The organism is Sodalis sp. RH14 (genome assembly GCF_047324285.1).
Classification (GTDB): domain Bacteria; phylum Pseudomonadota; class Gammaproteobacteria; order Enterobacterales; family Enterobacteriaceae; genus Acerihabitans.
Window position 1 is genome coordinate 2,470,947 of sequence record NZ_CP178739.1, and the last position, 115,343, is coordinate 2,586,289.

Annotated in this window: 101 protein-coding genes, 1 tRNA gene and 4 pseudogenes (2 of these 106 cut by a window edge); 61 read left to right on the forward strand and 45 right to left on the reverse strand. The window is 59.4% G+C overall.

Features of this window, described 5'->3' with window-relative positions:
• Positions 1–1,181, reverse strand: the 5' portion of a protein-coding gene (locus ACL2XQ_RS11325; RefSeq protein ID WP_413730254.1) for an aminotransferase class I/II-fold pyridoxal phosphate-dependent enzyme. The gene continues 25 nt to the left of window position 1, outside the view; the window shows 1,181 of its 1,206 coding nt (coding positions 1–1,181); its start codon is at positions 1,179–1,181; its stop codon lies off the left edge, out of view.
• Between the two features lie 53 nt (positions 1,182–1,234).
• Positions 1,235–2,387 (reverse strand): annotated as a pseudogene (locus ACL2XQ_RS11330) (LLM class flavin-dependent oxidoreductase); the annotation flags it as partial.
• Between ACL2XQ_RS11330 and ACL2XQ_RS11335 the strand changes: the two are divergent.
• The 8 genes and pseudogenes from ACL2XQ_RS11335 to ACL2XQ_RS11370 all read left to right on the forward strand — a co-directional run bounded on the left by ACL2XQ_RS11335 (position 2,337) and on the right by ACL2XQ_RS11370 (position 13,778).
• Positions 2,337–2,705: a carbohydrate porin gene (locus ACL2XQ_RS11335; RefSeq protein WP_413730255.1), complete on the forward strand. Its 369-nt coding sequence runs from the start codon at positions 2,337–2,339 to the stop codon at positions 2,703–2,705. The pseudogene ACL2XQ_RS11330 and the gene ACL2XQ_RS11335 sit on opposite strands and share 51 nt — an antisense overlap.
• 66 nt (positions 2,706–2,771) lie before the next feature.
• Complete coding sequence (locus tag ACL2XQ_RS11340; RefSeq protein ID WP_413730257.1) at positions 2,772–2,933, forward strand: hypothetical protein; 162 nt, start codon at positions 2,772–2,774, stop codon at positions 2,931–2,933.
• 395 nt (positions 2,934–3,328) lie between these two features.
• Positions 3,329–5,650, forward strand: a complete 2,322-nt coding sequence (locus ACL2XQ_RS11345; protein ID WP_413730259.1) for a TonB-dependent siderophore receptor — start codon at positions 3,329–3,331, stop codon at positions 5,648–5,650.
• 64 nt (positions 5,651–5,714) lie between these two features.
• Positions 5,715–5,840, forward strand: a pseudogene (locus ACL2XQ_RS11350) (IS630 family transposase); the annotation flags it as partial.
• A 376-nt stretch (positions 5,841–6,216) separates the two neighbouring features.
• Complete coding sequence (locus ACL2XQ_RS11355; RefSeq protein WP_413730261.1) at positions 6,217–7,332, forward strand: glycosyltransferase; 1,116 nt, start codon at positions 6,217–6,219, stop codon at positions 7,330–7,332.
• Positions 7,333–7,496: 164 nt separating this feature from the next.
• Complete coding sequence (gene iroC, locus ACL2XQ_RS11360; protein WP_413730262.1) at positions 7,497–11,165, forward strand: salmochelin/enterobactin export ABC transporter IroC; 3,669 nt, start codon at positions 7,497–7,499, stop codon at positions 11,163–11,165.
• Positions 11,166–11,464: 299 nt separating this feature from the next.
• Positions 11,465–12,721, forward strand: coding sequence for an alpha/beta hydrolase-fold protein (locus ACL2XQ_RS11365; protein WP_413730264.1), 1,257 nt, complete (start codon positions 11,465–11,467; stop codon positions 12,719–12,721).
• 91 nt (positions 12,722–12,812) lie between these two features.
• Positions 12,813–13,778, forward strand: a complete 966-nt coding sequence (locus tag ACL2XQ_RS11370; RefSeq protein ID WP_413730265.1) for an alpha/beta hydrolase — start codon at positions 12,813–12,815, stop codon at positions 13,776–13,778.
• A gap of 234 nt (positions 13,779–14,012) precedes the next feature.
• Here the strand turns inward: ACL2XQ_RS11370 and ACL2XQ_RS11375 are convergent.
• The 4 genes and pseudogenes from ACL2XQ_RS11375 to ACL2XQ_RS11390 all read right to left on the reverse strand — a co-directional run.
• Positions 14,013–15,270, reverse strand: a pseudogene (locus ACL2XQ_RS11375) (tyrosine-type recombinase/integrase); the annotation flags it as partial.
• Between the two features lie 229 nt (positions 15,271–15,499).
• Positions 15,500–15,575: transfer RNA gene (locus ACL2XQ_RS11380), tRNA-Asn, on the reverse strand.
• Between the two features lie 133 nt (positions 15,576–15,708).
• Positions 15,709–17,049 (reverse strand): anaerobic C4-dicarboxylate transporter, encoded by a 1,341-nt coding sequence (locus ACL2XQ_RS11385; RefSeq protein WP_413728155.1) that lies wholly within the window; start codon positions 17,047–17,049, stop codon positions 15,709–15,711.
• 266 nt (positions 17,050–17,315) lie between these two features.
• Positions 17,316–19,034, reverse strand: coding sequence for an ABC transporter ATP-binding protein (locus ACL2XQ_RS11390; RefSeq protein WP_413740356.1), 1,719 nt, complete (start codon positions 19,032–19,034; stop codon positions 17,316–17,318).
• 203 nt (positions 19,035–19,237) lie between these two features.
• On the opposite strand from ACL2XQ_RS11390, the gene ACL2XQ_RS11395 reads away from it, so the two are divergent.
• From ACL2XQ_RS11395 to ACL2XQ_RS11435, 9 genes are all read left to right on the forward strand, one after another.
• On the forward strand, positions 19,238–19,726 hold the full coding sequence (locus tag ACL2XQ_RS11395) for a MarR family winged helix-turn-helix transcriptional regulator (RefSeq protein ID WP_410014626.1): 489 nt from the start codon (positions 19,238–19,240) through the stop codon (positions 19,724–19,726).
• The gene (locus ACL2XQ_RS11400) at positions 19,723–20,859 is read left to right on the forward strand and encodes an HlyD family secretion protein (protein ID WP_410014627.1); all 1,137 of its coding nucleotides are present in this window, start codon (positions 19,723–19,725) and stop codon (positions 20,857–20,859) included. Before ACL2XQ_RS11395 ends, ACL2XQ_RS11400 begins: the two co-directional genes overlap by 4 nt.
• The gene (locus ACL2XQ_RS11405) at positions 20,846–22,462 is read left to right on the forward strand and encodes a DHA2 family efflux MFS transporter permease subunit (protein ID WP_410014628.1); all 1,617 of its coding nucleotides are present in this window, start codon (positions 20,846–20,848) and stop codon (positions 22,460–22,462) included. The genes ACL2XQ_RS11400 and ACL2XQ_RS11405 overlap by 14 nt, the downstream gene beginning before the upstream one ends.
• Before the next feature lie 138 nt (positions 22,463–22,600).
• Entirely contained in the window at positions 22,601–23,233 is a 633-nt protein-coding gene (locus ACL2XQ_RS11410; RefSeq protein ID WP_410014629.1) for a TetR/AcrR family transcriptional regulator, read from the forward strand.
• Positions 23,234–23,279: 46 nt separating this feature from the next.
• Positions 23,280–24,263, forward strand: coding sequence for an MDR family oxidoreductase (locus ACL2XQ_RS11415; RefSeq protein WP_413740357.1), 984 nt, complete (start codon positions 23,280–23,282; stop codon positions 24,261–24,263).
• Positions 24,264–24,557: 294 nt separating this feature from the next.
• Positions 24,558–25,691 (forward strand): glutathione-independent formaldehyde dehydrogenase, encoded by a 1,134-nt coding sequence (locus ACL2XQ_RS11420; RefSeq protein ID WP_413740358.1) that lies wholly within the window; start codon positions 24,558–24,560, stop codon positions 25,689–25,691.
• Between the two features lie 348 nt (positions 25,692–26,039).
• On the forward strand, positions 26,040–26,663 hold the full coding sequence (locus tag ACL2XQ_RS11425) for a hypothetical protein (RefSeq protein ID WP_413728156.1): 624 nt from the start codon (positions 26,040–26,042) through the stop codon (positions 26,661–26,663).
• 70 nt (positions 26,664–26,733) lie between these two features.
• Positions 26,734–27,381 (forward strand): cytochrome b/b6 domain-containing protein, encoded by a 648-nt coding sequence (locus tag ACL2XQ_RS11430; RefSeq protein ID WP_413740359.1) that lies wholly within the window; start codon positions 26,734–26,736, stop codon positions 27,379–27,381.
• Positions 27,374–28,135: a molybdopterin-dependent oxidoreductase gene (locus ACL2XQ_RS11435; protein ID WP_410014634.1), complete on the forward strand. Its 762-nt coding sequence runs from the start codon at positions 27,374–27,376 to the stop codon at positions 28,133–28,135. The genes ACL2XQ_RS11430 and ACL2XQ_RS11435 overlap by 8 nt, the downstream gene beginning before the upstream one ends.
• Positions 28,136–28,146: 11 nt before the next feature.
• On the opposite strand, the gene ACL2XQ_RS11440 is transcribed toward ACL2XQ_RS11435, so the two are convergent.
• The 3 genes from ACL2XQ_RS11440 to ACL2XQ_RS11450 form a co-directional block, all read right to left on the reverse strand.
• The gene (locus tag ACL2XQ_RS11440) at positions 28,147–29,718 is read right to left on the reverse strand and encodes a diguanylate cyclase (protein WP_413723068.1); all 1,572 of its coding nucleotides are present in this window, start codon (positions 29,716–29,718) and stop codon (positions 28,147–28,149) included.
• A gap of 216 nt (positions 29,719–29,934) precedes the next feature.
• Positions 29,935–30,402, reverse strand: coding sequence for a FidL-like protein (locus tag ACL2XQ_RS11445; RefSeq protein ID WP_410014636.1), 468 nt, complete (start codon positions 30,400–30,402; stop codon positions 29,935–29,937).
• Complete coding sequence (locus tag ACL2XQ_RS11450) at positions 30,402–31,199, reverse strand: winged helix-turn-helix domain-containing protein (RefSeq protein ID WP_413732613.1); 798 nt, start codon at positions 31,197–31,199, stop codon at positions 30,402–30,404. The genes ACL2XQ_RS11445 and ACL2XQ_RS11450 overlap by 1 nt, the downstream gene beginning before the upstream one ends.
• A gap of 421 nt (positions 31,200–31,620) precedes the next feature.
• Here ACL2XQ_RS11450 and ACL2XQ_RS11455 point away from each other — a divergent pair, with 421 nt between their 5' ends.
• From ACL2XQ_RS11455 to ACL2XQ_RS11475, 5 genes are all read left to right on the forward strand, one after another.
• Positions 31,621–32,148: a winged helix-turn-helix transcriptional regulator gene (locus ACL2XQ_RS11455; protein WP_410014638.1), complete on the forward strand. Its 528-nt coding sequence runs from the start codon at positions 31,621–31,623 to the stop codon at positions 32,146–32,148.
• Positions 32,145–33,416 carry a beta-ketoacyl-ACP synthase II gene (fabF, locus tag ACL2XQ_RS11460; RefSeq protein ID WP_410014639.1) on the forward strand — a complete coding sequence of 424 codons (1,272 nt, stop codon included), beginning with the start codon at positions 32,145–32,147 and terminating at the stop codon, positions 33,414–33,416. Before ACL2XQ_RS11455 ends, fabF begins: the two co-directional genes overlap by 4 nt.
• A 263-nt stretch (positions 33,417–33,679) precedes the next feature.
• Positions 33,680–34,699, forward strand: coding sequence for an ABC transporter substrate-binding protein (locus ACL2XQ_RS11465; protein WP_413740513.1), 1,020 nt, complete (start codon positions 33,680–33,682; stop codon positions 34,697–34,699).
• 58 nt (positions 34,700–34,757) lie between these two features.
• Positions 34,758–35,702 carry a FecCD family ABC transporter permease gene (locus tag ACL2XQ_RS11470; RefSeq protein WP_410016795.1) on the forward strand — a complete coding sequence of 315 codons (945 nt, stop codon included), beginning with the start codon at positions 34,758–34,760 and terminating at the stop codon, positions 35,700–35,702.
• Positions 35,702–36,472, forward strand: a complete 771-nt coding sequence (locus ACL2XQ_RS11475; protein ID WP_413740514.1) for an ABC transporter ATP-binding protein — start codon at positions 35,702–35,704, stop codon at positions 36,470–36,472. Before ACL2XQ_RS11470 ends, ACL2XQ_RS11475 begins: the two co-directional genes overlap by 1 nt.
• Before the next feature lie 47 nt (positions 36,473–36,519).
• On the opposite strand, the gene ACL2XQ_RS11480 is transcribed toward ACL2XQ_RS11475, so the two are convergent.
• Positions 36,520–37,254, reverse strand: a complete 735-nt coding sequence (locus ACL2XQ_RS11480; RefSeq protein ID WP_413740360.1) for a substrate-binding domain-containing protein — start codon at positions 37,252–37,254, stop codon at positions 36,520–36,522.
• Between the two features lie 24 nt (positions 37,255–37,278).
• Positions 37,279–41,046, reverse strand: coding sequence for a hypothetical protein (locus ACL2XQ_RS11485; protein WP_413740361.1), 3,768 nt, complete (start codon positions 41,044–41,046; stop codon positions 37,279–37,281).
• Positions 41,047–41,394: 348 nt separating this feature from the next.
• Here ACL2XQ_RS11485 and maeB point away from each other — a divergent pair, with 348 nt between their 5' ends.
• Positions 41,395–43,674 carry an NADP-dependent oxaloacetate-decarboxylating malate dehydrogenase gene (gene maeB, locus ACL2XQ_RS11490; RefSeq protein WP_410014642.1) on the forward strand — a complete coding sequence of 760 codons (2,280 nt, stop codon included), beginning with the start codon at positions 41,395–41,397 and terminating at the stop codon, positions 43,672–43,674.
• 38 nt (positions 43,675–43,712) lie between these two features.
• Here the strand turns inward: maeB and ACL2XQ_RS11495 are convergent, their stop codons facing one another.
• A complete protein-coding gene (locus ACL2XQ_RS11495; RefSeq protein WP_410014643.1) occupies positions 43,713–44,426 on the reverse strand; it encodes a response regulator in 714 nt (237 codons plus the stop codon).
• The gene (locus ACL2XQ_RS11500; protein ID WP_413730273.1) at positions 44,416–46,062 is read right to left on the reverse strand and encodes an ATP-binding protein; all 1,647 of its coding nucleotides are present in this window, start codon (positions 46,060–46,062) and stop codon (positions 44,416–44,418) included. The genes ACL2XQ_RS11495 and ACL2XQ_RS11500 overlap by 11 nt, the downstream gene beginning before the upstream one ends.
• A 416-nt stretch (positions 46,063–46,478) precedes the next feature.
• Between ACL2XQ_RS11500 and ACL2XQ_RS11505 the strand changes: the two genes are divergently transcribed.
• From ACL2XQ_RS11505 to ACL2XQ_RS11550, 10 genes are all read left to right on the forward strand, one after another.
• Complete coding sequence (locus ACL2XQ_RS11505; protein WP_410014645.1) at positions 46,479–47,849, forward strand: 2-hydroxycarboxylate transporter family protein; 1,371 nt, start codon at positions 46,479–46,481, stop codon at positions 47,847–47,849.
• 37 nt (positions 47,850–47,886) lie between these two features.
• The gene (locus ACL2XQ_RS11510) at positions 47,887–48,762 is read left to right on the forward strand and encodes a fumarylacetoacetate hydrolase family protein (RefSeq protein WP_413740362.1); all 876 of its coding nucleotides are present in this window, start codon (positions 47,887–47,889) and stop codon (positions 48,760–48,762) included.
• A gap of 48 nt (positions 48,763–48,810) precedes the next feature.
• A complete protein-coding gene (citC, locus tag ACL2XQ_RS11515) occupies positions 48,811–49,875 on the forward strand; it encodes a [citrate (pro-3S)-lyase] ligase (RefSeq protein WP_410014647.1) in 1,065 nt (354 codons plus the stop codon).
• A gap of 50 nt (positions 49,876–49,925) precedes the next feature.
• Entirely contained in the window at positions 49,926–50,219 is a 294-nt protein-coding gene (gene citD, locus ACL2XQ_RS11520) for a citrate lyase acyl carrier protein (RefSeq protein WP_413723060.1), read from the forward strand.
• On the forward strand, positions 50,216–51,091 hold the full coding sequence (citE, locus tag ACL2XQ_RS11525) for a citrate (pro-3S)-lyase subunit beta (protein ID WP_410014649.1): 876 nt from the start codon (positions 50,216–50,218) through the stop codon (positions 51,089–51,091). Before citD ends, citE begins: the two co-directional genes overlap by 4 nt.
• Before the next feature lie 35 nt (positions 51,092–51,126).
• The gene (citF, locus tag ACL2XQ_RS11530) at positions 51,127–52,653 is read left to right on the forward strand and encodes a citrate lyase subunit alpha (RefSeq protein WP_413740363.1); all 1,527 of its coding nucleotides are present in this window, start codon (positions 51,127–51,129) and stop codon (positions 52,651–52,653) included.
• Positions 52,654–53,190, forward strand: a complete 537-nt coding sequence (gene citX, locus ACL2XQ_RS11535) for a citrate lyase holo-[acyl-carrier protein] synthase (RefSeq protein WP_413740364.1) — start codon at positions 52,654–52,656, stop codon at positions 53,188–53,190.
• A 61-nt stretch (positions 53,191–53,251) separates the two neighbouring features.
• Entirely contained in the window at positions 53,252–54,106 is an 855-nt protein-coding gene (gene citG / locus ACL2XQ_RS11540) for a triphosphoribosyl-dephospho-CoA synthase CitG (RefSeq protein WP_413740515.1), read from the forward strand.
• Complete coding sequence (locus ACL2XQ_RS11545; protein WP_413732623.1) at positions 54,103–54,780, forward strand: RBBP9/YdeN family alpha/beta hydrolase; 678 nt, start codon at positions 54,103–54,105, stop codon at positions 54,778–54,780. The genes citG and ACL2XQ_RS11545 overlap by 4 nt, the downstream gene beginning before the upstream one ends.
• Before the next feature lie 110 nt (positions 54,781–54,890).
• On the forward strand, positions 54,891–55,985 hold the full coding sequence (locus ACL2XQ_RS11550) for a bifunctional transcriptional activator/DNA repair enzyme AdaA (RefSeq protein WP_413740365.1): 1,095 nt from the start codon (positions 54,891–54,893) through the stop codon (positions 55,983–55,985).
• Here ACL2XQ_RS11550 and ACL2XQ_RS11555 read toward each other — a convergent pair.
• Complete coding sequence (locus ACL2XQ_RS11555; RefSeq protein ID WP_413740366.1) at positions 55,938–56,750, reverse strand: Cof-type HAD-IIB family hydrolase; 813 nt, start codon at positions 56,748–56,750, stop codon at positions 55,938–55,940. The two genes, ACL2XQ_RS11550 and ACL2XQ_RS11555, sit on opposite strands and share 48 nt — an antisense overlap.
• A 134-nt stretch (positions 56,751–56,884) precedes the next feature.
• Positions 56,885–57,445 (reverse strand): GNAT family N-acetyltransferase, encoded by a 561-nt coding sequence (locus tag ACL2XQ_RS11560; RefSeq protein WP_410014655.1) that lies wholly within the window; start codon positions 57,443–57,445, stop codon positions 56,885–56,887.
• A gap of 158 nt (positions 57,446–57,603) precedes the next feature.
• Between ACL2XQ_RS11560 and ppk2 the strand changes: the two genes are divergently transcribed.
• The 3 genes from ppk2 to ACL2XQ_RS11575 all read left to right on the forward strand — a co-directional run bounded on the left by ppk2 (position 57,604) and on the right by ACL2XQ_RS11575 (position 60,356).
• Entirely contained in the window at positions 57,604–58,416 is an 813-nt protein-coding gene (gene ppk2 / locus ACL2XQ_RS11565) for a polyphosphate kinase 2 (protein WP_413740367.1), read from the forward strand.
• Positions 58,417–58,602: 186 nt separating this feature from the next.
• On the forward strand, positions 58,603–59,145 hold the full coding sequence (locus ACL2XQ_RS11570) for a glutathione peroxidase (RefSeq protein ID WP_410014658.1): 543 nt from the start codon (positions 58,603–58,605) through the stop codon (positions 59,143–59,145).
• 191 nt (positions 59,146–59,336) lie between these two features.
• Positions 59,337–60,356, forward strand: a complete 1,020-nt coding sequence (locus ACL2XQ_RS11575) for a LacI family DNA-binding transcriptional regulator (RefSeq protein ID WP_413740368.1) — start codon at positions 59,337–59,339, stop codon at positions 60,354–60,356.
• A gap of 28 nt (positions 60,357–60,384) precedes the next feature.
• Here ACL2XQ_RS11575 and ACL2XQ_RS11580 read toward each other — a convergent pair whose 3' ends face one another.
• From ACL2XQ_RS11580 to ACL2XQ_RS11590, 3 genes are read right to left on the reverse strand one after another with little or no spacing between them, the layout of a single operon-like run.
• A complete protein-coding gene (locus ACL2XQ_RS11580) occupies positions 60,385–61,824 on the reverse strand; it encodes a glycoside hydrolase family 1 protein (protein WP_410014660.1) in 1,440 nt (479 codons plus the stop codon).
• A 42-nt stretch (positions 61,825–61,866) separates the two neighbouring features.
• Positions 61,867–63,177, reverse strand: coding sequence for a PTS sugar transporter subunit IIC (locus ACL2XQ_RS11585; RefSeq protein ID WP_413730285.1), 1,311 nt, complete (start codon positions 63,175–63,177; stop codon positions 61,867–61,869).
• Positions 63,178–63,185: 8 nt separating this feature from the next.
• Positions 63,186–63,494 (reverse strand): PTS sugar transporter subunit IIB, encoded by a 309-nt coding sequence (locus ACL2XQ_RS11590; RefSeq protein WP_410014662.1) that lies wholly within the window; start codon positions 63,492–63,494, stop codon positions 63,186–63,188.
• 249 nt (positions 63,495–63,743) lie between these two features.
• On the opposite strand from ACL2XQ_RS11590, the gene pta reads away from it, so the two are divergent.
• Both pta and ACL2XQ_RS11600 read left to right on the forward strand, forming a co-directional pair.
• On the forward strand, positions 63,744–65,876 hold the full coding sequence (gene pta / locus ACL2XQ_RS11595; protein WP_413728772.1) for a phosphate acetyltransferase: 2,133 nt from the start codon (positions 63,744–63,746) through the stop codon (positions 65,874–65,876).
• Between the two features lie 137 nt (positions 65,877–66,013).
• Positions 66,014–66,172 (forward strand): DUF3309 family protein, encoded by a 159-nt coding sequence (locus tag ACL2XQ_RS11600; RefSeq protein ID WP_410014663.1) that lies wholly within the window; start codon positions 66,014–66,016, stop codon positions 66,170–66,172.
• A 95-nt stretch (positions 66,173–66,267) separates the two neighbouring features.
• Here ACL2XQ_RS11600 and ACL2XQ_RS11605 read toward each other — a convergent pair whose 3' ends face one another.
• Entirely contained in the window at positions 66,268–67,905 is a 1,638-nt protein-coding gene (locus ACL2XQ_RS11605; protein WP_413740369.1) for an ABC transporter substrate-binding protein, read from the reverse strand.
• Positions 67,906–68,200: 295 nt separating this feature from the next.
• Between ACL2XQ_RS11605 and sodC the strand changes: the two genes are divergently transcribed.
• From sodC to ACL2XQ_RS11620, 3 genes are all read left to right on the forward strand, one after another.
• A complete protein-coding gene (sodC, locus tag ACL2XQ_RS11610) occupies positions 68,201–68,725 on the forward strand; it encodes a superoxide dismutase[Cu-Zn] (protein WP_410014665.1) in 525 nt (174 codons plus the stop codon).
• Between the two features lie 192 nt (positions 68,726–68,917).
• Positions 68,918–69,265, forward strand: coding sequence for a type II toxin-antitoxin system prevent-host-death family antitoxin (locus ACL2XQ_RS11615; protein WP_410014666.1), 348 nt, complete (start codon positions 68,918–68,920; stop codon positions 69,263–69,265).
• The gene (locus ACL2XQ_RS11620) at positions 69,265–69,903 is read left to right on the forward strand and encodes a hypothetical protein (protein ID WP_413740370.1); all 639 of its coding nucleotides are present in this window, start codon (positions 69,265–69,267) and stop codon (positions 69,901–69,903) included. Before ACL2XQ_RS11615 ends, ACL2XQ_RS11620 begins: the two co-directional genes overlap by 1 nt.
• A gap of 5 nt (positions 69,904–69,908) precedes the next feature.
• On the opposite strand, the gene ACL2XQ_RS11625 is transcribed toward ACL2XQ_RS11620, so the two are convergent.
• From ACL2XQ_RS11625 to ACL2XQ_RS11670, 10 genes are all read right to left on the reverse strand, one after another.
• Positions 69,909–71,555, reverse strand: a complete 1,647-nt coding sequence (locus ACL2XQ_RS11625) for an ABC transporter substrate-binding protein (protein WP_413740371.1) — start codon at positions 71,553–71,555, stop codon at positions 69,909–69,911.
• 86 nt (positions 71,556–71,641) lie between these two features.
• On the reverse strand, positions 71,642–73,264 hold the full coding sequence (locus tag ACL2XQ_RS11630; RefSeq protein ID WP_413740372.1) for a gamma-glutamyltransferase family protein: 1,623 nt from the start codon (positions 73,262–73,264) through the stop codon (positions 71,642–71,644).
• Positions 73,254–74,804: a class I adenylate-forming enzyme family protein gene (locus ACL2XQ_RS11635; RefSeq protein WP_410014670.1), complete on the reverse strand. Its 1,551-nt coding sequence runs from the start codon at positions 74,802–74,804 to the stop codon at positions 73,254–73,256. The genes ACL2XQ_RS11630 and ACL2XQ_RS11635 overlap by 11 nt, the downstream gene beginning before the upstream one ends.
• Entirely contained in the window at positions 74,801–75,586 is a 786-nt protein-coding gene (locus ACL2XQ_RS11640) for a VOC family protein (RefSeq protein WP_410014671.1), read from the reverse strand. Before ACL2XQ_RS11640 ends, ACL2XQ_RS11635 begins: the two co-directional genes overlap by 4 nt.
• 9 nt (positions 75,587–75,595) lie before the next feature.
• A complete protein-coding gene (locus ACL2XQ_RS11645; protein ID WP_331122548.1) occupies positions 75,596–76,012 on the reverse strand; it encodes a PaaI family thioesterase in 417 nt (138 codons plus the stop codon).
• Between the two features lie 93 nt (positions 76,013–76,105).
• Positions 76,106–77,122, reverse strand: a complete 1,017-nt coding sequence (locus ACL2XQ_RS11650; RefSeq protein WP_413728173.1) for a quinone oxidoreductase family protein — start codon at positions 77,120–77,122, stop codon at positions 76,106–76,108.
• 13 nt (positions 77,123–77,135) lie between these two features.
• On the reverse strand, positions 77,136–78,116 hold the full coding sequence (locus ACL2XQ_RS11655; RefSeq protein WP_413740373.1) for an ABC transporter substrate-binding protein: 981 nt from the start codon (positions 78,114–78,116) through the stop codon (positions 77,136–77,138).
• A 5-nt stretch (positions 78,117–78,121) separates the two neighbouring features.
• Positions 78,122–78,895 (reverse strand): ABC transporter permease, encoded by a 774-nt coding sequence (locus tag ACL2XQ_RS11660; RefSeq protein ID WP_410014674.1) that lies wholly within the window; start codon positions 78,893–78,895, stop codon positions 78,122–78,124.
• A gap of 2 nt (positions 78,896–78,897) precedes the next feature.
• Positions 78,898–79,680: an ABC transporter ATP-binding protein gene (locus ACL2XQ_RS11665; protein WP_413723045.1), complete on the reverse strand. Its 783-nt coding sequence runs from the start codon at positions 79,678–79,680 to the stop codon at positions 78,898–78,900.
• Positions 79,677–80,390 carry a GntR family transcriptional regulator gene (locus tag ACL2XQ_RS11670; RefSeq protein WP_413740374.1) on the reverse strand — a complete coding sequence of 238 codons (714 nt, stop codon included), beginning with the start codon at positions 80,388–80,390 and terminating at the stop codon, positions 79,677–79,679. The genes ACL2XQ_RS11665 and ACL2XQ_RS11670 overlap by 4 nt, the downstream gene beginning before the upstream one ends.
• Positions 80,391–80,661: 271 nt before the next feature.
• Between ACL2XQ_RS11670 and ACL2XQ_RS11675 the strand changes: the two genes are divergently transcribed.
• Positions 80,662–82,026, forward strand: coding sequence for an MFS transporter (locus ACL2XQ_RS11675; RefSeq protein WP_413740375.1), 1,365 nt, complete (start codon positions 80,662–80,664; stop codon positions 82,024–82,026).
• Positions 82,023–82,613, forward strand: a complete 591-nt coding sequence (locus ACL2XQ_RS11680) for a carboxymuconolactone decarboxylase family protein (protein ID WP_410014678.1) — start codon at positions 82,023–82,025, stop codon at positions 82,611–82,613. The genes ACL2XQ_RS11675 and ACL2XQ_RS11680 overlap by 4 nt, the downstream gene beginning before the upstream one ends.
• Positions 82,614–82,631: 18 nt before the next feature.
• Here the strand turns inward: ACL2XQ_RS11680 and ACL2XQ_RS11685 are convergent, their stop codons facing one another.
• Entirely contained in the window at positions 82,632–83,444 is an 813-nt protein-coding gene (locus tag ACL2XQ_RS11685; protein ID WP_413740516.1) for an ABC transporter ATP-binding protein, read from the reverse strand.
• 491 nt (positions 83,445–83,935) lie between these two features.
• Between ACL2XQ_RS11685 and ACL2XQ_RS11690 the strand changes: the two genes are divergently transcribed.
• On the forward strand, positions 83,936–84,982 hold the full coding sequence (locus ACL2XQ_RS11690; protein ID WP_413728178.1) for an ABC transporter permease: 1,047 nt from the start codon (positions 83,936–83,938) through the stop codon (positions 84,980–84,982).
• A gap of 68 nt (positions 84,983–85,050) precedes the next feature.
• Complete coding sequence (locus tag ACL2XQ_RS11695; RefSeq protein ID WP_413740376.1) at positions 85,051–86,082, forward strand: ABC transporter substrate-binding protein; 1,032 nt, start codon at positions 85,051–85,053, stop codon at positions 86,080–86,082.
• Positions 86,083–86,087: 5 nt separating this feature from the next.
• On the opposite strand, the gene ACL2XQ_RS11700 is transcribed toward ACL2XQ_RS11695, so the two are convergent.
• The 5 genes from ACL2XQ_RS11700 to ACL2XQ_RS11720 form a co-directional block, all read right to left on the reverse strand.
• Positions 86,088–86,435 carry a DUF488 domain-containing protein gene (locus ACL2XQ_RS11700; RefSeq protein WP_410014681.1) on the reverse strand — a complete coding sequence of 116 codons (348 nt, stop codon included), beginning with the start codon at positions 86,433–86,435 and terminating at the stop codon, positions 86,088–86,090.
• Positions 86,436–86,692: 257 nt separating this feature from the next.
• On the reverse strand, positions 86,693–87,856 hold the full coding sequence (locus ACL2XQ_RS11705) for an L-talarate/galactarate dehydratase (protein ID WP_413740377.1): 1,164 nt from the start codon (positions 87,854–87,856) through the stop codon (positions 86,693–86,695).
• Positions 87,857–87,882: 26 nt separating this feature from the next.
• Complete coding sequence (locus tag ACL2XQ_RS11710) at positions 87,883–89,178, reverse strand: MFS transporter (RefSeq protein ID WP_413723452.1); 1,296 nt, start codon at positions 89,176–89,178, stop codon at positions 87,883–87,885.
• Between the two features lie 231 nt (positions 89,179–89,409).
• A complete protein-coding gene (locus ACL2XQ_RS11715; protein ID WP_413723040.1) occupies positions 89,410–90,453 on the reverse strand; it encodes a LacI family DNA-binding transcriptional regulator in 1,044 nt (347 codons plus the stop codon).
• 968 nt (positions 90,454–91,421) lie between these two features.
• A complete protein-coding gene (locus ACL2XQ_RS11720; RefSeq protein ID WP_413740378.1) occupies positions 91,422–91,733 on the reverse strand; it encodes a hypothetical protein in 312 nt (103 codons plus the stop codon).
• Positions 91,734–91,799: 66 nt separating this feature from the next.
• On the opposite strand from ACL2XQ_RS11720, the gene ACL2XQ_RS11725 reads away from it, so the two are divergent.
• From ACL2XQ_RS11725 to ACL2XQ_RS11750, 6 genes and pseudogenes are all read left to right on the forward strand, one after another.
• Positions 91,800–92,609, forward strand: coding sequence for a hypothetical protein (locus ACL2XQ_RS11725; RefSeq protein WP_413740379.1), 810 nt, complete (start codon positions 91,800–91,802; stop codon positions 92,607–92,609).
• Positions 92,610–92,623: 14 nt separating this feature from the next.
• On the forward strand, positions 92,624–93,955 hold the full coding sequence (locus ACL2XQ_RS11730; protein ID WP_413740380.1) for an aspartate aminotransferase family protein: 1,332 nt from the start codon (positions 92,624–92,626) through the stop codon (positions 93,953–93,955).
• Positions 93,952–94,302, forward strand: a pseudogene (locus tag ACL2XQ_RS11735) (alcohol dehydrogenase catalytic domain-containing protein); the annotation flags it as partial. The gene ACL2XQ_RS11730 and the pseudogene ACL2XQ_RS11735, both read left to right, overlap by 4 nt.
• A 159-nt stretch (positions 94,303–94,461) precedes the next feature.
• Positions 94,462–94,959, forward strand: a complete 498-nt coding sequence (locus ACL2XQ_RS11740; RefSeq protein WP_413733273.1) for a hypothetical protein — start codon at positions 94,462–94,464, stop codon at positions 94,957–94,959.
• 23 nt (positions 94,960–94,982) lie between these two features.
• A complete protein-coding gene (locus ACL2XQ_RS11745; RefSeq protein WP_413740381.1) occupies positions 94,983–95,711 on the forward strand; it encodes a 3-deoxy-manno-octulosonate cytidylyltransferase in 729 nt (242 codons plus the stop codon).
• A gap of 34 nt (positions 95,712–95,745) precedes the next feature.
• The gene (locus ACL2XQ_RS11750) at positions 95,746–96,348 is read left to right on the forward strand and encodes an SIS domain-containing protein (RefSeq protein ID WP_410014689.1); all 603 of its coding nucleotides are present in this window, start codon (positions 95,746–95,748) and stop codon (positions 96,346–96,348) included.
• Positions 96,349–96,431: 83 nt separating this feature from the next.
• Here the strand turns inward: ACL2XQ_RS11750 and treA are convergent, their stop codons facing one another.
• Positions 96,432–98,120, reverse strand: coding sequence for an alpha,alpha-trehalase TreA (gene treA, locus ACL2XQ_RS11755; RefSeq protein WP_413740382.1), 1,689 nt, complete (start codon positions 98,118–98,120; stop codon positions 96,432–96,434).
• Here treA and ACL2XQ_RS11760 point away from each other — a divergent pair.
• Positions 98,119–98,325 carry a hypothetical protein gene (locus tag ACL2XQ_RS11760; RefSeq protein WP_413740383.1) on the forward strand — a complete coding sequence of 69 codons (207 nt, stop codon included), beginning with the start codon at positions 98,119–98,121 and terminating at the stop codon, positions 98,323–98,325. The genes treA and ACL2XQ_RS11760 overlap by 2 nt on opposite strands.
• A gap of 335 nt (positions 98,326–98,660) precedes the next feature.
• Here the strand turns inward: ACL2XQ_RS11760 and pepE are convergent, their stop codons facing one another.
• From pepE to ACL2XQ_RS11790, 6 genes are all read right to left on the reverse strand, one after another.
• A complete protein-coding gene (pepE, locus tag ACL2XQ_RS11765; RefSeq protein WP_410014691.1) occupies positions 98,661–99,371 on the reverse strand; it encodes a dipeptidase PepE in 711 nt (236 codons plus the stop codon).
• 63 nt (positions 99,372–99,434) lie between these two features.
• Positions 99,435–100,115, reverse strand: coding sequence for an AroM family protein (locus ACL2XQ_RS11770; RefSeq protein ID WP_413740384.1), 681 nt, complete (start codon positions 100,113–100,115; stop codon positions 99,435–99,437).
• Between the two features lie 11 nt (positions 100,116–100,126).
• Positions 100,127–101,056, reverse strand: coding sequence for a DUF1177 domain-containing protein (locus ACL2XQ_RS11775; protein WP_410014693.1), 930 nt, complete (start codon positions 101,054–101,056; stop codon positions 100,127–100,129).
• A gap of 67 nt (positions 101,057–101,123) precedes the next feature.
• On the reverse strand, positions 101,124–102,713 hold the full coding sequence (locus ACL2XQ_RS11780) for an OPT/YSL family transporter (RefSeq protein WP_413723032.1): 1,590 nt from the start codon (positions 102,711–102,713) through the stop codon (positions 101,124–101,126).
• Positions 102,714–102,779: 66 nt separating this feature from the next.
• The gene (locus ACL2XQ_RS11785; protein WP_410014695.1) at positions 102,780–103,532 is read right to left on the reverse strand and encodes an IclR family transcriptional regulator; all 753 of its coding nucleotides are present in this window, start codon (positions 103,530–103,532) and stop codon (positions 102,780–102,782) included.
• Positions 103,533–103,677: 145 nt separating this feature from the next.
• Positions 103,678–103,944 carry a hypothetical protein gene (locus ACL2XQ_RS11790; RefSeq protein WP_413732657.1) on the reverse strand — a complete coding sequence of 89 codons (267 nt, stop codon included), beginning with the start codon at positions 103,942–103,944 and terminating at the stop codon, positions 103,678–103,680.
• A 14-nt stretch (positions 103,945–103,958) separates the two neighbouring features.
• Here ACL2XQ_RS11790 and ACL2XQ_RS11795 point away from each other — a divergent pair, with 14 nt between their 5' ends.
• From ACL2XQ_RS11795 to argE, 9 genes are all read left to right on the forward strand, one after another.
• A complete protein-coding gene (locus ACL2XQ_RS11795; protein WP_410014697.1) occupies positions 103,959–104,834 on the forward strand; it encodes a MurR/RpiR family transcriptional regulator in 876 nt (291 codons plus the stop codon).
• A gap of 48 nt (positions 104,835–104,882) precedes the next feature.
• The gene (locus ACL2XQ_RS11800) at positions 104,883–105,851 is read left to right on the forward strand and encodes an agmatinase (protein ID WP_410014698.1); all 969 of its coding nucleotides are present in this window, start codon (positions 104,883–104,885) and stop codon (positions 105,849–105,851) included.
• A gap of 75 nt (positions 105,852–105,926) precedes the next feature.
• Positions 105,927–106,712, forward strand: coding sequence for a transporter substrate-binding domain-containing protein (locus ACL2XQ_RS11805; protein ID WP_413740385.1), 786 nt, complete (start codon positions 105,927–105,929; stop codon positions 106,710–106,712).
• Positions 106,713–106,843: 131 nt separating this feature from the next.
• Positions 106,844–108,298, forward strand: coding sequence for an MmgE/PrpD family protein (locus tag ACL2XQ_RS11810; RefSeq protein WP_413740386.1), 1,455 nt, complete (start codon positions 106,844–106,846; stop codon positions 108,296–108,298).
• Positions 108,298–108,972: an amino acid ABC transporter permease gene (locus ACL2XQ_RS11815; protein WP_410014701.1), complete on the forward strand. Its 675-nt coding sequence runs from the start codon at positions 108,298–108,300 to the stop codon at positions 108,970–108,972. Before ACL2XQ_RS11810 ends, ACL2XQ_RS11815 begins: the two co-directional genes overlap by 1 nt.
• Positions 108,969–109,631: an amino acid ABC transporter permease gene (locus ACL2XQ_RS11820; protein ID WP_410014702.1), complete on the forward strand. Its 663-nt coding sequence runs from the start codon at positions 108,969–108,971 to the stop codon at positions 109,629–109,631. Before ACL2XQ_RS11815 ends, ACL2XQ_RS11820 begins: the two co-directional genes overlap by 4 nt.
• Complete coding sequence (locus ACL2XQ_RS11825) at positions 109,624–110,376, forward strand: amino acid ABC transporter ATP-binding protein (protein ID WP_413723029.1); 753 nt, start codon at positions 109,624–109,626, stop codon at positions 110,374–110,376. The genes ACL2XQ_RS11820 and ACL2XQ_RS11825 overlap by 8 nt, the downstream gene beginning before the upstream one ends.
• A 73-nt stretch (positions 110,377–110,449) precedes the next feature.
• Positions 110,450–110,860, forward strand: coding sequence for a RidA family protein (locus ACL2XQ_RS11830; protein WP_410016801.1), 411 nt, complete (start codon positions 110,450–110,452; stop codon positions 110,858–110,860).
• Positions 110,861–111,001: 141 nt separating this feature from the next.
• Positions 111,002–112,150 carry an acetylornithine deacetylase gene (gene argE / locus ACL2XQ_RS11835; RefSeq protein WP_413740387.1) on the forward strand — a complete coding sequence of 383 codons (1,149 nt, stop codon included), beginning with the start codon at positions 111,002–111,004 and terminating at the stop codon, positions 112,148–112,150.
• A gap of 96 nt (positions 112,151–112,246) precedes the next feature.
• Here argE and ACL2XQ_RS11840 read toward each other — a convergent pair whose 3' ends face one another.
• The 3 genes from ACL2XQ_RS11840 to ACL2XQ_RS11850 form a co-directional block, all read right to left on the reverse strand.
• Positions 112,247–112,939, reverse strand: a complete 693-nt coding sequence (locus tag ACL2XQ_RS11840; RefSeq protein WP_413740388.1) for a cyclase family protein — start codon at positions 112,937–112,939, stop codon at positions 112,247–112,249.
• 1 nt (position 112,940) lies between these two features.
• The gene (locus ACL2XQ_RS11845) at positions 112,941–114,293 is read right to left on the reverse strand and encodes an MFS transporter (RefSeq protein ID WP_413728191.1); all 1,353 of its coding nucleotides are present in this window, start codon (positions 114,291–114,293) and stop codon (positions 112,941–112,943) included.
• A 294-nt stretch (positions 114,294–114,587) separates the two neighbouring features.
• Positions 114,588–115,343 carry the 3' portion of a mannitol dehydrogenase family protein gene (locus ACL2XQ_RS11850; protein ID WP_413733205.1) on the reverse strand. 717 nt of this gene lie beyond the right edge of the window, so the window shows 756 of its 1,473 coding nt (coding positions 718–1,473); its start codon lies beyond the right edge, outside the window; it ends in the stop codon at positions 114,588–114,590.

Consider the following 115,343-nt stretch of genomic DNA (forward strand, 5'->3'; position numbering starts at 1 on the left):
GCGGCGATACGCCGGCCCGCTTCGGCCACGGTGGCATCATCGGTGGCGATGGAAAGGCGGAAATAGGGCGACAAGCCATAAGCGCTGCCGCCGATGCCCGATACGCCGCGTTCCAGCAGGTAATCGAGCACATCCACCTCGTTTTCCAGCCGGCGGCCGTCCGGCCGCCGTTGCCCCAGCAGTCCCGCGCAGCGGCAGAATACAAAAAAACTGCCCTGGGGAGGGAGTAGCTCCAGCCCGTCCACAGCGCTAAGATGTTCCACCAGCGTATCACGGCGCCGCTGATAGCTGGCCACCTGGGGCGGCAGGAAATCCAGGCCGCCTTCAAACGCCGCCAGGGCCGCCGCCTGGCTCACCGAGCTGGCGCCCGAGGAGATCTGCAACTGGGTGACCACCATGGCCTGCGTCAACGTGGCCGGACCGGCGCCGTAGCCGATGCGCCAGCCGGTCATGGCATAGGTTTTCGACACGCCGCCCACCAGCAGCGCGCGGTCTCGCAAATCCGGCGCGACGTTCAGCAGCCCGATATGCTGGCGGCCGTCGAACAGGATATGTTCGTACAGTTCATCCAGCATCACCAGTACCTGGGGGTGGCGACGCAGCACCGCCGCCAGTTTTTCCAGCTCCTGGCGGGCATAGACCGCGCCGCTGGGATTGCCTGGGGTATTAAGGACCAGCCAGCGGGTACGCGGCCCGATGGCCTGTTCCAGCTGCGCCGGCAGCAGCTTATAGCCCTGCTCCAAAGGGCAGGGCAGGAAACGCGGCTCGCCTCCGTTAAAACGCACGCTGTCGGGGAAGGTGGGCCAGTACGGCGTCGGCACCAGCACGTCATCCCCGTCATCCAGGGTAGCGGCGAATGCGTTGAAAATGATCTGTTTGGCGCCGTTGGCGATAACCACTTCCGCCAGGGGATAGGCCAGCCGGTTTTCCCGCGACAGCTTGCGCACCACGGCTTCCCGCAGCGCGCGCACGCCGGGGGTGGCGGTGTATTTCGTTTCACCCTGGGCGATGGCCCGGTAGGCCGCCTGCTTGACGGCTTCGGGGGTGTCGAAATCCGGTTCGCCGGTGGTCAGGTCAAGAATATCCACCCCGGCGCTTTTTAATTCATTGGTGCGTTGCTTGGCGGCGGCGTTGGCGGAGAGCGTCACACGCTGGACACGTCGCGATAGTCGAATACTCATTGCGGTTCCTCTAAAAACGTTCTTCAGGCGCGGGAGGTCTGGGGCGGGCGTGCTCAGCTCGCCGCCGGTAGCCCCAGGTTCTCGCGCAGCGTGGCGAAAGGGTATGAGGTGCGGAATAACCCTCGGCGCTGGAGCTCTGGGGTCACCAGCTCGATAAACAGATCCAGCTGTTCCGGCATAATCGCGGGCATCACGTTAAAGCCGTCCGCCGCGCCTGCCTCCAGCCACTGCTGGAAGTCATCGGCGATATCGTCAGCGCTGCCTACCACCACCCGGTGTCCACGGGATCCGGCGGCCACCGCCGCCAGCTCGCGCAGGGTCAAGCCATCGCGCGCCGCCAGATCGGTCAACAGTTTGATGCGACTTTGATTTCCCTCGCCGTCCGGCACCGGCGGTACCGGCCCGTCCAGCGGGTAGGCGCGCAGATCCAGACCAAAGCGGGCGGAGAGCTGGTCAAGCCCGTTGTCGATATCCACCAGCGCGTTAAGCTGACGCCAGGTTTCCCGGGCCTCCTCACGGCTGCGGCCGACGATCGGCATCACCCCCGGCAAGATCAGCACTGCTTTGGGATCGCGTCCGGCGGCCGCCACCGCCTGTTTCTGGCTGCGATAAAACGCCCGTCCTTCCTCCAGGGAGGCGCTGGCGGTGAACACTACCTCGGCAGTCTGCGCCGCCAGCGTCTGGCCATCGGCCGAGGACCCGGCTTCAATAATCACCGGCCGCCCCTGGGGGAGCGGGAAATGTTCAGCGGTCCCTGCACCGAAAAATGTTCGCCGTGATGGTTGATCGGCTGGATCTTGTCGTCGTCGAAATAGCGGCCGCTGGTCCGATCGGCCACCACCGCCCATCCCGCCAGCCGTTCCACAGCTTAAATGCTACCTCGAGGAATTCGCGCGCCCGGGCATAGCGCGCCGCGTGGTCGGGCATATCCTCCCGGCTGAAGTTGCGTGCCACATTGGTAGAATACGAGGTCACCACGTTCCAGGCGACCCGGCCCCGGCTGATATGATCCAGGGATGAAAACGCGCGGGCCAGCGTAAAGGGATCGCTGAAGGTGGGGGAGGCGGTGGCCGCCAGGCCGATATGACGGGTGGAGACCGCCAGGGTGGCCAACAGCGTGAGCGGCTCGAGCCGCGCCATAGTGGACGGCAGGCGGTGTACGCTGGTGGCCAGCGCGTCGCCGACAAAAAAAAGGTCAAATTTGGCGTCTTTACCAATTTTGACCATGTCCGCATAGTTATCCGTCCCGCTTATATCTGGAGCGACACTCACCAGACAGGCATTGGATTAGGCTGGTTTGATCAGAAAAATAAAACTGGTGGCGTGGAATATCACGAGAAAGGATATAAAACCACGCTGCTCCAGACTTTTAAATTGGGTACCAGTATGCGCACCTCACGTTCGGAAATTCGTTGTTACGGCGCCTACCTGAAAGTGCTGGGGAATGGCATTAGTCAGTTTGAGTTTGCCGACAGTAAGAGCGATCAATTTACCGTTGGTGCCCAAGCTGAAGTCTGGTGGTAACCATAGGATATCGGGATAAGGTGCGGTATTGATGGCCGCACCGCTAATGATGGTAAAGATCATTAAATGTCTTGGTACATAAACCGCAGTGGTTTTCTAAAAGCTTACGAGGAACGCTATGTTTTCATTGCCATTCTTGATGTGACCGGTAAGAGGGATGACGGTATCCATGAGGTCGGCGCAGCGACCAGCAGCGTAGCGGTTGCGGCAGATAAAACTGGATATTGATTCTTTTAGCGCGCGCGGAATAAGACTTAGTATTTAAGGCAACTAGCATCGTAAGCCCGGTAACTGTCAACTTCGTAGATAGTTACCGCTGGGCTTGATTCCTCGTTTAAATCCTGAATGTGAAATTTTAAATGCGAAACACAATCTAAATGCCATTGATAATTATTTCCATTTGCAATAATGTGTAAAAGTTCCATCAAGGGTCGTTTTATTTGTCAAGGGAGTGACTGAACGATGGGATAACGTAATGTTAACAGTGATTTAACATTACATTTTCGCTGCCGGGCAGTTACTGAAAAAACTGCTTATTTTATCAATTTTATAACATATCAGGCCGTTCATACTGCCGGATTTCGCTTGGGCAGTCTCAAGATCGGCTGCAGTTCAGGGAACTTATGAATACTACATTATCAGGTTACTCCCTAGCGACCCTAATCAGTCTGGGCCTGGGGACATTGGCATTTCCTTTGGCCGCGCCCGCGGCCGACAGTACTACCACCGCGCCGGCATCATCCCCCGCGACGGTGGGCGACGCCAAGGCAAGCGACGGTGCGTCAGCGCTTGCCGATAACGACAGCGCCGCGGCAACGGCGGGCGATACCATCGTAGTGACCGCGGCGAAGCAAAACCTGCAGGCGCCTGGTGTGTCGATAATTAACAGCGAGGCCATCAAAAAACACCCCATTCAGCGTGATGTTTCCGAAATTATCCGCACCATGCCGGGTGTGAATCTGACCGGCAACTCCAGCAGTGGCCAGCGCGGCAACAACCGCCAGATCGATATCCGCGGTATGGGGCCGGAAAATACCCTGATCCTGGTTGACGGCATGCCGGTGAGCAGCCGCAATTCCGTACGTTATGGCTGGCGTGGCGAACGTGATACCCGTGGTGACAGCAACTGGGTGCCCGCCGAGATGATTGAGCGTATCGAGGTCATTCGCGGCCCGGCTGCGGCCATGTACGGCAATGCCGCCATGGGAGGGGTGGTGAATATCATTACCAAACCGGCAGCCCGTGAGTGGCACGGCAGTTTCAATAGCTATTTCAGCGTACCAGAGCACAAATCTGAAGGTGCTACCAAACGCTATAACGCCAACCTGAGCGGGGAGCTGGCTGATAACCTGACCATGCGCCTCTATGGAAACTGGAGCAAAACCCAGGCAGATGCACAGGACATCAACAGCGGTCATGAGGCTGAACGTACCGGGAGATATGCCGGTATGGTGCCGGCTGGCCGTGAGGGTGTCATTAATAAAAATATTAATACCGCCCTGCGCTGGGAATTTATGCCGATGCAGGCGCTGGAGCTGGATGCCGGTTTCAGCCGTCAGGGTAATCTCTATGCGGGGGATACCCAAAACACCAACACCAGCACGCTGGTGAAAAAGTATTACGGCAAAGAGACAAACATCATCTATCGTCAGGATCTGAGTCTGAAATACACCGGTGCCTGGGATAACGGGATAACTACCAGTAACTACATTCAGTTTGAAAAAACACGTAATTCCCGCCTGAAGGAAGGGCTGTCTGGTGGCGTTGAAGGTATGTTCAGCAGCGCGGATCAAGGGTTCTCCACCATCTATCTGAACGATACCAACCTGCATTCCGATATTAATATCCCTTTCGAGATGTGGGTTAACCAGACCGTCACCTTTGGTGCGGAGATGAATCATCAGACGATGAAAGATCCCACCTCGAATACGCTGACCACAACATCCGGCGGCGCGGTAAGCGGTGTGTCCAGCTCCGGCCGTAGTGCCTACAGCTCGGCGGATATTTACGGCCTTTATACCGAGGACAATATTGATCTAACCGACTCCACCCGTCTGACACCGGGGCTGAGGTTTAATCATCAGACCATCACCGGCAGCAACCTCAGCCCGGCATTAAATCTGTCTCAGGAACTGGGCGATGATTTCACTTTGAAGATGGGTATTGCCCGGGCCTGGAAAGCGCCGAACCTGTATCAGACCAACCCTAACTACCTGTTATACAGCAGCGGCAATGGATGCTATGCCAGCGCCGGCAGCTGCTATCTGCAGGGGAATAAGGATCTGGAGGCCGAAACCAGCGTCAATAAAGAGGTCGGGATTGAATATCATCACGATAATGTGCAGGCTGGTCTGACCTGGTATCGCAATGACTACCGCGACAAGATTGAGGCGGGCGAAGCAGCGGAATACTCCAACAGTACATCAGACATCTACAAGTGGGAGAATGTCCCTAAAGCGGTAGTCCAGGGCCTGGAAGGTACGCTTAACTTCCCGCTGAGTGAAACGGTGATGATGAAGAACAACTTCACTTATATCATCGAAAATAAAAACAAAACCACCGGTGATTACCTGACTATCATCCCGAAATACACGATTAATTCGACGCTGGACTGGCAGGCCAGGAACGACCTGTCCGTGCAGGGTACGATGACATGGTATGGCAAGCAAAAACCCAAGAAATATAACGCCAAAGGAGAAACCACCACCGGCAGCGAAACCTGGCAGGTGTCCCCTTACGCTCTGTTTGGTATGAGCGCGACGTATAACATTAACAAATCCGTGGATTTGACCGGAGGGATTGATAACCTCCTGGACAAACGACACTTCCGGGAGGGCAACTCGACTACCTCCGGGAATTCCGGTACCTATGCCTATGGCGCAGGCGCGCGGACGTACAACGAATCGGGTCGAACCTACTATATGCAACTAGGTTTGCATTTCTGATGCCAACCAATAACACATACTGACGTATGAGGGCTGCGGGTAGGGCAATCCCTCTCGCGGCCCGATGCAGAAAACTATCCATAAAATCCGGGACAAAAACCATGCCCGCAAATTCACTGTCATGCTGATATTGCACTCTGGCGACCGCGTCAGTGACGTTGGCAGAACACTTTGCTGCGTGCGCTCAACATAAAGCAGGGGTCGTGCTGTCGGGTCCGCGAAGCAGACACGCTCACGCCGTAGGCGTGCTACCGTCCTTACACGCTTTCCCAGCTTCACTGATGGGTCAGATAATACTTGCAAATACTAATGATATTGGTAATTATTATCATTAGTATTTGCAAATTATGATTTTATCTGACTGATGCCCTATTGGGGCATCTGACGGTGGAAAAGCAATAGTTACGTTGTTGGGTCGCCGATTAAGCGCCCCATAGGAATTCAAAGGGATCTCAGCTTCGATTAGCTGATTGGTGGCTTGACTGGAAAAACAGAGCCGCTTCAGCGGGCTGGGTGTTTGCGTTAACTTCCAGATTTCAGTTCGTCAAGCGGAGAGGGATTTTCTCATGCGTATTCTCTTTGTTGGTCCACCTTTGTATGGCCTGTTGTATCCAGTGTTCTCTCTTGCTCAGGCTTTTCGTGTGAATGGGCATGAAGTTGTGATCGCGAGCACGGGAAAATTTGCGCAAAAGGCGGCTGAGGCCGGCCTGGTGGCGTTCGATGCCGCGCCCGGATTCGATTCGGAGGCCGACTATCGGCGTCGGGAGGATATGAGGAAGAAGAGCAACATAGGCACCAGAATGGGGAACTTCTCTTTCTTTAGTGAAGAGATGGCCGACCGCTTGGTTGAATTCGCAGGGCAATGGCGGCCCGACCTGATCGTGTATCCGCCGCTGGGCGTCGTAGGGCCATTAATTGCGGCTAAGTATGGTATCCCCGTGGTCATGCAAACCGTCGGATTCGGCCACACCCCATGGCATATAAAAGGGGTGACGCGATCGTTGGCCGATGCCTACGCCCGCCATGGTGTCGATGCGCCGCCGCGCGATCTGGCATGGATCGATGTCACGCCGCCGAGTATGAGTATTCTGCAGAATGAAGGTGAACCCATCATTTCAATGCAGTATGTACCCTACAACGGAGGGGCAGTCTGGGAGGAATGGTGGGAGAGGGCGCCAGACCGGAAACGTTTGTTGGTCAGTCTTGGCACCGTCAAGCCCATGGTCGATGGGCTGGATCTGATTTCGTGGGTTATGGACTCGGCCGACGAAGTGGATGCCGACATCATCTTACAGCTATCAGCTAATGCGCGTTCTGATTTGCGCAAGCTGCCGCCAAACGTACGGCTTGTCGACTGGATTCCGCTGGGCGTGTTTCTCAACGGCGCCGATGGATTTATTCATCATGGGGGGGCGGGTAACACCCTTACGGCTTTACACGCAGGGATACCGCAGATCGTGTTTGGCCAAGGGGCGGATCGTCCTGTCAATGCCAAGGCTGTCGTGGAGCGGGGATGCGGGATCATCCCCGGCGAGGATGGATTGACCAGCGATTTGATCAATACATTCCTGAGTAATACCTCACTGCGTGCAGCTTCAGCACAGGTCGCTGCCGAAATGGCTACGCAAGCTAGCCCATGCGAAGTTGCTGACAGCCTTGTTGCAAAACTGAAGCATGGCTGACTAGAGCCGTCCTACGATTATGTTACGCCATTGTGATGGTGCTGCCTTTACCCGCAAAGGATTCCCACGGGGCGTGCGCTGACGCAATTTTTAACTGGATCTGTCTGGGTGCGGTTTGCCCATTGCACCCATGGATCTCTTCTATCGCAGATGAAGGAGGCTTGATGCTCACCGCCCATTCTCCAATGCCGGCTGGCTCCTGGATAGTTCGCCTTGCCAGCGTGTGCTGGGAACGTAAGACGTTAAGCATCATTGTGGTACTTGCCTCGGTGACGACTATTATCCTGGCCGCGTTGACGCCTTTACTTACCCGCCAGGCGGTTAACGATGCACTGGCTGGCGATCCCACAGGGTTGCCATGGCTCGCCGCTGGACTGCTGTTCATTGCGCTGTTCGATTTCGTCGGCAACTATGTGCGCCGCGGCTATGCCGGGGAACTTTCGTTGTGGGTTCAGCACACTTTGCGGGGAAGGGCTTTCGACAGTATCCAAAAACTTGATGGGGCCGGTCAAGACGCCCTGCGTACGGGGCAGGTTATTTCGCGCACCAATAGCGATCTTCAGCAGATGCATACTCTGTTGCAGATGTGTCCTGTGCCTCTGGCCGTCCTTACCTATTACGTTGCGGGTCTCGCGGTGATGTTGTGGATGTCGCCGACCATGACGCTTATCGTCGTCGCCGTGCTGGCCGGTTTAGCCGTGACGGCGCTGCGCGCGCGCCGTCGTGTTTTTGCGCAGACGGGCCTGGCTTCGGACAGGCTCGCTCATCTGACAGAGCACATGCGCGAGGTTCTCACGCAGATCTCCATCGTCAAGTCTTGTGTGGGGGAGTTGCGTGAGATGCAATGGCTGGACCGCCAGTCGCGGCATATGGTACGCGTGCGTATTGGTTCGGCGATCGCCCAGGCCATGCCGGGCGCCACCATGCTGGCACTCCCGGTGCTTGGTCAAATCGTGTTGCTGTGTTTCGGCGGCTGGTCCGTGATGGCCGGACGGATCGACCTGGGAACGTTCGTGGCTTTTGCCAGTTTCCTCGCCATGCTGACCGGCCCTACCCGGGTGTTTGCCTCGTTCCTGGTGATTGCTCAGCGTACCCAGGCTTCGGTCGAGCGCGTTTTCTCCCTCATCGACACCCGGCCGCAAATGCAAGATGGGTCTCAGTCCGTTGCCGGAAAAGTTGTTGGATTGGCATTGGAGGGTGTCGGATTCAACTACGGCGGCGGCGCTGGCGTACTGCGCGACGTGTCGTTTTCTATCAGTGCGGGAGAGACTATCGCGGTAGTGGGGGCGTCTGGCTCGGGTAAATCGACCTTGTTGATGCTGCTCGCACGGTTCTACGATACGACCGCCGGGCACCTGTGGCTCAACACTGAGCGGGGTAGGCAGAATATTGCCGATCTCAGACTGGAAGAGCTGCGTCGCGCGGTTGGCGTGGTGTTCGAAGATACCTTTCTTTTTGCCGGCACCGTCGCCGAGAATATCGCCTATGGCCATCCGGATGCCACGGAAGAGGACATTAGCCATGCAGCTGACGCGGCCGGAGCCACTGCCTTCATTTTAGCGCTACCGAAGGGGTTCAAGACCCGGCTTACCGAGCGCGCGACAAACCTCTCCGGTGGGCAAAGACAGCGTATTGCGCTCGCACGTGCGTTGCTTACAGCGCCAAGTGTACTGATCCTGGACGACACCACTTCAGCAGTTGATGCCGGTACCGAGGCAGAGATCAACGCCGCGCTTGGCCGATATTCCGACCATGGGCACATGCTTCTGGTTATAGCACGTCGGCGTTCGACGTTGCAGTTGGCCAGCAGGATTGTGGTACTAGAGCAAGGGCGCGTTGCCGATATCGGCACGCAGGCTGAGCTTGAGGCGCGCTGTCCGGCATTCGTTTCCCTCATGTCAAGCGCAGGCGATTTCCTGGAGAAACCCCCCGTTTCGACCGCGATACTCTGGCCCGAGCCAATCTCCTCTCTGGGGGCCCCTGGTGGTGAGGGCGATGAAGACACCACGGCCATGGCTGGCGAAGGTTTCCGTGAACGCATGAGTCGCGTGCCCGAACGGGCGGTGCGGTTGGCACAGGCAGGTGAGGGGCGGCGGGTGGCGTCGCTGTTAGTCCCCGTGGCGTGGATGTTTGTGGCCGCGGCCATGCTGATCGCGGTTGACTCGGCAGCGAGCGTCGGCGTGCTCGTGCTCTTGCAGCGTGGTATCGACACGGGCGTAGCTGCGGGCAACCTGGCCATGATCGGAATGTGTGCGGCGCTCGCCCTGTGCCTGGTTGCCATCAGTTGGTGTTGCTATTCATTGCAGACAGTGGTCTCGGCGCGCGCGGCGGAAACCGTGCAGCACACGGTTCGGTTAAGAAGCTTCGGGCATTTGTTGCGGCTAGGCCTACCTTACCATGAGCAGAACGTCGATACCCGGCTCACCCGAATGACGGTAGACGTGGATGCACTAGCACGGTTTCTGCAAAACGGTCTCGCCGGCGCCGCGACCAGCCTGGTCACCATGGTAGCCATTGCGATAGCCATGTTCTGGCTCGACCCGGTCCTGGCCCTGGTTGCGCTAGGCGGTGTCCCGGTGGTCATACTGGCCACATGGATTTACCGCCGTTTGAGTTCACCCGCCTATGCCCAGGCGCGCATAGAGATCGGCAAAGTCAATAGCACCCTGCAAGAGAAAGTGTCAGGGCTTCGCGTGGTGCAATCGCATGGGCAGCAGGATCTGGAGGCTACCAAGCTGCGTGCGCTGTCGGACCGCTTCCGCGCCACCCGCGTGCGTGCTCAGAAATATCTTGCCGTCTACTTTCCATTCCTTACCTTCTGTACCGAGGCATCTTACGCCGCCGTGCTGTTGGTGGGTGCATCCCGCGTCGCCGAAGGTGAATTGACCGCAGGCGTGCTGGCGGGATTCTTCTTGTTACTGGGGCAGTTCTACGGGCCGGTGCAACAATTGTCCGGCATTGTCGATGCCTACCAGCAAGCTTCCGCCAGCGGGAAGCATATTGACGCACTGCTGGCCACCGAGGGAGCGGAGGAAATGGAACCTTCGGATCCGTCTGCGGTAGTTGCCATGAAGGGAGAGCTTCGGCTTGAAGACGTAACATTTTGTTATCCCGGCGGCAGCGAGCCTGCGCTGGATAGGCTAAGCCTGTCCATACCGGAGGGTTCGGTAGTGGCGGTGGTGGGTCGCAGCGGTGCCGGAAAATCTACCCTGGTCAAGCTGATCGCCGGGCTCTATTCCCCCTCGAGCGGCAAGATTCGCATCGGGGGACGTGCCGTCGAGGAGATGTCACTTGCCGACTATCGTTCCCAAGTGGGCTTAGTAGAGCAGGATGTGGCGTTGTTCAGCGGCGATATCGCTGAGAACATCCGCTATTCGCGTCCATGGAGCATGGATGCGGAGGTGGAAAGCGCGGCGTTGCAGGTTGGGCTGCTCGATACGATGCGTGCCTTGCCGCGAGGGTTTCGGACGCCGGTGAACAACGGCGGGATGGATTTATCGGCTGGGCAGCGCCAGCTCATTGCGTTGGCCCGTGCGCAGCTTGCCGATGCGCATGTCCTGCTGCTCGACGAGGCCACTTCCCGCCTGGATCGTTCTTCAGAGGAGACGTTGATGACGTCTCTGTCCGATGGCGCTCGTGCTTATAGCCGAACGGTACTGGTGGTTGCCCATCGACTCACCACCGCCTGTCGATGCGATGCGATCGCCGTGCTGGAGGGCGGCAGTATCGCCGAGTACGGTACGCATGCGGAGCTGCTTGCGTTGGATGGCCTCTACGCGCGACTGTGGCATGATAGCGCCGGTGCCGCCGTTTCCTCCGCTGTGGCGCTATAGGATGACGCAGAGCATAAATCGGCGGGGGAACTGCTGGGCTAACAATCCGATGCAACGGTTTTTCAGGAGTCTTATGACGGAATGGTGCCGACGACCGGCTGCCAAAGCTCACCGGGGTCAAGTCTGCCATAATTCGCTATATCACAGGATTTGTGCAGTGCCATCAGATCCCACGGGTATAATGGCGGCCTAACATCAAATGAATCAGCGCGTCTGTTCCATGAACAGTCTAATGTAATGGCCAATTTTTATTGGTCGCTACACTACCCACCACCTTTATATTTCATGGAATGCCAAAAATGAGGAATATACCGCCCTTATCGCCCGATGATGTCGGTGCCGCAGCACGCATACGCACACCGCTGGCAACACGCACACCGCCGGACATCACGTCGTTCTGGCGAGACGTTGAATCTGTCGATATTCCTCTAGTCACTGAGGTTAACGATAAAAGTGATGACCGCGATGTCACCTTTCTATGGCGCTCGGGAACGCCGCTGCAGGGTGTTTATGTCCGCTTGAACCGTGTGACCGACAAAAGCAATGTCGTCAAAGGGCTAATGACCCACGTAGCGTCTAGCGACATCTGGATGCTGACTCTACGGTTGCCGGCCACGTACCGCGGATCATACACGATCATCGAAATTCCAAAGGGAACCTCACCCGAACTTATCTCGCAGCTTGGTGGCCGCCGACCGCCATTTGTCGGTCGACCCGACCCGTTTAACAAGGCGCCTGGCATCAACGTACGAGGGGACGCACAGGAGTCTATCCTGGCCCTGGATCTGGCTCCAGAGCAAAGAGAGTGGGCTGAAAGAGAGTGGGCTGGAGTACCCCGCGCCCATCGCGGCGTGCTCGCCACGTTGTATCCATTTATCGCTGGCCACAAGCGCCGCGTGCGCCTCTATCTTCCCGACGTCCCCAGGTCAGAGCCTTTAGGATTACTGGTATTGCTCGACGCCGAGACCTGGTTCGACCACATAGGAATCCTTGGGGCCATCGACGTCGCCATCAATAATGGCCGTATCGGCCCCTTGGCCGTGCTAGGAATCGACAACCTTGATGAAACCGACCGCTGTGCGATCCTGGGTGGCTATAGCGGGCTCGTATTCGACATTGCCGAGCGCTTGGTGCCTCAGGTACGTGCGGAATATCCTGATAGAACATGGGCTGGCCGTTCAAAGACTGTACTGTCCGGGCAAAGTCTTGGCGGCGTTACCGCACTCATGGCAGCTTTGCATGCACCTGGCATATTCGGCTGCGTACTTTGCCACTCACCCTCCCTGTGGTGGACCCCGGATGGGAACCGGCGTCCCGTCATGTTCACCGAGAATGATACGTCCTGGGTGAGCGAACACGTGCTGGCCACGCCGCCGAAGGAGGTGCGGATCCGGCTATGCGTGGGCGCTTTGGAAGGCGCGATGGTGCCTCATGTCCAACAATTGCACCAACGGCTGCTCGCGGCAGGCGTAGATAGCGATCTTTCAATCTATACCGGCGGCCACGATTTTGCATGGTGGCGTGGAGCCCTTATCGACGGACTCACCGTACTGTAACAGTCGACTAAAACCGGACACCTTTTCAGGCATATTTCTTTAAAAGGTGTTCAGATGCAGTTATCAATAGGCAAATACGGAGAAGACATAAATGAATGGCCGAAAATATCGAAATAGTCATCAATGCATGACGATGTTTTCAGCCGTGTTTTTCATAATACTCCTGTATGCCGGGAACAGTTATGGCAAACCGGATATGAAACCACTGGGGTCGAATATTGCCGACCGGGGATCCTCTTTTTATCATTTCAGTGTAAGGAGATTCGACTCCGCGGACGGGAAAAGACATTACAAGATATGGACGGGCATCCCAGACAAATCTCCCCCGACATCAGGTTTTCCCATCCTTTATCTGCTTGATGGAAACGCCGTCATGGACAGGTTGTCGGACACCCTTCTGAGGAAGCTTTCAGAAAAAACACCGCCTGTAATTGTAGCCATTGGATATCAGACAGAATTCCCCTTCGAACCGAACGCGCGGGCGTATGATTATACGCCACCGGGCAAACAGAATAGTAAGGAACACGGTGATTCTGAACGTTATGGCCGGAAAGGCGGCGGCAGCGCGATGTTTCGTCAACTGCTTGAAGACAGAATTTCTCTTGCAGTAGAAAAAAATATTAAAATAAACCCCGATAAACGAGGGATTTGGGGGCATTCCTATGGAGGATTATTTGTTATGGAATCTTATTTATCATCATCCTTTTTTAAATTTTATTACGCCGCCAGTCCGTCTCTGGAAAGAGATGATTTCGCACTGCTGAGAAGGCTGGAGTCTATAAATAAACGAAATTTCCATGACAAGCAGCTATATCTTATGGAAGGTGCTGACGCTCCTGGAAAAATTGTACAAGGTGAGGTCGGGGATGCCCTGGGCAAAGTCCGCAGAACGCTGGCCAGCCTTCGTGCGAATGGGCTGCCAGCGGCATACTGGCCGTATCCCGGACTCACTCATGGCGAAATGTTTAACGTCTCTTTTCAAAGCGCTTTGTTACATATAGGGGCTCTAAGGGAGGACCGTCCTAAATTCTGTCACGTACATCACTTTTCTGATTAAAGGCGCGTAATGTTCGGTTAGGGGTAAGCGATTATCTGAATCGCTTACTTTTCGAATCCCGGTGGGGCGGGACTATAACCGAATTCATGACTTGCCCAAGCGCCGAAAGATGGTGCATGCGTGGGTCAACCCAGTTAAATTCCCTATTGACACTTATCACCTGAGAGGGTTCACAAGTTATGTCCGAATCCATGCCGGACATTGTTTGGATCCCCGCGATTTGAATAACCAACCGGCTATTGGCGGCTTCCATATGCCCTTGTTCTAACATATCAAGACGGTCCGCCCAGTCCTGCATCATGATCCGCCGCTGTTCAACGTAGGCCGCATGGTTGTAGGCTGCGCTCACTTTGTTCGGGTCGGTATGAGATAACTGTGCTTCTATCCATGCCTTTGGATAACCAATTTCATGCAGTGCCGTTGAAATTGTGCCGCGGACACCGTGGCCAGTCAGACGATCTTTATATCCCATTCGTTTGAGGGCTTGGTTGAGTGTGTTTTCACTCATGCGCTTTTTCAGGTCAGAATTGTGGGGAAATAGGAATCGCTGTGCAGGTCTACTATTTCCGAGCAAGTGGTAGATGATTTCAATAGCCTGTACAGATAAAGGGACAGTGTAGGGCGGGATATCTTGCGAGTGTCTTCCATTCTTGCGCAAAAGCTTTTTTAGCTGTTTTACGTTATCCGGTGGAATAAACCATAACCCGCGCTCCAGATCAAACTGCTCTGGTGTCGCCAGGCGTAGCTCGCCGGTGCGAACACCGGTCAGCAGCAACAGGCGAAGCCCCATCTGGGTGTTCGGTTGGCCAGGATAACGACGTAGGTTTTGTAAAAAAGCCGGGATTTCATGCATCCATAAAAAGGGATTATGGACAGAAGGGGGTTTAGGCAGTGCGACCACCTTCAGGTCGGTAGCAGGGTTATTCTCCAATCCTTCCACTTTTACTAAAGCAAAGCGGAATATCTGATTCAACCAGCCGCGGACTTTTTCGGCAACGGTGAATGCGCCGCGGTGTTCAATTCTGCTCATGATTTGTAACAGGTCGGTCCGGCGGACATCATAAATAGATGTTTTGCCAATTCTCGGCAGGACATCATTCTTGAAAACGCGCTGGCACTGGGAAAGAGGCGACTTTCTGCCTTCTTTCGACGTGAGTGCCCGGTATTCAGTCCATTCCTTGAATACGGTTTCAAAGCTGTTCTCAGAGGCGAGAAAGGTGGCATAGCGCTGCTGCTCACGGGCAGTCCGTGGATTAATGCCTTTTGCCAACAGAGCAGAAGCATGATCTCTTAACTGTCTTGCTTCACGGAGTGTGACGCTTGGATAGCAACCGAGAGAAATGCGCTTTTGTTTTCCGCCCCAGTAATAGCGGAAGTGCCAGGTTTTTCCACCTTTGGGTGAAACAGCAAGCGAAAGGCCGGCATCATCGGAGAGGGTATAGGCTTTGCCGGTAATTTTGGCCCGGCGGACTGCGGTATCGGAAAGTGCCATGATCGTAGCTCCTGATTGTTGGTCAGAGCTGGATTCTGGTTTCCAATCGAACAATCATAAAGCAACAATCCGGAACCAAACTCACCCGCATTTCCGATGGACTTAAACATGGACTTAAAAGTATCGGATACAGGTGGATTTCAGTGGACGTCGCTGGAGCATAGAAGGATGGTTTTCATCCTTCTATCAATGACCTATGGACATCGGTAGACATCCACAGAACAGAATTTGGCTCCTCTGACTGGACTCGAACCAGTGACATACGGATTAACAGTCCGCCGTTCTACCGACTGAACTACAGAGGAATCGCTGGGTTCGCATAATAGCGATGGTGGTGGGCGATGTCAAAGGGGGAAGGGACGTAAAGGGTCTGTTTGCTCAGAGATTGCGCATCCGCCCGCATCCCGCCGCAATGCGGCGGGATTTTCTAGCGGATTATTATAAAAAGCCGTAGGCGGCGGCCAGGATCCAGCCGACAAGGCTTGAGACGCCCACGCCAATCAGGCCCACCAGGATAAAGCTGTGGTTGATGACATACTTGCCGATATGGGTGGTGCCGGAACGGTCAAACTGGATAGCCGCCAGGTCGCTGGGATAGGTCGGCAGGATATAATAGCCGTAGCAGGCGGGCGCCGAGGCGACGATATAGGCCGGGTCGACGCCGATGGCCAGGGCCAGGGGCACAATCGCCGCCAGCGCCGCGGCCTGGGAGTTGACGAACTTCGAGACCACCAGCAGCGCCAGCGCGTAGGCCCAGGGATGGACCTTGATAATGGCGCCGAGGCTGGCTTCGATTTCGGCCAGGTGCGCGCCGAAGATGGTTTCCGCCATCCAGGCGATGCCGTAGACCGCCACGATGGCAATCATGCCGGAGCGGAAGACTTCGTTTTTCGAGATGGCCGCCGGGTTGGTCTTGGTGGCGATGATAATCAGGGCGCCGGAAAATAGCATGCACATCTGGATAACCAATACCATCGACAGCCGTTTGCCGCCGAACACCGGCAGCAGCTGCGGCATCGCGCCCAGCAGCGCGACGACGGCGATGGTGGCGAGGAAAATCCACATCGCCACCCAGTTGCTGCGCGGCAGCTTCTGGTTGAGCAGGGTGGCGGTATCGCCGTAGACATAGTGGCGGTTTTCGGGGTCGGCGATAAATTTCTGGAACACCTCGTCCTTATCCAGGTCCTTGCCGCGAAACCAGCTGAAGATACCGATGGCCAGGATGCCGCACAGGGTGGAGGGAACGGTGATGGCCAGCAGGTCGAGGAAGTCGAGGTGGCGGCCGTTAAAAGACACATTGCCGAGCATGGCCACCAGGGAGACCACCGCGACCGACACGGGGCTGGCGATAATGCCCATCTGGGCGCCGACGGAGCTGGCGGCCATGGGACGTTCTGGGCGGATATTATTTTTAATCGCCACGTCGTAGATGATGGGCAAAATGGTGTAGACCACATGGCCGGTGCCGCAGAGGATGGTCAGGCAGCAGGTGACGAAGGGGGCGACGATGGAGACGTATTTGGGGTTGCGCCGCAGGAGTCGCTCGGCGATTTGCAGCATGACGTCCAGGCCGCCGGAGGCTTGCAGGGTGGCGGAGGCGGCGACCACGGCGATAATCACCAGCATGACGTCGACCGGGGGTTTACCGGGTTCGAGATGGAAGACGAAAACCAGGATAACCAGCCCGATACCGCCCAGGAGGCCGAGGGCGATACCGCCCTTTCTGGCGCCGTATAACAGACAGGCCAGAATAACGGCCAGTTGAATAAAGAAGTCCATACATTCCTCAAAGAAAGTTAACGTTTTTTGTTAACCGCTAATATCGGCCTGTTGACCACACAATTCGTTGCGTCAAATCTAAGATAGGGGTGTTATTACGAGAAAATTGATTAATAGGCGAGATGAGTCACAAGATATAATACCCTGAGTTATAATTGCATTGTCTTGTAATTAATGGATGATTATTGTTTTTGGTCAAAAAGAATAGTCGTTGAGGTTATTTCATTAACATAACTTCAACGCTATTCGGTTAATTCGCGCGGCAATCAGGCCGCGCCGAATTGGGCCTGATGCAGGCGGGCATAAGTGCCGTGCCGCAACAGCAGTTCCTTGTGGCTGCCCTGTTCAATAATGCCCTGCGTATCCACCACCACGATGCGATCGGCATGCTGGATAGTGGCCAGGCGATGGGCTATCACCAGCGTGGTACGTCCCCGTGACAGGTCGGACAGCGAGTGCTGGATGGCCTGCTCGGTGGCGGTATCCAGCGCCGAGGTGGCTTCGTCGAGGATCAGGATCGGCGGGTTCTTCAGGAAAATACGCGCAATGGACAGACGCTGCTTCTGGCCGCCGGACAACTTTACCCCGCGCTCGCCCACCAGGGTATCCAGTCCTTCCGGCAGGGCGGCGATCAGCTCGTCAAGGCGCGCCCGCCGCGCCGCCTGCCAGATTTCCTCATCGGTGGCGTCCAGTTTGCCATAGGCGATATTTTCGCGGATCGATCCGCCGAACAGGAATACGTCCTGTTGCACAATGCCGATATTGCCGCGCAGCGAAGCCTGGGTCATATCGCGGATATCGATGCCGTCCACGCTGATGCTTCCGGCATCCACATCATAAAAGCGCGGCAGCAAAGAGCACAGCGTGGTTTTACCCGCGCCGGACGGGCCGACAAAGGCCACGGTTTCGCCGGCGCGGATGGTCAGGTTCAGATGGCTGAAGATCGGTTTATCGGCCCGGTAGCCGAAGCTGACGTCGCGATAGACGATATCGCCGCGCAGGCTGTCCACCGCCAGGGCGGCGGGGCGGTCGGTGATATCGGCCACGGTATCCATCAGCCCGGTAAAACGCTTAAAGCCGGCAATGCCCTTGGGATAGCTCTCCAGCACCGCCGAAATCTTGGCAACCGGGCGGAAAAAGACTTCCACCAGCAGCAGGAAACCGACAAAACCGCCGTAGCTTAGCTCGCCCTTGATAACATACCAGGTGCCGGCAACCATCACGATCAGCTGGACCAGGCGGGTGCTGAGATAACTTAGGGTCAGGCTGGCGGTCATGATGCGGTAGGCGCGCAGCTTGGTGGCGCGGTAGCTGTCGTTATCACGGGCAAACAGGGCTTCTTCCCGGCGTTCGTTGGCAAAGGCCTTGACCACGCGGATGCCGCCGATGCTCTCCTCGATGCGGGCGTTGAAATTACCCACCTGGCGGAACAGCTTGCGCCAGGTGTCCGTCATCTGCGCGCCCTGGCTGCTGACCAGCCAGGTCATGGCGGGGACGATGATAACGGTCAGCATCGCCAGCGGCACATGGACGGTGGCCATCAGGATAAACGCGCCGATAAACGTCATCAGGGCGATAAACAGATCTTCCGGGCCGTGATGGGCGATTTCGCCGACCTCCTCCAGATCCTTGGTGACGTGGGTGATGATGTGGCCGGTCTTGGTATTGTCGTAATAACGGAACGAGAGCTTCTGCAGATGATTAAACGCCTCGCGGCGCATATCGGTTTCTATGCCCACGCCCAGGGCGTGACCCCAATAGTTAACCACCGCCATCAGCCCGGTATTGAGCAAATAAATCAGCAGCAGGCCGGCGGCGGAGACGCATACCAGCACCCAGTCCTGGGCGGGCAGTAATTTGTCGATAAAGAGTTTTACCGCCATGGGAAAACCCAGCTCAAGCAGGCCGGCGAGAATGGCGCAGCCGAAATCGAGCGCAAACAAGCGCTTATAAGGAAGGTAGTAGCTAAAAAAACGGCGGAGCATCAATGCGTCCTCTGACAAAATCGCAATGCGGGATCACTTTTACGATGATTATGAATATGTTGACCAAATGATAATGCCTCGTAATCGCCAGTAAGGTCAATGGGGCAGGGGGAATGGCGTGTCGCGCCGGTAAAGTCTTGACAATATATAGGTGCAGGGAGTTATTATTTATATATCAACTAATGTGTTGGAATCTATTCCCTATGTCATCAACTCCTACCTCGTCTTTAACCGATTCAACGCTGCCCGCTCCGTCGCCCAAGCGCCATTTCGCCAACCTGATTGCCCAGACCGCGCGGCAATGGCGGCGGGTTATCGATCGCAAGCTCCAGCCCTATGGCCTGACGGAAGCCACCTGGGTGCCGCTGTTATACCTGGCGCGCGCGGACAAGCCGATGCTGCAAAAAGACCTGGCCGAAGCCATTTATCTGGATGCGTCCTCGGTGGTGCGCCTGTTGGATAACCTGCAAAACCAGGGGTTTATCGAGCGGCGCGAAGGCAGCGATCGCCGCGCCAAAGAGATCCATCTGACCGAATCCGGCATGCAGCGGGTCCAGCAGGTGGAGGGGATGGCCCAGCAGGTGCGCGATCGGGCGCTGGCCGGCGTGGACGATAACGATATCGAACAAATGAACCGTTTGCTGGAACAGGTGCTGGTCAGTTTGGCCGTCGTCGACAGGGAACCCGTATGAATAGTGGTGTACACGAGCGGCGATTTCTGTCCCTCACCCGGTTTAAACGTCTTAACAATCGGCAGAAAACCTGGGTTATCGCCGGGCTGGTGGTGGTGATAGCGCTGGCTATCTGGTTTATCACCTGGCTTGACTGGCGTTTTGCCCATGTGGCCGAGAATGATGCCCATATTAGCGGCGAGGTGGTGACCCTGGCCAGCCGGGTGGACGGCTGGCTGGTGGCGCGTCCGGTGATGGATGGCGATCATGTTAAAAAAGGCCAGGTCCTGGCGCAGATCGACGACCGCGACGCCCGGCTGCGGCTGGCGGCGGTGCAAGGCGACCTGGCATCCGCCAATGCGCAAATCCGCTATACCGAGGCGCAGCGCCAGACCGCCGATTTAACCACCCAGGCCACCCTTGAGCAGGCGCAGGCGCAGCTGACCGTGGCGGAGTCGACGCTGTCCGACGCCGGGCATCAGCTGGCGCTGGCGCAAGCCAATTTCCAGCGTGACGATAGTTTGGTGAAAAGCGGACTGACGCCGCGCAAGACCTGGGATGAAAGCCATACCGCCCTGCTGCAGCGTCAGGATCAGCAGCGGGAGGCCGAGGCGCAGCTGCTGTCGCAGCGGGCGGCGCTGGCCAATGCCCGGGCGCAGCGCGGGCAGCTGCAGGTGCTGGACCGGCAGATCGATATGCAGCGCCAGCAGCTGGTGGCGCTGACGGCGCAGGCGCAGCAGATTACCCAGGAAATCGCCGATCGCACCCTGCGCTCGCCGGTGGACGGCGTGGTGGATCGTACGCTGGGCGATGTGGGGGATTATGTGCAGGCAGGACAGTGGGTGATGATGGTCCACGATCCGCACAACGTCTGGGTGGAGGCGAACATTAAGGAAACGGCGCTGAATAAAGTGGCGGTGGGCCAGCCGGTGGATATCGGCATCGACGCCTATCCCGATCTGGTTTCCCATGGGCACGTGATCCGGGTCGGCAATACCGCCACCAATCAATTCGCCCTGCTGCCCAGTCCCAACCCGTCCGGCAACTTTACCAAAATCACCCAGCGGGTGCCGGTGCGTATTGCCTTTGACCAGGCCGACGCGCGGCTGAAACCCGGCCTGATGGTTGAGGTGGCCATCAATGTCGCCCATTGAGACCCAGGCGCAGCGTTTTGGTCCCGCGTATCGCTGGCTGGCCACCGGCACGGTGATGCTGGGCACCATCGCCACCACCGCCACCGCCACCATCGTTAACGTGGCCATGCGCGATATCATGGGGGCGTTTGGCCTGGGGCAGGATCAGGTGCAATGGCTCTCCACCGCTTTTTTAGCCTCGATGACCGCCACCATGCTGATGACCGCCTGGGTATTGGAGCGGTTCGGCTACCGACGGGCGTTTGTCGGCGCGCTGGCGGTGTTTATCGCCGGCAGCCTGCTGGGCTTTGCCAGCGCCAGCGGCGCCGAAGTGATTTTGGCCCGGGTGCTGCAGGGTTGCGCGTCGGGCATTATCCAGCCGATGGCGATGGTGGTGCTCTCGCAGGTATTTCCTCCCGCGCAGCGCGGCAAGGCCATGGGCATCTATGGGGTGGGCGTGGTGCTGGCCCCGGCGCTGGGGCCGACGGTCGGCGGCCTGATGGTCGATCAGTACGACTGGCGTTTTGTCTTTCTGGTGGTGGTGCCATTCTGCGTTGCCGGCATGGCGGCGGCGATGGTTATCCTGCCGGGGCTGGATAAGCAGGCCGCCGCGCCGCGCCGCAGGTTCGACGGCCTCGGGTTTTTGCTGCTGGTCTGCGCGCTGATCACGCTGCTCACCGGTTTGTCCAACGGCCAGCGCGAGGGATGGGATTCTTTTTTTATTATCGGCATGTTTGCCGCCGCCCTGATAACCGCCGCCGCGTTTATCCTGTGGGAATTGGTGGCGCCGCAGCCGTTGCTTAGCCTGCGGGTATTCAATAACCTGCGTTTTTCCGCCGGGTGCGTGGTGGCCTTCGCGCTGGGAGCCGGCATTTACGGTTCCACCTATATCATCCCGCTGTTTGTCCAAACCGTGCAGGGGTATACGCCCACCCGCTCCGGATTATTGCTGATGCCCTCCGGGCTGGTGCTGGGACTGATATTTCCCATTGCCGGACAACTGAGCGATCGCCTGCCGCCGCATCTGCCGGTGATGGCCGGGCTGGCGATTTTCGGCCTGTCCTGCTGGCTGTCCGGCGGCGTCGATGTCGATACCCCTTTCTGGACCATGGCCCTGTGGGTCGTGCTGGGTCGTATCGGGTTGGGCGTTATGCTGCCGGCGCTGAACGCCGGGGCGCTGCGGGCGCTGCCGGCGGATAAGCTGGCCCAGGGATCCGGCAGCCTTAATTTTGTCCGCCAGCTGGGCGGCGCCTTTGGCGTTAACCTGCTGTCGGTGATTATCGACCGGCGTACCATTTTTCACGGCGACGCCCTGGCGCAGGCGCTGACGGCCGCCAACGCCACGGCGGCGGAATCCATCTCCCGCCTGGCGCTGCTCTATTCCCACTGGGGCAATCCGTTCGGCAGCCGCTTACCGCAAGGCGTGAATCCCGGCTCAATGGCCTACCTGGAAACCATGCTGGTGCCGAAGGCGCAGCTGTTCGCCTATCAGGACGGGTTTTATATCGTGGCGGTGTTTTTCTTCCTGGCGATTATCCCGGCGTGGTTTATGCGCGGCCGGAACCGGCCGGCGACGCAATTGCAGGCGGAGCCGGCGCCTGCCGCGGTCGCCGCGCATGACTGATTCCGCCGGGTAACGCTGCCCGCGACGTTCGCCAGGCCGGTTGGCCTGGCGTTTGCCGGATCATGATCCGGCGCAATAAACCGCGCGGCGGAACAGGTTACACTCGATTTTTATAGACGATCGGTCTATATTATTACCATGAATGAAAAAACTGTTGCCGCGCGGCGCGGGCGTCCGCCGAAAATCGCCCGGGACCAGCCGGATACCCGTGAAAATCTGATTCGCTGCGGTACCGCTATCCTGACCGAGCAGGGGTTCAGCGCCTCGGGTATCGACGGCATCCTGAAGCAGGTGGGCGTGCCGAAAGGCTCGTTTTACTACTACTTCGAGAGCAAGGAAGCGTTCGGGCAGGCGATTATCGACTACTACGGCCGCTATTTTCTGCGCAAGCTGGACCATTGGCTGCTGGACGAAACCCTGCCGCCGCTGGAGCGCCTGCGGGCGCTGGTGTCCGACCTCAGCCTGGGCATGGCGAAATACGATTTCAGACGCGGTTGCCTGGTGGGCAATCTCGGGCAGGAAATCAACGTGCTGCCGGCAAGCTACCGCCGCCAGCTCAGCGACATTTTGCAGCAATGGCAACAGCGGGTCGCCTGCTGCCTGCGGCTGGCGCGCGCCGCCGGGCAATTACCGCCGGACGCGGACTGCGAAGGCCTGGCGGAATTTTTCTGGATCGGCTGGGAAGGGGCGGTAATGCGCGCCCGGCTGGCCGGCGGCCCCCAACCTTTACAGCGGTTCGCCGACGGGTTTTTCGCCGGTCTGCCGCGCTGAACCCTTGCCGGGCTCACGATATTTAAAGACCATTTGAGGAATCAGCATGTTTAACGCAATCTTGGTTGAGAAAGACGAACAAGGCTATCGCGCCCGCCATACCCGCCTGGACGAGGCGCAGCTGCCCGCGGGCGATGTGCAGATAGATGTTGCGTATTCCACGCTCAACTATAAAGACGGGCTGGCCATTACCGGTAAAGGCCCGGTGGTACGCACGTTCCCCCTGGTGCCGGGCATTGATCTGGCCGGTATCGTCACGCATAGCGATCATAGCGCTTTTAAAGCGGGCGACGCGGTGCTGCTTAACGGCTGGGGCGTGGGGGAAAAACACTGGGGCGGGCTGGCGCAAAAAGCGCGGCTGAACGGCGACTGGCTGATCCCGCTGCCCACGGGGCTGACCGCCCGGCAGGCCATGGCGATAGGCACCGCCGGTTATACCGCCATGCTGGCGTTGCTGGCGCTGGAGAAAAACGGCGTGACGCCGGCGGGGGGCAAGGTACTGGTTACCGGCGCCAACGGCGGCGTCGGCAGCTTTGCCATCGCGTTCCTCTCCCGCCTGGGCTATGAGGTAACGGCGTCCACCGGGCGTCAGGAGGAGGCGGAACATCTGCGGCAACTGGGCGCAGCCGAGGTTATCGACCGGGCGCAGCTTTCCGCGCCGGGGCGTCCGCTGGGCAAGGAACAATGGGCCGCCGCCATCGACAGCGTCGGCAGCCATACGCTGGCCAATGTCTGCGCCGGTTTACGCTACCAGGGTACCGTGGCCGCCTGCGGCCTGGCCCAGGGCATGGATTTGCCGGCAAGCGTGGCGCCGTTTATCCTGCGCGGCGTGACCCTGGCCGGGGTGGATAGCGTGATGCGCCCGGTGGCCGATCGCCTGATCGCCTGGCAGCGAATCGCCGCCCTGGTGGACGACGGCCTGTTAAACAGCATCAGCCGGGAAATCGGCCTGGGCGAGGTCATCGCCACCGCGGGCGCGCTGCTGGACGGCAAAGTCCGTGGCCGGATTGTCGTCGACGTTAACCGTTAACCGCCAGGCATCATGCCCCGCCGCCGAGCGGGGCATGATGTTGTACCCGCAGGGTCGTATTGCGCCGATCACTGTTCATCAATACTGATTAATTAGCCTTTATTCAGCGCCTTATGCCACAGGTCATCTCACTCTAACGCACGTCCCGCCTCGCTTGTCATAGCGATCCGCCACGGTATTTTGTGTAAAAAAATTCATCATTAATAGCGCCCCGGCGGCTTTTGGTCTATCCGTTAAGCATGCGGATAGAAACCATTTTGCCCCAAATCACAGTGACATGTTCCGGAGGAAATCATGAAAGCAGTCGTTTATAACGGTCCACGCGATGTGGCGGTGAAGGATATGCCGGACGCGAAAATCATCAAGCCAACCGACGTACTGGTGCGCATCACCACCACCAATATCTGCGGTTCGGATTTGCATATGTATGAAGGCCGCACCAGCTTTGAAACGGGCCGTATTTTCGGACATGAAAACCTGGGCCGGGTTATTGAAACCGGGGCGGGGGTGGAGCGCATCAAGGTCGGGGATTATGTTTGCCTGCCGTTTAACATCGGCTGCGGGTTTTGTGAAAACTGCGAACGCGGGCTGACCGGGTTCTGCCTGACCGCCAACCCCGGATCGGCGGGGGCCGCCTACGGCTTTGCCGAAATGGGACCTTATGAGGGCGGTCAGGCGGAGTTGCTGCGCGTGCCCTTCGGCGATTTCAACTGTCTGGTGCTGCCGCGCGACGCGCAGGAGAAAGAGGACGATTACGTGATGCTATCCGATATTTTCCCCACCGGCTGGCACGCCACGGAACTGGCGGGATTGCGTCCGGGCGATAGCGTCGCCATCTACGGCGCCGGCCCGGTGGGGCTGATGGCCGCCCATTCGGCCATCATCAAGGGCGCGTCGCAGGTGTTTGTGGTGGATACCCACCCAAGCCGTCTGGCCTTGGCCGAGAAACTCGGCGCCACGGCCATTAACGGCGTCGGCGACGCGGCGGTGGAGAAAATTTTAAACCTGACCGACGGGCGCGGCACCGACTGCGGCTGCGAATGCGTCGGCTACCAGTGTTGCGATAAACACGGCCATGAGGATATCTCCGTTACCATGAACAGCCTGGTGGCCTCCACCAAAGCCACCGGCGGCATCGGCGTGGTGGGGGTATTTGTTCCGCAGGATCCGGGTGCGCGCCAGGAGCTGGCCAAAGAGGGTAAAATGCCGTTCGATTTCGGCAGCTTTTGGTTTAAAGGCCAGCAAATCCGCACCGGCCAGGCCAACGTCAAGGCCTATAACCGTCAGCTGGCGCGCCTGATTCACCAGGGCAAGGCGAAACCGTCACAAATTATTTCCCATCGCCTGCAATTGGCGCAGGCGCCGGAGGCATACCAGCATTTTAACGATCGCGACGAGGGCTGGACCAAAGTCATCCTCAAACCCTGAATGATACGGCGTTGGCCCACAGGGAGGTGAGCCATACCACGACACCCGGGAGCGCTTTAGCACAACGCCGCAGGCGTTGGCCCGCGGGATGGCCCACAGGATGTGAGCCATGCATCGCGCCCTGGTCACGCGTTTTTAATCATCTTGCCGCCATGCCCTGCCGCCGCTTTATTCTGTCTGCGCCAGGCCTTGATGCCGTTCATGCTGAAATATCTTTCAACATCTTCCCGCCGCGAAAGCGTTTTTTGCCCAAGCCAAATGTCAAAAACGCGCGTAATGTTATAAAGTCGTATAAAAAATGTTATATCCGGCGCGCCACAGGCCGCAAAACTGGAACAGGAGACGTTCATGGCTCGTTATACCCTTTTATCCGGCATGCTGCTGGGCATGCTTACGCTGTGCGCCCCCGCCGTCATGGCGGCGGACGCCCCCGCCAGACCGATGGCGGTGCGGGGCACGGTGACGCAGTTCAGCGGCGACCAGCTGAAGTTTACCGATCGCAAGGGCGCGGCGGTCACCGCCACCCTGAATGACAAAACCACCATTTCCGCGGTGGCGCAGGGTAAAATCAGCGATATTAAACCGAATAGCTTTATCGGCACCGCCGCGGCGCCGCAGCCGGACGGCACCTTAAAAGCCCTTGAAGTCCATGTGTTCGACCCGTCGCTGCGCGGTTCCGGCGAAGGGTTCCGGCCCTGGCAGGGATCCGACGGCCAGGTCGGCACCATGACCAACGGCACCGTGGGCACGCTGGTAAATGCCAACGGACGCACCATGACGGTGAAGTACCAGAACGGCGAAAAAAAGGTTGTGGTGCCGGATGACGTGCCTGTTGTGACACTGTCACCCGGTGATCGCTCGCTATTGAAACCCGGCGCGCATATTATCCTGTTCCCGGCGCCGGGCAGCGCGGATCATGTCGTGGCGGCGCGTATTGTGGCCGGTGTTAACGGCACCGTGCCTCCCATGTAATATCCGATGCGTGTTTCAGGCCGGGCGGCGTGGCCGCCCGGCCTGTTAACCGGCCGATCCTGGAGCGCCAGTGAACCCATCTTCTTCCCCGTCGTTAACCAAAATACGCCGGCACCGCGTCCCGGTGCGCATCATGCACTGGCTGAATGTGCCGATACTGTGCGCCATGCTGATGAGCGGCTGGGGCATTTACAATGCGTCGCCGATTTTTCCCGCCTTTACCTTTCCCAGCGTCCTCACCCTGGGCGGGTGGCTGGGCGGCGCCATCGCCTGGCATCTGGCGGTGATGTGGGCGCTGGCGGCAAACGGCCTGCTGTATATTCTGTGGGGGATCGGCAGCGGGCATTTTCGCCGCGACTTCCTGCCGCTGACGCCGCGCACGCTGGCGCGCGACGTTAAGCTGGCGCTGACCTTGCGCCTGGCGCACCGGCTTGGGCGTTATAACGCCATTCAGAAGGCGTTTTACTGGTTTGCCCTGGCATGCGGGCTGCTGCTGGTCCTTTCCGGCCTGTCCATGTGGAAGCCGGTACAGCTTTACCGGCTGGCGGCGCTGTTTGGCGGCTTCGACCGGGCGCGGTATGTGCATTTTTTCGCCATGAGCGGCATAGTATTATTCGCCGTGGTTCATGTCGCGATGGTGATCGCCGTGCCGTCCACCTTTTGGCCCATGATCACCGGCGTTATACGCCGTTCGCCCCGGGATGCGCAGGATGAATAACAGATCAAACAGCGGATTAAAGCTCGAACCGGCGCAGCAGAAGGCGCTTTATCGTTTGCAGCGGCGTCTGTTGCTGCGCTCCGGCCTGACCCTGGGCGCGCTGACCCTGCTTACCGGCTGTAACCTGCAGGACGGCGACGAGGTGGATAAGGTGCTTTGGGCCATGTCGCGCTGGAACGACCGGGTCCAGGGCTGGCTGTTCAGCGGGCAGCGCCTGGCGCAAACCTATCGCGCGGATCAGGTTGCCAACCCGTTCCCCTTCAATGCTTTTTATCCCGAATATAATGTGCCGGAAATCGATCTCTCCACTTATCGGCTGGAGGTGTCGGGGCGGGTGGCCGATAAGCGGCCCTGGACGCTGGATACACTGCGGGCGCTGCCGCGGCAAAGCCAGATTACCCGGCTTATCTGCATTGAGGGATGGAGCGCCATCGGCCAGTGGAGCGGGGTGCCGCTGCGTACCTTTCTTGAACGGGTCGGGGCGGACCTGCGCGCCGGCTTCGTCGGCTTCCGCTGCGCCGATCGCTATTATTCCAGTATCGACATGGCCACCGCCCTGCATCCGCAAACTACCCTGGCGCTGGATTTTGCCGGCAAGGCACTCCCGGACGCCTATGGATTCCCGCTCAGGCTCAGGGTACCGACCAAGCTGGGCTTTAAAAACGCCAAGCATATCGTTTCCCTGTCGGTGGGCAACACCAATCCCGGCGGTTATTGGGAAGATCAGGGGTATAACTGGTTCAGCGGCATCTGACGCCTGGATCATCAGGCCTGGCAAATCTGGTTGCGTCCCTGGCGTTTTGCCTGGTACAGGGCCGAATCCGCCTTGACCACCAGCCGGCTGGGCGTGTCCTGCCCAGCCTCCGGCAGGCCGACAAAAACGCCCAGGCTGGACGTCAGGATACCGGCCGGGCTGCCCTGGTGGGGAATATTCAACGCCACGATCCCTTGCTGGATGCGCCGCGCCACCGCCAGGGCGCCGTCCCGGTCGGTGGCGGGCAGCAGGACGATAAATTCTTCCCCGCCGTAGCGCGCCACCACGTCGCGGTGGCGCAGCGGCAGGTTTTTCAGGGTGTGCCCGATACGCTTGAGGCAATTATCACCGGCCACATGGCCGTACAGATCGTTAAATTGTTTAAAATAATCCACGTCCAGCAGAATGATGCCCAATACCTGCTGCGTGCGCAGCGCGCGCTGGAATTCATTGTCCAGCGACAGATCAAAATGCCGCCGGTTGTAAAGCCCGGTCAGTCCGTCCGAACGCGCCAGCCGCTCCAGCGACCGGTTTAACTTGCGCAGCTCCTGCTGGGCGTGGATGAGCTGTTGCTCGGCGCGCATCCGCGCGCGCGCCTGACGCATCAGCACCAGGCAGACCACGGTAATCATCGCGATAAAAATAAGCGTCATCACCACATGGTTGAACGCGTCCTGGCGCCAGTCCGCCATGGTCTGATCCAGCGACAGGCCGGTAGTGACGATCACCGGGAACTGCTTGAGATGCGTATAGCTATAGAGTTTTTGCGCCGGATCGGCTCCCAGGGCGCTGTTGACGATACCCGAGCTGTGCTGCCGGATATTATCCCGGTATAGCGGCGAACCGGCGATGGTGGTGCCGATGACTTTTTCATTATACGGGTGACGGTAAAGCACGGTACCGTTGTCGAGCAGCATCATTAACGTTGAATCATCGCTTATCATAAACCGGGTATAAAAGCTGCGAAAATGATCGATCATAATGCTTTCCAGCAGTACGCCGGCAAAACTGCCGTCGGGATGGTTGAGCCGGCGTGAAATGGGCACGATCAGCGCATTGGTCATGCGGCTGCGGATAACCTTGCCGATGCGCGGGGTCAGTTCGGGATGGTCGCGGTGATAGATAAAATAATCCCGGTCGGCGTAGCCGTTGACGGCGGGCAACCGCTCAGCCGCCGTGACGATCATCTGGCCCGTGGCGTCAAACAGCGACAGCGCGCTGATTTGCTTTAACCCGGCGGTTTTTTGCTGGAAAAGCTGATGCAGCCTGGGCAACTGCGCCGCGCCGCTGCCCAGGGCGGCGATCTGTTGCGCCAGTTCATCAAGCGTGGCTTCGGCTTGGGCGAAGGTATCGCTGGCATGCTGCGACAGCGCCTGGGTCAGGTTCATGGTGGCGGTCTGGGATTTGGCCAGCGCCGACTGGTAGGTTTGCCAGAGATGCCAGACGTTAATGGCTATCAGGGCGACGATCAGCAGCGCGGCGGATGCGCCCAATTCAAACAGCAGGGTAAAGCGGGGGCGTTCAGGCGATGGCGCCGTCTGTTTATCTGGCCGGGGAAAACCGAAATATCTGCTTTTTCTCATAAGGTTATATCAATGGCATACCTGGACTCTCGGTAACGGGACGGGACAACCGGCCGCCGCGGCAATGGCGCGCTACGCGGCCGGATTGCATTAGAAGTATTTATCTTCCGGGCCGGTTAGTCAAAGATAGGGCGGCGTTAATTCGCCGCCGCCGCGGCGCGGGCGAATTGTGGCGCCGCAGGCGGCAATCCAGGCCGGGTAAATTGATAATGATGCTTAATCACTCGCACAGATAAAAAATGGCGAATACAGCAGGCTGACCAGGATGGCGTTTTTATCGATACGCCTAAAGCTGGGCAACAGGGATGCGCCTACCGGCAGGAGCACCGGGCTGGCGATACCGTCGGGGGCGTTATCCAGCGTGGAGACAATTTCGCGGGTAATGGTTATTTCATATAAACCCTGCTGGTTTTGCTGCCGGTAACTAAAAAAGCGGCTCCGGTGCAGGTTATAGAGGCGATCGTCATGGGCCAGGGTGCCGTTAAGGGCATAAAAACCCTGGCTCGGACTGGTAAAAAACATTTTGGCTTCCACCGTGTAGGTTAACGATCCGGCGGGAATGGCTGAACGATAAACCATCAGGGCGGAACACTGGTAGCCGGAAATACCGCCGCGGTAATGACTGCGGTAAAACAGCGTAAGCGATAACAGGAGCAACGCCAGGATAAGCCAGATTCTTTTCATCAGACGTCCCAGTTATAAAAGTAGAAATTGAGGCAACCGGTGAGTTTACCGCCGGCCTCCTGTTCACATTTCGCCAGGAAAGTACGGCGGTTGATGCCGTCCTTTATCGTGGCGGCGGTACGGGAGAACAGCACCTTGTCATGGGCGTCGCAGCGTGCAATATTTCCCGCCATGGCCCGCTGGATATGCGCGGCCAGATCCGGGCGCTCCCGGTCGTTTATCGGACGCAAGGTATAAATATTGCATGAATCAATATTCTTAAAGAAATAGAGAGGCTGCCTGTCGTCTTGCCTGAAATAGACATAGGTAGTCGACACGGTGATAATAATCGACAGTGCTAAAAATAAATTTATCATAAGTTCTTTAGTGAAATGATCTGTCTTCGGGGCGGCGGTCTCCATACCGCCGCCGTTATCATTGGCAACGGGTGTGTCCAATGCGGGATCCGGCGATTGATCATATACGGCGATAGCCAAACGATCGTTTAGCTTAAGTCCGCGTTTAGGCAGGGTGACGATGGCCGAGGCCTCCAGCCCAAGCGCGATCAGCGCTTTCCTGATCAGGCTGACCTGTTGATTTAAATTACCGTTGGAGGGGGATAAGCCATGTTTTTCCCAGACGTTGGCAAATAAATCTTCCCGGCTGACGGTATCTCCGTTGCCATGGGAAATAATAAGCGCTTCTAATACGCGCCCGGCTGTATTGGAGAGATTGACCGCCGTTTCATCATCCGCTAATAAGGATAAACGATATTCCAGCGTATTAAATACAATGCGATCGTTGATCAGATACTTCATTGCCTTCTCCATGCCGATGGACAGTGCGCCAATACTTATAGCCGCTATCAATATATGTACTGAAATAAAATAAATAAAAGCGCAGCCAGTAATAGGCCGGGTCGATAAAAAAAACTTATATATTCCCTGCGGCAAATTAATTTAATCATGGTGGCTATCTGTGCGGAATTATAGCTATTGCGATAAAAGGAAAGGTTAATACCGCTGGAAAACAACATAAACAGGGTTAATCGCCAAAAATGGCGTAAACATGCGCATAAAAAGCTGCCGGCGGCGCGGCGCGGCGGCGCAAACCAATGACCCGCACTGATCGGACTTGTTCAGCGTACACTTGTACGCTAGAGTGACTTCCCCGAAGGCTACAATTATGGTAGTCACCTGCGCAAAACGGGCCGGCTTGGGGCACCAGGAGCGTTCAGCCATGCAAAAAACCAATATCGGCGCGATGGATTGCCCCATCGCGCAATCGCTTGAGCTGGTGGGGGAATGGTGGAGCATGTTGATTTTACGCGACGCCTTCCAGGGACTCAGCAAGTTTGATGAATTTCAGCGCAGCCTGGGTCTGTCGCCGACCATGCTTACCCGCCGGCTGAAAACCCTGGTGCGCAACGGCATTTTATACAAACAGGCCTACAGCACGCGTCCGGCGCGGTTTGAATATTTACTGACCGAACGGGGCGAGGCGTTTTTTCCGGTACTGCTGACCCTGCTGCAATGGGGCAACCAGGCCCTGGCGCAGGAGGATATCGCCATCGTGCCTGTCAACCGCCGGCATGCCGGGAAAGTCGCGCCGGTGCTCGTCGACCGGGATACCGGCGAGACGCTCACCCATCTAAACGTCACAATTGCCGCCGGGCCGCGTGCTGGTGAAAGCATAAAGCGTCGGCTGGAAACAAGACAGGAAAAGCAAAACCATCATGATGCATATCCGCACAAGGAATTTTTATGAGTAACCGTCGAATCGTTATTACCGGTATGGGCGCGGTATCGCCTTTAGGCTGCGGTACAGAAACCGTATGGCGGCGCCTGCTGGCGGGCCAGTCCGGCATCCGCCCCTTGCCGGAGGCGATGGTTGCACAACTGCCGGTGAAAATCGGCGGCCAGGTTCCCGACCCGGAACAAGACCCGGAAGGCGGCCTGTATCCGGACCGTTTTGTGCCGCCGAAAGACCAGAAGAAAATGGACCGGTTTATCCTGTTCGCCATGGCGGCTGCCGATGAAGCGCTGCGCCAGGCGGGCTGGACGGCAAGCACGGATGAGCAGAAAGAACGCACCGCGACCATTATCGCCACCGGCATCGGCGGTTTCCCGGCCATCGCCAACGCGGTGCGCACCTCGGATAATCGCGGTCCGGGCCGGCTGTCGCCCTTTACGGTGCCGTCGTTTCTCGCCAACCTGGCCGCCGGCCATGTTTCCATTAAACACCAGTTCAAAGGGCCGATCGGCGCGCCGGTTACCGCCTGCGCGGCGGGTGTGCAGGCTATTGGCGACGCGGTGCGCCTGATCCGCAACGACGAGGCGGATATTGCCTTGTGCGGCGGCGCCGAGGCCGCCATCGATACCGTCAGCCTGGGAGGGTTTGCCGCCGCCAGGGCCATTTCCACGCATTTCAACGCCGCTCCCGCCACCGCCTCGCGTCCGTTCGATCGCGACCGCGATGGTTTTGTCATGGGGGAAGGCGCCGGACTGCTGGTGGTTGAAGAACTCGAGCACGCGCTGGCGCGCGGCGCCACGCCGCTGGCGGAAATCATCGGCTACGGCACCAGCGCCGATGCCTACCATATGACGTCGGGTGCGGAAGACGGCGACGGCGCCTACCGGGCGATGAAGATCGCCCTGCGCCAGGGCGGTATCACCCCCGCGCAGGTACGGCATCTGAATGCTCATGCCACCTCGACGCCGGTGGGGGATCTGGGCGAGATCAACGCGGTAAAACATCTGTTCGGCGACCACAGCGAACTGGCCATTACCTCCACCAAATCGGCCACCGGGCATCTGCTGGGCGCCGCAGGCGGCCTGGAAGCCATCTTTACCGTGCTGGCGCTGCGCGACCAAATCGTGCCCGCCACCCTTAACCTGGACAATCCCGATCCGGCGGCGGCGGGTTTGCATCTGGTGCGCGGCGAGCCGGAACCGGTGGCCATGACCTATGCGCTGTCCAATGGTTTTGGTTTTGGCGGCGTGAACGCCAGCATCCTGCTAAAACGCTGGGAATGATTGCGTCGCTTTCCCGTCCGTCAGGGCGGGAAAGCGTTGTTTCCCGCCATCAGGGGCGCCGCGTTGACGCGCTTGATATCGTCTCCGATGGCACGCCGGGAGCATAAGTTTCCGGCGTGGCGCCGCTCTTAGGTCCTTGTGCAACCGGGGCACTCGTTATATATTTCATTACACACCGAATTCCTCCTCCCATAGCGATTATTATGTCTCACTTTGCAGCACGTTTACGCGTTTTCCTCACGTTTGTCCTCCTTTCCCTGGCGATGACGGCCAGCGCCGGCGCTGCCGCGGCGCGGACCCTCACCGATCAGCTGGGGCGCAGCGTTACGCTACCCGACCGCGTGGACCGGGTGGTGGTATTGCAACATCAAACCCTGAACCTGCTGGTGCAACTGGACGCGGCGGACGACGTGGTCGGCGTGCTGTCGAGCTGGAAAAAGCAGCTTGGACCGGATTTTGCCCGCTTCGCTCCGCGCCTGGCGACCCTGCCGATGCCCGGCGATCTTAACCAGGTGAATATCGAAAGCCTGCTGGCGCTGCATCCCCAGGTGGTGTTTGTCGCCAATTACGCGCCGCCGGAAATGATCAGGCAAATAGAATCCGCCGGGATCCCGGTGATCGCGGTGTCGTTACGCCAGGATCAGCCGGGGGAACAGGGCAAGCTCAATCCCGCCATGACGGATGAGGAAGAGGCATACAACCAGGGCTTGCGCCAGGGTATCCGGCTGATAGCCGAGGTGGTAAACCGCCGGGATCAGGGCGAGGCGCTGATTAACTATACCTTCAGCGCGCGGGCGCGTACCGACGACCGGCTCAAGGAAATTCCCGCCGATAAGCGTATCCGCGTTTATATGGCCAACCCGGAGTTAACCACTTACGGCGCGGGCAAGTATACCGGCCTGATGATGCGCCACGCCGGCGCGCTGAACGTGGCCGCCGCCAGCATCAGCGGCTTTAAGCAGGTGTCGATGGAACAGGTGCTGGCCTGGGATCCGCAGGTGATTTTTGTCCAGGACCGCTATCCTGAGGTGGTGCAACAGATTAACGGCGATCCGGCCTGGCAATCCGTCGACGCGGTTAAACATCACCGGGTCTATCTGATGCCGGAATATGCCAAGGCCTGGGGATATCCGATGCCGGAGGCGCTGGCCGTCGGCGAGCTCTGGATGGCGAAAAAGCTCTATCCGCAGCGTTTTGCCGATGTGGATATCGATAAGCAGGCCGATGCCTATTATCGCCATTTTTACCGCATGGCGTGGCGGCCGCGTCCCGATGCCGGCTAGGGCGAAGCCAGAGCTTAGCGCCGCGGCCCCCTGGCTGCTGGCGGTGCTGACGATCGCCATGGTTTTCCTGTCCCTGGGCATCGGGCAGTTCAGCCTGTCGCCCCTGCGCGTCATGCAGCAACTGGCCCATCCCCTGCAGCCGGGAACATTGGACTACCAGGTTATCTGGACCATCCGTATGCCGCGCATCCTTACCGCCTGCCTGGCGGGCGGGGCGCTGGCGCTGTGCGGCGCCGCGTTGCAGGGGGTATTCCATAATCCGCTGGTGGATCCCCATATTATCGGCGTCAGCGCGGGCGCCGCGTTTGGCGGCACCCTGGCTATCCTGCTTGGCCTCGCGCCGCTGCTGCTGATGGCCTCCACCTTTTTCTTCGGCCTGCTGGCGCTGCTGCTGGTGTATATGATTGCCGCCACCCTGGGGCGCGAAAACCGGCTGATGCTGATCCTGGCGGGCATTATCCTGGGCGGCTTTTTTGCCGCGCTGGTCAGCCTGCTGCAATATCTGGCCGATACCGAGGAAAAGCTGCCGAGTATCGTATTTTGGCTGTTGGGCAGCTTCGCCACCGCCAGCTGGCATAAGTTGCTGATGCTGTTCGCGCCGGTACTGGGCGCGGGTACGCTGCTGTATCGCCTGCGCTGGCGCATCAATATTCTTTCCCTGGGCGACGACGATGCGCGCGCGCTGGGCATGGCGGTGGTTAACCTGCGGCGCCTGGTCTTGGTGCTGTGCGCGCTGCTGACGGCGGCGCAGGTGGCGGTCAGCGGCAGTATAGGCTGGATTGGGCTGGTGATCCCGCACCTTGCGCGCATGCTGGTGGGCGCCGATCACCGGCGCCTGTTGCCCACGGCGTTCTGGCTCGGCGGCGCCTTTATGGTGCTGGTGGACGATGTGGCGCGTACGCTAAGCCAGGCCGAAATCCCTCTGGGCATTATTACCGCGCTGCTCGGCGCGCCGCTGTTTGCCTGGCTGCTGATCCGCGACAGCCGCGGGAGAACGCAATGATCGGCGCTACGCTCAATGCCCGGGGCCTGGCATTCGGTCATGGGGAGCCGTTATTCCGGCCGCTGGACTTCGCCTGCGCGCCCGGCGAGATCTGCGCCGTCCTTGGCGCCAACGGGCGCGGCAAGAGCACGTTGCTGCATACCCTGGTCGGTATTCTGCCCGCGCTGAGCGGCGATATCCGCTGCCACGGCGGTATTGGTTTTGTCCCGCAGCGTTTTACGCCGGCCTTTTCCTACCGGGTGTTTGATATCGTGCTGATGGGACGGGCGGGCCACGTCGGGCTGTTGCAGATGCCCTCGCGCCGGGACGAAGCCATGGCCCGTGAGGCGCTGGAGATGCTGGGAATCGCGGCGCTGGCGCCGCGCGCCTACCTGTCGCTGTCGGGCGGACAGCAGCAACTGGTGCTGATCGCCAGGGCGTTGGCGACCCACAGCGATTTGCTGGTGCTGGATGAACCCATGGCGGCGCTGGATTTGTTTAACCAGCAGGCGGTGATGCGCCTGATCCGCCGGCTGGCCCGCCGCCATGGCGTCAGCGTGCTGTTTACCACCCACGATCCCTGCCATGCGTCGCTGCTGGCCGATAATACCGTGCTGCTGTTGCCGGAGCGGGAGTGGCTGCACGGCGCCTCGCGTACGGTATTAAGCGAAGAAAACCTGAAACGCGCCTACGATATCCTGGTCAAGGGGATAGATATTGATGACCGGGGCCGGCAACATCGGGTCCTGGCTCCGCTGTTTGACCTGCGCGGGCCGGATGCGGCGTCATAAGATTGCGCCAAGCGGGCGCTATGGCGATTGTCTCGCCTGCGTCGCGCTCAGGACAAGGGGGCGCAGGGGGACAGGAATCCGGCTTGGCGCAAAAAAAACTGCCCCGGCGCCGAAAGAATAAAGTCCGCGAGCGCGCGGGCCGGCGCCGAACGCAGCGCCAGGGCATAGGTGGCGAAGACATTATGGCAGTCCGGGATAACGACCACCCGCAGCGTCGGATCCTGTTCAAGCCTTGGCGCGTAATGCGCGTAGCCGATAAAGATATCGGCCAGCCCACGGCGGATAATCCACCCGGCGGCCAGCTCGCCCGCGGGAATGGGCGCGGTATCCGCGCCGCCCACCAGCGGCCGGGCGCGCTGTTTCAGAGGGGCCGCGCCGGTATGCAACAGGGCGCCGGCGGTATCGAACAATTGCCAGGCGTAGTCGCCGGAAGGATCGCAGCCTGGCGTGGAGGTGCCGATAACCAACCTGGGATCGCTCAACAGCGCCAGCCAGTCGGCGCCGTCGGTGCGCGGTCCGCGTTTTACCGTCAGGCACAACCGGTTGCGGGCAAAGGGCCGGACCTCCAGCGCCAATCCCTTTTCCCGCAGCCGGGCGGGATGGCCGGTATTGGCCGAGGCGAACAGATCGCAGTGCTCGCCCGCCTCGATGCGCCGGGACAGCAGGCCGGCGGGGCCGAACTCCACCGTCACCTGTTGGCCGGCAACGGTACGGTAACGGGCCAGCAGCGGCGTTAGCGCCGGGCGCAGGCTGCCGGCGGCCAATACAATCAATGGTGACATGGTTTTCCCGTTAATAGGCTTGCTTTATGTAGCATCTGGATCGCTATTATATATGCTATTCATGGCCATTCTGTAAATAAAAGAAACCATAGCGTCTAACCTTATATTATCTGGCATTAGCGCAGCCGCCCTTTTGTTTTTTGGCTTGATATAATCATAATCAAAAGGCTTATTCTCAGCTATATCAGTAAGAAATCTTGCTATAAAATCGGCATTATCCATGACAGCATTTGCTTTCAACATCGGATCCCTAAGCAGCAGTTCACGAATCTGCTGCTTACCCAGGGCCATGTTGCCGCGATCGTAATTGAATGCCCTGGCAAAATCATCCTCAATATTAACGTAGTTTGTACCGCGGTTGTTTAGCGCATCATCAAAACTCTCCATAAACTCACTGGCATCTCCCACTCTGCTGGTAGAGGGTGATATCAAGAAATCTAATGAACCGGAATGGTGGGAAACTTCATGCAGCACGGTGTGGCGGGGTAGGGTGCTCAGGGGCTGCGCGGCATAAAAATTATCAACCATAATGATTACCCTGCTTTTTATATCGTCCGCATAAGTAAATCCCATGGGACTTTGGGCGCGATATGCGTAGGGGCGCGCCGATGTGGAGCAAGTGGCGAAAATGATGCTTTGTTTGGTGGTTTCGAAGTACTTTACAATCTGTTCGGTGTGATACCTCAGCCTGGTCATGGCCTGGAAAATAATGGACGGATCATCGGTTTTCAAAACCTTTGATAAATAACATTTTATTGGATTTTTTTCAGGATATTGCATAATGCCTTCCGGCAGTGTCATCGTTGTCCTATGGAACTTGTCCTTAACAAACGCCGCATGGCTATGGGCTCGATCCACTTCCTGAATAAATTGATTGATATGGTTTCTCAGCAAAGAAAATTCCGCTGGAATTTTTAAGATATCTTCTCCATAACCAAACTGGTAAGTTGTCGGCGAAGCATAATGCTGCTTAATAGCATCGGCAATATCGCGGGTATGGTCGAATTTATACGGATAAAGTTCAGCATAGAATCGGTTCATCGGCGCCATAAACGTGGAACGGTCGGGTATGCCAGCCAGATCAACCAATGGGTTGTCGGCCCATGCGGGCTGAGGTGGGTGCCCGTGGTTATTATTAAACATAAATTGAAGCTTTTGCTGTTCTTGTCCCCCACCAGCCAGGATTCCCGATTTAGATTGCGCGGTGTGCTCTCTTACCGGCGACGATAGCGGTTTTCCCTCATTGAGCCTGACCGGTGGTGGTATGCTCTTTTTCATTTCCGCGAATTTCAGTTTATCAACGAGTTTATCAAACTGGTTTTTTTTGCCATATTGTTCAAAATGTTTAATTAATTTTCTTAGGGAATGGCTGCTTATGGCGGACAATATGTCAACGCCAGGATCAGCGGCCTTGAGGGTACCTATTAGCAGAGAAGTGCTTTCTTTACCGGTTGGCAGCCTGATGTGATGGATAACTTGAGCGCCCGCCGACTTCAGGGTGTTTTTAGTCAGCGCATTACCAGCAAACACCATTTGGCTTTTACTCAACCCTTTGATAATACTGGCGCCAAATTTTTGGCTCACATCGGCTATTTTCGCAGTCACGGTAAAAAACGCCACAGCGTCCAGCAAACAGGCGGGAACGGCTTTGTCAAGATCGTGCTTCAAAGCACCATCAACACAGTCATAAAAGGGGATGATATTTTTTGCCACAGCCCATATTTTTTGCAGGTCAGAGAGCGTATATCCCGACTGATAAAGGGCATTATAGAATGTCTCCCGGTGGCTGTTTGTCATAAAAACAGTCAAGCCGTCGTTGGTTTGGTCCTCATTTTTGATGACGCTTTTTTCAGCCTCTCCGTTAAAATAGGCAATAAGCGGATGTAAATTACTGTATTCTTTTCTGCCATCATGAGGCAGATGCTGGTCAAACCGCATAATGTGATAACCAATGCCGATTTTCCCCTTCATGGCATAATAGCGTTTTTCACCGCTGAGGCTCACTGAAAAAACATCCGCTTCTTTGATATTATCAAAATCATAGTGGCCAGCGCCATTATCCCGCATGGCGGGAATAAGTGCGTTAGCCTTTAAGAAGGGTATTATCCGCAGGCGATGAATGATGGCGTGGTCTGCTAAAATAAAGTCACGGTCGGTTTTTTCTACTGAACCAAGCGCATTTTTGATCAGGATTTCATCCCACTCGGAATAACGGTCTGCGACAATATTGGTGTGCTTTTCATACTCATTATCAATGCTTTCCGGCGCTGTTTTACAGGGAACAAAGACGTTGTTTAAATAGGCTTCTTTGGCGTGCTTTTTGCCTTCACTGTTTCTCTGTTCAAGGGTCATCGCCGGATTGACCATGATGGTCATAGGAAAAACAGTGTCGCGCGGGCAACGGTCAATGATACTGTCGGCAAGCTGCCCCCGCGTTAGCCATTGTTCTACGGCTTTCTTAAAGCGGTTGATTTTGTTGTCGAGGTCCTCGAGCGCGTTCCTTACCTGGACTCTGTGCGCCCGGTATTCGTCCAGCGCCCTGGCCCGCAGTAGCAACGAATTTGACTCCTCCTCGGCAATGAATTTCCCAGGATGGTTAACGGCCTGGAAGAGCAGGGCGGGCAGCGCGTAGTATTTAAGCATATCCGCGCTGACGCCGTCGCGCAGCGCAATATCCCATAATAGCGCGCCGGTTTTTACCACCTCGCGCCAATGGGTTTCCCCCAGGTTTATGCCGTTTTCATATAAAAATAATGAGCCGGAGAACAGCGAGGCGAATTCAAAATCATCCAGGGATAAGTGTTTTACCTGTGGGTCACGACCATAATAAGTCAATAGGGGGATGTGTTTGCATACCTCGCTGTCCCATTTGTTTTTTAATATCGCCTGGTCCGTTTCAGTCAAGATATTAAAATCCACTTTCCCTTCCGCTTGTAAGCCCTCAGAGGAAAGCAAGTACCTTATGCTGTCGATGGTAAACATAAAAGGGTAGCTGGCGTTAGCGACACTTATCGCCATTGCCATATCGGGTGATGTTCCCAGTATATTGTCGAAAAGCCACTGCCCGATGACTGAGCCGGCTTGTTCCGATGATAATGTGTCGTTCTTATGGGCGTCATAAAAATTGGCGGCGTTCAGCAGCAGCCGGGCGATAGATTTTTTATCCTTCGGCTCCGCGAAAGATAGGTATTTGGCAACCGCGGCGGTTATCTCCACCTTACTGAATTCATGCGGTTTCTTACCTTTATCCAGATAATGGGTTTTCTTGAGAAATCGAATAATTTGTTTGTTCTTATTGTGCAATTCGGCTGCGAACGCCCCGTCCCCGCGCGTCGTAACATGGCCGCGATAGGGGTTAAGTCCGCGTGATGACGATGCTGTATCCTCCGGCAACGTTGCAAGCGGCATAAGCCTATTCAGGTCTGTACTGTTTAGCGCACCCAACGCTAACGGGTAAGGAAGAAGATTGTCCCGCACGCCGGCGCCTGCCAGGCCGCCGTCGATATTTCCCGACCGCCAGCGAAGAAAAGAGCCGTAAGCACAGGTCGCGCCGCCCAGAACGGCAACGCCCGCGAGCCAGATCTTCCAGTAAGACCTGGTTTGGCCGGCCGGCCGGCGGGTATCCGATGGTAATTTCAGGGCAACCTGTTCCGAGGAACAGGAGGCAACGTCAAGACGGTGTGAAAATGCCGTTTTCCCAGGCACAGGGCTTTTCTGTGCCTGATCCGCGCGGGGAACGGACTGATAAGGACCAGAACAGGGAGGTGAGGTGAGCGAAAGTCCTTTTTGCATGGGTGTATTCCTCAAGGCGAAACATGAAGAGGTATCCATAGTAGTTGTCCCGGGTAAAACAGTACGGCAACGGGATATCGCCGGACGGGTTAGGGGACCCGGCGGACAGGTGGGACTGCGCGCCGTGGTGTTGATCATGCCTTTCCGCCAATATGTTTTGGCTGCGCTACCCTGAAGGGAAATAGATAATGAAAAAGTGTTTTATTTCCCGGACGTGACGCCTGTCGCATAATGTTATGCAGACTATGCCTTGCTTCATAGTTTGACTGTGCGCGCTCTTTATACTGGAGGGGATCTAACGTCGAACCATTCCTTTACAAGTCTTAAGAGAATACAAGGGATCCTACAATGGACGAACAGCTAAAACAAAGCGCTTTGGATTTTCATCAGTTCCCGCAGCCCGGCAAAATACAGGTTTCCCCGACCAAACCCTTGGCCACCCAGCACGATCTGGCGCTGGCCTATTCGCCGGGCGTCGCGGCGCCATGCCTGGAGATCGCCCGGGATCCGCTGGCCGCGTTTAAATATACCGCGCGCGGCAACCTGGTGGCGGTGATCTCCAACGGCACCGCGGTGCTGGGCTTGGGGAATATCGGCGCCCTGGCGGGCAAACCGGTGATGGAAGGCAAGGGCGTTTTGTTTAAGAAGTTTTCCGGCATCGATGTGTTTGATATCGAGGTGGATGAGCTGGATCCCGATAAGCTTATCGAGGTGATCGCCGCCCTGGAGCCGACCTTCGGCGGCATCAACCTGGAGGATATCAAGGCGCCGGAATGTTTTTATATCGAGAAAAAACTGCGTGAACGCATGAAAATCCCGGTATTCCACGACGATCAGCATGGCACCGCCATCATCTGCACCGCCGCGGTATTGAACGGCCTGCGGGTGGTGGAAAAGAATATGAGCGACGTCAAGCTGGTGGTCTCCGGCGCCGGCGCCGCCTCCATCGCCTGCCTGAACCTGCTGGTGGCGCTGGGGCTGCAGCGTCATAATATCGTCGTTTGCGATTCGCGCGGCGTGATCTTCGAGGGCCGGGAAGAGAACATGGCGGAAACCAAGGCCGCCTACGCCATCAAGGATAACGGCATGCGCAGCCTGGCGGACGCCATCCCCGGCGCCGATATCTTTTTGGGCTGCTCAGGCCCCGGCGTGCTGACCCAGGCTATGGTGAAGACCATGGGGCCGCGGCCGCTGATTCTGGCGCTGGCCAATCCCGAGCCGGAAATTCTGCCGCCGCTGGCGAAGGCGGTGCGCCCCGATGCCATTATCTGTACCGGCCGCTCCGACTATCCCAATCAGGTCAATAACGTACTTTGCTTCCCGTTTATTTTCCGCGGCGCGCTGGACGTGGGCGCCACCACCATCAATGAGGAAATGAAGCTGGCCTGCGTGCGCGCCATCGCCGATCTGGCGCTGGCCGAGCAAAGCGATGTGGTGGCTTCCGCTTACGGCGACCAGGACGTGTCGTTCGGGCCGGAATACATCATTCCCAAACCCTTCGACCCGCGGCTGATTGTCAAGATTGCGCCGGCGGTGGCGCGCGCGGCGATGGACTCCGGCGTGGCGACCCGTCCCATCAAGGATTTCGACGCTTATACCGAAAAACTGACCGAATTCGTCTATAAAACCAATCTGTTTATGCGGCCGATTTTCGCCCAGGCGCGCAAACAGCTGAAACGCGTGGTGCTGGCGGAAGGGGAGGAGGAACGCGTACTGCGCGCCACCCAGGAAATGGTCACCATGAAGCTGGCGCTGCCGATCCTGATCGGCCGCCCGAGCGTTATCGAGATGCGCTTGCAAAAGCTGGGCCTGCAGATTATCGCCGGCAAGGATTTTGAAGTGGTGAACAATGAATCCGACCCGCGTTTTAAGGAGTACTGGGGCGAATATTACCAGATCATGAAACGCCAGGGCGTCTCGCCCGAGCAGGCGCAGCGGGCGCTGATCGGCAATCCGTCGCTGATAGCCGCCATTATGGTGCGGCGCGGCGAGGCCGACGCAATGATCTGCGGCACCGTCGGCAGTTATCAAGAGCACTTTGCGGTGGTGGAATCGGTCTTCGGCTATCGCGAGGGCGTGCATGTGGCCGGCGCGATGAACGCGCTGCTGCTGCCCAGCGGCAATACCTTTATCGCCGATACCTATGTCAATGACGACCCGACGCCGGAGCAACTGGCGGAAATTACCCTGATGGCGGCCGAGACGGTGCGGCGGTTCGGCATCGAGCCCAAGGTGGCGTTGCTGTCGCACTCCAGTTTCGGCAGTTCGGATTGCCCGGCGGCGCGCAAGATGCGCAAGACCCTGCAATTGGTCAACCAGATGGCGCCCGATTTGGAAATTGACGGCGAGATGCACGGCGACGCGGCGCTGGTGGAAAGCATTCGCCGCGACCTGATGCCGGACAGCCCGCTCAAGGGCGCGGCCAACATCCTGATCATGCCCAATATGGAGGCCGCGCGCATCAGCTATAACCTGCTGCGGGTGTCCTCTTCCGAAGGCGTTACCGTCGGGCCGGTGCTGATGGGGGTGGCGAAACCGGTGCATATCCTCACGCCGGTGGCCTCGGTGCGGCGTATCGTCAATATGGTGGCGCTGGCGGTGGTGGAGGCGCAGACGGAACCATTGTAACCCCGCGGTATCGACGGGCCCGGCGCGCCATGGCTATGCTACTGCGCGCCGGGTTGCGCGTCCGGCGGCGCGCGGCGATATAAGCGCCGCGGATGACCGATATTGCCATAGCGCATTTCCACGCCGAGGAACCCGGTGTCAACGCAATATTCCAGATAGCGGCGAGCGGTGGTTTTGCTCAGCCCGGTGCGGCCGACGATATCGTCAACCGAAAGTAAATCACTGTCACCGGCGCTGAATATCTGCTTTACCAGACCGAGGGTATTTTCCTCGATGCCTTTGCTGCCGGCCTCCTGACTGAAGGTTTTCGACTGGAGCTGGTAGAGGATATCGACATTTTGCTGATCCACCACCTTAAACGCCCGCTGAGTCAAAGCAAACTGGATAAAACGCTCCAGGGAATGACGCAGGCGCTTCCAGGATACCGGTTTCAGAATATAGTCGAACGCGCCGCAGCGGATGGCCTGGCTGCAGGTGTTCATGTCGCTGGCGGCGGTAATGAAAATCACCGAGCACTCAAGCCCGCGCAGCAGTTCGCTGTCGATAAGCGAGATACCCTGGCCGTCGGGGAGATAATTATCCAGCAATATCAGCCGGGGACGTTTTTGCAGCAGCTGTTCGCGCGCTTCTTTCAACGTACCGGCAACGCCCACCAGCCGGAGCTTGTCGTGGTTATCGATAAAATCGGCATGCAGCCGCGCCAGTGAGCTTTCATCTTCAACAATAAGCACGTCAAAAATTTCAGGTTGCATAATAAGGTTCATCCGGGGTGAGGGGGCCCACCGTGGTCGCAAGGCTGGTTACGGGTATAAATACGGAAAATACCGTCCCGTAGGGTTGGTTGGCGGAGACTTCTATCGCGCCGCCGGCGTGGTGGACGTAGCTGGCGACCAGATGCAGGCCCAGGCCATGGTCGCCATGAAGTTTGGTGGTCACGCCAAACGTAAAAATGCGTTCGACGTTGTCCTGCGCGATGCCGATACCCTGATCGGCGATTTCAATCACCAGTTCCCGGTCGCCGCCAACGATATAGACTTCGATCGGGTAATGCTCGCCCTCGCGCTGCAGGGTCGCTTCAATGGCGTTGTCGAGGATATTGCCGACCACCGACATTAATTCGGTGTCGCGCAGGCGGGGAGGAATGCGGGTTAAATGACAGGCCGGGTCGAACAGCAACTGCACGCCTTTTTCGCGGGCGCCGGCATATTTTCCCAGCAGCAGGCCGCACAGCGCCGGCGAGCAGAACCGCGCGGAGATGAAATCGAGTATTTCCTGGGCGCTTTCCGATTGTGCTTCAATATAATGGATGGCTTCGTCGTAACGTTTCATATGCAGCAAACCGGCAAGCGTGGCGGTCCAGTTCAGCTGTTCATGCCGCAGGATGCGCAGGTTGTCGGCATAACGTTTCACCTGGCTGAGTTGAATGCTCAGGCTATCGATATCCTTTTGGTCGCGGAAACTGATAACCCACCCCTGCAGCTTGCCTTCCAGCATGATCCTTACCCGGCTGGCGATAACCGTGACGTCGTTGAACAGGCATATTTCGTCATGGGTGTCGCCGGCCAGCATGGTGTGTTCAGCGAGGAAAGCGATGGGTTTAATTACCGCCGACAAAGGGCGGCCGCGCAGTTCGCGCGAGGTGGCCGACAGGGATAGTAATAATTTTGCCGCCCGGTTAATTTGCGCAATCCGGTATTCTTTATCAATGGCTATCACCCCTTCGAAGATCGATTCCAGCAGCGCCTTTTGCTGGCGTACCAATAAACCGATTTCCCGCGGCTCCAGTGAGAACATTTGCTTTTTCATGGTATTGGAAAACCACCATGAAAAGATAAACAACGCCAGCAGCAACAGTAATGCCACCAGCAGTATGTTAACCAATTTTCCGGTGCTGAGGGTGTCGATATGCGTTTTCAAATAGCCAATGGAGACGATGCCGATAATATTATTATGCTTGTCGAAAATAGGCGCTTTGCTGCGCAGGGATATGCCCAGACCGCCTTTACGAATGGAGATAATATTTTTCCCCGCCAGCACTTCGCTATTATCCCCGCCGATCATCGACTTGCCCACCTGCTCCGGATAACGCGAATGATACAAATGCAGCCCCTGCTGGTCGCCGATAACGATATAACTGGCGTCGCTGCGCTGGGCCAAGGTGTCCATCAGGGCGGCGATTGCGGCTATATCCTTGATTTTGACTGCATCTATCAGCGATGGGATCATGGCGATTTCCCGCGCCTGCACCTGGGCCCGCGCACCGATTTCCGCATACAGTTGTTTATCGAGATCGTAGTAATAATAAATACCTATCAGTGTAAGCAGCAGCGAGAAAAAAACGATAAGGCTTATAAAAAGCTTTATATGGAATGAGATTCTCGCGCGCATAATATACTTCGGCCATAGGGAGAATGATTACCTGATAATTCAGCTTATCATGATTAAAAAAGGCTGTAAGGGGCTGCCCCGCAAAATGTGATCGCAAACACAGCCTGGCGACGCTTTCCCCTTTATCGTTCCGCGATTAAAAATAGCATCGGGTAAATATAATACATTTTCATCACCTTTCATTAACATATACCCTTGCCGGGAATTAAAACCATTAAAACACTAAAAACCATTAACGCCATAGACGCCATTAAAACTTCATGGCGTTAAATTGAATCTATTGATTGTACATGAAATAATTAAAACCATTAAAATCTTAAATGCCTTTAAAATAGCGGTTTTAATTTGAATGCAATCACATATTTCATGCGTACTGGTCTTTATTATGCCTGCACTAATTGATAAAGGGGCAGATAATGAGCACGACAGATGATTCATATATTGTTGTCGCGGATACAACACACGCAAAAAAAATTTCCGCAAAGGAAAAATGGTGGCATATCCTGGACACCTGGAAAGTAGGTATTATTCCCCTGCCGCTATTTTTATTGGCCGGGGCGCTGATCGGCATTGATTGCCTGAGCGGGAAATTACCCAGCGATATCGTGGTAATGGTGGCCACGCTGGCATTTTTTGGCTTCGCCTGCGGTGAATTCGGCAAACGACTGCCGATTATCGGTAAAATGGGGGCCGCCGCCATCTGCGCCACCTTTATTCCTTCGGCGCTGGTGCATTACGGGTTATTACCCGATGTCGTGGTCGCTTCCACCACCGCGTTTTTTAAAACCACCAATATTCTTTATCTCTATATTTGCTGCATTATTGTCGGCAGCATCATGAGCATGAACCGGCGCACGCTGATCCAGGGATTCCTGCGCATTTTTTTCCCGATGCTGTGCGGCGAAGTGGCAGGCATGCTGGTGGGGATGGGCGTCGGGCTGATGCTCGGCCTGCCGCCGTTCCAGATTTTCTTTTTCCTGATCCTGCCCATCATGGCCGGCGGCGTCGGCGAGGGCGCCATTCCGCTCTCCATCGGCTACGCCGCGCTGTTGCACATGGAGCAGGGAGTGGCGCTTGGCCGCATCCTGCCGATTGTGATGCTCGGCGGCCTGACCGCCATTGTGATTGCCGGCTGCCTTAACCGCGTGGGCAAGCGTTATCCCCACCTCACCGGCGAAGGCAACCTGATGCCCACCAGGCCCGGCGCGCAAGACGCCGCCGACGCGGAACCGGCCCAGGCCGCCGCCGGTAAAACCGACGTGACCACCATTGCCGCCGGCGCGCTGCTGGCCGTGCTGCTCTATATGGTGGGCATGCTGGGCTATAAGCTTATCGGCCTGCCGGCGCCGGTAGGCATGCTGTTTATCGCGGTGCTGATCAAACTGGCCCACGGGGTATCCCCGCGCATGCTGGAAGGCTCGCAGGTGGTATATAAATTCTTCCAGACATCGGTGACCTATCCGATCCTGTTTGCCGTGGGCGTGGCCATCACCCCCTGGCAAGAGCTGGTCAACGCCTTCACCCTGACCAACCTGCTGGTGATAGTCAGCACCGTCGGCACCCTGGTCGGCACCGGTTTCCTGGTGGGCAAAAAAATCGGCATGCACCCCATCGACGTGGCCATCGTCTCCTGTTGCCAGAGCGGGCAGGGCGGCACCGGCGACGTGGCCATCCTCACCGCCGGCAACCGCATGGCGCTGATGCCGTTCGCCCAGATTGCCACCCGCATCGGCGGTGCCATCAATGTCTCGGTCGCGTTGCTGGTCTTGGGCAATTTTATTCTCTGAACCGGCGCCGGCGCCGGTAGTTAACACAGGAATGTTTATGAAACTCGCAAGTTATCTTCATCAGGGCACCAAAAGCTACGGCATCGTCACGCCCGGCGGCATCGTGGACCTGGGCCGTCGTTTCGGCCAGCGTTATCCGGATTTGAAGGCCCTGCTGGCGGGCAACGCGCTGCCCCTGGCCCGCGAACTGGCCGGCGCGCCGGCGGATATTGCCCTCGCCGGGCTGACGTTCCTGCCGGTAATCGAACATCCGGACAAAATTTTATGCGTCGGCATGAACTATGCCGCCAAACGCCGGGAGTTCAATGAAATGAATCCGGCGCCCACCCTCTTCGTGCGTTTTGCCGATTCACAGACCGGGCACGGCACGCCGGTCGAAAAACCCAGCCATTCGGCGGAGTTTGATTACGAGGGGGAACTGGCGGTGATTATCGGCCGGGGCGGCGAGGATATCCCCGCCGAACAAGCCTTATCCCATGTCGCCGGCTACAGCTGTTATATGGACGGCTCCGCCCGCGACTGGCAGCACACCTGGTTCACCGCCGGCAAGAACTGGCGGCGGACCGGCGCGTTCGGACCCTATCTGACCACCGCCGACGAAATCCCCGATCCCCATGCGCTCAGCATCCGGACCTGGCTTAACGGCCTGATGGTGCAGGACGACAATACCCGCAGCATGATCCATAGCATCGCCGAGCTGATTGAATATATCAGTACCTTTACCCGGCTGAATGCGGGCGATGTGATTATTACCGGGTCGCCGGGCGGCGTCGGTAAAAAACGCACGCCGCCGCTGTTTATGAAGGCCGGCGACTGCATCGAGGTCGAAATAGAACACATCGGCCATCTGCGCAATATGGTCATCGACGCGCAGCGGCCCACGGCCGCCGCGGCGTCCCATATCGCCGCGTAGCGCCGCGCCTGCGCCGCCGGCTTTTTACTCCATGATAGGAAAAACTGTATGTACGATCGGGACCCGCTGGACTTTTCCGTGCTGACCGTTAACCACCCGCGCGATAACCTGGCGGACGTGCGCGCATTGCTGGAGGCAAGTCTTCTGGGCATGGACGCGGATATCGCCAGATTCGTGGTGGCCCGCAGCGGCGGGCGGCTGGTGGGATGCGCCGGCATCGCGGGAAACGTGATCAAATGCGTCGCGGTGGCGGCGGATTACCGGGGCGATAACCTGAGCGCCCGGCTGGTGGGCGAGGTGGAGCAACTGGCCATACGCCAGGGCCATTTCCATCTGTTCTTGTATACCCGGCCGGCGAACATCGGTGTATTTCGCGGCTGCGGTTTTTACCCCCTGGCGCAGACGGGCCAGGTGGCGGTGCTGATGGAAAATACGCCGGTGGGCGTGCGGCGCTACAGCCGTTCGCTTGCGCAATATTACCGGCCGGGCGCGCCCATCGGCGCGGTGGTGATGAACGCCAACCCCTTCACCCTTGGCCACCGCTATCTGGCGGAACAGGCCGCCGCCGCCTGCGCCTGGGTGCATATCTTTGTGGTGCGCGAAGACGTGTCGTTGTTTCCGTATGCCGCGCGCCTGGACATGGTGCGCCAGGGCGTGGCGCATCTGGCCAACGTGACGGTGCATGACGGGTCCGACTACCTGATCTCGCGCGCCACCTTTCCCGGCTATTTCCTGCGTGACGCCGGGCTGGTGGGCAAGACCTACAGCGCCATGGATTTACTGATTTTCCGTCATTATATCGCGCCGCCGCTGGGCATTACCCACCGTTATGTCGGCACCGAGCCCTATTGCCCGGTGACCCATCAATATAACCACGATATGCACGAGTGGCTCGAAGACCCGGATCGCGCGGCGCAGCCGCCGTTGCGGGTAGTGGAGATCGCGCGCGCATGCCATGCGCCGGGCCGGGCGATATCAGCTTCCGAGGTGCGGGCGCTGCTTTCGCAACGGCAAATGGCGCGCATCCGCGACCTCGTCCCGCCGAGCACCTTTGCTTATCTTTGCCGGCGCGAGACGAGGCCGCTGGCCGGGATCTGCGCAACGGGCGCGTAATGTGGCCCGGGACCTTTTATTTAGCCGTGTTTTTTAATCAGGAACGCATTATGAAAATCATACAAGAGGCCCTGGCGGGCACCTTTGAGTCCAGCGATTTGCTGGTCAAGGTCGCGCCTAACAGCGGCGAATTAAGCGTGGTGATCAACAGCGAGGTGATAAAGCAGTTCGGCGCGCAGATCCGCCGGGTGATCGACGCGACGCTGGCGGCCATGGATGTCAAAGAAGGACTGATCATTATCGACGATAAAGGGGCGCTGGACTGCGTGATCCGCGCCCGCGTGCAGACGGCGGTGCTCCGGGCCGCCGGGGCCGATCGCATCCAATGGGAACACCTGTCATGAAAAAGCTTCGCCGCAGTATGCTGTTTATCCCCGGCGCCAACGCCGCCATGTTGTCCACCGCCTTTATCTACCGTCCTGACTCCATCATGTTCGATCTGGAGGACGCGGTGTCCCTGCGCGAGAAGGACAGTGCGCGCATTCTGGTATTCCATGCGCTGCAGCACCCGATGTACCGCGATATCGAAACCGTGGTGCGCATCAATCCGCTGAATACGCCCTTCGGCCTGAAGGATCTGGCGGCGGTGGTACGCGCCGGCGCCGACGTGGTGCGACTGCCTAAAACCGACAGTCCGGAGGATATCCACGAGCTGGAAACCCATATCGAGCGCATCGAGCGCGAATGCGGGCGCGAGGTTGGATCCACCCGCATTATGGCGGCTATCGAATCCGCCATCGGCGTTATTAATGCGGTGGCGATAGCCCGCTGCTCGCCCCGGCTTATCGGCATCGCGCTGGCGGCGTTCGATTATGTCATGGATATGCAAACGGAGCGCGGCGACGGCACGGAACTGTTCTATGCCCGCTGCGCGGTGCTGCACGCCGCCCGCGCCGCCGGGATCGACGCCTTTGACGTGGTCTATGCCGATATCAACGACGATGCCGGTTTCCTGCGCGAGGTCGATCTGGTGCGCAAAATGGGTTTTAACGGCAAATCGCTGATTAACCCGCGCCAGATTGAACTGCTGCACAACGCCTACGCGCCCACCCAGGAAGCGGTGGATTACGCCGAGCGCGTCATCCAGGCGGCCGAAGAAGGCGAGCGCAACGGGCTGGGGGTGATTTCACTTAACGGCAAGATGATTGACGGCCCCATCATCAACCATGCCCAGGTGGTATTGGAGCGCGCCCGGGCTTCCGGTGTGCGGCGGTAAGTGTTTTCACGTTAACAGAATGACAGGAATACCTAATGAGTGACGTAACAGACGATTTACAGGCGCAGTACCGCCATTTGCCGCCGCTGGCGCCGTTCAGCCATGCCAACAGCCTTACGCCGTGGCTGGCCGACGGCCAGGCCAAACACCAGCGTAAACTGTGCGCCAGCCTGGAGCAGGCCATCGAGCGCAGCGGCCTGCGGGACGGCATGACCATCTCTTTTCACCATGCCTTCCGTGAGGGCGATATGGTGATCAACCGGGTGGTCGAGACGCTGGCCCGGCTGGGATTTAAAAACCTGACGCTGGCCTCCAGCTCGCTGATGACCTGCAACGATGCACTGATCGAGCCGATCCGCGCCGGCGTCATCAGCAAAATTTATACCTCCGGCATGCGCGGCAAGCTGGCGGACGCTATTTCCCACGGCCTGATGGAAGAACCGGTGCAAATCCATTCCCACGGCGGCCGGGTGAAACTGCTGCAGGACGGTGAGCTGAAGATAGATGTGGCCTTTCTGGGCGTGCCCTGCAGCGACGAGTTCGGCAATGCCAACGGCACCCAAGGCAAATCCCGCTGCGGTTCGCTGGGATACGCCATGGTGGACGCGCAGTTTGCCCGCAAAGTGGTGCTGCTTACCGAGGCGCTGGTGCCGTTTCCCAATATGCCGGCCAGCCTGGGGCAGGATCAGGTGGATTATATCGTGACGGTGGATCAGGTGGGCGACCCGGCCAAGATAAGCGTGGGCGCGGCGCGCGTGACCAGTAATCCGCGCGAGCTGATGATTGCCCGCACCGCCGCCGATGTCATCGAGCACTCCGGCTATTTTGTCGAGGGTTTTTCCCTCCAGACCGGCTCAGGCGCATCCTCCACCGCCTGCACCCGCTTCCTGGCGCAGAAAATGGAACGCCTGGGCATCGCGGCGCGCTTTGCGCTGGGCGGCATTACCGGCAGCATCGTCGATCTGTTTGAGCAGGGCCTGATCGCCAGGCTGCTGGATACGCAATCCTTCGACGGCCAGGCGGCGGCCTCCCTTGAGCACAACGCCAATCATATCGAGATCTCCACCAACGTCTATGCCAATCCCGGCGCCAAGGCCGCCTGCTGCGACCAGCTGGATATCGTGATTTTAAGCGCCCTGGAAATCGACCTGGCGTTTAACGTCAATGTGATAACCGGCTCCGACGGGGTGATGCGCGGCGCGTCCGGCGGGCACTGCGACGTGGCCGCCGCCGCCAACCTGACCATCGTGGTGGCGCCGCTGACGCGCAGCCGGATCCCAACCGTAGTGCGCCGGGTCACCACCCTGGTGACGCCCGGCGAGAGCATCGACGTTCTGGTGACCGATCAGGGGATTGCCGTCAATCCGGCGCGGCCGGAAGTGCGCCAGCGTCTGGTGGACGCCGGTCTGGAGGTCGTGGATATCGAACAGCTTTATCAACGGGCGGTGGGGTTGACCGGCGAGCCGAAGGCCATCGCGTTTACCCGGCGCATTGTCGGCGTTATCCGCTATCGCGACGGCAGCGTCATTGACGTGGTGCGCCAGGTTCAAGAGGACAGCTAAATGACGATCGCCAATTCACTGCAGTTCGCCGTTTCGCTGGAGGAATTGCTGACGGCCCGGGATCTGCGCGCCGCGCGGCAAACGGAATGGCTTGCGCGCCACCGGCGCCCGCTTATTTCATTGACCCTGGTATCACCTGGCCCGGTGAAGGATTCGGCCCGCTACCGGCGCTCGATGCGCGCCGCGCTGGCAGCCTGCGACGCGCTGCTGGCGCAGCGCGGCTGGCCGGTGCTGGCGCGCGCGGTGTGTTGGCCGGACACCGGGCCGGAGGCATTTTGGGCGGTTGATCATGCCGCCGTGGAAATCAAGGCCGCCACGGTGGCGCTGGAGAAGGAGCATCCCCTGGGGCGGCTGTGGGATATTGATGTGCTTTCCCCGGCCGGCGGCGTTATCGGCCGCCGCTCCCTTGACCAGGCGGGACGGCCGTGTTTGCTGTGCGACCAGCCCGCCCATGCCTGCGCGCGGTCGCGCCGCCATCCTCAGGAAGAGGTTATTGCTAAAATAGAGGGGCTGCTGGATGCCTATTTTGCCCGCTGATAACGGCGCCCGGACGGCCGGCGCCGGCTACCCGGCATGGGCCGCGCCATCCGCGTCGCCAATGATACGGGATGACGCCGGCCGTCAGGCCGCGCCGCCGCCAGCGCTTGATCTGCTGGCCGCCGCCGCGCTGCGCGAGGAAGTGATGCTGACGCCAAAACCCGGGCTGGTGGACGGCCGCAACAACGGCGCGCACCGCGATATGGATTTGCCGCTGTTTATGCAAAGCATAACGGCCATCGCGCCCTGGTTCGGCCGGTTTATCGCGTTGGGCGAGCGGTGCGCCGGAATGCCGGCGCAGCGGGTACTGGCTGAAATCCGCCCCACCGGCCTGGCCTGCGAGCACGCCATGTTTGCCGCTACCGGCGGCGTCAATACCCATAAAGGGGGGATTTTTTCCCTGGGGTTGCTGTGCGTCGCCGCCGGGCGCCTGAGCGGGCGGGGGCAGGCGTTGACCCGCAGCGGGTTATGCGCCGACGTGGCGGCGATCTGCGCCCGGCTGGTGGCGACGGAACTGGCCGGCTGCCGCCGGGCGGCTACCGTGGGCGAGCATATTTACCTGCGCCATGGCCTGACCGGCGCGCGGGGCGAGGCCGCCCGCGGATTCGCCACCGTGCGCGATCATGCCCTGCCGGCCTGGGATCGGCTGCTGGCGGTGGGGACGAAAAGAGAAAGCGCGCTGCTGCACTGCCTGCTGGTGCTGATGGCCCATAATCCCGATACCAATCTGGTGGCGCGCGGCGGCCTCGGCGGGCTGCGGTTTGTGCGCGGCTATGCCCGGCGGCTGCTGGCGGACGGCTGGCGCGAGCAGGATCTGGAGGCCATGGATCGCGCGCTGACGCGGCGCAATCTCAGCCCCGGGGGCAGCGCCGATCTGCTGGCGGTCATGTCCGTGCTGGCGCGGTTCCCGGCATGAACCTTCGCCGGCCGGCACAGCAACGGGCCGTGAACGGGCAGCCTGGGCCAGAACGCGCCGCGCCCGGCGATACGGCGCGCTCTGGGCCGGGCGTTTATCCGCCGCGGGCCGCCGACGGCCAATCGCCCGCCGCCGACGTTTATGCGCCGCTGCGCGTGATACTGGTGCCAGGCATCAACGACAGCGGCCCCGAGCATTGGCAAACCTGCTGGCAGCGGGCGTTTCCCGCCTGGCGGCGTATTGCCCAGCGCGACTGGCTGCAGCCGGATCTCGACGGCTGGCAAACGGCCATCAGGCGCGCGCTGGACGCACCGGCGCCGCCGGCATTGCTGATAGGCCATAGCTTTGGCGCGTTGTCGTCCTGGTATTATGCCAGCCGCTGCGCCGGCCAAATAGCCGGGGTCGTCCTGGTGGCGCCCGCCGAGCCGGTGCGCTTTGAAATCGAGGATCGCATCCTGCCGGTACGGCTGCCGGTGCCCAGCCTGATGTTCGCCAGCCATAACGATCCGCTGCTGGCGTTCCCGCGCGCGCAATACTGGGCCGACGCCTGGGGCAGCGAACTGGTGGATGTGGGGGAGGCCGGCCATATCAACGCCCAGTCCGGTTTTGGCGCCTGGCCGCACGGCCTGGAGTGCGTGGCCCGGTTCGCCCGCCGGCTGGCGGCGCGATACTAGGGGCGTCGCCGCGCGGATCGGGCAAAAAAATCAACGCCCGAAAAATGTCGTCGGCAAAAATACATTCCTTTAAGATGGCGCTTATGTTGGGTTACAGGGTGCCGATCGCGATGTTTTTTGAACTGCCTGATGTGGATACGCTATACGCCGCGCTGCTGGCGCGCGACCCGGTCTATGATGGTTTTGCGTTCGTGGGGGTCAAAAGCACCGGCGTGTTTTGCCGCCTGACCTGCCCGGCGCGCAAGCCCAAAAAAGAACATGCCGTTTTTTACGCCACCGTGGTCGAGGCCATGGAGGCGGGTTTCAGACCGTGCAAACGGTGCCAGCCCCTGTCGTTGTTCGGCGCGCGGGATAAAACCCTGGGCATGCTGCTGGCCCGCCTGGAAAGCGACCCGGAAAAAAAATGGTCGGAAGACGACCTGACCGCGGCGGGTTTGGATCCCTCCACCGTAAGGCGGGCGTTTAAACGCCAGTTTGGCGTCACCTTTCTTGAGATGGCGCGGCTGCGCCGGCTGGGCAAGGGCATTCACCAACTGACGATGGGGGCGGACGTCATAGAGGCCCAGCTGGAGGCCAGCTTTGAATCGGGCAGCGGTTTTCGCGCCGCCATTACCCGGCACCTGGGCATGAATCCCAGCCAGGCCCGGCGGCACCGGTTTCTGAAAAGCCGCTGGCTGGACACCCCGCTCGGCTCCATGCTGGCGGTGGCGGACCAGCAGGCGCTGCACCTGCTGGAGTTTGCCGATCGCCCGGCGTTGCCCGCGGAACTCACCCGGCTCAGAAACCTCACCGCCTCGGAGATCGTGATGGATAGCACGCCGGTCACCGACCAGTTGGAGCGCGAGCTGAACGACTATTTCGCCGGCGCGTCCTGCCGCTTCGCCACGCCGCTGGCCGAGCATGGATCGCTATTTACCCGCCGGGTCTGGGATGCCTTGCGCGCCATCCCCGCGGGCCAGGTAAGAAGCTATTCGGCGGTGGCCGCCGCCATCGCGCGTCCCACCGCGACCAGGGCGGTGGCCCGGGCCAACGGCGCCAACCAGATTGCCATTTTGATACCCTGCCACCGGGTCATCGGCGCCGACGGCACCCTGACCGGCTACGGCGGCGGCTTATGGCGCAAGCAGTGGCTGATCGAACACGAAAAACGGCGGTTCTCAGGCGAAGGGCGGGGCGGGCAGCAAAATGTCGTCGATAATGCCTAATACGCCGGCCTCATTATTCGAGGCGGCGAGGTAACGGGCCGCCGCTTTGATCGTGTCCGGCGCGTTGGCCATGGCGTAGCCGTAGCCCGCCTGTTGCAGCATTTCGAGGTCGTTGCCGCCGTCGCCGAAGGCCGCCACCTCATCATCGTTGATATGCCATAGCCGCTGAAGTATTCGCAGCCCGTTGGCCTTATGCACGCCGGGAATAATCAAATCGACCGACCCATGGCCGCTGGATACCGGGGTGACGATGCCCTCCAGTTCAGCGGCGATAAAACGGATAAACCCGGGTAATTTTTCATCGGGCAGCGAGAGCGCAAATTTAAATATCGTGCCGGTGACGGCGGAAAAATCATCCACCCCCGCCAGGCGATGATAATAACGGTTGATCCGCCGGTAGATGTGCGGCGCGGCGCTGTTAAGCAGATAGGCGCTTTCCCTGGCGCAGACGACGGTGTGCAGATAAGGTATCTCCGCCAGCACGGCCAAGATCCTTTCATAGTGTTCCCGGCTGAACTCGCCGCAGAACACTACCTGGCCGCCGTTGACGACGTAGGCGCCATTCTCGGCGACAAAGGCGATTTCACCGGCAATGTCGGGAAAAAAGGAGATCAGCTGGTAGTACTGATTACCGCTGGCCACCACAAACTTTACGCCCCGCCGGCGCAGGCTGGCATACTGGCGGCTGAATCGCTGCCGGTCATAATTTTTGCCGTCGTCCAGGAACGTGCCGTCCATATCCACCGCAATCATTTTGATGCTCATCCGCGCTCCAGAGTCTGTCGCCGCGCTATTGTGTGCCGGGGCGGCGGGCAGGACGACTTTATAAAAGTGTTTTATAAAGTGGAAAATTATCGGGAATTTCAGCGGCTGTCAAGGACAATATCGTACTGGCCGCGTTAACGCCCGGGAGGGGCGCCAGCCGCGTTTTTGCCGGGATCATAGTCGCCAGCGCGCAGCGTGAACAGCAGGCTGGGTACGTGGCCCGGCACATCGTCAATGCTGCCGGCCCGTACGAGTCCCGCTTTGATCAGCACCCGCTGCGACGACAGATGGTTTTCCCGGACAGTGGCGGAGATCTCCGCGAGCCCCAGCGCGCCGAAGCCGGCGGCGACCGCCGCCCGCGCAAATTCGGTGGCAAGGCCCATTCCCCAGGCATCGGCCGCGAACCGGTAACCCAGGTTATTGATGACCCGGTCGCCCAAGGGGCGCACGCTCAGGCCGCCAAAGCCGATAATCGCCTCTGGCCCGCGGTTGAGCTTAATCGCCCAGGTGCCGAAACCGAAAGCCTGCCAATGGGTCAGCCAGCCGGCCAGCACCCGCTTGGCATAGGCAAGATCGGGATAGGGACCGGCGGGATTAAAGGTCTGGGTTTCCGGGTCGCCGTAGATGCGGTACAGGCTGTCGCCGTCGCTTACCCGTACGGGGCGCAAATGCATTCTCTCGGTGTACAGTTCCAATGGCATCACCCGGTTATTGTTCCAGCAGTAACGCCATCATAACGCTTGCGCTTGATAGTTCTGTATAAAAAACATTAAAACCCGCCATCCTCACGCAACGGCCAATTGAATGCCATACTCAGGGCTGAAATCAGGAATCTCATCCATCGGGAGTAACAATGAGCAAAAAAAAGCACCATAACGACGACCAGGAATCACCCTCCGCGCAGATCCCGTCCGGCAAGGAGTACGCTCAGGTCCTGCATTTACTGCAGGTAGAGCTGGTCAAGCTGCAGCGCGAAATCATCAGCGCCAACGATAAAATCGTGGTGATCTTCGAGGGCCGCGACGCGGCGGGCAAAGACGGCATTATCAAAACCATTTCCGAACACCTGAGCGCGCGTGAAATCCGGGTAGTCGCCCTTGGCAAACCCTCGGAACGGGATCAGGCCGAATGGTATTTCCAACGCTACGTGGCGCAGCTGCCGGCGGCGCAGGAAATGGTGCTGTTCAACCGCAGCTGGTACAACCGCGCCGGCGTCGAGCGCGTGATGAAGTTTTGCACCGACGAGCAGTACGAAGAATTTATGAACACCGTGACGGATTTTGAACAGCTGCTGGTGCGCTCGGGCATTAAGCTTATCAAATATTATCTGGATATCAGCAAGCGCGAACAAAAAGAGCGGCTGGAATCCCGTCTCACCGATCCCCTGAAACAGTGGAAAATCAGCCCCATCGACCAGCAGGCCACCAAGCTGTGGAAGCCGTACAGCGAGGCGCGCAACCTCATGCTGACCCGCACCCATACCCCGACCACGCCGTGGATAGTGGTGCATACCGACGATAAACATACGGCGCGCGTCAATATCCTGCGCGACTTGCTTGGGCGCCTACCATACCAGGGCAAGGATAAAAATCTGGCTCTGCCGGACCCGGAGGTGCTGTATGCCTTCGATACCGTTTGCATTGAAAACGGCCGGCTTGCGCCCTGACGGCCGGCGCGGGCCCCGGCGATCCCCGGTTGACCGCCGGCGCGCCTTGCCTTGCGCCTGCGGCCCGGGCGCGCTATTGTCATAGGTCGTTTGCGCGGCATGACCGGCGGCGCCCGGCGTTCCCCTGGCGGGGCGGGGCGTGCCGCCGATGAAACCTGGCCCTCTATCATTTGAAAAGGATAAAACATGACCGAGTCTCTTTACGACATACCGCTTAAACACATTGACGGTACTCCCGGCAGCCTGGCGGCGTACCGCGGCAAGGTGCTGCTGGTGGTCAACGTGGCGTCCAAATGTGGGCTGACGCCGCAGTATGAAGGGCTGGAAAAACTTTACCAGGAACGGCGCGCCGGCGGGCTGGAAGTGCTGGGTTTTCCCGCCAATAACTTCAAGGGCCAGGAACCGGGCAGCGACGCGGAAATCAGCGACTTCTGCGCCGTCAACTATGACGTGCACTTCCCGATGTTTTCCAAATTATCGGTGCTTGGCGAGGATCAGCATCCTTTATACGCCCAGCTGACCGCGGCGCAACCGGTGGCTACCGGCGACGGCCCGTTTCGCGAGCGCCTGAAGGGCTATGGGGTCGACCCCACCAATCGCCAGGACGTATTATGGAATTTTGAAAAGTTCCTTATCAACCGGCAGGGCAAGGTTATCGCGCGGTTTGCGCCCGATGTCACCGCTGACGATCCGCGGCTGCTGCGCGCCATCGACGCCGCGCTCGGCTAACCCCCCCTGCGGCCCGGACTGGCGCGGGCGGGGCCGGCGCCGGCGCTTAATCCGGGGCGCTATTCCTCTCATCCCACCGCCGCGGCAAAAGCGCCGTAAACAGCGCGGATATCTTATCCCGGCAAGGCCGGTATGCTAAAATCAGCGCCAGGCGATTTTCTCCCCAGTCATGGGATGAATAGGGTTTTGCAATGATTACCATGCAGGATGTTGCGATCAAGGCGGGCGTCTCCAAATCCACGGTGTCCCGTGTCCTGTCGGGCGATAATTATGTCAAGGAAACAACGCGCCAACGGGTATTCAAGGCTATTGAAGAATCCGGCTACCGTCCCAACCTGCTGGCCAGGAGCCTGGCGACCAAAAATTCGCAAAGTATCGGCCTGATCGTCACCAACACCCTGTTTAACGGTCCTTATTTCAGCGAACTGTTGTACCAGACCGCCAAAATGACCGAAAACTACGGCCGGCAGCTTATCCTGGTGGACGGGAAACACAGCGTCGACAGCGAGCTTGAAGCGATCCAGTTCCTGCTGGATCGCCGCTGCGACGCCATTATTATCTATCCGAGCTTCCTGGGTGAAGCGGAGTTGATGGGCCTGATCGCCCGGCACGATATCCCGTTCCTGGTGATCAACCGCGATTTGCCGCATGCCCGCGAGCATTGCGTATTCGCCGATCATCAGCGCGACGCCCGCGAGGCGGTGGCGTATCTCATCGCGCAGGGACACCGGGACATCGCCTTTATCACCGGCGCGGCCGGGTCGCCCACCGCCGCCGCGCGCGCGGCGGGATACCGCCAGGCCCTGGACGCCGCGGGCATACCTGTGAATGAATCGCTGCTCGCCGCCGGTCAATGGTCGTTAAACAGCGGGTTTAACGCCTGCCTGGCGCTGCTGGACGGCGCGGCCGCCTTCAGCGCGCTGGTGTGCGCCAACGACGATATGGCCATCGGCGCCGCCAGGGCGCTGCGTGAGCGCGGCCGGGCGGTGCCCGGCGAGATCTCGTTGCTCGGTTTTGACGATATTCCCGTGGCGTCTTATCTTAATCCGCCGCTGACCACCGTGCATGTGCCGGTGGCGCAGATGATTAAAAGCGCGCTGGAGCAGGTGGTCAACGTACTTGACGGCAAGGGGGTATCGCCGCTCAAGCCCTTTAGCGGCCGGCTGATGGTGCGCGACTCCGTTATTCCCGGTCCCTTCGCCGGGCGGTAAATGACCGCCCGGCGAAGGTGCGCTGGCCTTAATACCCGATATCCGTCTCCAGGCGCTGTCCGTTGCTTTTAATCACCCGCTGGTACCAGAAAAAACTCTTTTTCCGCAAGCGGGCCAAATCCTTCAGGTCGTGCTCGTCGCGATTGACATACACGAAGCCGTAGCGTTTGCCGATGCCCTGATGGGTGCTGACCAAGTCAATCGCCGACCAGGGGCAATACCCGAACAGCGCCACACCGTCGGCAAGGGCTAACCGCAGCTGGCGTATATGGTCGCTGAGATACCGGATACGGTCATCGTCATACACCTTGTTGCCCGCCGCCAGCGTATCAAATGCGCCCAGGCCGTTTTCGGTCACGATCAGCGGCAGGTGGTAACGCTCATAAATTTCCCGGCAGGTCACGCGCAATCCCACCGGGTCGATATACCAGCCGAACTGATTATGTTCCAGATGCGGATTATCGGCGCCGATATACACCGCGCGATCCATGCCGGGCAATTGCTGATCCTCGATGTCGCGTGCGTTGTCCGGGGCGGCGTTTTCCCGCGGCACGTCCGCCGCCACCGTGGTGGAGGCATAATAATTAAAGGCGATAAAATCGGGACGCCCCTGCGCAAGCAGGTTCATGTCCTCGTCGGCGATGCGCGGCAGATAGCCTTTTTCCGCCATAAAACGCCAGGCCAGCGCGTTATACCGGCCATGGCAGGCCAGATCCAGGTAAAGCCAGTTGCGGATGGACGAATAATTATTGGCGGCGATCGCATCCTCCGGGCGCGGGCTGGCCGGATAGACGCAGGAAATATTCGGCGCCGGGCCGATTTTGGCGGCCGGCAGCAGCTCATGGCAGGCGATCATCGCCCTGGCCTGCGCCAGCATCATATGGTGGTTTTGCTGGTAGAGGGTCTTTTGCGGATCGGGGGTGCCGGGGGGCAGGGTACCGATGACGTCGCCTTTCAGGATCATCATGTTCTGTTCGTTGATCGTCAGCCAGTAGTGGACACGATCGCCGAAGAGGGCAAAGGCGGTGCGGGCAAAGCGTTCAAAGGCCGCGATGGTGCGCGGGTTCGACCAGCCGCCCTGAAGCTGCAGCGCCCAGGGCAAATCGAAATGGTACAGCGTCACCAGCGGTTCGATGCCGTGGCGGCGAATGTCATCAATCAGCCGCTGGTAAAAGGCCACACCCAGCGGATTGAGCTCGCCGTCGCCCTCGGGATACAGCCGGCTCCAGGCAATGGAAAAGCGGTAGGTCTTCAGCCCCAGTTCGGCGAACAGGGCGATGTCCCCGGCAAAGCGGTGATAGTGATCGCTTGCGACGGTGAAATCGCTCAGCGCCGGCGGGAATTGCGCCCGATCGATCACCGTCGGGCCTTTGCCGTCCTCGTTCCAGGCGCCCTCCACCTGATACGCCGAGGTGGAGGCGCCCCAGAGAAAGTCCGCTGGAAAAGGGGGCAACGTCTGATAATGCATATCCATCTTCCTCAGTGAGTATTGTGATGACCTTTGCGCGGCTTATGCCGCCTGCGGCCGGGTCTGCGGCAGCGGGCGATCCTGCGCCAGCAGCTGGCGTTCATAGATTTTGAAAAAGGGGTAATACACCAGGGTCGACACGACCAGCAGCACCACCACCAGCAGCGCCGCGCGGAGATCCCAGCCGGTGGACCAGGCCGCGCCGATGGGGGCCGGGGTCGTCCAGGGCGCCATGGAAATCACCCGGCCAACCAGTTCGGTGCGGGTGGCGATATACGCAAGCGTGGCGTTAATCAGCGGCGCGGTGATAAAGGGAATAAACAGCGTCGGATTCATCACCACCGGCGAGCCGAAAATCACCGGCTCGTTGATATTGAACAGGCAGGGCACCAGGCTGAGTTTGCCGATGGACCGCAGGTGGGCGGAACGGCTGCGCAGATAAAGCAACACCAGTCCCATGGTGGAGCCGGAGCCGCCGATGACGATAAAAAACTGCCAGAAGGGTTCGATAAAGATATGGGTCAGCGGCTGGCCGGCGGTCAGTTCCTGCTGGTTGATGCCAAGATTAGTCAGCCAGAAGGCCTGCAGCATGCCGCCGACGATAACCGCGCCGTGGATGCCGGCAAACCATAATAAATGGCAGATCAAGACCGCGATCAAAATTGCCGGCAGCGTATCGGCGGCGGAAATAATCGGGCCGAACAGCGCCATGATGGCTTGAGGCAGCAACATGCCGAACTGCGATTGGATAAACAGGCTCAGGGGATAGAGGGTAAAAAATATGGCCAGCACCGGAATCAGTAAATCAAAGGATTGCTGTATTTTCGGCGGCACCTGCTCCGGCAGATGGAAGCCAATATTCCTGACTTGCAGAAAATGCATTAATTCGGTGGCGAAAATCGCCACCAGCAGGGCGGTAAATATCCCGGTGCCGCCCAGCGAGGAGACCGGCAGCATTTTATCGGTTTGCGGGGCGGCCACCACCATGAACGCCATCAGCGATAACATGGCGGCCATAAACCCGTTCATTTTATAACTGAGGGCCAGGTTATAAGCGATGGCGGCGGCAATAAACAGCGACATAATGCCCATGGTCATATTGTACGGCATGAGGATAACCGACTCATATTGCGCCGCCATGCGCAGCCACCATTGCGCAAATGCCCAATCGCTGGTGGCGGAAAAAGGCGGGTGCGCGAACACCAGCATAAAGGAGCCGACGATCAGGAACGGCATGGCGGAAATAAAACCATCCCTGATCGCCATTACGTGGCGCTGGCTGGATAATCTGCCCGCAATGGGACTGATGGTGTTTTCAATGACGCCAAATACCGATGCGCTAATTCCGGACATAGTTTCTCCTAGGCGTTAAGCAGCGCCAGCGTGTCGTTTAATATCTTTTCGCCGTTCATCATGCCGTAATCCATACTGTTAATAACCACGATGGGTTTATGCTGCTCATCGGCGATGATTTTGAAATCGCCGAGCTTATATTTGATCTGCGGCCCCAGCAGGCAGCAATCGTAATGGGGTAATTGCTCGGCAAACTCTTCCAGCCCCACTGCTTTTATTTCGACGTCCAGTCCTTTTATTTCAGCGGCTTTCAGCATTTTTTTCACCACCATGCTGGTGGACATTCCGGCGGCGCAACACAATAGGATCTTTGGCATACAGCGGCCCTCTTATGACATGGTGTAGGGAGTAATACCTGATGGACTTTTTTTCTGCAACCGGTTTCAGAAACCGGTTGCGGTTTTGTGATGACGGTCAATGGCCGGTCCGCGGCGGGGCGGGGCAATCGGTGACATGAGACGGCTTATGCCGACAACTGTCGGCGGCCTCACGGCATAACTCACACAAAATAGGAGAAAATAGCGTTCCAGAATATTGCCGGGGGTTGCGCCGTGCCACGTACTATTATGTTGATCCCAACCGACCTGAGCGTCGGATTAACCAGCGTCACCCTGGGCGTGATCCGGGCCATTGAGCGCAAAGGCATACGCCTGAGCGTATTCAAGCCGGTTGCCCAGCCGCGCGACGGCAGCAGCCGGCCGGACCAGACCACCGCCATCATCCGGGCCAACTCCGCGATTGCCGTCGCGCCGCCCCTGGAGATGGGCTATGTCGAGATGTTGTTGGGATCCAATGCGCGCGACGTCCTGATGGAAGACATCGTCGCGCGTTATCACAGCGCCCTGGGACAGGCGGACGTGGTGCTGATCGAGGGGCTGATGCTGACGCGGCGCCACCAGTTCGCCAACCAGCTGAACCACGACATCGCCAAGGCGCTGGGCGCGGAAATCGTGCTGGTCACCGCGCTGGGAACCGGTACACCGGCGCAGTTGCGGGAGCGGCTGGAGCTGGCGTGCGCGGGCATCGGCAAACACAGCGGCGTGGCGGGCGTCATCATCAATAAAATCAACGCGCCGCTGGACGAACAGGGCCGCACCCGTCCCGACCTGTCGGAAATCTTCGACCAGGCCAGCCAAGACGGCGCCGCCGATGCGGCGTTGCCGCCGTTCAGTCATTTTCCCATGCCGATCCTGGGCGCTATCCCCTGGAGCATGGCGCTTATCGCCACGCGCGTCATCGATATGGCGCATCACCTTAACGCCCGTATCGTCAACGCCGGCGATATCCAGACCCGGCGGGTGCGTTCGGTGACCTTTTGCGCGCGCGGGCTCACCGGCATGGTCGACCTGTTTCGTCCCGGCTCGCTGCTGGTGACCTGCGCGGATCGCCCTGAAGTGCTGGTGTCGGCCTGCCTGGCGGCCATGAACGGCGTGGACATCGGCGCCATCCTGCTGACCGGCGGCTATGATATCGCGCCGTCGATAGGCCGGCTGTGCGCGCGCGCGTTCCAGACCGGCCTGCCGGTATTGATGGTGGACACCAATACCTGGCAAACCTCGCTTAACCTGCAAAACTTCAACCTGGAGGTGCCGGCCGAAGATCATCAGCGCGTTGAAAATCTGCAGGACTATATCGCCGGCTATATCGATGCCGGGTGGGTAGCCTCCCTGACCGCCGTCTCTGAACGCCCGCGCCGCCAGTCGCCGCCGGCCTTCCGTTATCAACTGACCGAAATGGCCCGGCGGGCCGCCAAACGCATCGTCTTGCCTGAAGGCGATGAACCCCGCACCATCAAGGCCGCGGCGATATGCGCCGAGCGTGGTATCGCGCGCTGCGTGCTGCTGGGCAACCCCGATGAAATACGCCGTATCGCCGCGGCGCAGGGCGTGACGCTGGGCGCGGGAATCGATTTGATCGATCCGGCCGCCGCGCGGGGACATTACCTGGCGCGGCTGGTGGCGCTGCGCCAGGGCAAGGGCATGACGGAGCTGATTGCGCGGGAACAGCTGGAGGATAACGTCGTGCTGGGTACCCTGATGCTGGAACAGGGGCACGTGGACGGCCTGGTCTCCGGCGCGGTGCATACCACCGCCAATACCATCCGCCCGGCGCTGCAGCTGATCAAAACCGCGCCGGGCAGTTCGCTGGTGTCATCGGTGTTCTTTATGCTGTTGCCTGAACAGGTACTGGTGTATGGCGATTGCGCCATCAATCCCGATCCCGACGCCGGGCAATTGGCCGACATCGCCATCCAGTCCGCCGACTCGGCCGCGGCCTTCGGCATCGAACCGCGCGTGGCCATGATCTCCTACTCCACCGGCACGTCAGGCACCGGCAGCGACGTGGATAAAGTGCGCGAAGCCACCCGGCTGGCGCGCGAAAAACGCCCCGATCTGGCGATCGACGGTCCTTTGCAATACGACGCCGCCATTATGGCCGATGTGGCCAAAACCAAAGCGCCCGATTCGCCGGTGGCCGGCCAGGCTACGGTGTTTATTTTCCCGGACCTGAATACCGGCAATACCACCTACAAAGCGGTTCAGCGCTCAGCGGCGCTGGTTTCCATCGGGCCCATGCTGCAAGGCCTGCGCAAGCCGGTCAACGACCTTTCGCGCGGGGCGCTGGTGGACGATATCGTCTATACCATCGCCCTGACAGCCATTCAGTCCATGCAGCAATCGCCACCCGTTGAAATTTAGCCGGGGCAAACGCGAAAAGATGTCTATACTCATTACGTTATCTCTGACTGAGCTCATTTCTTTCATAAGACGTAAACTCTGTTTAGAACGAGGCAAATGCGCTGGAAACAGCAAGTCAATAAACAAAGGAGTTTTCCATGGGCATCGGAACAATCGTCTTAATCGTATTAATACTTCTGCTAATTGGTGCTTTCCCGAGTTGGCCCCACAGCCGCAGCTGGGGTTATTACCCAAGCGGCCTGCTCGGCGTGGTGGTCGTCATTCTGCTGATCTTGGTCTTATTGGGCAGGATTTAACAATTAATCCGATGCTTTAATCATTATCGGATGTATACGGGGACCTGCTTTGCGCAGGTCCCCGTTTTATTTTCGCGGGGCAGTGGAGGCGGGAGCTAGTGTTTAACCACGTACAGGTCCCGGGCGTAGACATATCCCAGTGGGCTTTCATGGAAGCCGCCGATATAGGGTTTGACCAGTTTTACCGAGACATATTGATAAACGGGGATGGCCGGTGATTCTCTGGTCAAAATATCCTCGGCCTGCTGGTAATACCGCGCCCGATCCTCTTTTGTCGACGCGGCAGCGGCATTATTTACCGCCCGGTCGTAATCCGCGTTACTGTATTTTGCCGTATTATTGCTGTCGTTGGTGACGTAGTTATTGAGGAAGGTGGACGGTTCGTTATAGTCGGCTATCCATGCGTAGCGCACCACGTCGAAATTAGGCCCGTGTAGGGTGTCGAGCATGCTCTTCCATTCCTGGCTGTTAAGCGTGGCCTCCACCCCCAGGTTTTTTTTCCACATGGAGCTGGCGGCGATGGCGATGCGCTGGTGCGATTCGGAGGTGTTATACAACAGCGAGAATTTCAGCGGCCGCGCCGGGGTAAATCCGGCCTGCGCCAGCAATGTCCTGGCCTCGGCCACCCGCTGCTGCTGGGTCCAGCCGGCGTAAACAGGGGGGGTGAGCGCAAAGCCGCCGGTGTTGTCCGGGCTGAACAGATAGGCCGGTCGTTGGCCTTGCCCCAGCACTTTTTCGGCGATAATGGTTTTATCCAGCCCCAGGTTAAGCGCCAGCCGCACCCGCGGATCGTTAAACGGCGGCTTTTGCGTATTAAATTCATAATAATAGACCGCCAGCTTGGGCGAAATATGCACCTGCGCGCCCAGGTCCGTTTGCAGCGACCGGAATAACGTTTGCGGTACGCTCGCGGTAATATCAATTTCACCCGCCTTATAACGATTGATATCGGCGGTTTCCGACGCGATGGGCAAATAGGTGATGCGGTTGATCACGGTATGCTGGTTATCCCAGTAGCGGCTGTTCCTGACACCCACTACTTTTTCATTCACTACCCATTGCGCCAGGGTGAAGGCGCCGCTGCCGACAAAATTCTGCGGCTGGGTCCATTTATCGCCGAACTGCGCGACGGCCCGGGGATTAATCGCCACCAGGGACGGATGCGCCAGCATGCTGAGAAAGGCGCTTACCGGCTGGGTGAGGTCGATTTGCAGCGTGGCGTCGTCCAGCGCCCGCACGCCCAGGCTGTCCGCCGGCTTTTGGCCCGCGGCGATCTCGGCGGCGTTCAGCACACGCATGCTTACCAGATAACTTTCATAAGGCGAGGCGGTGGCGGGATCGATTAAGCGTCGCCAGCTGTAGACCAGATCGCCGGCGGTAATCGGCTGGCCGTTCGACCAGGTAATGCCGGGGCGCAGGTGAAAAATCCACACCCTGGGCCGGGGATTATCCCAGCCGGCGGCCAGGCGCGGCGCCACGGCGCCGTGGTTGTCGAGGCTGACCAGTCCGTCGAAGAAGTCGCTGATGATATTAAATTCCACATCGCTCTCGACCCGGTGGGGATCGAGGGAAGCCGGCTCGCTGCCGTTATTGCGCACGATGTCCTGCCGGGCCGCCAGTTCGACTCCGGCGGGCACCTCGGCGCCCAGGGCCGTGGCGGCCGGCAACAGCGCGGCCATCGCGCCCAGGGTAAATCCCGCCAGTGTAATGCCCGGCAGTCTGGTTGTCTTCATGCCTCCCCCTCCTTATTGTCGCGGATAAATAATGTCTGTCCGGCAGTCTCCACCATTCCTACCATCAACATGGCGCGCCGTCCAGGCCTGGTCCCCGTGGCGCTTAACGCCGGATAAATACGCCGCCGCCGGTGCCGGGCCGGGGCATGGCGCGATGCCGGGCGGTGCGCATGGCATGACCGACATCAAGAATAGCGCCGCTAATCAGGACAATATGCGTCCCACTGTCTACGCTTATCTACATTGACCGACATTGCACTTCCGCAGTCGGCAGGTTCTGCTACAGGAGTTTATTATGCGGCGTATTGTGTTTTTCATCGCCACGGCCTTAACCGCCAATATGGCGTTGGCCCAGCCCCAGCCGGCGGTGCATACCGCAAGCCTGGTGGGCGCCGACGGCAAGGATATGGGTAAGATTACCCTTTCGGACGCGCCTAAAGGGGTGATTATGCGCGTGGAGGCCACGGGGCTTGCTCCCGGCTGGCACGGTATTCATTTCCATGAAAAGGGCGTTTGCGATGCCAAAGATAAGTTCAAGGACGCCGGCGGGCATGTCCACTCCGCGATGCCGGTGGTGCATGGTTTGTTGAACGCCAATGCCAACGATCAGGGCGACCTGACCAATATCTACGCCGGCGCCGACGGCAAGGCCTTTGCGGAAATCTATTCGACGCTGGTGTCGGTGACGCCCGGCACCCCGCGCCCCGCGCTGCTGGACGGCGACGGTTCCTCGGTGGTTATCCACGCCAATCCTGATGATTACCAAAGCCAGCCCATCGGCGGCGCCGGCGACCGTGTCGCCTGCGCGGTGATAAAATAACCCACCGGCAAGCCCGCGCGGGAACGTGCGGCGGGTATGATGGGCAAGCAGAACTTATGGCGAGGTTGACGTCTTGCCCATTATGCCGGTTTGTTCCCCAAACACCTCTTCATCACCTGAGCAATCTCGAATGGCTATATAAGGCTGTTTTTGCCATAATGGCTAAATCATACCGCTCGCGGAGATTACACCATGATCACGGAACTGCTTAATTTCGATGAATTGCCGCAGGCAAACGCCTCGCAAGTGAAAAACAAATGGGGGGAGGTGGTGCGGAGGGTGCATCAAAGCGGAACCCTGGCCATTACCAATCATTCCACCGTGGAAATGGTGCTGCTGGATGTCGCCACCTATCGTGAATTGACTCACTCTTTGCTGCTGCTTAAAGCACGCGAGCAATCGGTACTGGATGACCTGACCGACAGGTTCGATGCACGGCTGGCGGTGCTAGAAAATCCGGACGCCGCCGTGAATGTAGCTTCTGTGCTGGCGCGGCGGGGGGCGCTGAAACGGCGGCCCAAGGCGGGCGAGGGCTTCTAATGGCGCGGCCGTTTATTTTTGTTCTGGCGGGCGTTAACGGCGGCGGCAAAAGTTCGGTGGGCGGCAGCCTGCTGGCAGAGCACGGCCTGGCATGGTTTAATCCGGATGACTATGCCCGTGAGCTTATGACCCAACTGGGGCTGGAGCCTGACGAGGCGAACGGCCGGGCATGGACCTTTGGACGTTCGCGGCTGGAGGCCGCCATCGCCGGGGGCGCCAACTATGCCTTTGAAACCACGCTGGGCGGCAATACCATGCCACGGCTGCTGAGCCAGGCCTGCGAAACGCATGAGGTGATCATGCTGTTCTGCGGGCTATCATCACCGGAGCAGCATATCAGGCGCGTACAGCTGCGCGTGAGTCATGGCGGCCATGCCATACCCTCCCAGAAAATACGGGAACGGTGGGTCACGTCGCGGGCTAATCTGATAAAGCTGCTGCCGTTGCTTGCCCATGTGCAGGTTTTCGATAACAGTCTGGATGCCAGGCCCGGCGACGCAATTCCGGACCCGACTCTGGTGCTTGAAACGGTGCGGGGGAAAATGGTATTTCCCCCGGCCGATGATGCCCGGGCGTTGAGCGCCACTCCGGCTTGGGCGCGGCCGCTCCTGGAGGCGGCTATGGAACTGGCGGAGTGAAGGGGCTATTGCTTTACGTCCACCTGATAAAAAATATGCTTGCCGAAGGGGTCGATTTCGTAGCCGGTGACGTCCTTGCGCACCGGTTCAAAAATGGTTGAATGGGCAATCATCACCGCCGGCATCTGCTCGTGCATCATGTCCTGCGCCTGCTGGTAAAGCGCGATGCGCCGGTTATGGTCGCTGCTGGCGCGCGCTTCGGTAATCAATTTATCAAACGGCGCGTAACACCATCTGGCCGAATTGGAACCGCCGTTGGCCGAAGTGCAGGAAAACAGCGGGCCGAAAAAGTTATCCGGATCGCCGGTGGCGGTGGTCCAGCCCATCAGCGCCGCCTGATGCTCGCCGCTCCTGACCCGCTTCAGGTACTCGCCCCACTCATAGGTGACGATATTGGCCTTGACGCCGATTTTCGCCCAATCGGATTGGATCATTTCCGCCATGCGCCGGGCGTTGGGGTTATAAGGCCGCTGTACCGGCATCGCCCACAGATCGATGGTCAGGCCGTCGGGGAACCCCGCGTCCTTGAGCAGGGCGCGGGCCTGGTCCGGATTAAACTCATAATCGCGCAGATCCTCCTTGGCGCTCCAGACCCCCGGCGGCAGGATATTTTTCGCGGCGGTACCGGTGCCCTGGAAGATGGCCGCGATAATCGCCGGTTTGTTAATGGCCATGGCCAGCGCCTGGCGTACCTTCACGTTGTCAAGCGGCGGCTTTTGCGTATTAAAGGCCAGAAAACCGGTGTTAAGCCCGGCTTTTTGCATAAGCGTAATATCTTTATTGTCGCGCATGCGCGGCAGATCGGCCGGATTGGGAAACGGCATGACCTGGCACTCGCCTTTTTCCAGCTTGGCGAAGCGCACCGAGGCGTCGGGGGTAATGGCGTAGACCAGACGGTCAAGCTTGGCCTTGCCCTGCCAATAGTCGGGGAAGGCGCTGAACAGAATGCGCGAATCCTTTTGATACTGGGTCAGTTGGAACGGTCCCGTGCCGACGGGATCCCTATCCACCCGTTCCGGCGTGCCGGCCTTTAACATGGCGTCGGCGTATTCGCTTGACAGTATCGAAGCGAAATACCAGGCCAGATCGGCCAGGAACGGCGCCTCGGCATGGGCAAGGGTAAAGCGCACGGTGTGATCGTCCACCTTGTCGATGGCGGTCAGCAGCGTGCCGAACTCCAGGCTGTCAAAATTGGCATAGGTGCCGTTGGACACATTGTGGTAAGGATGCTGCTTATCCTTTTGCCGCATAAACGAAAAAATCACGTCGTCGGCGTTGAAATCACGGGTGGGCTTAAAGTATTTGTTACCCTGGAATTTTACGCCCTGGCGCAGATGGAAAGTATAGATCTTGCCGTCGGCGCTGATATCCCAGCTTTCGGCCAGGCTGGGCTGCAGCTCGGTGGTGCCGGTCTTGAAATCCACCAGCCGGTTATAAACCGGCACCGCGCTGGCATCCACGCTGGTGCCCGAGGTATACAGCTGCGGGTTAAAGTTTTCCGGCGAGCCTTCCGAGCAGAACACCAGCGTTTTGGCCGACGCCGCGCCGCTGACGGCCAGCGCCAATGCCGCCAGCGTCACTATTGCCGCCGACGGACGTCCCGTATTGGTCTTTGTTCCTTTACCTGATAGGTGATCTAATCCCGGCTTCATATCATATCCCCGAATAATGGCTGTCCGCCAAAAGCACAAGCCTCATTCTTATCAGTATGCGGTTCATAAATAAAGCCATTTTGCTGCTAAAATCCGACCGCCTGGCCGTCGCGCCGGCTGTCGCTGGCGGCGACATAACCGTGGTCGCGATCCGCCGACAGCCGCCAGATAAACTGGCCCGAGCCGAAATCCATATAAGGATCGTTCACCGATTTCAGCCGGTGGCCCATGGCGCGCAGCTGTTCCGCCACCAGCGGATTGACGGTGGATTCCAGATCCAGGGTAAAATCACGGTTGACCTTCCAGCGCGGCGCGTCGCAGGCGGCCTGGGGCTGCTGGTGGAAATCCAGCATGCGCACCAGCGTCTGCATATGGCCCTGCGGCTGCATATCGCCGCCCATGACGCCAAAACTCATCTGCGCCTGGCCGTCTTTGGTCAAAAAGGCCGGAATAATGGTCTGGAACGGGCGCTTGCCGGGCGCCACCACGTTAACCGAACGCGGGTCGCTGGAGAACCCGGCGCCCCGGTTTTGCAGGCTGATACCGTAATCCGGCACCACCACCCCCGAACCGAAGCCCATATAATTGGATTGGATAAACGAGACCATCATGCCGCTTTCATCGGCGGTGGCCAGATAAACGGTGCCGCCGCTGGCGGGCAGGCCGGCCTGCGGATCCGCCGCCCGGCCCGGGTCGATCAGGCGCGCCCGGCCGGCCAGATAGGCTTTATCCAGCATTTGTGACGGCGTCACATCCATGCTGGCCGGATCGGCAACGTAGCGGTAGACATCGGCGAAGGCCAGCTTCATGGCCTCGATTTGCAGATGCTGGGCCGCGGCGCCGTCAAGGGCGAGCCCGGCCAGATCAAAGTGCTCCAGGATGCCGAGGGCGATAAGCGCGGCGATGCCCTGGCCGTTGGGCGGCATTTCATGCAGGGTATAACCGCGGTAGTCCTGGCTGATGGGCGTTACCCATTCCGGCTGGTAGGCGGCCAGATCGCCGCGCGTCAGGCTGCCGCCGCTGGCCTGTGACCAGGCGACGATTTTTTCGGCGATTTCGCCTTCATAAAAAGCGCGGCCGCCCTGCCGCGCCAGCAGCCGCAAGCTGCGCGCGGCGGCTGGAAAGACAAATTTTTCGCCGATCTCGGGGGCGCGCCCCCCGGGCATAAAGGCGTCGGCAAAACCAGGCTGCCCGGCCAATATGGTCACCGCCGCCCGCCATTTCGCCGCGACAATCGGCGCAATGGTCACGCCGCGCTCGGCCACGTCGATGGCGGTCTGCATCAGCCGTTCGAACGGCAGCCGGCCGAAGCGCTGGTGCAGCGCCGTCCAGCCCGCGACGGCGCCCGGTACGGTGACCGAGTCCCAGCCCCGTTCCGGGCGTTTGGCCATGCCGTTGCCGTCCTCGCCATGACGGCGGCGAAAGTGGGCCAGATCCCAGCTGGCCGGCGCCGGGCCGGAAGCGTTGAGGCCGTGCAGTCGCGCGCCGTCCCAGACCATGGCGAAGGCATCGCTGCCCAGACCATTGGAGCAGGGTTCCACCACCGTTAACGTCGCGGCGGCGGCAATGGCCGCATCCACCGCGTTGCCGCCGTCCAGCAGGACACTGTTGCCGGCCTGGGCGGCAATGGGATGGGACGTCGCCACCACATTGCGGGCAAATAACGGCGCGCGTACGGTGGGATAGGGGTTATGCCAGTTAAATGTCATGCTGTGCTCCCGGCGTGGCCTGGGGGGATGGGTCATCCTGGTGAAGGCGCCGCTCCGCCTCGAGCAGCAGCGCGCGGCGGTCGATCTTATTGGTGCCGGCCAGGGGAAAACTGTCCACCAGCCAGATATGGCGCGGATGCAGGTAGGCCGCGCCGTGGCGCAGGGTAAACGCCTTCAGTTCCCCGGCGCTGGCCTGCCGGCCGGGGCGCAGGATCACCCAGGCCACCGGCTTGGTGCCTTTTATCTCGTCCGCCACCGGCACCACGCAGGCCTGTTGTACCGCGGGATGCCGTTCGATAAGGTGCTCCACTTCGCTCGGGTAGATATTCTCGGCGCCGCTGACGAACATATCGTCCAGCCGGCCGATAAAGGTATAAAACCCCTGGTCGTCGCGGGCGAACACATCGCCGGTGATATAATAACCGTCATCGGTAAACGGCGGCCGCAGGTCCGGACGCTGGTGATAGCCCTGCATCAGGCCCGGGCTTTTCAGCTCCAGAATGCCGCGCGCGGCCTCCCGGCCCTGGGGATCGCGCAAACGCAGGCTAACCTGGGGATGGGCGGCGCCGGCGCTCAGCCGCGGTGTGGGGATGCCCCGCGGATGCGGGCCGAATACCACCGGTCCGCCTTCGGTGGTGCCGTAGGCGTTAATGATGCGCGCCTGCGGCAACAGCTGGCCGATTTGCTGGAACAGGCTGTCGGTTACCGGCGCCGATCCCATGCGCACTACCCTGACGCTGGTTAAATCACTGCGCGCCAGTAAATCCTTTTCCTGCAGCATCATGGCGATCATCGGCGGCACCGCCGTCAGCCAGCTGCAGCGGTAGCGGCTAATGGCGTTGATATAGTCGCGGGCGCTGAACTGCGGCAGCAGCACGGTGGTGACATGGCTGGCAAGCGTTAACAGCGCCAGCGCCAGCGCGTTCATATGGTAAAGCGGGGCGGCGATCAGCACCCGCTCGCCCTCCAGCTCATGGTTCTCAAGGCGGGTACGCACCACCCAGGCATGGCTGGCATGGGTTAAGCGCACGCCTTTGGGCATGCCGGTGGAACCCGAGGTATACAGCAGCAGCGCCAGGTCGTCCGGCCCGGCGGGGAAGGGCGTCAGCTCTCCGGGGTCGATAAAGGCCGCCAGCCCGTCCGCGCCCGCGCCGTCAAACACCACGCGCGGCAGGTCGATCGCCGGCCGGGACAGCTGATCGGCATCGCCCAGCAGCACACGGGCGCCGCTATCGCGCAGGATATTCTCCAGCGTCTCGACCGGAAATTTGAAATTAATCGGGACGGCCACCAGCCCGGCGCGCAGGATGCCCAACAGGCTGGCAATATAATCTATGGAGTTGCGCCCCAGGATGGCGACGCGTTCCCCGGCGCGGTAGCCCCGGGCCAGCAGCGCGCGTCCGATGCCGTCGGCGCGCGCGCCGAGTTCGTCAAAGGTGATTTCCTGCGCGGTGTCGTCCGCCAGCGGGGCGATAAAAGCAATCTGCCCGCCCGGCTGCCGGGTATCGATCATGGCGCCCAGGTTGGTTGTCTGCATCATGGTAAAAACTCGAGTAGGGTGGATAATTCGGGCAGCGCCACCTGTAACCGTCCCGCGCGCCAGCATAGCGGCAGTCCCTGCGCCTCGGCGCCCCGGGCGATGCGCGCCAGATCGCCGCCCAGAAAATGCACGGCGGCAAACATCTCCCGGCCCGCGGCGGGCAACGGCAGTCCGTCGAACCGGCGGGCAAAGGCCGCGTAATCGGCGATATGCAAGGCAAAATCACGCCCGGTATCGCCCAGGCGCCGGTATTGACGCCCGCAGTTCTCCACATCGCCGCTGATCACGGTCAGGCCGGTAATGCTTTGGACCTGGTTTTCATGGCTAAGCCATTCGGGACGCCAGACCCATTCGGGGGTGTGGTGCTGGCAAAAGTACACCCGCCCGGCGGGAAAGGTTCCGGCGGCAAGGCGCACCGTGGTGAACCTGGCCAGCCCATGTTCATCGCCGCTGGCCACCTCGCGGGAAAAATCCTGGATCGGCTGCAGGGCAAAACCGGCGTCCGCCAGCGCGCGCGCGGTGCCCCCGGCATCCCGGGTGGCGAACACCAGGCCGTCGATACCCGCCGGACTGTCCAGCAGCTCCTGGCGCAGGCGCCCGCCGTCGGTGGGCAGGCCGACGATTTCAAGATAGCGATCGGCAAACATCATCAGGTAATTAATCGACCCCAATGAATGGTAGCCGCGCGGCGTCAGGGTAAAACCCAGCGCCCGGAACCACTGCGCCGCCCGCTCGGTGGCGAAGTGGGTATTGATAACCAGATGGTCCAACGGGAGGGTCATGATGGTTTCCTAGGCGGTTGCCGTGGCGTACAGTCCGCGCCCGCTGGCCACCAGCCGGCCCTCGCTGTCGAACACCCGCGCCTCGGCGCTGGAAAACTGCTTGCCCACTTTGATCACGGTGCCGACGGCGGTTAAATCCCCTTTTGCCGGACGGTGGTAGTCGACACGCAAATCCAGGGTCGGCACGCCTTTGCCGGTAAACGCCACCAGCGCCCAGTCGGCGGTCAAATCCACCAGGGCGGCCAGGATGCCGCCGTGGGTATAGCCGCCGGCGGGGTTAACCACCCACTCCTCGCGCCAGCGCGCCTTCAGGGTAATTTCGCCCTCGCCGACGGTCAGGACTTCCAGCCCGAGCCATTGATGATACGGGCCTTTTAACAACCGCTCCTGGACTTCGGCGGCGGTGGGGACGGTAATATCGGTCATAATCTGTTCCTTAATAGCATGCAGTCTGCAAACAAAACGGCCGGACGGCGCGGGGCCATAAACTTACCCCGGCCGGCCGGGTCGCGCGCGGCGTTACGGCGCGACGATCACTTTGCCCAGCACCTCGCGATCGCGAATCAGGCGCAGGCCTTCCGCCGCCTGTTCCAGGGGCAAGACCCGGTCGATAACCGGATCGATGCGGCCGTCGGCGATCATCGACAGCAGGTCTTCGAGGTTGTCGCGATAGAAGCTGTTGGAACCCTTGATGGTCAGCTCGAAGCTCCAGACATAACGCAGGTCTTCCTGCGGGTCGTAGCCGGCGGTGGCACCGCACACCAGCAGGATGCCGCCGCGTTTCAGACACTTCAGGGAGGGGCGCCAGGTATCGCCGCCGGTAAAGTTGATCACCACATCGACGCCGCCTTCCGTGGTGCGGCGCTGTGGCTTGCCGTACTGGCCGATGGCCCATTTTGAAAAATCCGTTTCACGGTAATTGACCACATGATCGGCGCCGAGGGCTTTCAGCGCCTGGGCTTTTTCCTCGCTGCCGGCGCAGGCGATGACCTCGGCGCCCAGATGCTTGGCCAGGATCACGCAGGCGGTGCCCACGCCGCCGCTGGCGCCCAGGATCAGCACCCGGTCGCCTTTTTTGACGGTATTATGGGTTATCAGCATGCGGTGGGCGGTGCCGTAGGCCACCGGCAGCGCGGCGGCCTGTGCAAAGCCGACGCCGGCCGGAAGCCTGATAAGCTGCAGCGCGTCCACCGCGGCATATTCGGCCATGCCGCCGTCGGTCATTTCACCCATCAGGCCGACGCCGGGCTTTAACGGATTGACCAGCACCCGATCGCCAACGGACCAGCCCTCGACGCCCGCGCCCAGTTCGGTAATGGTGCCCGCCAGATCCAAGCCGATCACCACCGGCAGCGGCACCTTGATGCCGGGCATGCCCTTGACGGTAAACACATCGTGGTAATTAAAGGACGACGCGCCGACGCGCACCACCACATGGCCGGCCGCGGCAACGGGACGCGGCTTGTCGTTCACCACCCGCAGTTGGTCGAGGTCGCCGTGCTGCTCCAGAATTAAGGCTTTCATAACGTTACTCACAGATTGCTCCTGATTACTTGATGGATTTGGCGGCCAGGTAGGGGCGGTTATCGAACAGGCTGTCGTCCAGGCCGCCCTTGATGGCGCCGCTGGCGACAAAGACCTGATGTTCGCGCTTCAGGGTGTCGATATCCGCCGGCTCGAACTCGATACGGTTCATGCTGTCCCAGCGGCTCATGTAGACCTGCGCGTCTTTTTGCGGCAGGTTGGCCTGTTTTTGCAAAATGGCCACCACGGCGTCGGGATTCGCCTTGCCCCAGGCCAGGGTATCGCGCAGCGCGGCAATGACCCGCGCCACGGTGTCGGGATGCTGGTTAATCAGATCGGCGCGCACCGCGCCGACGCCGATATAGGGCAGGGCATCGGTATGGGTCAGCTTTTTCCATTCGCCGGCAAAGCTGCCGATGGAGGTCACCTTCAGTTCGTCAAGCTGGCTGATGGTCAGCGAGCGCAGGGCCGCGGCGTCCACCTGCTTTTGCGCCAGGAACTGCGCCAGGCGCGATTCATTGCCGCCAATCAGCGAGAAATCCGCCGGCTTGATAGCGTAGTTCTGCTGCAAAATGGTGCTGGCGATAACCGCCACCGACGAACCGGCCGGCGACATGCCGACTTTTTTACCCTGTAGCTGCGCCAGGCTGGTTATCGGCGAACCGGCCGGCACCACGAACTGCACGTCGGCCGGCTGGGTGGCGGCGAAGATTTTGATCGGCACGCCTTCTGACGCGGTGCTGAACACGCCCGCCAGCGGCGCGCCGAAGGCCAGGTCTATCGATCCCGAGGCCAGCGCCTTGATGGGGGCGTTCACATCGGGAAAATGGATAAATTCGGCGTCGATACCGCGTTTAGCCAGGAAATCCCGGCTTTCCAGCACCGCGCCGTACCCCAGGCTGACGCCGCTGGTCCAGTAGCCGATGCGGACTTTTTCCGCCGCCTGGGAACCCAGGGCCAGCAGCGTGCCGGCGGCCAGCGCAGCCGCCATCAATATCTTTTTCATAACGATTATTCCTGTGTGCGTTGTTTCCAGCGGAAAAGATGACGTTCCAGCGGCTTGAGCAGCCCTCCTTCGAGCAACAGCATCATGGCCACCAGCAGTAAGGTCCAGGCGAACACCTGATCGGTTTGCACCAGATCCCCGGCCTGGCGCAGACGGTAGCCGATACCGTCCGAGGCGCCGAGGGTTTCGGCCACCAGCGACACCCGCCAGCCAAAGCCGAAGGCCAGCCGGGCGCCGGAGAAAAAATAGGGCAGGATGGTCGGCAGGTAGATCTTGAAGAGCGTTTGCCAGCGGCCCATGCGAAAACTGCGCGCCAGCTCCACATACTGCGCATCCACGGTTTGCGCGCCCTGCCAGACGTTGGTCAGGATCAGCGGCATGGCGGTCATGAACACCACAAAGATGGTGGTGGCGCCGGAAATGCCGAACCAGATAATGGCGAATATCGCCCAAATGGCCGACGAGACGGTATTGAACACCGCCAGCAGGGGTTCGAAGAACTGCGCCAGCAGCCGGCTGGCGCCGAGCGCCAGGCCGAATACCGTGCCCACCAGCGTCGCCAGCAGAAACCCGGACAAGACACGTGAGAAGGTAATGCCGATATCGTGCAGCAGGGAATCGCCATGCCACAAGGCTTCCAGCGCCTGCCAGGTCTTCAGCGGTCCCGGCAGCACGAACGACGGCATGCGCTGGGACGCCAGCCACCAGATAACCAGGAACAGGGCAAGCAGCACCAGGCGCTGGCCGATAAGCGTAATCCAGGATGCGGATGATTTCATGTTCACACCTCCAGCCTTAACAGGCGCGACTGTTCCGCAACCGCGCGCTCGGTGGGCACGCGGGGATGGGGCAGCGACATCTCGATGATTTTATGAATACGGCCGGGGTTGGGTTTGAGCAGCACTACCCGATCGGCCAGCACCACCGCCTCTTCCACGTCATGGGTGACCATCACCACGGTAACGCCTTTCAACTGCTGGATACGCAGCAGTTCGTTATGCATCACGCCGCGGGTTTGCGGATCGAGCTTGGAAAAGGGCTCGTCCATCAATAAAATTTCCGGCTCCACCACCAGGCTGCGCGCCAGGGCCACCCGGCTGCGCATGCCGCCGGAGAGCTGATGCGGCCAGGCGTGGCGAAAATCATGCAGCCCCACCAGCCGCAGCGCGTCGTCGACCTTTGCCGCGCGCTCGGCGCGCGTCAACCGGGTATTCTCCAGCCCGAAATTAACGTTTTGCTGCACGCTGCGCCAGGGCAGCAAGCGGTCCTCCTGGAACAAATAGGCCACTTTCTCCCAATGGTCGAAGCGGGCGGCGGACTGGCCCTGGATAAAGACATCGCCCTCGTCGGGGGTCAGCAATCCGGAGAGGATATTGAGCAGGGTGCTTTTGCCGCATCCCGAGGCGCCGAGCAGGGCGAGGATTTCCCCCTCGCGTACCGCCAGGGAAATATTGTCCAATACCCGCAGCTGGCCGAAACGCTTGCCGATGCCTTCGGCGCGGATAATTTCCCCCGCCGCGGCATCCTGGGACCGCGCCGCCAACGTCATCAATGGCGGGTTCATAAGGACATGCTCCGCTCGAGGATCGGCAGGATCGCGCCGCCTTTGCTGAGCGTGGCGTAGACCTTTTCCATCGTCATCACCTGGAAGGTCTCGATATGGCGGCGTGCGATGGTCTCCACCCGCCGGGCATCGCCATCGATAAACGCCTGAATCATGGCGTTATGATCGTGCTTGATCTCGGGTTTGGTTTTCTGCACGTTAAAGCCCAGCGCCACCAGCCGCGACATTTCGTCCATCAGGCTCGACAGGGTGCGGATCAGGTGGTTATTGCCCGACGCCCGGGCGATGGCCAGGTGGAAGCGCTTGTTGGCGTTCATAAAGACATCGATCTGTTCCGGCAATGGCGCATGCAGCTCCACACGGCAGGCCGCCTCCAGCTCGCGCAGTTCCTGGATATCGACACGGCCTACCGCCAGCCGCGCCGCCAGCGGCTCCAGCTGGACGCGCAGGGTGAAAATCTCCTCGACGTCCTGCACGGTAATCGGCGCGATGCGGTACCCTTTGCGCGGACGCGATTCAACCAGATGCTCATGGCACAGCCTCGCCAGCGCCACGCGGCAACTGCTTTTGCCGATGGCATAATTTTCCATCAGCTCCGGTTCGGTAATCATGGAACCCGGCAGCAGGCGACAGCAAAGAATGTCGTGCCTGATGCGGTTATAGGCGACATCACCCAGGGGTAAATCCGCTGTCTTGGTTAATAATGGCATGTGACCGTCTCTTCCTCTACTTGTGAGCTGCTCACTGATTAACTCTGGGGCGCTTAATAAACCGCAGTGTAGGATGAGTTAAGCGCGGTAATCCAATATGAAAAAGTGATATCTTATGCCGAAAATAAGCTAATCTGAGCAGCTCACAATATCGCGCCGACCCATGGCGGGACTTAAGATAAATATCGGCTATCGTCAGCGATGAATGTTATTTGACGGCCCGGGCCGCCAGCCGCTTTAGTATTAAGACGCAAGCTAAAGGGGTATTAAAATGACGCATTTTGTTGACCTGCCCGGCGCCGGCCGGAACCGAAGCCGAAGCCGTAAAGTGGCGTTTGCCGCGTTTATCGGCACCACCGTAGAATGGTATGATTTTTATATTTACAGTACCGCCGCGGCGTTGATTTTCAGTCATACCTTTTTTCCGCCTTCATCCAATCCGCTATCCGGTCTGTTGGGATCTTTTGCCGCTTATGGCGTGGGCTTTTTTGCGCGCCCGCTGGGCGGTATCATTGCCGGCCATTTCGGCGATCGGGTCGGGCGCAAACGGGTGCTGGTCTCCTCCCTGGTTTTAATGGGCGTCGCGACGCTGCTGACCGGGTTACTGCCTACTTATGCCGTCGCCGGACTGTGGGCCACCGTCCTGCTGGTCTTGCTGCGGTTGCTGCAGGGTATCGCGACGGGGGCGGAATGGGGCGGCGCCTCGCTGCTGTCGGTCGAGCACGCCACGCCGAAAAACCGGGGATTTTTAGGCTCTTTCACGCAAATCGGCTCGGCGGCCGGCATGCTGCTGGCGTCGGGCACGTTTCTTATCGTCAGGGCGTCGATCAGCGCGGACGCCTTTGCCGCCTGGGGTTGGCGGCTGCCTTTTTTGTTCAGCATCGTGCTTATCGGCATCGGTATTTTCGTTCGCCTGCGTATTGACGAACCCGAGGCTTTTTTGCGCGCCAAGGCCGACGGGAAAATACAGCGCTTTCCCGTGGCGCAGGCGATCCGCCGGCATCCGCGCGGGTTGCTGGTCACCATCGGATTACGCCTGGCGCAGCCGGCGATGTATGCCATCCTAACCACGTACGCGCTGAGCTACCTGGTATTAAAACGCGGCGACGCCACCATGGCGCTGACCGCCGTTCTGGTCGGTTCCGCGGCGGCGATTATCGCCACGCCTTTCTGGGCGCTGCTCTCCGACAAAATCGGCCGCCGCGCGCCGGCGGTCTTCGGCATCCTGGGCATCGGCATTCTGGTCTGGCCGTTCTTTTGGTTTTTGGACCACGGCAATCTGACGTTTCTGCCGCTGGTGGTGGCCGTGGCGCTGGCGGTGTTCGACGCCGCGATATATGGACCGGGCGCGGCCTGGTTTTCGGAGCAATTTCCCATCGAGGTGCGCTACAGCGGCGTCTCCATCGGTTATCAGGTAGGGACGCTTATCTCCGGCGGCCTGACGCCATTTATCGCCACCTATCTGTTTTCGGTGGGTGACGGTTCGCCCTGGCTTATCAGCGCCTATATCTCGTTTTACGCCCTGTTAAGCCTGATTGCCGCCTTCGCCGCGCAAGATCCGGTGCGGGATGGCCGTAACGCGGCACGCGCCGCGCCGGCGGGCGCCGTCTCGTTAGATGCCGAGGATCTCGCATGAGCCATCAACATGATGCCGATATTTTGGCGACGCTTGAGGCCGCCAGTCCGCATGCCGCGGCGTTCAGAAACCTGTCCCGCAGGCATTGGAACAATGGGGCGCTAAGCAGCAGGGATAAACATCTGGTGGCGGTGGCGGTCGCGCAGGTGACGCGCTGTGCTTATTGTATTGAACACCATGCGCGGTTGGCGCGCCGGCTGGGCGCCGTCAGGAACGACGTCTTGGCCGCCGCCTATATCACCGCGGCGCTGGAAACACTGCCGGGCGGCGATATCGATATTAGCGCGGACGGCGCTATTAGTGTGCGATCATCGCCGTTGAGCGGACTGCCGGTGGAGAACGACCGCACTATTTTCGTTAATACCCTGCTGAGGGAACCGACGCTGCCGCTGCCGCTGCGTTATGTGACCGCCGCCGCGGTGGCCCTGGCCAAAGAGCGGGAAGGGCTGCGGCTGGCGTTTCACCAGGCGGCGCTGCGGGCCGGGGCGCTGCCGCAGGCGCTGGAAGAGGGGTATGCGGTGGCGTTGGTGCTCCGGGCCGGAGCGGTATACGCGCATACGCTGGGCATTGCGAAAGCGTTCGAATAAACCCGCGCGCAGCCCGGGTCAGGCGCCGGCTTCGGCCCCCAGCAGCGCCAAGGCCCGGGTGCGCAAGGCGATAAGCGTGGGATGATTACGCCTGCGCGGATAGGGCAGTGCGACCGGGATGGTTTCCAGGATACGCGCGGGACGCGGTCCGAACACCACGACCCGGTTGGCCATCAGCAGCGCTTCCTCCACGTCGTGGGTGACCATCAGCACGCTGTAGCGCTTTTCCCGCCACAGGCCGACCAGTTCCCCCTGCATACGGATGCGCGTCAGCGAGTCCAGCTTGCCCAGCGGTTCGTCCAGGATCAACAGACGCGGGTCGTTGACCAGCGCGCGGGCCAACGCCGCGCGCTGCGCCATGCCGCCCGAAAGCTGCCGGGGATAGGCCTGGGCAAACTGCGCCAGCCCCACGCGTTCCAGCACCCCATCGACCCGCCGCCGGCCCCGTTCGTTAAGTAATCCCTGCGCCTGCAGGCCCAGCGCCACGTTTTGCCAGACGGTGCGCCAGGGAAACAGCGTGGGATCCTGGAATACCACCACCCGCGCCGGATCGGGCCGCCGAATAGGCTCGCCGTCTTCCAGCAGTTGGCCGGAAAGCGGATTTTCCAGGCCGGCCACCAGCCTGAGCAGGGTGGATTTGCCGCAGCCCGACGGTCCCAGCAGCGCGATAAACTCGCCGGGCGCCACGCTGATTGAGACCTGCTCCAATACCGGCAATAGCCCGCCGCCAAGATCAAAACCATGGCTGACCCGGTTTATATCCAGTCGCAGACCGGCGCCGGCGCCTGACGGCGTACAGGTGGACGGAGCGTCGGGCTTATTGATGATCAGGGTCATATGCTGTTTCCTTAAATAAATAGCGAAAGCTTATTGCCGCATAACGATAATTACTTTATGCATATATATCCGGCACTTTTTTCTTCCCCTAACGTAACGCGGTAAAAATTCCATCACAAGCGCACCTATGGTCTAATTAATTATATTTAATTCCAGAATGATATTTACTTATTGAGAATTGCGGCGTAGTTATATTGTCACTTCATCTGCTGAATTAAACGTTTTAGCCGGAAAAGGTAAACGTTAATAATATGCTAAATATCGCCAAACAATGTTAATTGATAATAACATTTATCCCCTGTCAGGCAGCTTAAATGAGAATGGGTTTGATTAATATACTTTATGGCTACACACATTTGAGTATATTCATTGGGAACGCATTTATAAAGAATAAAAACGCATATACCCGCAGCGGATAATGTCGCCGTCATTTTTTGGCTTCTTTATCGGCCAGGCTATATCGCCAAAAATTACCGGGAGGTTATATGACATCCGAGGCATGGGAGCCGGCGGCCTCGTCCGCCGCGGCAGTCTCTGCGCGAGGGCAAGGGCAGGACTTGGGGTTCTGGACCATGGGCTTTTGCGCCGCCGTCGCCTGGGGCGCGGTGGCGGCGCTGATGATCCTCTGGCCGGATAAACCGGTCGGTTTTGCCCGCCCGCTTTATATTGCGCAAACGCACGCCCTGGCGGCGGGCATCGCCCTGTTATTATTATTGTTTTCCCTGGGAGAACGCCTGCCGCTGCTACGCTTGATTATCGCCCCGCTAACGCGCCATGTCCGGTCCGGTGGTAAATGGTTTTTTGCCCTGGCGCTGTTTGTCGCGGCCTGGGAGGTGTCGACCGCCAAGCTGGCGTGGCTGCCGGCGCCGTTTTTCGCGCCGCCGCATGCGCTGGTGGAAGCCTACGCCACCGACTGGCTCCGGCTGGGCGACAGTCTGCTGCACTCCCTGCGTCTGCTGTTCTTCGGTTTTTTATTCGGCAGCCTGAGCGGATTTTTAACCGGCGTCGCCATCGGCTGTTCAAAAAGTCTGGGATATTGGCTGCACCCGATATTACGGTTTCTCGGGCCGGTGCCGTCAACGGCATTATTACCGCTGACGCTTTATTTCTTTCCTTCCAGCTTTTCGGCGGCGATATTCTTGATTGCCCTGGCCACCTGGTTTCCGGTGACGGTATTAACCTGGTCCGGCGTGGCGAGCGTCGATAAAAGTTATTATGACGTGGCACGCACCCTGGGCGCCAAACCCCTGTTTCTGATTACCCGGGTGGTTATTCCAGCGGCGCTGCCGCATGTATTTGTCGGCCTGTTCATGGGGCTGGGCGCCTCTTTTTCGGTACTGGTGGCCGCCGAAATGATGGGAGTGAAATCAGGCCTGGGCTGGTATTTGCAATGGGCGCAGGGTTGGGCCGCTTATTCCAATATGTACGGCGCGCTGATTGTGATGGCGTTATTATTTTCCACCTTGATAACGGTGCTGTTCGCCGTGCGCGATCGTTTGCTGGCCTGGCAGAGCGGGGCGGTGAAATGGTAATTATTGCGGGTTTCGGCACCCATAAATAACGCCGCAAATCGTATTTTTTATATTTTCTTTCGGGAGTCATGATGGCGAATATTAAGGTTACAAGACGGCATTTTTTGCAATCGGCGGGCGTATTGGGCGGCGTGGCCCTGGGCGGAGGGCTATTCTCCGGCTTACCCCTGGCCCGGGCCGTGGGCGCACCCGTCGCCGCGCCGCTGAAAACCGTGCGCATCGCCTGGCATCAGGCCGGCATTTGCCAGGCGCCGATTTCAGTGGCCTATAAAAAGGGGTTTTTCACCAAGTACGGCTTGCAGGTGGAAACGGTCAACTTTACCGACGGCGATACCCCGCTGGTCGCGCTGTCAACCGGCCAGGCCGAGGCCGGCATCGGCATGGCGCTGCGCTGGCTAAAACCCCTGGAGCAGGGGTTTGACGTCGCCCTGACCGTGGGTACCCACGGCGGCTGCATGCGGCTTATCACCGCCAAAAACAGCGGCATTACCCAGGTGCGGGATCTGGTGGGGAAGGCGGTGGCGGTAAGCGACCAGGCAAGCCCGGTAAAAAACTTTTTCGCCATCCAGCTGGCTAAACAGGGATTCCATCCCGACAGCGATGTCAATTGGGTACAATATCCCGAACAGTTGTCCGGCGAGGCGCTGCGCAAGGGCGAGGTACAGGCGATTGCCGCCACCGACCCGCAGGGCTGGCTGATCCGTGAACGCGACGATCTGTTCGAGGTGGCCACCAACCTCAGCGGCGCTTACCATGATCGCACCTGCTGTGTACTGGCGCTAAGCGGCGCGCTGGTGCGCAACGACCCCGCGACCGCCCGGGCGATAACCCAGGCGGTGGTCGACGCCCAGCAGTGGGCGGTGGATAATCCTGAAGAAACCGCCGAGATCTTCGCGCCTTTTCTGCCCAGCACCATCAGCGCGGCGCAGGTCAAGGCCATCCTCGCCGAGCATACCCACGGCCACCACACCACCGGCCATCATCTGCGCGCCGAGCTGGCGGCCTACGTGGATGAACTGAAAACCATTAACGTCATCCGGGCCGATACCGATACCCGTACGTTTATCAATAAAACGGTGCCCGATATTTTAAGCGCGTGACGCCGTCAACCGGCGGTGAGTAAAAATTCCGCCAGCACCATGGCGTGGTTGCGCAGCGTATCCCGCGAGGCATAAAGTAACGTGACATCCCCCGTGGCGGCGCGCGTAGCCAGGGGGCGCCACGCCGCCTCATTGTCCCGCAGCTCCTGGCGGTAAGCGGCGCGGAAACCGTCATAGTCCAGCAAAGAGGCATGAAACGCCTGCCGCAACGCCTGCGACGGCGCGACCTCTTTGCACCATAAATCCATCGGCAGGGCGTTTTTTTTCACCCCGCGCGGCCACAATCGATCAACCAATACCCGGTAGCCGTCGCCGGGTTCAACCGGTTCATAAACGCGTTTGCAATAAATCATCCCGCCTCCGTCGCGACCAGCGCGGTATCGCCTTGGGTGCCGTACCGCGCATGCCTTATTATGCGCAGCGTTCCCGCCGCCCCGCCATCATGCAGCAGCGCCGGCGGCGAAAGCAATATCACCGCGCCGGTTAAACAGCGGCGCGCGCGATGCCGTTATCCCTGAACAAGGTTTTTCAGCCTGCCCGGGTCCTGGCCGGCGCTTTTGCTTTACCCCGCCGGCGGCCGACAGGAAGGCGCTGACCAGCATGGCGTGCGTCAGGCGCGCCGGCCGGCTTCCAGGGTCTGCGCGGTCCAGGCCGCCACCTGTTCACTCAGCGTCAGGCCAAGGCCGGGACGGGTGGGTACCAGCATGCGGCCGTCCTTGATCGCCAGACGTTCATTAAACAGCGGTTCCAGCCATTCAAAATGCTCCACCCAGGGTTCGGTCGGATAAGCCGCCGCGAGGTGCACATGCAGCTCCATGGCGAAATGCGGGGCAATCATCAGGCCGGCATGCTCGGCCAGCGCGGCCACCTTCAGGTATGGCGTAATGCCGCCGACTCTCGGGGCATCGGGCATCAGGTAATCCGCCGCGCGGTTTTTGATAAATTCCCAATGCTCGGCGACGCTGGTCAGCATCTCGCCGGTGGCGATGGGCGTGTCAAACTGCGCCGCCAGGGCCGCGTGGCCTTCCGCGTCGTAACAATCAAGCGGCTCCTCGATCCAGATAAGGTTTAGCGCTTCGAAATGGCGGCACATACGCTGCGCGGTGGGGCGGTCCCACTGCTGGTTGGCGTCCACCATCAGCGGGAAGCCGTCGCCAAGATGCTTGCGGATGGCGCTGACCCGCTGAATATCCAGCGCGCAATCGGGCTGGCCGACTTTCAGCTTGATGCCGCCGATGCCCTTCTCCCGCGAGATATCGGTGTTTTTCATCAGTTGATCGAGGGGCGTGTGCAAGAAACCGCCCGAGGTGTTATAGCAGCGCACCGAATCGCGCTGCGCGCCCAGCAGACGCGCCAGCGACAGGTTGGCCCGTTTGGCCTTCAGGTCCCATAGCGCCACGTCAAAGGCGCCGATGGCCTGGGTGGCCAGCCCGCTGCGCCCGACCGACGCGCCGGCCCAGCACAGCTTGTCCCACAGTTTGGCGATATCGCTGGGGTTCTCGCCGATAAGCACCGGCGCAATTTCGCCGGCGTGGGCGAACTGGCCGGGTCCGCCGGCGCGTTTTGAATAACTGAAACCCAGTCCTTGATGGCCGTCGCGGGTTTCGATTTCGGCAAATAAAATGGCGATTTCGGTCATGGGTTTTTGCCGGCCGGTAAGCACCTTGGCATCGCTTATCGGATTGGCCAGAGGCAGGAATACCGAGGAAACGCGTACCAAGCTGATGGTATCGTTATCCGCGCATTGAGCAGTGGATGGGGTAATGGACATCATACATTCTCCTGTGAAAGGGATAAAAGTTAGGATTGTTTTGCACCGGCGGCGAAATGTCCGGCGCCGGGCGTCGCCGCGTCCTCGCTGTCGAGGCGGCGCAGCCGGCCGACGATAACCAGATAGGCGAAGGCGCCGAGCAGGCCCATGGCGGCGACATACACCAGCGCCCAATCAAATGAACCGAATTGCTTGATTATCACGCCGATGGCGATGGGGGTAACGATGCTGGCCAGGTTGCCGCACAGGTTAAACATGCCGCCGCTGATGCCCAGGGCGTGCCGGGGGGAGACATCGCCGACGATGCACCAGCCGAGGTTGCCCACGCCTTTGGCGAAAAACGCCAGCGACATCACGGCGATGATCAGCGGAACGGATTGCACATAGTTGGCGATAACGATGCTGCTGGATAATAACAGGCCGCAGATAATGGGGGTTTTCCGTGCCGCGGTCAGGCTGAAACCGCGGCGCAGCATCCAGTCGGACCAGGCGCCGCCGACGATACCGCCAAGACAGCCGGCCACCGCCGGGATGGCCGCCGCCAGCCCCACCTTGAGGATGGTCATGCCCTTGGCCTCGATAAGATAGGTGGGAAACCAGGTCAGGAAGAACCAGGTGATGGAGGTCAGGCAAAACTGCCCCAGGTAGATGCCGAGCATCATGCGATTAGCGCCGATGGTCCTGATCTGGCGCCAGCTGAACGGCGTCGGCGCCTCGCCGATGGACGCCAGGCCGCCGCCGGCTTCGATATAATCCAGCTCCGCCTGATTAACCCGTTTATGCCTGGCCGGGTCCCGCACCACATAAAACCACAGCAGGCCGATCAGGATGCCGGTACCGCCGGTAAAGAAAAACACATGCTGCCAGCCCCAGGTACTGAGCAGCCATAGCATGACAGGGGTAAAAATCGCCAGCGCGGCGTACTGCGCGGACTGGAATACCGCGGTGGCCATGCCGCGCTCGTGCCCGGGGAACCACATCACCGTCAGCCGGTTGTTGGCGGGGAAGGCCGGTGATTCCGCAATGCCCATCAAAAAGCGCAGGACAAACAACGCCAGCAGCGCGGAGCTGAACATATCGACAAAACCCTGCAGAAAGGTCAGCACCGACCAGGCGATCAGGCTGATGCCGAGCACCAGGCGCGAGCCGAAACGATCGAGGATGATGCCGCCTGGAATCTGCATGCCGGTGTAAGCCCAGCCAAAGGCGGAGAAGGCGATGCCCATCGACACGGCGTCGAACCCCAGATCTTTGCGCAACATGGGCGCGGCGATGGACAGGGTGGCACGATCAACATAATTAAAGATGGTCACGAGAAAAATCATCGCGAGTATCAAATAGCGAACATTCGTCTTCGCCGGGACGGTGTTATTGTTCACGTTATTTCCTTTTTGTAGGGTACCAGGCGGCGCTGGGTAGATAAAAAGGAGATGGGGTTCGATATGATTGCGCAATCATTTACGATCGCAGGAACACCAGGTCCGATGACTGACACCGATCATGCTAATATGATTGCGCAATCATTCAATAAAAAGACCTGTTATTTGTGAGCCAATTCATATTAATTTTGTGGTGCCGCGTTCGATCAGGCTAAAACCGGTGTCGATGCGCAGCGGGGCGGGCTCCTGGTTTTTAGCGTTAAAACGCACCAGCAGCGCCTGGGCGACCAGCAGGCCGATCCTGGCGCCGTCCACCCTGACGGTGGAAAGGGCGGGGAATACCTGCGCGGCGCTGGACAGATCGCCAAAACCCATCACCGCCAGCTCATCCGGCACCCGGATCCCCCGGCTGGCCGCCTCGGCGAGCACTCCCTCGGCGATGGTGTCCGAGCTGCAGACGATAACTTCGGGTAAGCCGTGCTGCGCCAGAATGCGCGTTAACCCTTCGCGCCCGGAGGCCAGCGTGGCGGGCGCCGGCATAATCTCGATGGAAACGTCATGCACGCCGCAGGACGCCAGTTCGGCTATCACGCTGCGGCTGCGGCGCAAGCCGCGGGCGTCCTCAAGAGTGAGCAGCGAGAAGCGCCGGTAGCCGCGCTGGAATAAATGATTCGCCACCTCGATACCCACCTGCTCATGGGAAAAACCGATCTGCATATCGATGGGCGCGTCGCTTAAGTCCCAAATCTCCACCACCGGTATGCCCGCTTTGCGCAGCTTCTCGCGGCTTTCATCGGTATGCAGCGTGCCCGCCAGCACGATACCGTCGGGGCGGCGGCCCAGAATGGCGTCGAGCAGTTGCTCCTCCCGTTCGCTGGAATAGCCCGTCAGGCCCAGCAGGGTTTGATAACCCTCGGCGGTCAGGCTGTCCATCAGCGCCTGCACGGTATCGGCGAAAATGGAGTTGGCGATGGTGGGGACAAAAATGGCAATCAGCCGGCTTTTGCGGGTGGCAAGCCCTCCCGCCAGCATATTCGGCACATAGCCGGTGGCGCGCACCGCGGCGAAGACTTTTTCCTGGGCCGCGGGAGAGACCAGCTCCGGGCGGTTCAGGGCGCGCGACACGGTGATGGGGGAAACGCCGGCTATCCTGGCGACATCGATAAGCGTAGGGCTTTGCGCCGACGCGCTGGCGGCGTTTTTAGTGGATTTTTTTACCATAATTACCGTCTTGTTTAACTGCAGTTTCCGCCAAAATACTGTCTTTACCCAACCCCTGAATCCGGCATGCCGCCATGGCAATGCCATCATTGGGCAATAAAAGGCGTCTTGGACATTACCGGTAAAAGAGTAACACATTGCCATGGGAGTATCAGCGGCGGGGGCTATTTATGCGGCTTGCTTCTGAAGAATATCAGCCTCTTGCATTCCCTGGAATCATTTTGGAATAGCGCGCTGAAGCACCGTCGGCGGCCTGCCGCTTAAAGATAAAAGCATCGCCATGGTTGAGACGGGCCGGCGCCACCGGTGTTACCGGACTGCTGACTGCGTTCCCCGCCCTTATTCTGCTCAATCTGCGGGCCGTTGGGGAATATGCTGCTTATTATGGGTGCCTGTGCTGGGCGCCGTTATCGACGGAAGTGCCAACGTTTGCTTTACGGCTAAGGTATGCGAAGCCGCTGCGCATCTTTACCGCGAGCGCTTTTTTGGCAATGAGATATGGCGCCAATATCATAAAATGAGGATGAGCGGGGCGCTATGTCCTTATCAAATTAATCGGGTTGAGTAACTGTTTATATATTTCATCAATACATATTGACATTAACCAGGAAAATGTACCAGAGTGGAGTGGCTGACGCTGATGATTTTTTATCAGCGCGCCGCGTAGGCTGTTATAGATATATTATTTAATGCTTTTAGATGCGTCATTAAAATATTCCACATGAATTATTCCACATGTGTTTAATTTGAACATAGTTTCCAATAATAATAAATAAAACTATTAAGCGTTCTTTGATGCGCAGCAACGAGCGTAATAAGAATGTATCAAATAATGCAATAAGAATGTAATAACAAGTGCGCTAAAGGATGCGATTATGGCATGGGGCAGACCTATGGATAACACTGACTCTAATGGGCGTATTATTTATCGCTCTAACAATCCAACCCGGCTTTGGTGCTATACCCCTTCAATAGTAAAAACGACCAACGGCAGGCTGGTTGTGACCATGGATCTCGGTGGCCCCGGCCTGGATAACCAGGAAGCCAGCAACGGAAGCCGTACAAAACGCCGCGGCATAGGTAAAATATTTATTTCCAACGATCAGGGTCGGCACTGGGCTGAGCAGGGATCCTTTCCCTTCTGGCACGCGCGGCTGTTCGAATGCCAGGGCTGCCTTTACATTATCGGCAACGCTGGCGACCTCTATATCATCAGATCGCAGGACGACGGCTTGACGTGGTCGGCGCCGGCGGCACTGACCCGCAATCAATTGTGGCATGGTTCTGCGACGAATATATTGCAGGAAAACGGCGCTATCTATATGTGCATGGATTTAAGAACCGATTTGGGCATATCCGGCTGGAACGTCGCGGGGCTGACGCCGGTCGTACTGCGGGGCAATGGGCGTGATAATCTGCTGGACAGGTCGGCCTGGACATTTTCCACCGGTTTTTCCTTTAACGAAAAATTCAACTATTGCGCGGCGAGCTTCGGGGAGAATTTTGGTATTCCCTTTTATCCTTCCGAAACCGCCGGTCCACGATCCCTGATGCCGACCATCAACGCCTCCCCGCCAGGCTGGCTTGAGGGGAATGTGGTCCGAATAACGGATCCTAAACATATCTGGCACGATCCCGCGAATGCAACGCTTTACATCATCATGCGCACCAATACCAACGGCAGCGGTTATGCCGCGGTGCTTAAAGCGGTGGAGCAGCGGGACGGCGGTATCGCCCTGCAGGTGGTTACCGCGCCGTCGGGCAAGTTATTATCGTTTATCCCGTTTCCCGGCGGCAGCCTGAAATTTTTTATCACATACGACACGTTCACCCACTTGTATTGGATGGCATCTTCAATAATCACAGACTCAATGTGTAAATTATCCGCCACGCCGCAGGGAAGGTATAATTTACCGTCGAACCAAAGAAATATTTTAGGGCTTTATTATTCATCCAATTGCATTGATTGGGTGCAGGCGAGCGTTATCAGCAAAGGTGAAACAGAATATCACGCCAGGAATTACCCCTCTTTTGTCATTTCAGGACAGGACATATTTTTGGTGGCGCGATCCGGCGATTGCTTTGCAAAAAATGGGCAATATACCAACCTAATCACATTTCACATTATCAAAGACTTTCGGTCACTGGTGATTTAGCAAAAGGAGGATGAATGAGCATGAATTATGCCATTTCCGACGCGCTGTATAAAAAAGCGTCGAATGTTATTCCCGGAGGCGTGTCCAGTAATAATCGGGCCAACTGGCAACCGCACCCCCTGTTCTATCAAAAAGCGCGAGGGGCATATGTATGGGATGTCGATGAAAATAAATACATAGATTATGTCCTGGGCCGGGGGCCGTTAATTACCGGTCATTCCCATCCCCGTATCCTTGACGCCATTGCGCAGCAATATCAGGCGGGCCAATTTTTCGCCGGGCAAACCGAACTGGAGATTGTCCTGGCGGAAAAAATAAAAGCCCTGGTGCCCGGCGCGGAGATGGTCCGCTTTTGCAATTCCGGCTCGGAGGCGGTGCATGTCGCGCTGCGCCTGGCCAGATCCGCCACCGGCCGTGAAAAAATCATCCGTTTCGAGGGGCATTACCACGGCTGGCTCGACAATATCGCCTGGGGATTCAGTACCCCGGAAGACACCGCCCAAGATACCGGCGCCCTGTTAGCCATGTCGCGTGGGCAACCCGCCGGCGACGCCGGTAATATCCTCGCGTTACGCTGGAACGATACCGACGCGCTGGAGCGCGTGTTAGCCAGTCAGGCCGGGGATATCGCCGCGGTGGTGACCGAGCCCATCATGTTTAACAGCTTCTGGAGCAATATCCTGCCGGAAAAAGACTATCTCGCCAGAATGCGGGAGCTGTGCGACCACTACCGTATTCCGCTGATATTCGACGAAATCCAAACGGGTTTCAGGACAGCTATAGGCGGCGCCCAGGCCAGGTATGGCGTAATCCCCGATATCGCCACCTTCGCCAAGGCGCTGGGCGGTCCGGTTTGCCTGGCGGCTGTCGGCGGTAAAGAACAGTATATGCGATTGCTTGCCGGCGCCCAAACCTTGCATACCGGTACCTATAATGCGTTCCCGCCTTTCCTTGCCGGCGCAATAACTAACCTGGAAATACTCGCCGATAACGGCGGCGCGGAGCTGGCTAGAATTCATCTGCTGAGTGAGTCGCTGCGGGCGGGATTACAAGACATTGCCGCCGGCACGGCGTTGCCCCTGCAAGTCAGGGCAAGTCCCGGCGCGGTGACCACCACTTTTCGGGCAGCGCCGGCGGTTGCCCGCGATTATCGTACAGCTCGGCGTGAACTCAGCCATCCGCTGCTCGTCATGTGGCATGCGGCATTGCAGGCGAGGGGCGTCAGGATTACCCCCGAGGGACTATGGTATGTCTCCACGGCCCATTGCGCCGCTGATATCGACTACACCCTTGAGCAAGCCGCCGCCGCGGTTGCGGCGCTGGAACAGACGGGGGGACTCGCATGAGCGGAGCGTGTGTAAATACCGTAGCGATACTACTGGAGCCGGGGCGGTTTTCTTTTGCCAGCCGTCAGCTTGAGGAAGAGGTCGCCCCTGGTTATGTCAGGATAAAAATAAATTATTGCGGCGTTTGCGGTACGGATAAATCATTTTATCTGGGCCACAGGAACGAAGGCTATCCCGTATCGTTAGGGCATGAACATTGCGGTGTGATCAAAGCCGCCGGCGCCGGCGTAATCAACTTGCAGCCAGGCAGCCAGGTGGTTATCGACCCCAACTTTCGCTGCGGTCAATGCCATTATTGCCGGCAAAAAAAAGGCCATCTTTGCGTCAGGGGCGGTGAGCAACATTATACCAACCGTGGGTATGCCGGGTACATAGACATCCATTATTCGTACGTCCATAAATTACCCGCTTACCGGAAAGATCATATCGGCGCGCTTGTAGAGCCCCTCTCGGTGGCGCTTCATGCCGTGGCGTTAAGCAATGTATCGGGCCGTAAAGGCGAAATATTGGTGCTGGGCTGCGGCGGGTTGGGGAGCTTGCTTATTTTCGCGCTGCTCGAAATCACCGGGGCCGATGTTTATATCCATGATCATAATGATTATAAAGTCGACCAATTACGAAGCCTGTATCCGGACCGAATCAAGGCCCCCATGGCCGGGCAGCGCTTTCAACTTATATTCGAAGCGACCGGCGCTTCCCGTGGCTTTCGCCAGGCTTGTGATCTACTGGATAAATGTTCCAGGCTGGTGGTGCTCAGCAGATACCATGCCGATGAGCCGTTTATTCCAGAACGATTACCCTGGAAACAGCCTGAAATCATATTGTGTCATCTGAATGGCGATAGTATCCATATGGCCGACGCCGCGGCGCTGCTGGCGGATAATTGGAGTACGCAGCATGATAATTTACTCAGTTTTCATTCGTTTGAGGATATTAATAATGTTTTTGCTAATTATGGGAAAATAAAATCCAATAAAAAAATCATCACGCATGAGCAGCTCTAAAGCGCGATTCAACCGAGGATAATATGAATATCGTCACGATTATTCCCAGCCGGTTGGCCTCAACCCGGCTACCTAACAAGGCGCTGGCCGATATTAACGGCCTCCCTATGATTGTTCACGTTTGGCGGCGCGGCATAGAAGCCGATCTTGGGCCGGTCATTGTCGCCTGCGGCGATAAAGCGATTGCCGGGGCCATCCGCGACGTGGGAGGTGAGGCGGTCATGACCGATCCACGGCTTAACAGCGGGTCTGACCGGGTATTTGCCGCACTGGAAGCTGTCGACCCGGCAGGCAAATATGAGGTGATCGTGAACCTGCAGGGAGATATGCCCACGGCCAATCCCGCGATGCTGACAACCCTGGTGGCGCCGCTGCGCCGCCCCGGCGCCGAAGTGGCGACGCTGGCATCGGTTATCGCCGCCCCGAACGAGCGGCTTTCCGATAGCGTGGTTAAGGTGGCCGTCTCTATGCCGCCGGGAAGCAAGGCCGGACGGGCCATCTATTTTAGCCGCAACACTATTCCCTGGGGCGGCGGCGAGCATTATCACCATATAGGTCTGTATGCGTACATGCGAGATGCTTTGACCCGCTTTTCCCAACTGCCGCCCAGTCCGCTGGAACAGCGGGAAAAACTGGAGCAACTGCGGGCATTGGAGCACGGCATGCGCATCGATATTTCCATTGTGGATGTCAATCCCCTGGGCGTTGACACCCTGGATGACCTTAATATAGCGCGCAGTCTCCTGGTCTGAGCCCGCGCCATCATGTTATCAGGAGGAGAAATATATGGATAAGCAAGCGATACTGCATATTGGCGGCAGGGTTATGGTTAAAGAAGCCGATGCGTTATATGCGATAGCCTCGTCACTCGGCAACTCCGGCTTTTATGAGGCGGTTAATTTAATTCATGCGTCCACCGGCCATGTCATTATCCTGGGCGTAGGGAAGAGCGGGCATGTCGGGCGTAAAATTTGTTCCAGCCTGTCATCCATAGGCACACCAAGTTTTTTTATCCATCCGGTTGAAGCGAAACATGGTGACTTGGGCATGATTACCGCTGATGACATTATTCTCTTAATTTCATATAGCGGCAGAACCGATGAAATCATGCAGCTTGTCCCTATTTTACATGAACGCGGCGTACCGATAATAGCGATAACGGGGAATAGACTTTCACCCCTGGCGGAAAGTGTGGATATTACCATTGCCTTTGATATCAAGGGCGAGGCCTGTTCCTATGATATCGTGCCCACGGTGAGCGCGAGCGCCACGCTTGCTATCGGGGACGCCATGGCCATTGCGCTTATGGAATTGAGAGGATTTTCCGCGCAGGATTTTTCCAAAAACCATCCGGCGGGCCATTTGGGCGCGCTGTTGGCTGCAAGGTAATCCTCCCTTTTACCCCTTCGCCCTGCATCAGATATAGCGTGGTGCTGGTGGTTGAAGCACGCCTTCCGGCGTGCTCCCGGCAGTTAATGCGCCGGCTGCGCCGCCGCTGCCGGATCGTGTTTTTTGCAGTCCGTGAGCGCGCCGCAATAGGCATCCAGCAGTTTCAGCGTGACGCCGTTGGTCCAGCCGAAGCCGTCCTGCAGCGCATATTCGCCGCCGCCGCCGCCGCCCAGTCCTTTGCCTTCGACCACATATTTTTCCACCAGCTTGTGCTGCGCGTCATACAGATTTTGCACATTTTTAAGAAAACGGGTGCCGATGGACTGCGCCAGGGCGTCCTGGCCGTAATTTTGCAGCCCTTGTACCGCGACCCACTGCAGGGGCGCCCAGCCGTTGGGCGCATCCCATTGCTGGCCGTTATTGACGATGGTGGTGGTTAATCCGCCTTCTTTCAGCAACTGGTCGCGCACCGCCTGCGCGGTACTGACCGCACGCTCGCGCGGCGCGATACGCACAAACAGCGGGAATACCGTGGCGGCGGTGATCGGGCGGGTGATTTTTTTCTGCCGCCAGTCATAATCGGTGTAATAACCGTCCTGCTGGTTCCACAGCACGCGGTTGATGGCGTGGCTGCGCGCGTCGGCCAGCCGGGTATAGCGCAGTTCGTCCCCGGACGCGCCGGCGGCCTTGCTGGCGCGGGACAGCGTCTGTTCCAGATGGAACAGCAGGGCGTTCAGATCCACCGGGATAATGTCGGTGGTATGGATAGTGGCGAGATCATGGGGATCGGTCAGCCAGCGCGAGCTGAAGTCCCAGCCGGAGGCGGCGCCGGCGCGCAGGTCGCGGTAGACTTCCGCCGCCGGCCGGTTTTTCGCCCTGGCGGCGGTGGCGATATCCTCCATCCAGGACTCGGTGCGCGGCACGTCGCGATCGTCCCAATACCGGTTAAGCAGGCTGCCGTCGTCCAGGCGCACCACGCGTTCGGCGGCGGCGCCCTTGGCGAGGCCGTCGGCGCCGCGCATCCAGTAGTCGTATTCCTTTTTCAGCTGCGGCAGGTAGCGCGCATACACCGCGTCGCCTTCCTGCGCGGCGAGCAGTTCCACCATAAACGAGAAAAACGGCGGCTGGGAGCGGCTCAGGTAATAACTGCGGTTGCCGTTGGGGATATGACCGTAGGTATCGATTTCATGCGCGAAATTATCGGTCATGTTTTTGACCCGTTCCCAGTTGCCGCTTTCGGCCAGGCCCAGCATGGTAAAATAACTGTCCCAATAATACACTTCCCGAAAACGGCCGCCGGGCACCACATAGCTTTCCGGCAGCGGCAGCAGTGAATCAAAGGGCGGCACGCTATCGGTTTTACGGGTCAGCACCGGCCAAAGCCCGTCGATATGCGCCCGCAGGGTCTGTCCCGCAGGCGGCTGGTAGGGCTTGCCTTCGCCGGGCAGGATAAAATGGGTCGCGACAAAACGCTTGAGATCGAACCCGGCCTGGGCGTGCTGATCCTGATACTGCGCCAGGATGGCGGCGGGATTCTCCCGCGGCACCGCGTCGGCAAAGGTTTTCTGATCGGGGAAAATTCTGGCCTGCTGCACCGCCTCGAACAACGGCCCAAAAAGAATATCGGGCGGCAGCACCGCCGCCGCGGGGGCCAGGGGACCGGACTCGACCGGCTGGGGCGCGGCCATGGCGGTAACAGCGGGGCCGGCACCGGCCGCCAGAACTATCGCCAACAGTATGTTCCTTAATCCAACTGAATAAGGCGCCAGCATGGGTATCTCCTTTTGGATAGGGCGCCGCCCGCCATTGAACCGGCCGCGGCGCGGGGAGGGCATTGTTATGCCTTTGAATAGACAAGATTTAGCAATTTTAGCCGGATTTAACGCCGGCGATGGGATATTTGACCAAAAATGGGGGCTGGTTCAAAGTATTGGCGGGATAATTCTATTTCCAGCACTCTATATCTTTTATCGTTGAGTTATTTTTTCCTGCGGTATCCGCTTATTGTTGCGTATGTTTCATCAGATCGGCGGCGCGGGTATAATAATGATAAGAGTATTTATTTTGCGAACATGTTATTGTAATTTATTGGAAAATAATTTCTTATTAATATTAAATATATAATGAATATTTCTCAGCGTTTGCAGGTCATAAGTCGCTTAACGTCTTAACGGATAATTCCGCACTATTCATGGAGAATATTCCCTGACCACAGGATAAGCGTTAAGCCGGTCCGGAGGGTGTCCAGCCGGCAGGGGCAACCCTGCCCGACTCCAGCCCGCGGGGCCGGTAATGGACAACCGCACCGGCGACTACCGCGTTATGGCAAGGTCAAGCGGGGCGGCGCCGGGTTTCAGCGTCTGCGGCTCCCGGCCGGCGCGGAACAACACCGCGTCGTAAGGCCCCGCCAGCCGCGTCTCGCCGTCGGCGACCGTCAGCCAGTCGCCCTCCGGCAGGCCGATCACGGTCATCTCCGGCCGGGCACGCAGCAGCTCGGCCAGACGCTGGTTGCGCGTTTCCCCCTGATGTCCGGCGGGCAACTGATTGGTATAGTGGGGATTGATCTGGTAGTCCACCAGTCCCAGGGACGCAAAACCGCCCGGATCGACGATCGGCATATCATTGGTGGTGCACAGCGTGGGGCAGGCCAGGTTGGCCCCGGCGCTCCAGCCGATATAGGCCGCGCCCTGGCGCACGCGCTCGGTGATGGCCCCCAGCAGCCCGCGCTCGCGGCAGCATTTCAGCAGATGAAAGGTATTGCCGCCGCCGACGATAATCGCCTCGGCGCGGGCCACCGCCGCCGCCGCGTCATCCAGCGTGTGTACGCTTGTCAGCTCGATGCCCAGCGGCGCCATGGCCTGGCGTACCTTGGCGGTATAATCGTCCCATGCGACGGTGACGCCGGCAAAAGGTACAAACAGCGCCTTGCGGCGGTTCTTTAACAGCGCGCGCATCGGATCGACGGCATGGGCCAGATAGCCGTGGCCGGGCAGCACCGAATTACTCAGTAACAGCAGTTCCATACATCCACTCCTTAATGAATTACCATGGCGGCTTTGCCGGTCGCGGCGCCATGGCTTCCATGGCTACAGTAGGGCGGCCAGCAGGCGGGCCAACAGGGCGTTCGATAATATCACCGGCAGGCCGGTGGCTTCACGCACTATCCGGCGATGCTGTTCGGTATAGCCCATGCAGTCCATGACAATCACGTCCGCGGCCTGGGTCTTCAGCGCCAGGGCGGCGGCGGTCAACTGCTGCGGCGTACTGATGTACGGCGACGCGGCGGCATACACCGGCGGACGCGCCAGGGCGCGCCATTTTGCGCCTTCGCTCGCCATCTGCTCGGGCAACGGCACCAGGATGCCGGCCTGGCGCCCGTTCGTCAGCGCCGTTACCACCGGCGGCACCAGCAAATCGGGTTCCAGCAGCCAGGCCTGCCCACAGCCCAGACCGTGGAATTCACCGGTGCATAACAGCGCGATGGTGCGGCAGCCCACATGTTCAAGTTCATTGAGTTTCGCCTGGACCGCCTCGCGAACCGCGCTTTTACCCAGGATCACGGCGCTGCCGTCCAGCAGCCGGGTCGTCAGCACCGCCTCGCCGGGCCGGACGGGAAAGCGCCGGGCGATAGTGGCGTGATCCAGGCCGTCGAGCACGCCCAGATGGATGCATTCCACCCCCGCGGGCAGGTGCTCGGTCAGGATAGGGGTAATATCGGCGCGCGGCGCCTGGCCGATGGTCAGGGTACCCAGTAAGGTTGCGGACATAACGACCTCGCTTATTGACGTTGCTGTAAATGGGCCAGGGAACCATACAGTTCCAACAGGCGGGCGTATTCGGCGCTATCGTAAAAACTGCAGGTGCCGCGGGTAAACTCCTTGGCAACTTCCACCACGAATTTGGCGGCGGCGGCGATATCGGTTTCCTGGCTGGCGCCGGTGCCGCAGCCGGGTACCGCGCTTTGCGCGCAAATGGCCACGCCCACCACCGGCGCCGCCGTAGCGATGGACGGCTGCAGGATACTGTTGAGATGGAAAACGCCGTTGCCGTAGGGAGTAATATCCTGCGTGGTAATGGGAAAGGTCACCGGCAGCCGTCCGCTGGTCATTTCCATAATGCGCAGCAGATCTTCCGCCACGCGCAGGATGTAGCCCTGTTTCACCGTGGGCGACAGGGCAAACCCATTATGGTTGATGATACGATTACCCTTGGTGGTGTCGATGGACAGCACCGCGTCCATTTCCGGCAGCACTTCCTGCGCGTTCATCTCTTCGGTTTCCACCGGCGAATCCATAAAATCCACCGGCTCATGCGGCCGGGTCGGCGCGTCGGGGCAAATATGGGTGGTGATGATCACATCGCCGGGCAGGCTATCGCCCTGGGTTTGCATATGCGCAAGCTTAACGGCGGCGGCGATGGCGGCTACGGCGCCGTCGGCGTCGGATACCAGGCCGATGCGGGTAGGGCGCGCGCCGATGCCGCCCAAACGCCCGACAATACCCAGCGTCGGGGCCGCGCCGCCGCCGCGTTTCCCCTGGGTGCCGGGGATAACGACTTTGACGAAATCGGTTTTGCCCTTGGGGCCGCTGATTTCGGTAATGCTGACCTGGGCCGCGGGATAGGCGGCCAGCAGTTGCGCCACCGTCTGCCCGCTGGCAAAGGCGGAGTCGAATGCTTCAAATACGTGCAGGGTCTGTAATAAAGTCATAAATATCTCTCAACGAAGGGTCAGGATAGCCCGGGTTGCAAAAACGCCATGGCCCGCGGATACCGCGTTATTTACCGCTCTTGCCGGCAAAAACCGAATTAAAGAAGCTGAACAGGGCATCGCCGGCAATCAGTCCGGCGGCAAAGACCTCCAGCTGATGACGGCGCTGCTCACCGCCAAGGCGCAGCACCACCAGGCGTATGGCGATACCGATCAATACCGCCCACCCGGCCAGCGGATTGGCAATCAGCAGGCCGGTGGCCAGCAGTACGCCCAACTGGCGCGAAGACCCGCCAATCCATTGGATCAGGGCGCCCGGCACCGCCCAGATCAGCAGTGATTTGGCAATGTCCGTGGACACGCCGGCCTGGATGGTGGCGGCATAAACTTTAGCCACCGGCGGCACCAGCCCCTTGGCGAAGTAGCCCTGGTAGCTGAGGTAGACCACCGGCATGGCGATAACAAAGGCGATCAGGGCGGCGAACAGCTGCTGGCGGCGTCCTTCCAGCTCAAAAGCGATATCGGCGTTATTGCCGCGCAGGATAAACCCGGCTTTCAGATCGTATCCCATATCGGCGAACGCCGGCCCGGTGGCCACCGAGAAACCGCACAGCATGACCAGCGCCACCGGCGGAAACCCAATCATGATGCCGATAATCAGGGTAATAAGCGCCACGGCAAAAGCCGGGAACCAGCCGGAATGCATGGCCGCCAGGCCGACGATCAGTTCATGGATAAACGCGGCGAAAGCGGCATAGACGATAAAGGCCAATAACATGCCCATCGGCATTGCGGTATACAGCCCGCCGCCCAGCGCAATCAGCGCGGCAATAAGGATATACCCTGCCGCGCCAAGCCCGAGGGAGCCGAGAATATGGCGGCGGTCGGCGTCCGCCGCGCTCAGCGCATCGGCAGTGGCGGTGGCACGATCGAGTTTCTTACCGCGGATCATGGCGATCACCTGGCACAGCGCCACCAATCCGGCGCCGATCATCATGCCGTGGGGAATATAGTTTTTATTAATATCGAACCCGGTTAACGGCAGGCTGTAGCCGCGGATCAGCAGGCCGACGCCGAACATCGACAACGCCCAGATATTACCGATAAACGCCGTGCCCAGCGCCGCCATGGGGAACTTAAACCAGGAACCGACGGCGCCTATCAGCAAGCCGGCGCCGAGAATGCCCGCCTGTTGCCCACCCTGATCGCCGGCCTTGATGGATTCCGCCGCGGCGACGCCCGGCGGCCAGGCGCCGGCGGCCGGAAATACCGTGGTGTTGAACATGCGGTAGAGCAGATAACCGTCCAGCAGCATGGCCAGCGAAACGCCGATAAACATCGGCAGCACGAGATCCGGCCGGCCGAAAATATAAGGAATGCCGATGGGCAGCAGCAAGCTGTTGGCCGCGCCGAAGGTGGCGGATGAAATGGCGCTTTGCGCCAGGTTCTGGATATGTATGGAGCGGAAACGTTTGAACAGCTGGAGCGGCACCCGGGCGATGATCATCGCCACCAGCGCGCCGATAATCGAGGTATTGGGCGTGACGCCAAGCGTAGTCAGCAGCTGGATGCCGATGACCGCGCCAAAGATGCTGAGCACCGTGAGAAACAGCAAGGTGCCCGGGTTAAAGCTGCTGGGATGCTGACGATGTGACATAAACCACTCCTGAAAAATAAAGCAAAATAACGGCGAAATGCGGCCACGGGACCCTGCGTCCGGCGGTTAGCGAAACCAGTAGGGGTCGCCGACCTTTTTGCCGATTTGCATCGCCGCCGCGCACAACAGCCGGGAAAGACGCTGGATTTCCGTGTCATCCGCCATCGAGGCCGGAAAGGTCAGGCAAAACGCCACGGTTTCGCCGCTGTGGGGGTCGCCCACAGCGCAGCTGACCGACGCCGCGCCGGCCACCGCTTCGTTAACCGCCGACGCCCAATGGCAGCGGCGCACGACCGCCAGCCGATCCATCAGCTGCGTGAAATGCATCGGCAGGTCGTTGGCGGGCGACAGCACGGCGCGGAACTGGGCGTTCAGCTGGGTATCCGGCAGCCGGGCCAGCAGCGCGCGGCCGGTGGAGGTGCCCCAGGCCGGCGAGCGGGATCCCGCGTTGCGGATCACCCGCAGCGCGTGCACGCCTGGGATAACGCGCAGTACCAGCACATCGTTGCCGTCAAGCACCGACAGGTAACCGGTATGCCCGGTTAATCCGCACAGTTCGCGCAGCGCCTGTTCGATAAGATCCGTTAATGAGGAATTGCGCCGCACCAGATGGGTCACTTCCAGCAGCATCAGCCCGGGCTGATAGGCGAGCGAGCTGGCGTCCCGGTCCAAAAAGCCCGCTTCGGCCAGTTGCTTGAGCACGCGGGAGGCGGTGCTTTTGGGGAATTGCAAATGTTCGACCAAATCGGTCACCGTCACGCCGCGTTTCAGGGTGCTCATCAGGCGCAAAATCGCGGCGGTACTGTTCAGTATGCTCATGCTTATCTCATAAAATGGAACTCGGTCCCGTTATATAAGATAAGCAAAGGGCGTGCCAGTAGCGTTGTAATTATATCTAATTGATAAATATTGGATTTTTTTAGAGGCCTGCTTCTTGGCGATATTCCATGTAAAAGTCTATGCACTAAATAGGTGCTTTTGCACCATCATGATGCACCGGCTCCCCGCTAAGCCGGGCATCGGCGCGGCGTGTCCAAGCGATGCCGCCGTCGCGCCACCCGCGGCAAAAATTAATTTGGCGCGGAAATGAATCAAAGGAATCATTTTGTCGCATCGTCTTCCCGACGGCGCCCTGCGCCAGCCGTACCTGCCGTCGCGAAAATGAATCAATTGAATCATTAGTAATCATTTTTGGCATACCTGTTGCAATCATGCTTATGACGATATGCATTAGGGACCCCTTTTATGGATCAGCTCACGCTCACTCAGGCTATTAATGCCCAGTACGAGTCCCTGCCGAAACAGGTGCGGCTGGCGGCCAGATTTGTCCTGGATCACCCGCAGGAAGTGGCGGTGATGTCCATGCGTGAACAGGCGCGGCTGGCGGGGATCCCGCCCTCCACCATGACACGGCTGGCCAAGCGCCTTGGACTCAAAGGGTATGACGATATCCGCGCTGTTTTTGTCAACGCGGTGCGCGCGAAAGGCTATGAATACGGCTCAAGGGTGCCGGCGCTGGTGGAAATGAAACAGAAGGTGGGCGAGTCTTCCCTGCTGCTGGAGCTGGCCAATACCACTGCCGGGCATATCCAGGCATCCTGCCGGGACGACAACCTTGCCGCCATGGTGCGCGCCGCCGCCATCCTAGCGCAGGCGCGGGATATTTATTGTCTTGGCCTGCGCTCGTCTTTCCCGGTGGCGTTTCATTTTTGCCATGTGGCGTCCTATTTCAAGGATAACGTCCATTTGGTGGAAGGGGCCGGGGAGAGCGGCGTCATGGCGCTGATGCGCACTCTCGGACCAAAAGACGCCCTGCTGGTCTCCTGCCTGTCGCCTTATTCGCGGCGCACGGTGGCCCTGACCCGCTACCTGTCCCAGCAAAAGGTGAAAATCGTCGCCATCAGCGATAACGCCAGCTCGCCGGTGGCGCGTCTGGCCGGTGAGACCATCCTGGTGAAAAAAAAGACCGCCTCTTTTTTCGACACCATAACGCCTGCCTTTATGGTGAGCGAATTACTGGTGGCGCTGATGGCCGCCACCTCGAAAGTGGATGTACGCGCCCTGGTCAGCGAGACCGAGGAAACGCTATGGGCAATGGGGGAGTGGTGGAGCGTGGATTGACCCGCCGCCGTTACCCACGTTTTTAGACAACCAGTACAGGACATGACTATGACCCGCTATAAACCGGAACTGACCACCGCGCCGAAACACGGCCATAAAAGCCTGCTGTATTCGGAAGTGGTTACCGACCTCAATACCCTGGAGTCGGTGGATATCGCCGTACTGGGTATCCCCTACGGTTCGCCTTACTCCATCGATGAGGTGACCAACGACCAGACCAATGCGCCCACCGCCGTGCGCCAGGCCACCGATCGCGCCGTGCGCAGCATCGAGCGCTATGATTTCGACATCGGCGGCCCGCTGATGGACAACCAGCCGATCCGGATGGTGGACTGCGGCGATATCGCCGGCGACGCGCGTGAACTGGGCGGCCATTATGACGCCGCCGAAGCGGTGGTGCGCAAAATCATTTCCCTGGGCGGCATGCCGCTGGTGATAGGCGGCGACCATGGCATACCCATTCCGGTATTGCGCGCGCTTGACACCCTGGGCCCCATTACCCTGGTCCATATCGATGCGCATCTGGACTGGCGCCAGGAGGTTAACGGCGTGACCGACGGTTACTCCAGCCCGATACGCCGCGCCTCGGAAATGGCGCATATCGGCGAAATTTTCCAGATCGGCCTGCGCGCCAACGGCTCGGCCCGCCAGGAGGAAGTGGACGCCGCGCTGGCGTATGGCGCGCATCTTATTACCGCCCACGAACTGCACGATGAGGGCGCGCAGTCGGTGCTCGATCGTATACCCGACGGCGGAAACTACTACATTACCCTCGATGCGGACGGTATCGATCCTACTATTATGCCTGCCGTCAACGGCCCGGCCCTGGGCGGCGTCACCTATTGCGAGGCGCGGAAAATCATCCACGGCCTGGTGAAAAAAGGGCGGGTGGTGGGCATGGATATCGTTGAGATCACGCCGAAAAAAGACCTTAACGGCATTACCGCCATTACCGCCTGCCGTTTTTTTGTCAACCTGATCGGCATGGCGGTGAGAGCGGGGTATTTCAGGAAATAACATCTAAGCCATTACTGCCGGCGCGGGTGCGGCGCCGGACCTGGTTCCTTTTTTCGTCTACACAGGATAATCGTTATGAAAAGACACTTCGTGATAGCGCTGCTGATGGGCGCGCTGGCCGCTTTTACACTGACGGCGGCCAACGCCGCCGATGTGCTCGATAACATCATGAGCCAGAAAACGCTGCGCGTGGCGGTGCCGGTGGATTACCCGCCCTATGGGTACGTAGGCGGCGATATGGCGCCGCAGGGGCTGGATATCGACGTGGCCAATCTGCTCGGGCAAAAGCTGGGCGCCAAGGTGATCCTGGTGCCGGTTACCGGACCGAACCGGGTGCCCTACCTGCAAACCGGTAAAGCGGACATGACCATCTCGTCGCTGGGCAAAACCGCCGAGCGGGCCAAGGTTATCGACTACAGCATCGCCTACGCGCCGTTTTTTGACGCGGTCTTCGGCGCCGACAAGACCCAGGCGGCCAATTTCGGCGAACTGGCCGGCAAAACCGTCGCCGTGACCCGCGGTTCAATGCAGGACGAAGAGCTAAGCCGGCTGGCGCCGGACTCGCAGGTAAAACGCTTTGAGGATAATAACAGCACCATCTCCGCTTTCCTGTCGGGCCAGACGCAGCTGGTGGCCATCGGCACCACGGTTGCCGCCGCGATGAAGCAAAAGCATCCGCAGTTGGACCTGCACCTGAAGGTAATTTTATCCAATTCGCCTTGTTACGTCGGGTTGCCAAAAGACCAACCCGCCCTGCTGGCCAAGGTCAACGAAATCCTGCGCGCCGCCAAGGCCGACGGCACCCTGGATAAGATTTCGCAAAAATGGCTGGGCGCCCCGGCGGGCGACCTGCCGGAATAAAACGGGATGCCGGCGCGCGGCATGACGATGACCACGGAGCGCGCACCGGCGCAGGGTCTGATGAACACCAGCGGACCCTGGCGGGCCCGGCTGGTTGACGACGCCAACAGGCCACGGCAGGAGCGGACATTATGACAACGACAGGTAATCCGATTTGGCCAGAGCGGGGTGATAAACCCGGCGGGGCGGCCGTAGAAGTTGCCGCGCCGGGCGACACCCGGCCGCTGGCGCAGTGGGTGGCGGCCCTGGTTCCCGGGGAGATTCCGCAAGCGGTGAGCCGGGTGGCGCTGCGCTGCCTGGTGGACACCCTGGGCGTGATGCTGGCGGGTTCGGTTACCCCCGTCGCCGGCCGCGCCCGGCGGTTAACGGCGCTGACCTCGGCCGACGGCCACGCGGCGGTGGCGGGCGCCTCCCGGCGTCTTGCGGCGCCGGCGGCGGCGTTTGCCAATGGCGTCGCCGCCCACGCCCTCGATTTTGACGATAACTGTTATGCCGGATTTGTCCATGGCTCGGCGGTGATCGTGCCGGCGGCGCTGGCGGTGGCGCAGGCGCGCCATGCCGACGGCGCGGCGTTGCTGACCGCGCTGGTGGCCGGGGCGGAGTGCCAGTACCGCGTCGGCATGGCCCTTGGCCGCACCCTTTACGATCGCGGCTGGTGGACCACCGGCCTGCTTGGGGGCATCGGCGCGTGCGCGGCGGCAGCCAAACTGCTGGCGCTGGATGTGGACGCCACCGCGCATGCGTTAGGATTGGCAATTGCCGGCGCCGGCGGCATGAAATGCGCGTTTGGCAGCGACGCCAAACCGCTGTTGGCGGGGCGCGCCGCCGAGGGCGGCGTGACGGCGGCGCTGCTGGCGCAACAGGGCGCGAACGGTCCCGCCGGCGCGCTGTCCCATGGCTACGGACTGGCGGCCCTGTGCAACAACGGCGAACTTGACGCCGGATGGCTGGCGCCGGGGGACGGACGCTGGTGCCTGCTGGCGCCGGGAGTGGATGTTAAACGCATCCCGGTCTGCCTCTCCTCACATGCGGCGGTGGACGGCGTGCTGGATCTGGCGAGTCGTTACCGGCTGGAACCGGACCAGATAGCCGGCATCGCCTGCGACGTGCCGCCGGTAGTTATGGCGAACCTGATCTACCCGCAGCCGCGCACCGCCCAGCAAGCGCAGTTTAGCCTGCCTTTCGCCATCGCGGCGTCGTTATTGTTCGGCGAACTGACCCTGGACCATCTGGACGACGGACTGATGACGGAAAAGACCCTCATTGATCTAATGAGCCGGGTGAGCATGACCAGCGGCGCGCGCTGGGCCGACCCTGCGCTGTTCACCGACGCCCCGGAAGGCGCGCACGTGACGATAACCCTGCGCGACGGCGCTAAGTTGCAGTGTTTTGTCGCCAAGGCCGCCGGCAGCGCCGCCCGCCCGCTGGAAGACCGGGCCCTGGGCGATAAATTTCTGCGCTGCGCCGCCCGCTGCCTGGCGCCGCAGGCGGCCGGACAACTGCTGGCGAGCCTGTGGCGGCTGCCCGTTATGACTGACGTGGCGACGCTGGTGCTGGCGGAACCGACACCAAAGGAGCATGGGTAATGGTTTTTGATTTTTCCCCGATTCTGCAGCAATGGCCGCTATTGCTTGGCGGTACGCTGGTCACCCTGGCCATGACGCTTGTGTCCACGCTGCTTGGACTGCTGCTTGGCATCGCCTGCGGCTGGGCGCGGGCCCACGGCGGCGTTTGGCTGCGTTTCGCGGTGGGGTGCTATGTCGAACTGGTGCGCAATACGCCGTATATCGTGCAGCTGTTTTTTATCTTTTTCGGCCTGCCCGCCCTGGGATTGCATATGTCGGCCGTGACCGCAAGCGTACTGTCGCTGGTGCTGAACCTCGGCGCCTACGCGGCCGAGATCACCCGCGCCGGCATTGAAGCCACGGCGCGCAGCCAGGTCGAAGCCGCCCAGAGCCTGGCGCTGGACCGCTGGCAGATTTTTACCCGCGTGGTGCTGCCGCCCGCGCTGTCGCGCGTCTGGCCGTCACTGATAAGCCAGGTGATTATCATCATGCTGGGATCGGCGGTTTGCAGCCAGATATCCACCGAGGAACTGTCGTTCAGCGCCAACCTGATCGCCAGTCGCTCTTTCCGCAATTTCGAAGCCTTTATCGTCGCCGCGGTGATTTACCTGGCGCTGGCGGTGATGGTGCGCCAGTTCCTCGGCTGGCTGGGGCCGCGGTTTATCTTCGGACCGTCGCTTGGGAAAAAATCATGAGTGATTTCTCTTTATGGGACATATACCGCAACCTGCTGCTGGCGCTGCGCTGGACCGTCGGCCTGTCGGCCATCGCGTTTGCCGGCGGCGGCATCGTCGGCGCCATCCTGTTGGTGCTCAGGCTGTCGCACCGGCGCTGGCTGCAGGTGCTGGTGATCCTCTATGTCAATCTGTTCCAGGGCACGCCTTTGCTGCTGCAACTGTTTTTGACTTATTTCGGCCTGGCGCTGCTGGGCGTCGACACCTCGCCGCTGTTCGCCGCCAGCCTGTGCCTGACCTTGTATGCCAGCGCCTATCTTACCGAAATCTGGCGCGGCAGCGTGGAGAGTATTCCCCGCCAGCAATGGGAGGCATCCGCCAGCCTGGCGTTAACCTTTGGCGAACAGCTGCGCTACGTCATCCTGCCCCAGGCGCTGCGGGTAGCGGTGGCGCCGACGGTGGGGTTTTTGGTCCAGGCGGTAAAGGCCACCGCCCTGGCGTCGGTGATAGGCTTCGTCGAGCTGACCCGCTCGGGACAAATTATTTCCAACGCCACCTTTGCCCCGTTCCTGGTCTACGGCAGCGTCGCGGCGCTTTATTTTATCCTGTGCTTTCCGCTGTCTTGGTGGAGCCGGCATTTAGAAAAACAACTCATCCAGGGAGCCGACGGACATGACTGATAGTACTCCTGCGGACACCGCCTTCGCGGTGGTCGATATTCGCGGCCTGCACAAGCGGTTTGGCGACAATGAGGTGCTCAAGGGCATTGATTTACAGATTAAACGCCAGGAAGTGGTCTGCATCCTGGGCAAGAGCGGCTCGGGTAAAAGCACGCTGCTGCGCTGCATCAACGGCCTGGAAAGTTTTGAGGAGGGCGAGCTGACGGTGGACGGACAGGCCATCCGGCAGCATGACCCGGCCGCCATGCGCGAGCTGCGCCAAAACGTCGGCATGATTTTCCAGAGCTTTAACCTGTTTCCGCACCTGACGGTGGGTAAAAACGTCATGCTGGCGCCGACGCTGGTGAAAAAAATGCCGCGCGAACAGGCGGAGCGCACGGCGCGCGTTTTGCTAAAACGCGTCGGCCTGGAAGAGAAATTCGCCACCTGGCCCGGCAATCTTTCCGGCGGCCAGCAGCAGCGGGTGGCGATTGCGCGCTCGCTGGCGATGAACCCCGAAGTGCTGCTGTGCGACGAAATCACCTCCGCCCTCGACCCCGAACTGGTGGGCGAAGTGCTGCAGGTGATCGAGGGGCTCGCCGCCGACGGCATGACCATCATCATGGTCACCCACGAAATGGGCTTTGCGCGCAAGGTCGCCGATCGCATCGTGTTTATGCACCAGGGGCGCGTCCATGAAATGGGGACCCCAGAGGACATTTTCGATCATCCGCGCACCGCGGAGTTAAAACAGTTCCTGGCGTGAAACGCCGGGCGAATGCCGTACCCGGCCGGGGGCTTTCCGGCCACAAACCTAAAATCGCAACAATGGAGAACGCATCATGAGTCACACCCGTATCCGCCCCTTCAATACCAAGAAAACCTATCCCGAGCAGAATCTGGATAACGATTTGTGCCAGGCCGTGGTGGCCGGCAATATGGTATTCCTGCGCGGCCAGATAGGCCAGGACCTGGATACCCGCGAATCGGTGGGCAAGGGTGATGTGGCCGCGCAAACCGAGCAGGCCATGTACAATATCAACATGCTGCTGGAAGAAGCGGGCAGCAAGCTTGAGGATATCTGTAAGATTACGGTCTATCTGACCGATGTGCGCTACCGCGAGACGGTCTACAACATTATGGGCCGCTGGCTGAAAGGTGTGTTCCCGGTATCCACCGGGCTGATGATCACCTCGCTGGCGCGCCCGGAGTGGTGGGTGGAGATCGATGTTATCGCTGTAAAATCATAACCTGCCCCGCGGCCTGGCCGGTTGCCGCGCAGCAAAAGGCGGGGCGCCCCGTCATCATAAGTACGCCGCGCGCGGGGTAGAACGCCTTGATAGCAGCGGCGTTAACGCCGGCCCGAGGCCGTGAAACCAAAGGAGCCGTAATTGAGCGATGTCATAGAACTGCTGTCGACGCTGGTGGGTTATCCGACGCTAAGCCGCCGCTCCAACCTGGCGCTGATTGATTTTGTCGAATCCTATCTGGCCGGTTACGGTATTGCCAGCCGCCGGGTTTACAGCGCCGACGGCGAGCGCGCCAATCTGTACGCCACCATCGGCCCCGTTGATCGGGGCGGTATCTGCCTGTCCGGCCATTCGGACGTGGTGCCGGCGCAGGGTCAGCCATGGAGCAGCGATCCCTTTGTCCTTACCCGGCGCGGCCAGCGTCTGTATGGCCGGGGCAGCGCCGATATGAAGGGCTACCTGGCCTGCGTACTGGCGATGGTGCCCCGCTTTATCCAGGCCGCCCGGGCCGCCGATGCCAGGCCGGTGCATATCGCCATCAGCTATGACGAGGAGATCGGCTGCGTCGGGGTGCGCGGGTTGCTTGCCGAGCTGGCGCGCGATCGGGCACGGCCCACCGGGTGTATTATCGGCGAGCCGACCCTGATGCGCGTCGCCACCGCCCATAAGGGGAAAAGCGCCTGGCGCTGCACGGTGCAGGGGCAGGCGGCGCACTCCTCGCAAAATCATCTGGGCGTGAATGCCATTGACTACGCCGCCGAACTGGTTCTGTTCCTGCGCAACCAGGGACGGCTGTGGCGTGACGGCGATACCGACGCCCGCTACGAACCGCCCTGGTCAACGGTACAGGTGGGCACCATCCACGGCGGCAGCGCGGTCAACGTGGTGCCCGATCGGTGCGAGTTCGATTTTGAAATCCGCCCGCTGCCGCACACCCGCCACCACCTGCTGGCAAACGCGTTGGATAACGTGGCCCGGGAGCTGCTGCCCGCGATGCGCGAGGTGGCTGAAGGCGCGGATATCCGGCTGGAGCTACAGTCGGAATATCCCGGGCTGCGCGACGACAGCTCCCTCGATGAGCTCAAACAACGCTGTGCCGGCGCGCTGGAACAGGCGTCCTTTGACTCGCTGTCATTCGGCACCGAGGCGGGACTGTTCCAGCAGGCGGGTATTCCGACGGTGGTGTGTGGACCGGGGTCCATCGCCCAGGCGCATAAAGCCGATGAATATGTCACCCTCGAACAGCTGGAACTTTGTCAGGCGTTCCTGGGCAAGGTGGTGGGCTGCTAAGCAGGCAGCGGGAGAGCGGCTATTGCGCCTTGATCTGAGACATTAATTAGGCTGTGCGCGGCGCGGCGATAAACAGGCATTGCCGCGCCGGCGCCGTCACACCAGGGCCACGGCCCGGATGGGCGAGGCCGAACCCCCCTTGATGCGCAGCGGCAGAGCGAGGAATAAAAAGGTCTGCGGCAGGGCGTCAAGATTGGCCAGGTTTTCGATAATCAAGGCGCCGGCGCCCAGCACGATGTGATGGGAGGGATAATCGGCGTTGGTATAGGCATCCAACGACATGGCGTCCGTGCCAATGGCGTTGACGCCTTTATCGATCAGATAGCGGGCGCCGTCGGCGGACAGTCCGGGCCAATCGGCGATAAACGCCTGGTGGTGCGGTCTGTTGCGCCATTTTTTATCATAGCCGGTGCGAAATATCACGATATCCCCGGCGTTGATAGCGCCGTTCTGCGCCTCCCAGGCCGTAATCGCGGACAGGGCGATTTCCTGGCTTGGCTGCAGAAAAGAAACATCAATCTTGATGCCCCGGCCGATTAACCGCCGTGCCGCCACGGTCTCGATGGTGGCGCCGCCGGCGATAAAATGGGCGGGCGCATCCACATGGGTGCCGCAATGATCGCCCATATGCAGCAGGGTATTATAATTGCCATCGCCGCCGGAGATGGTCTCCTCGCTGCTTGTATGGAATTTGGGATGGGTCGGCCAGACCGGCATCAATTCTTCATAGAGATGGTTCAGCTCGATAATATCTTTCTTCAGCAACAGCTCGGCCAGTTCAGTATTCATATCACATTTTCCTCACGTTGACCGTTTCTTTGATCAGGAACAGCGGGATACAGGAGAGGGCCAGCACGCCGACGATCACCATATAATGCACGTCGAAGCCAAAGTGATGGATAATCCATCCGGCCGTCGGCGCCACCAGGATGCCCGCGATGCCCACCGCCAGGCCGATCATCAAACCCATACTCGAGGCCGCCGCCTGGGGCGCCGAATCGATCAGCAGCGCGTAGGCCACCGGATAGGGGGAATTGCGAAACAGCCCCCAGAAAATCAGGATGATCCAGCCGACGGTGGCGGAGGTAATAAACATGCACAGCGCCGCCGCCAGGATCCATCCCAGGATAATGACGCACAGTGAAATCCTGCGGCCTTTGATATCGGAATAACCGCCCCACAAAATTTGCCCAATCCAGCCGGTAATGCCGGAGGCGCCGGAAATAATCGCCGCGGTGGAGAGGTCCAGCCCCACCTCACGCGTCAGCTGCAGTGTAAGGAAATTGGCGATGCCCATCTCCGCCCAGGTAAAACCGAAAATCAGGGCTATGGCCAGCAGGCAGTTGCGGTTCTTCAGGCAGGAAAAGGATTCCTTCAGGGTATGCCTGAGGTTGCTGGGCCGGCTTTGCCGGTGGTCCTCAATCGGCACCGTCAGGTTATTGTCTTTGATCCAGGTATAGACCTTATCCTGGTTTTTCCGCGTGCCGACAAAAAACTGCAGCACGACGATGCTCAGGCCAATCAGCGGGATAAACAGGAAGGCCTGCCGCCAGGTGCCGAAGGCCAGGATCAGCGCAATCAGCGCCGGCCCGATAAACTGCCCGAGCGGGAAGCCGGTATGATGCACGCCGATGGCGAACCCGCGGTTTTCCTTGTGCCACCACTCACCGAGCAGGGCGACGTTGATGGGCTCGGAGCCGCCGGTGCCCATGCCCATCATCACCCGCAGGAACTGGAAGGCGCCGAGGGTTTTGCAAAAGGCGGTGGCGACGCCGGCGACCACTTCGAACAATACCGCCACGGTCCAGCTATAGCAGCGTTTGTAGCCGGTGCCGATATAATCGGAAAATATCCCGAAAATCACCGCGCCCAGCAGCGTGCCGATAAAACTCAGGGAATTGAGCCAGCCGGCCTGCATTTCGCTAAGATTGAAATCCTTCATGATAGCCGGCAGCAGCGTGGGCAAGATGATCCGGTCGATGGAGTTCATCAGGATGGCCAGGGTGGTAATGACCAGCATCCACCAGGATATCGGATGCGCCTTCGGCAGGAACCGGCGAAAACCGCCGCCGTTATCGGGTTGCTGCCCGGAGGGGGAGTGATGACCGCCGGGGGCGGTGGTATCGCTGTCTTGATGGTGCATTCTGAATTTTCCTCACGATGATTTTTATTATATTGCAGGGTCAAACTTAACTTCGGGGACTGCGGTGACTGCCTGGGACGTTTTGGGTTATGCAAAAAACGGGGACTCTCACTATAGGCAGAACAGAAATAAATATTGTGTCAACGACGATACGTAATAAGCCGCGAACCCGCCCGCGCGGGTTGGCGTGCCGGTGCGATGTTATCCGCCGCGGGATAGCCGCGCGCGTTCAGGCGCGATAACGGCCGGGGCGCAACGCCCCGGCCGGCGTTGCCGGCAGAAAACTTGGGCCGGTCAGCCCGCCGTGGGCCACTGCGCCACGGTTTCGCGGGCGCCGTGGGTCAGCAGCGTTTGATAGGCCTGCTGCACCCGTGCGATAAACCGCGGGTTGGCGGGTAAATCATCGCCGAATACCGCCTGCAGGGAGAGCAGGGCATGCACCCGTTCCGCGCCTTGTTCGCTTTGCGCTACCAGGCCTTGTAGCTGGTCAAGCAGCGGATCGCTGACCTCGATGGGCTGGCCCTGCTCGTCGACGCCGCCGACAAACCGCATCCAGCCGGCAACGCCCAGCGCCAGGTAGTCAAAGCTGTCGCCCTGGCGCAAATGCCAGCGAATCGCATCCAGCCAGCGCTGCGGCAGTTTTTGCGTGCCGTCCATGGCGATCTGCCAGGTGCGGTGTTTCAGGGCGGTATTACGGTAGCGCGCTATTAGGGAATCGGCGTAGGCCGCGAGATCCACATCCACGGTGCGCAGCGTCGGCGCCTGCTCGTTTATCATCAGCTTCCTGGCCGCCGCGACGTAGTGCGGATCCTGCATGCAGTCGCTGATGTGCTGGTAACCGGCCAGGTAGCCCAGGTAAGCCAGGAAGGAGTGGCTGCCGTTAAGCATGCGCAGCTTCATTTCCTCGTAGGGCAGGACATCCTTGACCAGCTCCGCGCCGACCTTTTCCCAGGCGGGGCGGCCCTGGACAAAATTATCCTCGATAACCCACTGGCAAAAAGGCTCGCAGGCCACGCCGGCCGGGTCGTTGACGCCCAGCAGCTGTTGTAT

What these genes read in the sequence shown, in the direction of transcription:
- ACL2XQ_RS11340 (WP_413730257.1), top strand. Translation starts at nt 2,772, where the DNA reads ATGTCTTGGTACATAAACCGCAGTGGTTTTCTAAAAGCTTACGAGGAA.
- ACL2XQ_RS11345 (WP_413730259.1), top strand. Translation starts at nt 3,329, where the DNA reads ATGAATACTACATTATCAGGTTACTCCCTAGCGACCCTAATCAGTCTG.
- ACL2XQ_RS11355 (WP_413730261.1), top strand. Translation starts at nt 6,217, where the DNA reads ATGCGTATTCTCTTTGTTGGTCCACCTTTGTATGGCCTGTTGTATCCA.
- iroC (WP_413730262.1), top strand. Translation starts at nt 7,497, where the DNA reads ATGCTCACCGCCCATTCTCCAATGCCGGCTGGCTCCTGGATAGTTCGC.
- ACL2XQ_RS11365 (WP_413730264.1), top strand. Translation starts at nt 11,465, where the DNA reads ATGAGGAATATACCGCCCTTATCGCCCGATGATGTCGGTGCCGCAGCA.
- ACL2XQ_RS11370 (WP_413730265.1), top strand. Translation starts at nt 12,813, where the DNA reads ATGAATGGCCGAAAATATCGAAATAGTCATCAATGCATGACGATGTTT.
- ACL2XQ_RS11385 (WP_413728155.1), bottom strand. Translation starts at nt 17,049, where the DNA reads ATGGACTTCTTTATTCAACTGGCCGTTATTCTGGCCTGTCTGTTATAC.
- ACL2XQ_RS11390 (WP_413740356.1), bottom strand. Translation starts at nt 19,034, where the DNA reads ATGCTCCGCCGTTTTTTTAGCTACTACCTTCCTTATAAGCGCTTGTTT.
- ACL2XQ_RS11395 (WP_410014626.1), top strand. Translation starts at nt 19,238, where the DNA reads ATGTCATCAACTCCTACCTCGTCTTTAACCGATTCAACGCTGCCCGCT.
- ACL2XQ_RS11400 (WP_410014627.1), top strand. Translation starts at nt 19,723, where the DNA reads ATGAATAGTGGTGTACACGAGCGGCGATTTCTGTCCCTCACCCGGTTT.
- ACL2XQ_RS11405 (WP_410014628.1), top strand. Translation starts at nt 20,846, where the DNA reads ATGTCGCCCATTGAGACCCAGGCGCAGCGTTTTGGTCCCGCGTATCGC.
- ACL2XQ_RS11410 (WP_410014629.1), top strand. Translation starts at nt 22,601, where the DNA reads ATGAATGAAAAAACTGTTGCCGCGCGGCGCGGGCGTCCGCCGAAAATC.
- ACL2XQ_RS11415 (WP_413740357.1), top strand. Translation starts at nt 23,280, where the DNA reads ATGTTTAACGCAATCTTGGTTGAGAAAGACGAACAAGGCTATCGCGCC.
- ACL2XQ_RS11420 (WP_413740358.1), top strand. Translation starts at nt 24,558, where the DNA reads ATGAAAGCAGTCGTTTATAACGGTCCACGCGATGTGGCGGTGAAGGAT.
- ACL2XQ_RS11425 (WP_413728156.1), top strand. Translation starts at nt 26,040, where the DNA reads ATGGCTCGTTATACCCTTTTATCCGGCATGCTGCTGGGCATGCTTACG.
- ACL2XQ_RS11435 (WP_410014634.1), top strand. Translation starts at nt 27,374, where the DNA reads ATGAATAACAGATCAAACAGCGGATTAAAGCTCGAACCGGCGCAGCAG.
- ACL2XQ_RS11440 (WP_413723068.1), bottom strand. Translation starts at nt 29,718, where the DNA reads ATGAGAAAAAGCAGATATTTCGGTTTTCCCCGGCCAGATAAACAGACG.
- ACL2XQ_RS11445 (WP_410014636.1), bottom strand. Translation starts at nt 30,402, where the DNA reads ATGAAAAGAATCTGGCTTATCCTGGCGTTGCTCCTGTTATCGCTTACG.
- ACL2XQ_RS11450 (WP_413732613.1), bottom strand. Translation starts at nt 31,199, where the DNA reads ATGAAGTATCTGATCAACGATCGCATTGTATTTAATACGCTGGAATAT.
- ACL2XQ_RS11455 (WP_410014638.1), top strand. Translation starts at nt 31,621, where the DNA reads ATGCAAAAAACCAATATCGGCGCGATGGATTGCCCCATCGCGCAATCG.
- fabF (WP_410014639.1), top strand. Translation starts at nt 32,145, where the DNA reads ATGAGTAACCGTCGAATCGTTATTACCGGTATGGGCGCGGTATCGCCT.
- ACL2XQ_RS11465 (WP_413740513.1), top strand. Translation starts at nt 33,680, where the DNA reads ATGACGGCCAGCGCCGGCGCTGCCGCGGCGCGGACCCTCACCGATCAG.
- ACL2XQ_RS11470 (WP_410016795.1), top strand. Translation starts at nt 34,758, where the DNA reads ATGGTTTTCCTGTCCCTGGGCATCGGGCAGTTCAGCCTGTCGCCCCTG.
- ACL2XQ_RS11480 (WP_413740360.1), bottom strand. Translation starts at nt 37,254, where the DNA reads ATGTCACCATTGATTGTATTGGCCGCCGGCAGCCTGCGCCCGGCGCTA.
- ACL2XQ_RS11485 (WP_413740361.1), bottom strand. Translation starts at nt 41,046, where the DNA reads ATGCAAAAAGGACTTTCGCTCACCTCACCTCCCTGTTCTGGTCCTTAT.
- maeB (WP_410014642.1), top strand. Translation starts at nt 41,395, where the DNA reads ATGGACGAACAGCTAAAACAAAGCGCTTTGGATTTTCATCAGTTCCCG.
- ACL2XQ_RS11495 (WP_410014643.1), bottom strand. Translation starts at nt 44,426, where the DNA reads ATGCAACCTGAAATTTTTGACGTGCTTATTGTTGAAGATGAAAGCTCA.
- ACL2XQ_RS11500 (WP_413730273.1), bottom strand. Translation starts at nt 46,062, where the DNA reads ATGCGCGCGAGAATCTCATTCCATATAAAGCTTTTTATAAGCCTTATC.
- ACL2XQ_RS11505 (WP_410014645.1), top strand. Translation starts at nt 46,479, where the DNA reads ATGAGCACGACAGATGATTCATATATTGTTGTCGCGGATACAACACAC.
- ACL2XQ_RS11510 (WP_413740362.1), top strand. Translation starts at nt 47,887, where the DNA reads ATGAAACTCGCAAGTTATCTTCATCAGGGCACCAAAAGCTACGGCATC.
- citC (WP_410014647.1), top strand. Translation starts at nt 48,811, where the DNA reads ATGTACGATCGGGACCCGCTGGACTTTTCCGTGCTGACCGTTAACCAC.
- citD (WP_413723060.1), top strand. Translation starts at nt 49,926, where the DNA reads ATGAAAATCATACAAGAGGCCCTGGCGGGCACCTTTGAGTCCAGCGAT.
- citE (WP_410014649.1), top strand. Translation starts at nt 50,216, where the DNA reads ATGAAAAAGCTTCGCCGCAGTATGCTGTTTATCCCCGGCGCCAACGCC.
- citF (WP_413740363.1), top strand. Translation starts at nt 51,127, where the DNA reads ATGAGTGACGTAACAGACGATTTACAGGCGCAGTACCGCCATTTGCCG.
- citX (WP_413740364.1), top strand. Translation starts at nt 52,654, where the DNA reads ATGACGATCGCCAATTCACTGCAGTTCGCCGTTTCGCTGGAGGAATTG.
- citG (WP_413740515.1), top strand. Translation starts at nt 53,252, where the DNA reads ATGATACGGGATGACGCCGGCCGTCAGGCCGCGCCGCCGCCAGCGCTT.
- ACL2XQ_RS11545 (WP_413732623.1), top strand. Translation starts at nt 54,103, where the DNA reads ATGAACCTTCGCCGGCCGGCACAGCAACGGGCCGTGAACGGGCAGCCT.
- ACL2XQ_RS11550 (WP_413740365.1), top strand. Translation starts at nt 54,891, where the DNA reads ATGTTTTTTGAACTGCCTGATGTGGATACGCTATACGCCGCGCTGCTG.
- ACL2XQ_RS11555 (WP_413740366.1), bottom strand. Translation starts at nt 56,750, where the DNA reads ATGAGCATCAAAATGATTGCGGTGGATATGGACGGCACGTTCCTGGAC.
- ppk2 (WP_413740367.1), top strand. Translation starts at nt 57,604, where the DNA reads ATGAGCAAAAAAAAGCACCATAACGACGACCAGGAATCACCCTCCGCG.
- ACL2XQ_RS11570 (WP_410014658.1), top strand. Translation starts at nt 58,603, where the DNA reads ATGACCGAGTCTCTTTACGACATACCGCTTAAACACATTGACGGTACT.
- ACL2XQ_RS11575 (WP_413740368.1), top strand. Translation starts at nt 59,337, where the DNA reads ATGATTACCATGCAGGATGTTGCGATCAAGGCGGGCGTCTCCAAATCC.
- ACL2XQ_RS11580 (WP_410014660.1), bottom strand. Translation starts at nt 61,824, where the DNA reads ATGCATTATCAGACGTTGCCCCCTTTTCCAGCGGACTTTCTCTGGGGC.
- ACL2XQ_RS11585 (WP_413730285.1), bottom strand. Translation starts at nt 63,177, where the DNA reads ATGTCCGGAATTAGCGCATCGGTATTTGGCGTCATTGAAAACACCATC.
- ACL2XQ_RS11590 (WP_410014662.1), bottom strand. Translation starts at nt 63,494, where the DNA reads ATGCCAAAGATCCTATTGTGTTGCGCCGCCGGAATGTCCACCAGCATG.
- pta (WP_413728772.1), top strand. Translation starts at nt 63,744, where the DNA reads ATGTTGATCCCAACCGACCTGAGCGTCGGATTAACCAGCGTCACCCTG.
- ACL2XQ_RS11600 (WP_410014663.1), top strand. Translation starts at nt 66,014, where the DNA reads ATGGGCATCGGAACAATCGTCTTAATCGTATTAATACTTCTGCTAATT.
- ACL2XQ_RS11605 (WP_413740369.1), bottom strand. Translation starts at nt 67,905, where the DNA reads ATGAAGACAACCAGACTGCCGGGCATTACACTGGCGGGATTTACCCTG.
- sodC (WP_410014665.1), top strand. Translation starts at nt 68,201, where the DNA reads ATGCGGCGTATTGTGTTTTTCATCGCCACGGCCTTAACCGCCAATATG.
- ACL2XQ_RS11615 (WP_410014666.1), top strand. Translation starts at nt 68,918, where the DNA reads ATGATCACGGAACTGCTTAATTTCGATGAATTGCCGCAGGCAAACGCC.
- ACL2XQ_RS11620 (WP_413740370.1), top strand. Translation starts at nt 69,265, where the DNA reads ATGGCGCGGCCGTTTATTTTTGTTCTGGCGGGCGTTAACGGCGGCGGC.
- ACL2XQ_RS11625 (WP_413740371.1), bottom strand. Translation starts at nt 71,555, where the DNA reads ATGAAGCCGGGATTAGATCACCTATCAGGTAAAGGAACAAAGACCAAT.
- ACL2XQ_RS11630 (WP_413740372.1), bottom strand. Translation starts at nt 73,264, where the DNA reads ATGACATTTAACTGGCATAACCCCTATCCCACCGTACGCGCGCCGTTA.
- ACL2XQ_RS11635 (WP_410014670.1), bottom strand. Translation starts at nt 74,804, where the DNA reads ATGATGCAGACAACCAACCTGGGCGCCATGATCGATACCCGGCAGCCG.
- ACL2XQ_RS11640 (WP_410014671.1), bottom strand. Translation starts at nt 75,586, where the DNA reads ATGACCCTCCCGTTGGACCATCTGGTTATCAATACCCACTTCGCCACC.
- ACL2XQ_RS11645 (WP_331122548.1), bottom strand. Translation starts at nt 76,012, where the DNA reads ATGACCGATATTACCGTCCCCACCGCCGCCGAAGTCCAGGAGCGGTTG.
- ACL2XQ_RS11655 (WP_413740373.1), bottom strand. Translation starts at nt 78,116, where the DNA reads ATGAAAAAGATATTGATGGCGGCTGCGCTGGCCGCCGGCACGCTGCTG.
- ACL2XQ_RS11660 (WP_410014674.1), bottom strand. Translation starts at nt 78,895, where the DNA reads ATGAAATCATCCGCATCCTGGATTACGCTTATCGGCCAGCGCCTGGTG.
- ACL2XQ_RS11665 (WP_413723045.1), bottom strand. Translation starts at nt 79,680, where the DNA reads ATGAACCCGCCATTGATGACGTTGGCGGCGCGGTCCCAGGATGCCGCG.
- ACL2XQ_RS11670 (WP_413740374.1), bottom strand. Translation starts at nt 80,390, where the DNA reads ATGCCATTATTAACCAAGACAGCGGATTTACCCCTGGGTGATGTCGCC.
- ACL2XQ_RS11675 (WP_413740375.1), top strand. Translation starts at nt 80,662, where the DNA reads ATGACGCATTTTGTTGACCTGCCCGGCGCCGGCCGGAACCGAAGCCGA.
- ACL2XQ_RS11680 (WP_410014678.1), top strand. Translation starts at nt 82,023, where the DNA reads ATGAGCCATCAACATGATGCCGATATTTTGGCGACGCTTGAGGCCGCC.
- ACL2XQ_RS11690 (WP_413728178.1), top strand. Translation starts at nt 83,936, where the DNA reads ATGACATCCGAGGCATGGGAGCCGGCGGCCTCGTCCGCCGCGGCAGTC.
- ACL2XQ_RS11695 (WP_413740376.1), top strand. Translation starts at nt 85,051, where the DNA reads ATGATGGCGAATATTAAGGTTACAAGACGGCATTTTTTGCAATCGGCG.
- ACL2XQ_RS11700 (WP_410014681.1), bottom strand. Translation starts at nt 86,435, where the DNA reads ATGATTTATTGCAAACGCGTTTATGAACCGGTTGAACCCGGCGACGGC.
- ACL2XQ_RS11705 (WP_413740377.1), bottom strand. Translation starts at nt 87,856, where the DNA reads ATGATGTCCATTACCCCATCCACTGCTCAATGCGCGGATAACGATACC.
- ACL2XQ_RS11710 (WP_413723452.1), bottom strand. Translation starts at nt 89,178, where the DNA reads ATGATTTTTCTCGTGACCATCTTTAATTATGTTGATCGTGCCACCCTG.
- ACL2XQ_RS11715 (WP_413723040.1), bottom strand. Translation starts at nt 90,453, where the DNA reads ATGGTAAAAAAATCCACTAAAAACGCCGCCAGCGCGTCGGCGCAAAGC.
- ACL2XQ_RS11720 (WP_413740378.1), bottom strand. Translation starts at nt 91,733, where the DNA reads ATGCCACAATTGATTGCGGGTCAGTGCCGCCGGCGCCGACCACGTCAA.
- ACL2XQ_RS11730 (WP_413740380.1), top strand. Translation starts at nt 92,624, where the DNA reads ATGAGCATGAATTATGCCATTTCCGACGCGCTGTATAAAAAAGCGTCG.
- ACL2XQ_RS11745 (WP_413740381.1), top strand. Translation starts at nt 94,983, where the DNA reads ATGAATATCGTCACGATTATTCCCAGCCGGTTGGCCTCAACCCGGCTA.
- ACL2XQ_RS11750 (WP_410014689.1), top strand. Translation starts at nt 95,746, where the DNA reads ATGGATAAGCAAGCGATACTGCATATTGGCGGCAGGGTTATGGTTAAA.
- ACL2XQ_RS11760 (WP_413740383.1), top strand. Translation starts at nt 98,119, where the DNA reads ATGGGTATCTCCTTTTGGATAGGGCGCCGCCCGCCATTGAACCGGCCG.
- treA (WP_413740382.1), bottom strand. Translation starts at nt 98,120, where the DNA reads ATGCTGGCGCCTTATTCAGTTGGATTAAGGAACATACTGTTGGCGATA.
- pepE (WP_410014691.1), bottom strand. Translation starts at nt 99,371, where the DNA reads ATGGAACTGCTGTTACTGAGTAATTCGGTGCTGCCCGGCCACGGCTAT.
- ACL2XQ_RS11770 (WP_413740384.1), bottom strand. Translation starts at nt 100,115, where the DNA reads ATGTCCGCAACCTTACTGGGTACCCTGACCATCGGCCAGGCGCCGCGC.
- ACL2XQ_RS11775 (WP_410014693.1), bottom strand. Translation starts at nt 101,056, where the DNA reads ATGACTTTATTACAGACCCTGCACGTATTTGAAGCATTCGACTCCGCC.
- ACL2XQ_RS11780 (WP_413723032.1), bottom strand. Translation starts at nt 102,713, where the DNA reads ATGTCACATCGTCAGCATCCCAGCAGCTTTAACCCGGGCACCTTGCTG.
- ACL2XQ_RS11785 (WP_410014695.1), bottom strand. Translation starts at nt 103,532, where the DNA reads ATGAGCATACTGAACAGTACCGCCGCGATTTTGCGCCTGATGAGCACC.
- ACL2XQ_RS11790 (WP_413732657.1), bottom strand. Translation starts at nt 103,944, where the DNA reads ATGCATATCGTCATAAGCATGATTGCAACAGGTATGCCAAAAATGATT.
- ACL2XQ_RS11795 (WP_410014697.1), top strand. Translation starts at nt 103,959, where the DNA reads ATGGATCAGCTCACGCTCACTCAGGCTATTAATGCCCAGTACGAGTCC.
- ACL2XQ_RS11800 (WP_410014698.1), top strand. Translation starts at nt 104,883, where the DNA reads ATGACCCGCTATAAACCGGAACTGACCACCGCGCCGAAACACGGCCAT.
- ACL2XQ_RS11805 (WP_413740385.1), top strand. Translation starts at nt 105,927, where the DNA reads ATGAAAAGACACTTCGTGATAGCGCTGCTGATGGGCGCGCTGGCCGCT.
- ACL2XQ_RS11810 (WP_413740386.1), top strand. Translation starts at nt 106,844, where the DNA reads ATGACAACGACAGGTAATCCGATTTGGCCAGAGCGGGGTGATAAACCC.
- ACL2XQ_RS11815 (WP_410014701.1), top strand. Translation starts at nt 108,298, where the DNA reads ATGGTTTTTGATTTTTCCCCGATTCTGCAGCAATGGCCGCTATTGCTT.
- ACL2XQ_RS11820 (WP_410014702.1), top strand. Translation starts at nt 108,969, where the DNA reads ATGAGTGATTTCTCTTTATGGGACATATACCGCAACCTGCTGCTGGCG.
- ACL2XQ_RS11825 (WP_413723029.1), top strand. Translation starts at nt 109,624, where the DNA reads ATGACTGATAGTACTCCTGCGGACACCGCCTTCGCGGTGGTCGATATT.
- ACL2XQ_RS11840 (WP_413740388.1), bottom strand. Translation starts at nt 112,939, where the DNA reads ATGAATACTGAACTGGCCGAGCTGTTGCTGAAGAAAGATATTATCGAG.
- ACL2XQ_RS11845 (WP_413728191.1), bottom strand. Translation starts at nt 114,293, where the DNA reads ATGCACCATCAAGACAGCGATACCACCGCCCCCGGCGGTCATCACTCC.